The 114,066-nt window shown below is 60.5% G+C and carries 104 protein-coding genes, 4 tRNA genes and 4 pseudogenes (2 of these 112 cut by a window edge); 52 read left to right on the top strand and 60 right to left on the bottom strand.

The window, feature by feature from the left end; all coding sequences use genetic code 11:
- Positions 1-452, top strand: the 3' portion of a protein-coding gene (locus tag HU724_RS18370) for a LysR family transcriptional regulator (protein ID WP_186566332.1). The gene continues 421 nt to the left of window position 1, outside the view; only the last 452 of its 873 coding nucleotides appear in the window; the start codon falls outside the window, past its left edge; it ends in the stop codon at positions 450-452.
- Positions 453-577: 125 nt separating this feature from the next.
- On the opposite strand, the gene HU724_RS18375 is transcribed toward HU724_RS18370, so the two are convergent.
- Positions 578-1,444 carry a LysR substrate-binding domain-containing protein gene (locus HU724_RS18375; RefSeq protein ID WP_186566330.1) on the bottom strand — a complete coding sequence of 289 codons (867 nt, stop codon included), beginning with the start codon at positions 1,442-1,444 and terminating at the stop codon, positions 578-580.
- Positions 1,445-1,557: 113 nt separating this feature from the next.
- On the opposite strand from HU724_RS18375, the pseudogene HU724_RS18380 reads away from it, so the two are divergent.
- Both HU724_RS18380 and phnX read left to right on the top strand, forming a co-directional pair.
- A pseudogene (locus tag HU724_RS18380) lies at positions 1,558-2,664 on the top strand (2-aminoethylphosphonate--pyruvate transaminase); the annotation flags it as partial.
- Positions 2,665-2,807: 143 nt separating this feature from the next.
- Positions 2,808-3,635: a phosphonoacetaldehyde hydrolase gene (phnX, locus tag HU724_RS18385; protein ID WP_122691951.1), complete on the top strand. Its 828-nt coding sequence runs from the start codon at positions 2,808-2,810 to the stop codon at positions 3,633-3,635.
- Between the two features lie 85 nt (positions 3,636-3,720).
- Here the strand turns inward: phnX and HU724_RS27775 are convergent, their stop codons facing one another.
- The 3 genes from HU724_RS27775 to HU724_RS18400 form a co-directional block, all read right to left on the bottom strand.
- On the bottom strand, positions 3,721-4,254 hold the full coding sequence (locus HU724_RS27775) for a hypothetical protein (RefSeq protein WP_217847175.1): 534 nt from the start codon (positions 4,252-4,254) through the stop codon (positions 3,721-3,723).
- 361 nt (positions 4,255-4,615) lie between these two features.
- Positions 4,616-5,539, bottom strand: a complete 924-nt coding sequence (locus tag HU724_RS18395; RefSeq protein ID WP_186566328.1) for a 1-aminocyclopropane-1-carboxylate deaminase/D-cysteine desulfhydrase — start codon at positions 5,537-5,539, stop codon at positions 4,616-4,618.
- 125 nt (positions 5,540-5,664) lie between these two features.
- Positions 5,665-7,704, bottom strand: a complete 2,040-nt coding sequence (locus HU724_RS18400; protein WP_122612107.1) for an NADPH-dependent 2,4-dienoyl-CoA reductase — start codon at positions 7,702-7,704, stop codon at positions 5,665-5,667.
- 208 nt (positions 7,705-7,912) lie between these two features.
- On the opposite strand from HU724_RS18400, the gene HU724_RS18405 reads away from it, so the two are divergent.
- A complete protein-coding gene (locus HU724_RS18405; RefSeq protein WP_186566325.1) occupies positions 7,913-9,043 on the top strand; it encodes a nitrilase-related carbon-nitrogen hydrolase in 1,131 nt (376 codons plus the stop codon).
- A 3-nt stretch (positions 9,044-9,046) separates the two neighbouring features.
- Entirely contained in the window at positions 9,047-10,087 is a 1,041-nt protein-coding gene (locus tag HU724_RS18410; RefSeq protein ID WP_133336882.1) for an AraC family transcriptional regulator, read from the top strand.
- A gap of 389 nt (positions 10,088-10,476) precedes the next feature.
- Here HU724_RS18410 and HU724_RS18415 read toward each other — a convergent pair whose 3' ends face one another.
- The gene (locus HU724_RS18415; RefSeq protein ID WP_186566323.1) at positions 10,477-11,337 is read right to left on the bottom strand and encodes a DUF2242 domain-containing protein; all 861 of its coding nucleotides are present in this window, start codon (positions 11,335-11,337) and stop codon (positions 10,477-10,479) included.
- A gap of 92 nt (positions 11,338-11,429) precedes the next feature.
- Positions 11,430-12,329, bottom strand: coding sequence for a LysR family transcriptional regulator (locus HU724_RS18420; protein ID WP_186566321.1), 900 nt, complete (start codon positions 12,327-12,329; stop codon positions 11,430-11,432).
- 121 nt (positions 12,330-12,450) lie between these two features.
- On the opposite strand from HU724_RS18420, the gene HU724_RS18425 reads away from it, so the two are divergent.
- Complete coding sequence (locus HU724_RS18425; protein ID WP_186566319.1) at positions 12,451-13,656, top strand: MFS transporter; 1,206 nt, start codon at positions 12,451-12,453, stop codon at positions 13,654-13,656.
- A gap of 551 nt (positions 13,657-14,207) precedes the next feature.
- On the opposite strand, the gene HU724_RS18430 is transcribed toward HU724_RS18425, so the two are convergent.
- The 10 genes from HU724_RS18430 to HU724_RS18475 form a co-directional block, all read right to left on the bottom strand.
- The gene (locus HU724_RS18430) at positions 14,208-16,079 is read right to left on the bottom strand and encodes a SurA N-terminal domain-containing protein (RefSeq protein WP_186566317.1); all 1,872 of its coding nucleotides are present in this window, start codon (positions 16,077-16,079) and stop codon (positions 14,208-14,210) included.
- A 227-nt stretch (positions 16,080-16,306) separates the two neighbouring features.
- A complete protein-coding gene (locus tag HU724_RS18435) occupies positions 16,307-16,579 on the bottom strand; it encodes an HU family DNA-binding protein (protein ID WP_016775333.1) in 273 nt (90 codons plus the stop codon).
- A 149-nt stretch (positions 16,580-16,728) separates the two neighbouring features.
- A complete protein-coding gene (gene lon, locus HU724_RS18440) occupies positions 16,729-19,125 on the bottom strand; it encodes an endopeptidase La (RefSeq protein WP_016775334.1) in 2,397 nt (798 codons plus the stop codon).
- A gap of 163 nt (positions 19,126-19,288) precedes the next feature.
- Positions 19,289-20,572 carry an ATP-dependent Clp protease ATP-binding subunit ClpX gene (clpX, locus tag HU724_RS18445; protein WP_016775335.1) on the bottom strand — a complete coding sequence of 428 codons (1,284 nt, stop codon included), beginning with the start codon at positions 20,570-20,572 and terminating at the stop codon, positions 19,289-19,291.
- A gap of 112 nt (positions 20,573-20,684) precedes the next feature.
- Positions 20,685-21,320 carry an ATP-dependent Clp endopeptidase proteolytic subunit ClpP gene (gene clpP, locus HU724_RS18450; RefSeq protein ID WP_016775336.1) on the bottom strand — a complete coding sequence of 212 codons (636 nt, stop codon included), beginning with the start codon at positions 21,318-21,320 and terminating at the stop codon, positions 20,685-20,687.
- Between the two features lie 92 nt (positions 21,321-21,412).
- Positions 21,413-22,723, bottom strand: coding sequence for a trigger factor (tig, locus tag HU724_RS18455; protein ID WP_016775337.1), 1,311 nt, complete (start codon positions 22,721-22,723; stop codon positions 21,413-21,415).
- Between the two features lie 401 nt (positions 22,724-23,124).
- Positions 23,125-23,200, bottom strand: a tRNA-His gene (locus tag HU724_RS18460).
- A gap of 77 nt (positions 23,201-23,277) precedes the next feature.
- A tRNA-Leu gene (locus HU724_RS18465) sits at positions 23,278-23,362 on the bottom strand.
- 57 nt (positions 23,363-23,419) lie between these two features.
- Positions 23,420-23,495 (bottom strand) — tRNA-His (locus HU724_RS18470).
- Positions 23,496-23,527: 32 nt separating this feature from the next.
- Positions 23,528-23,604: transfer RNA gene (locus HU724_RS18475), tRNA-Arg, on the bottom strand.
- Between the two features lie 275 nt (positions 23,605-23,879).
- Here HU724_RS18475 and folD point away from each other — a divergent pair.
- Positions 23,880-24,734, top strand: a complete 855-nt coding sequence (gene folD, locus HU724_RS18480) for a bifunctional methylenetetrahydrofolate dehydrogenase/methenyltetrahydrofolate cyclohydrolase FolD (RefSeq protein WP_016775338.1) — start codon at positions 23,880-23,882, stop codon at positions 24,732-24,734.
- Between the two features lie 230 nt (positions 24,735-24,964).
- The gene (gene pbpG / locus HU724_RS18485) at positions 24,965-25,903 is read left to right on the top strand and encodes a D-alanyl-D-alanine endopeptidase (protein WP_039763376.1); all 939 of its coding nucleotides are present in this window, start codon (positions 24,965-24,967) and stop codon (positions 25,901-25,903) included.
- A gap of 54 nt (positions 25,904-25,957) precedes the next feature.
- Here the strand turns inward: pbpG and HU724_RS18490 are convergent, their stop codons facing one another.
- The 3 genes from HU724_RS18490 to HU724_RS18500 form a co-directional block, all read right to left on the bottom strand.
- Positions 25,958-26,164 carry a hypothetical protein gene (locus HU724_RS18490; RefSeq protein WP_016775340.1) on the bottom strand — a complete coding sequence of 69 codons (207 nt, stop codon included), beginning with the start codon at positions 26,162-26,164 and terminating at the stop codon, positions 25,958-25,960.
- A 12-nt stretch (positions 26,165-26,176) separates the two neighbouring features.
- A complete protein-coding gene (locus tag HU724_RS18495; RefSeq protein ID WP_186566315.1) occupies positions 26,177-26,383 on the bottom strand; it encodes a DUF6021 family protein in 207 nt (68 codons plus the stop codon).
- Between the two features lie 90 nt (positions 26,384-26,473).
- Positions 26,474-27,145, bottom strand: a complete 672-nt coding sequence (locus HU724_RS18500; RefSeq protein ID WP_137214745.1) for a cysteine peptidase family C39 domain-containing protein — start codon at positions 27,143-27,145, stop codon at positions 26,474-26,476.
- A 235-nt stretch (positions 27,146-27,380) separates the two neighbouring features.
- Here HU724_RS18500 and HU724_RS18505 point away from each other — a divergent pair, with 235 nt between their 5' ends.
- The gene (locus tag HU724_RS18505; RefSeq protein ID WP_186566313.1) at positions 27,381-27,545 is read left to right on the top strand and encodes a hypothetical protein; all 165 of its coding nucleotides are present in this window, start codon (positions 27,381-27,383) and stop codon (positions 27,543-27,545) included.
- 260 nt (positions 27,546-27,805) lie between these two features.
- On the opposite strand, the gene HU724_RS18510 is transcribed toward HU724_RS18505, so the two are convergent.
- Together HU724_RS18510 and HU724_RS18515 are read right to left on the bottom strand one after the other, a co-directional pair.
- Positions 27,806-28,555: a TerC family protein gene (locus tag HU724_RS18510; RefSeq protein WP_071172950.1), complete on the bottom strand. Its 750-nt coding sequence runs from the start codon at positions 28,553-28,555 to the stop codon at positions 27,806-27,808.
- Between the two features lie 29 nt (positions 28,556-28,584).
- Entirely contained in the window at positions 28,585-28,827 is a 243-nt protein-coding gene (locus HU724_RS18515) for a hypothetical protein (protein WP_186566311.1), read from the bottom strand.
- Positions 28,828-28,960: 133 nt separating this feature from the next.
- On the opposite strand from HU724_RS18515, the gene nhaR reads away from it, so the two are divergent.
- A complete protein-coding gene (gene nhaR / locus HU724_RS18520) occupies positions 28,961-29,860 on the top strand; it encodes a transcriptional activator NhaR (RefSeq protein ID WP_016775345.1) in 900 nt (299 codons plus the stop codon).
- On the opposite strand, the gene HU724_RS18525 is transcribed toward nhaR, so the two are convergent.
- Positions 29,855-31,012 carry an MFS transporter gene (locus HU724_RS18525; protein WP_024013467.1) on the bottom strand — a complete coding sequence of 386 codons (1,158 nt, stop codon included), beginning with the start codon at positions 31,010-31,012 and terminating at the stop codon, positions 29,855-29,857. The genes nhaR and HU724_RS18525 overlap by 6 nt on opposite strands.
- 307 nt (positions 31,013-31,319) lie before the next feature.
- On the opposite strand from HU724_RS18525, the gene sstT reads away from it, so the two are divergent.
- Positions 31,320-32,552, top strand: coding sequence for a serine/threonine transporter SstT (sstT, locus tag HU724_RS18530; RefSeq protein WP_186566309.1), 1,233 nt, complete (start codon positions 31,320-31,322; stop codon positions 32,550-32,552).
- Between the two features lie 158 nt (positions 32,553-32,710).
- Here the strand turns inward: sstT and HU724_RS18535 are convergent, their stop codons facing one another.
- Complete coding sequence (locus tag HU724_RS18535; RefSeq protein WP_133336894.1) at positions 32,711-33,220, bottom strand: DUF1993 domain-containing protein; 510 nt, start codon at positions 33,218-33,220, stop codon at positions 32,711-32,713.
- Positions 33,221-33,345: 125 nt separating this feature from the next.
- Here HU724_RS18535 and HU724_RS18540 point away from each other — a divergent pair, with 125 nt between their 5' ends.
- The gene (locus HU724_RS18540) at positions 33,346-33,990 is read left to right on the top strand and encodes a YceH family protein (protein ID WP_186566307.1); all 645 of its coding nucleotides are present in this window, start codon (positions 33,346-33,348) and stop codon (positions 33,988-33,990) included.
- Positions 33,991-34,122: 132 nt separating this feature from the next.
- On the opposite strand, the gene HU724_RS18545 is transcribed toward HU724_RS18540, so the two are convergent.
- Together HU724_RS18545 and HU724_RS18550 are read right to left on the bottom strand one after the other, a co-directional pair.
- Complete coding sequence (locus HU724_RS18545) at positions 34,123-34,641, bottom strand: cupin domain-containing protein (RefSeq protein WP_186566305.1); 519 nt, start codon at positions 34,639-34,641, stop codon at positions 34,123-34,125.
- A gap of 200 nt (positions 34,642-34,841) precedes the next feature.
- Positions 34,842-35,660: a shikimate 5-dehydrogenase gene (locus tag HU724_RS18550; RefSeq protein WP_122508131.1), complete on the bottom strand. Its 819-nt coding sequence runs from the start codon at positions 35,658-35,660 to the stop codon at positions 34,842-34,844.
- A gap of 243 nt (positions 35,661-35,903) precedes the next feature.
- Between HU724_RS18550 and HU724_RS18555 the strand changes: the two genes are divergently transcribed.
- The 3 genes from HU724_RS18555 (at position 35,904) to HU724_RS18565 (ending at position 36,994) form a co-directional block, all read left to right on the top strand.
- The gene (locus HU724_RS18555; protein WP_024013471.1) at positions 35,904-36,284 is read left to right on the top strand and encodes a hypothetical protein; all 381 of its coding nucleotides are present in this window, start codon (positions 35,904-35,906) and stop codon (positions 36,282-36,284) included.
- Between the two features lie 229 nt (positions 36,285-36,513).
- Entirely contained in the window at positions 36,514-36,708 is a 195-nt protein-coding gene (locus HU724_RS18560; protein WP_186566303.1) for a hypothetical protein, read from the top strand.
- 103 nt (positions 36,709-36,811) lie between these two features.
- Positions 36,812-36,994, top strand: coding sequence for a hypothetical protein (locus HU724_RS18565; RefSeq protein ID WP_016770690.1), 183 nt, complete (start codon positions 36,812-36,814; stop codon positions 36,992-36,994).
- Here the strand turns inward: HU724_RS18565 and HU724_RS18570 are convergent.
- Positions 36,991-38,052, bottom strand: a complete 1,062-nt coding sequence (locus tag HU724_RS18570; RefSeq protein WP_186566301.1) for an AI-2E family transporter — start codon at positions 38,050-38,052, stop codon at positions 36,991-36,993. The two genes, HU724_RS18565 and HU724_RS18570, sit on opposite strands and share 4 nt — an antisense overlap.
- 156 nt (positions 38,053-38,208) lie before the next feature.
- Between HU724_RS18570 and trhP the strand changes: the two genes are divergently transcribed.
- On the top strand, positions 38,209-39,537 hold the full coding sequence (gene trhP, locus HU724_RS18575; RefSeq protein WP_186566299.1) for a prephenate-dependent tRNA uridine(34) hydroxylase TrhP: 1,329 nt from the start codon (positions 38,209-38,211) through the stop codon (positions 39,535-39,537).
- A 224-nt stretch (positions 39,538-39,761) separates the two neighbouring features.
- Here trhP and HU724_RS18580 read toward each other — a convergent pair whose 3' ends face one another.
- Positions 39,762-40,628: a LysR substrate-binding domain-containing protein gene (locus tag HU724_RS18580; protein ID WP_186566297.1), complete on the bottom strand. Its 867-nt coding sequence runs from the start codon at positions 40,626-40,628 to the stop codon at positions 39,762-39,764.
- A gap of 101 nt (positions 40,629-40,729) precedes the next feature.
- On the opposite strand from HU724_RS18580, the gene HU724_RS18585 reads away from it, so the two are divergent.
- On the top strand, positions 40,730-41,632 hold the full coding sequence (locus HU724_RS18585; RefSeq protein ID WP_225927630.1) for a DMT family transporter: 903 nt from the start codon (positions 40,730-40,732) through the stop codon (positions 41,630-41,632).
- A 131-nt stretch (positions 41,633-41,763) separates the two neighbouring features.
- Here the strand turns inward: HU724_RS18585 and HU724_RS18590 are convergent, their stop codons facing one another.
- Positions 41,764-41,994 carry a hypothetical protein gene (locus HU724_RS18590; protein ID WP_071172961.1) on the bottom strand — a complete coding sequence of 77 codons (231 nt, stop codon included), beginning with the start codon at positions 41,992-41,994 and terminating at the stop codon, positions 41,764-41,766.
- 91 nt (positions 41,995-42,085) lie between these two features.
- The gene (locus tag HU724_RS18595; RefSeq protein ID WP_133336908.1) at positions 42,086-42,799 is read right to left on the bottom strand and encodes a FadR/GntR family transcriptional regulator; all 714 of its coding nucleotides are present in this window, start codon (positions 42,797-42,799) and stop codon (positions 42,086-42,088) included.
- Positions 42,800-43,153: 354 nt separating this feature from the next.
- Here HU724_RS18595 and HU724_RS18600 point away from each other — a divergent pair, with 354 nt between their 5' ends.
- Both HU724_RS18600 and gudD read left to right on the top strand, forming a co-directional pair.
- On the top strand, positions 43,154-44,500 hold the full coding sequence (locus tag HU724_RS18600; RefSeq protein WP_024013478.1) for an MFS transporter: 1,347 nt from the start codon (positions 43,154-43,156) through the stop codon (positions 44,498-44,500).
- Positions 44,501-44,525: 25 nt separating this feature from the next.
- On the top strand, positions 44,526-45,869 hold the full coding sequence (gudD, locus tag HU724_RS18605) for a glucarate dehydratase (protein ID WP_024013479.1): 1,344 nt from the start codon (positions 44,526-44,528) through the stop codon (positions 45,867-45,869).
- 118 nt (positions 45,870-45,987) lie between these two features.
- Here the strand turns inward: gudD and HU724_RS18610 are convergent, their stop codons facing one another.
- Positions 45,988-46,860: a LysR family transcriptional regulator gene (locus HU724_RS18610; protein ID WP_122611228.1), complete on the bottom strand. Its 873-nt coding sequence runs from the start codon at positions 46,858-46,860 to the stop codon at positions 45,988-45,990.
- A 158-nt stretch (positions 46,861-47,018) separates the two neighbouring features.
- Between HU724_RS18610 and ampC the strand changes: the two genes are divergently transcribed.
- Positions 47,019-48,185, top strand: coding sequence for a class C beta-lactamase (gene ampC, locus HU724_RS18615; RefSeq protein ID WP_186566293.1), 1,167 nt, complete (start codon positions 47,019-47,021; stop codon positions 48,183-48,185).
- A gap of 96 nt (positions 48,186-48,281) precedes the next feature.
- Here the strand turns inward: ampC and HU724_RS18620 are convergent, their stop codons facing one another.
- A complete protein-coding gene (locus tag HU724_RS18620) occupies positions 48,282-48,548 on the bottom strand; it encodes a hypothetical protein (RefSeq protein WP_110600717.1) in 267 nt (88 codons plus the stop codon).
- Between the two features lie 16 nt (positions 48,549-48,564).
- Complete coding sequence (locus HU724_RS18625) at positions 48,565-48,894, bottom strand: DUF6124 family protein (protein ID WP_039763404.1); 330 nt, start codon at positions 48,892-48,894, stop codon at positions 48,565-48,567.
- A gap of 488 nt (positions 48,895-49,382) precedes the next feature.
- On the opposite strand from HU724_RS18625, the gene HU724_RS18630 reads away from it, so the two are divergent.
- Both HU724_RS18630 and HU724_RS18635 read left to right on the top strand, forming a co-directional pair.
- On the top strand, positions 49,383-50,750 hold the full coding sequence (locus tag HU724_RS18630) for an AAA family ATPase (RefSeq protein WP_186566291.1): 1,368 nt from the start codon (positions 49,383-49,385) through the stop codon (positions 50,748-50,750).
- Positions 50,743-51,372 (top strand): retron system putative HNH endonuclease, encoded by a 630-nt coding sequence (locus HU724_RS18635; RefSeq protein WP_186566289.1) that lies wholly within the window; start codon positions 50,743-50,745, stop codon positions 51,370-51,372. Before HU724_RS18630 ends, HU724_RS18635 begins: the two co-directional genes overlap by 8 nt.
- 65 nt (positions 51,373-51,437) lie before the next feature.
- Here the strand turns inward: HU724_RS18635 and HU724_RS18640 are convergent, their stop codons facing one another.
- The 3 genes from HU724_RS18640 to HU724_RS18650 all read right to left on the bottom strand — a co-directional run bounded on the left by HU724_RS18640 (position 51,438) and on the right by HU724_RS18650 (position 53,873).
- On the bottom strand, positions 51,438-52,001 hold the full coding sequence (locus HU724_RS18640; protein WP_016775365.1) for a DUF4174 domain-containing protein: 564 nt from the start codon (positions 51,999-52,001) through the stop codon (positions 51,438-51,440).
- 186 nt (positions 52,002-52,187) lie between these two features.
- Entirely contained in the window at positions 52,188-52,973 is a 786-nt protein-coding gene (locus HU724_RS18645; RefSeq protein WP_039763409.1) for a sulfite exporter TauE/SafE family protein, read from the bottom strand.
- A 150-nt stretch (positions 52,974-53,123) separates the two neighbouring features.
- Positions 53,124-53,873: a hypothetical protein gene (locus tag HU724_RS18650; RefSeq protein WP_186566287.1), complete on the bottom strand. Its 750-nt coding sequence runs from the start codon at positions 53,871-53,873 to the stop codon at positions 53,124-53,126.
- A gap of 338 nt (positions 53,874-54,211) precedes the next feature.
- Here HU724_RS18650 and HU724_RS18655 point away from each other — a divergent pair, with 338 nt between their 5' ends.
- From HU724_RS18655 to HU724_RS18665, 3 genes are all read left to right on the top strand, one after another.
- Positions 54,212-55,360, top strand: coding sequence for an aldose epimerase family protein (locus HU724_RS18655; protein ID WP_110600715.1), 1,149 nt, complete (start codon positions 54,212-54,214; stop codon positions 55,358-55,360).
- A 280-nt stretch (positions 55,361-55,640) separates the two neighbouring features.
- Positions 55,641-56,462, top strand: coding sequence for an aldo/keto reductase (locus tag HU724_RS18660; RefSeq protein WP_186566285.1), 822 nt, complete (start codon positions 55,641-55,643; stop codon positions 56,460-56,462).
- Between the two features lie 24 nt (positions 56,463-56,486).
- Positions 56,487-56,957 (top strand): DUF1810 domain-containing protein, encoded by a 471-nt coding sequence (locus HU724_RS18665; protein WP_186566283.1) that lies wholly within the window; start codon positions 56,487-56,489, stop codon positions 56,955-56,957.
- Here HU724_RS18665 and HU724_RS18670 read toward each other — a convergent pair.
- Entirely contained in the window at positions 56,922-59,282 is a 2,361-nt protein-coding gene (locus HU724_RS18670) for a DNA polymerase II (RefSeq protein WP_186566281.1), read from the bottom strand. The two genes, HU724_RS18665 and HU724_RS18670, sit on opposite strands and share 36 nt — an antisense overlap.
- Before the next feature lie 301 nt (positions 59,283-59,583).
- Between HU724_RS18670 and HU724_RS18675 the strand changes: the two genes are divergently transcribed.
- Positions 59,584-60,024 carry a CBS domain-containing protein gene (locus tag HU724_RS18675; RefSeq protein ID WP_056788691.1) on the top strand — a complete coding sequence of 147 codons (441 nt, stop codon included), beginning with the start codon at positions 59,584-59,586 and terminating at the stop codon, positions 60,022-60,024.
- Positions 60,025-60,202: 178 nt separating this feature from the next.
- On the opposite strand, the gene HU724_RS18680 is transcribed toward HU724_RS18675, so the two are convergent.
- Positions 60,203-60,826 (bottom strand): glutathione S-transferase N-terminal domain-containing protein, encoded by a 624-nt coding sequence (locus tag HU724_RS18680; protein ID WP_016775373.1) that lies wholly within the window; start codon positions 60,824-60,826, stop codon positions 60,203-60,205.
- Positions 60,827-61,899: 1,073 nt separating this feature from the next.
- On the opposite strand from HU724_RS18680, the gene HU724_RS18685 reads away from it, so the two are divergent.
- The 12 genes and pseudogenes from HU724_RS18685 to HU724_RS18740 all read left to right on the top strand — a co-directional run bounded on the left by HU724_RS18685 (position 61,900) and on the right by HU724_RS18740 (position 75,293).
- On the top strand, positions 61,900-62,724 hold the full coding sequence (locus tag HU724_RS18685; RefSeq protein ID WP_073471361.1) for a TonB family protein: 825 nt from the start codon (positions 61,900-61,902) through the stop codon (positions 62,722-62,724).
- A gap of 45 nt (positions 62,725-62,769) precedes the next feature.
- Positions 62,770-63,477 carry a MotA/TolQ/ExbB proton channel family protein gene (locus HU724_RS18690; protein ID WP_122508145.1) on the top strand — a complete coding sequence of 236 codons (708 nt, stop codon included), beginning with the start codon at positions 62,770-62,772 and terminating at the stop codon, positions 63,475-63,477.
- On the top strand, positions 63,477-63,878 hold the full coding sequence (locus HU724_RS18695; RefSeq protein ID WP_016775377.1) for an ExbD/TolR family protein: 402 nt from the start codon (positions 63,477-63,479) through the stop codon (positions 63,876-63,878). The genes HU724_RS18690 and HU724_RS18695 overlap by 1 nt, the downstream gene beginning before the upstream one ends.
- 210 nt (positions 63,879-64,088) lie before the next feature.
- Positions 64,089-66,799: pseudogene (locus HU724_RS18700) on the top strand (TonB-dependent receptor).
- A 226-nt stretch (positions 66,800-67,025) separates the two neighbouring features.
- Positions 67,026-68,891 (top strand): extracellular solute-binding protein, encoded by a 1,866-nt coding sequence (locus tag HU724_RS18705; RefSeq protein WP_186566278.1) that lies wholly within the window; start codon positions 67,026-67,028, stop codon positions 68,889-68,891.
- 1 nt (position 68,892) lies between these two features.
- A complete protein-coding gene (locus HU724_RS18710) occupies positions 68,893-69,957 on the top strand; it encodes a microcin C ABC transporter permease YejB (RefSeq protein WP_056788670.1) in 1,065 nt (354 codons plus the stop codon).
- Positions 69,957-70,979: an ABC transporter permease gene (locus HU724_RS18715; protein ID WP_186566276.1), complete on the top strand. Its 1,023-nt coding sequence runs from the start codon at positions 69,957-69,959 to the stop codon at positions 70,977-70,979. The genes HU724_RS18710 and HU724_RS18715 overlap by 1 nt, the downstream gene beginning before the upstream one ends.
- 1 nt (position 70,980) lies before the next feature.
- Positions 70,981-72,666, top strand: coding sequence for an ABC transporter ATP-binding protein (locus HU724_RS18720; protein WP_225927631.1), 1,686 nt, complete (start codon positions 70,981-70,983; stop codon positions 72,664-72,666).
- A gap of 115 nt (positions 72,667-72,781) precedes the next feature.
- Positions 72,782-73,303 (top strand): DUF3455 domain-containing protein, encoded by a 522-nt coding sequence (locus HU724_RS18725; protein ID WP_016775383.1) that lies wholly within the window; start codon positions 72,782-72,784, stop codon positions 73,301-73,303.
- Positions 73,304-73,464: 161 nt separating this feature from the next.
- Complete coding sequence (locus HU724_RS18730; protein ID WP_186566272.1) at positions 73,465-73,992, top strand: sigma-70 family RNA polymerase sigma factor; 528 nt, start codon at positions 73,465-73,467, stop codon at positions 73,990-73,992.
- On the top strand, positions 73,989-74,681 hold the full coding sequence (locus HU724_RS18735; RefSeq protein ID WP_016775384.1) for an anti-sigma factor: 693 nt from the start codon (positions 73,989-73,991) through the stop codon (positions 74,679-74,681). Before HU724_RS18730 ends, HU724_RS18735 begins: the two co-directional genes overlap by 4 nt.
- Before the next feature lie 132 nt (positions 74,682-74,813).
- Complete coding sequence (locus HU724_RS18740) at positions 74,814-75,293, top strand: phage infection protein (protein WP_186566270.1); 480 nt, start codon at positions 74,814-74,816, stop codon at positions 75,291-75,293.
- 70 nt (positions 75,294-75,363) lie between these two features.
- On the opposite strand, the gene HU724_RS18745 is transcribed toward HU724_RS18740, so the two are convergent.
- Positions 75,364-76,455 (bottom strand): DUF1615 domain-containing protein, encoded by a 1,092-nt coding sequence (locus HU724_RS18745; protein WP_186566268.1) that lies wholly within the window; start codon positions 76,453-76,455, stop codon positions 75,364-75,366.
- A 271-nt stretch (positions 76,456-76,726) separates the two neighbouring features.
- Between HU724_RS18745 and HU724_RS18750 the strand changes: the two are divergent.
- A pseudogene (locus tag HU724_RS18750) lies at positions 76,727-78,929 on the top strand (TonB-dependent receptor).
- 122 nt (positions 78,930-79,051) lie between these two features.
- On the opposite strand, the gene hemB reads toward HU724_RS18750, so the two are convergent.
- Positions 79,052-80,026 (bottom strand): porphobilinogen synthase, encoded by a 975-nt coding sequence (gene hemB / locus HU724_RS18755; RefSeq protein ID WP_016775388.1) that lies wholly within the window; start codon positions 80,024-80,026, stop codon positions 79,052-79,054.
- A gap of 255 nt (positions 80,027-80,281) precedes the next feature.
- A complete protein-coding gene (locus HU724_RS18760; RefSeq protein WP_125927235.1) occupies positions 80,282-80,980 on the bottom strand; it encodes a glutathione binding-like protein in 699 nt (232 codons plus the stop codon).
- Between the two features lie 283 nt (positions 80,981-81,263).
- On the opposite strand from HU724_RS18760, the gene HU724_RS18765 reads away from it, so the two are divergent.
- Positions 81,264-81,938, top strand: coding sequence for a hypothetical protein (locus HU724_RS18765; protein WP_039763430.1), 675 nt, complete (start codon positions 81,264-81,266; stop codon positions 81,936-81,938).
- A gap of 134 nt (positions 81,939-82,072) precedes the next feature.
- Here HU724_RS18765 and mnmH read toward each other — a convergent pair whose 3' ends face one another.
- The 5 genes from mnmH to HU724_RS18790 all read right to left on the bottom strand — a co-directional run bounded on the left by mnmH (position 82,073) and on the right by HU724_RS18790 (position 86,501).
- Positions 82,073-83,176, bottom strand: a complete 1,104-nt coding sequence (gene mnmH, locus HU724_RS18770) for a tRNA 2-selenouridine(34) synthase MnmH (RefSeq protein ID WP_186566266.1) — start codon at positions 83,174-83,176, stop codon at positions 82,073-82,075.
- Positions 83,176-84,210, bottom strand: coding sequence for a selenide, water dikinase SelD (selD, locus tag HU724_RS18775; RefSeq protein WP_186566264.1), 1,035 nt, complete (start codon positions 84,208-84,210; stop codon positions 83,176-83,178). Before selD ends, mnmH begins: the two co-directional genes overlap by 1 nt.
- A 225-nt stretch (positions 84,211-84,435) precedes the next feature.
- Positions 84,436-85,392, bottom strand: a complete 957-nt coding sequence (locus tag HU724_RS18780; protein ID WP_186566262.1) for a quinone oxidoreductase family protein — start codon at positions 85,390-85,392, stop codon at positions 84,436-84,438.
- A 31-nt stretch (positions 85,393-85,423) separates the two neighbouring features.
- Positions 85,424-85,597 (bottom strand): DUF1427 family protein, encoded by a 174-nt coding sequence (locus HU724_RS18785; RefSeq protein ID WP_081932387.1) that lies wholly within the window; start codon positions 85,595-85,597, stop codon positions 85,424-85,426.
- A gap of 139 nt (positions 85,598-85,736) precedes the next feature.
- Positions 85,737-86,501: an AraC family transcriptional regulator gene (locus HU724_RS18790; protein WP_122880148.1), complete on the bottom strand. Its 765-nt coding sequence runs from the start codon at positions 86,499-86,501 to the stop codon at positions 85,737-85,739.
- A 146-nt stretch (positions 86,502-86,647) separates the two neighbouring features.
- Between HU724_RS18790 and HU724_RS18795 the strand changes: the two genes are divergently transcribed.
- Entirely contained in the window at positions 86,648-86,875 is a 228-nt protein-coding gene (locus tag HU724_RS18795; protein ID WP_016775403.1) for a DUF6555 family protein, read from the top strand.
- A gap of 49 nt (positions 86,876-86,924) precedes the next feature.
- Positions 86,925-87,197, top strand: a complete 273-nt coding sequence (locus HU724_RS18800; RefSeq protein WP_123442056.1) for a hypothetical protein — start codon at positions 86,925-86,927, stop codon at positions 87,195-87,197.
- 22 nt (positions 87,198-87,219) lie between these two features.
- Here HU724_RS18800 and HU724_RS18805 read toward each other — a convergent pair whose 3' ends face one another.
- The 3 genes from HU724_RS18805 to HU724_RS18815 form a co-directional block, all read right to left on the bottom strand.
- A complete protein-coding gene (locus HU724_RS18805) occupies positions 87,220-87,387 on the bottom strand; it encodes a metallothionein (RefSeq protein WP_016775405.1) in 168 nt (55 codons plus the stop codon).
- A 578-nt stretch (positions 87,388-87,965) separates the two neighbouring features.
- Entirely contained in the window at positions 87,966-88,418 is a 453-nt protein-coding gene (locus HU724_RS18810) for a DMT family transporter (protein ID WP_039763438.1), read from the bottom strand.
- A 3-nt stretch (positions 88,419-88,421) separates the two neighbouring features.
- Positions 88,422-88,907, bottom strand: coding sequence for a DMT family transporter (locus tag HU724_RS18815; RefSeq protein ID WP_016775407.1), 486 nt, complete (start codon positions 88,905-88,907; stop codon positions 88,422-88,424).
- Between the two features lie 113 nt (positions 88,908-89,020).
- On the opposite strand from HU724_RS18815, the gene HU724_RS18820 reads away from it, so the two are divergent.
- Entirely contained in the window at positions 89,021-89,956 is a 936-nt protein-coding gene (locus tag HU724_RS18820; RefSeq protein ID WP_186566260.1) for a LysR family transcriptional regulator, read from the top strand.
- 200 nt (positions 89,957-90,156) lie between these two features.
- Here HU724_RS18820 and ctpM read toward each other — a convergent pair whose 3' ends face one another.
- Together ctpM and HU724_RS18830 are read right to left on the bottom strand one after the other, a co-directional pair.
- Positions 90,157-91,839, bottom strand: a complete 1,683-nt coding sequence (gene ctpM, locus HU724_RS28095) for a methyl-accepting chemotaxis protein CtpM (RefSeq protein WP_016775408.1) — start codon at positions 91,837-91,839, stop codon at positions 90,157-90,159.
- A 201-nt stretch (positions 91,840-92,040) separates the two neighbouring features.
- Positions 92,041-93,357 carry a Na+/H+ antiporter family protein gene (locus tag HU724_RS18830; protein WP_024013513.1) on the bottom strand — a complete coding sequence of 439 codons (1,317 nt, stop codon included), beginning with the start codon at positions 93,355-93,357 and terminating at the stop codon, positions 92,041-92,043.
- A 1,527-nt stretch (positions 93,358-94,884) separates the two neighbouring features.
- Here HU724_RS18830 and HU724_RS28010 point away from each other — a divergent pair.
- Positions 94,885-95,031 (top strand): annotated as a pseudogene (locus HU724_RS28010) (HAMP domain-containing protein); the annotation flags it as partial.
- 102 nt (positions 95,032-95,133) lie between these two features.
- Positions 95,134-95,889, top strand: coding sequence for a methyl-accepting chemotaxis protein (locus HU724_RS28015; protein ID WP_371699990.1), 756 nt, complete (start codon positions 95,134-95,136; stop codon positions 95,887-95,889).
- Positions 95,890-96,089: 200 nt separating this feature from the next.
- On the opposite strand, the gene HU724_RS18840 is transcribed toward HU724_RS28015, so the two are convergent.
- The 4 genes from HU724_RS18840 to HU724_RS18855 are packed head-to-tail and all read right to left on the bottom strand — an operon-like array spanning position 96,090 to position 98,691.
- Positions 96,090-97,403: a sensor histidine kinase gene (locus HU724_RS18840; protein WP_186566258.1), complete on the bottom strand. Its 1,314-nt coding sequence runs from the start codon at positions 97,401-97,403 to the stop codon at positions 96,090-96,092.
- A complete protein-coding gene (locus tag HU724_RS18845) occupies positions 97,400-98,068 on the bottom strand; it encodes a response regulator transcription factor (RefSeq protein ID WP_016775412.1) in 669 nt (222 codons plus the stop codon). Before HU724_RS18845 ends, HU724_RS18840 begins: the two co-directional genes overlap by 4 nt.
- Positions 98,069-98,071: 3 nt before the next feature.
- Complete coding sequence (locus HU724_RS18850; protein ID WP_016775413.1) at positions 98,072-98,383, bottom strand: PepSY domain-containing protein; 312 nt, start codon at positions 98,381-98,383, stop codon at positions 98,072-98,074.
- Entirely contained in the window at positions 98,383-98,691 is a 309-nt protein-coding gene (locus HU724_RS18855; RefSeq protein ID WP_016775414.1) for a PepSY domain-containing protein, read from the bottom strand. The genes HU724_RS18850 and HU724_RS18855 overlap by 1 nt, the downstream gene beginning before the upstream one ends.
- A gap of 291 nt (positions 98,692-98,982) precedes the next feature.
- On the opposite strand from HU724_RS18855, the gene HU724_RS18860 reads away from it, so the two are divergent.
- The 5 genes from HU724_RS18860 (at position 98,983) to HU724_RS18880 (ending at position 105,038) form a co-directional block, all read left to right on the top strand.
- Positions 98,983-100,062, top strand: coding sequence for a patatin-like phospholipase family protein (locus HU724_RS18860; RefSeq protein WP_186566256.1), 1,080 nt, complete (start codon positions 98,983-98,985; stop codon positions 100,060-100,062).
- 85 nt (positions 100,063-100,147) lie between these two features.
- A complete protein-coding gene (queD, locus tag HU724_RS18865; RefSeq protein WP_186566254.1) occupies positions 100,148-100,504 on the top strand; it encodes a 6-carboxytetrahydropterin synthase QueD in 357 nt (118 codons plus the stop codon).
- Positions 100,505-100,808: 304 nt separating this feature from the next.
- The gene (codB, locus tag HU724_RS18870) at positions 100,809-102,080 is read left to right on the top strand and encodes a cytosine permease (protein WP_186566252.1); all 1,272 of its coding nucleotides are present in this window, start codon (positions 100,809-100,811) and stop codon (positions 102,078-102,080) included.
- A gap of 14 nt (positions 102,081-102,094) precedes the next feature.
- Entirely contained in the window at positions 102,095-103,330 is a 1,236-nt protein-coding gene (codA, locus tag HU724_RS18875) for a cytosine deaminase (protein ID WP_186566250.1), read from the top strand.
- A 139-nt stretch (positions 103,331-103,469) separates the two neighbouring features.
- Complete coding sequence (locus HU724_RS18880; protein WP_225927632.1) at positions 103,470-105,038, top strand: glucan 1,4-alpha-maltotetraohydrolase domain-containing protein; 1,569 nt, start codon at positions 103,470-103,472, stop codon at positions 105,036-105,038.
- A 6-nt stretch (positions 105,039-105,044) separates the two neighbouring features.
- On the opposite strand, the gene HU724_RS18885 is transcribed toward HU724_RS18880, so the two are convergent.
- Positions 105,045-106,031, bottom strand: a complete 987-nt coding sequence (locus tag HU724_RS18885; RefSeq protein WP_186566248.1) for a diaminopimelate epimerase — start codon at positions 106,029-106,031, stop codon at positions 105,045-105,047.
- Between the two features lie 252 nt (positions 106,032-106,283).
- Between HU724_RS18885 and HU724_RS18890 the strand changes: the two genes are divergently transcribed.
- Positions 106,284-107,435, top strand: a complete 1,152-nt coding sequence (locus HU724_RS18890; protein ID WP_186566246.1) for an MFS transporter — start codon at positions 106,284-106,286, stop codon at positions 107,433-107,435.
- A gap of 142 nt (positions 107,436-107,577) precedes the next feature.
- Here HU724_RS18890 and HU724_RS18895 read toward each other — a convergent pair whose 3' ends face one another.
- The 4 genes from HU724_RS18895 to HU724_RS18910 all read right to left on the bottom strand — a co-directional run bounded on the left by HU724_RS18895 (position 107,578) and on the right by HU724_RS18910 (position 112,311).
- Positions 107,578-110,004, bottom strand: a complete 2,427-nt coding sequence (locus HU724_RS18895) for a TonB-dependent siderophore receptor (protein ID WP_186566244.1) — start codon at positions 110,002-110,004, stop codon at positions 107,578-107,580.
- Positions 110,005-110,102: 98 nt separating this feature from the next.
- Positions 110,103-111,086 (bottom strand): FecR family protein, encoded by a 984-nt coding sequence (locus HU724_RS18900; RefSeq protein ID WP_186566242.1) that lies wholly within the window; start codon positions 111,084-111,086, stop codon positions 110,103-110,105.
- Positions 111,087-111,126: 40 nt separating this feature from the next.
- Positions 111,127-111,618: a sigma-70 family RNA polymerase sigma factor gene (locus tag HU724_RS18905; RefSeq protein WP_024013584.1), complete on the bottom strand. Its 492-nt coding sequence runs from the start codon at positions 111,616-111,618 to the stop codon at positions 111,127-111,129.
- A 252-nt stretch (positions 111,619-111,870) separates the two neighbouring features.
- Complete coding sequence (locus tag HU724_RS18910; protein ID WP_024013585.1) at positions 111,871-112,311, bottom strand: carboxymuconolactone decarboxylase family protein; 441 nt, start codon at positions 112,309-112,311, stop codon at positions 111,871-111,873.
- Positions 112,312-112,500: 189 nt separating this feature from the next.
- On the opposite strand from HU724_RS18910, the gene HU724_RS18915 reads away from it, so the two are divergent.
- Positions 112,501-112,824, top strand: a complete 324-nt coding sequence (locus HU724_RS18915) for a hypothetical protein (protein WP_186566240.1) — start codon at positions 112,501-112,503, stop codon at positions 112,822-112,824.
- 160 nt (positions 112,825-112,984) lie between these two features.
- Here HU724_RS18915 and HU724_RS18920 read toward each other — a convergent pair whose 3' ends face one another.
- A protein-coding gene (locus HU724_RS18920) for a sensor domain-containing diguanylate cyclase (protein ID WP_186566238.1) crosses the window boundary here: on the bottom strand, positions 112,985-114,066 show its 3' portion. It continues 487 nt past the right edge of the window; 1,082 of the gene's 1,569 nt are visible here — the last part of the coding sequence; the start codon falls outside the window, past its right edge; its stop codon occupies positions 112,985-112,987.

A 114,066-nucleotide genomic window follows, 5' to 3' on the forward strand; every position in this document is an offset into this window, starting at 1 on the left:
ATCTGGCGCTGCTCGGCCGCGACGTAACCGATGAACGCTTGCTGTGTGTGCCGTTGCGCAACGATCCGATGGTGGCGTTCGTTTCGCGCAATCATCCGTGGGCCGCACGCGAATCGATCTGTCTGGCCGATCTGGATGACACGCCACTGGTGCTGCGTGAGACCGGTTCAGTAACCCGGCAGACCCTGGAAGAGGAAATGGCCCGAGCGGGCTTGCGCATTCGCCCGGCAATTCAGGTTGAAGGTCGGGAAGCGGCGCGCGAAGCCGTGGTAGTGGGGATCGGGGTTGGTGTGGTTTCAGCGGCGGAATTCGGCGCCGACTCACGGGTCTGCGCGTTGCCGATCACCGACTGCACGAGGCGCCTGACCGAAACCCTGGTGTGCTTGCGCGAACAGAGTTCGCGGCGGGTGGTGGCGACGTTTCTCGATATGGTTCGCGAGAGCCTGACCTGACTCACTCCCTGTCCTGATCGTTCCCACGCTCTGCGTGGGAATGCCTCAACGGACGCTCCGCGTTCGGCTATTGGATGGGACGCAGAGCGTCCCGGGCTGCGTTCCCACGCAGAGCGTGGGAACGATCACGGTGCGGCTGGCGCCAGATCAAAAAACGCCTGAATCAAGCGCAACTCGCGCCGGCGCTCCATGCAGCCAATCATGTGCCGGTTCACCAGCCCTTCCCCGGCTATGGGAATCGCAACCACACGCGGGTCATGACTGACCTCCACCGACGACACCACACCAACGCCCAACTCGGCCGCGACCGCTTCGGTCACCGCCTCGCGACTGTCCAGCTCCAGCAACACCCGCGGCTGAATCGACGCCTGCGCGCACGCCTGGTCAAACGTGCGCCGGGTAATCGAAGTCGGCTCGCGCAGGACCATGATCACTTGGTCCAGCTCCTTGAGTTTCACTTCGCCTGAGCGATTCGCCCAGCGATGCCCCGCCGGCACCAGCGCGCAGATCCGCGATTCGCTCAGCGCTTGCAGATGCAGGCCCTTGCGCGGCTCGACCTCGGTAAGCACCGCGACATCGGCGTGTTCCGACAACAGCGCCGCCAGGGTTTCCTGCGCGTTGCCCAGACGCAGGTTCACGGTGATGCCCGGATAGCGTGCGCGCAGGCTCGCCAGCATCGGCATGACCATGTGCGGCCCATCCGCCGCCACCTCCAGACGCCCGGTCAGTAACTGCCGATTGGCCTCGAGCAGCGTCTGCGCTTCTTCCGCCAGGCCGAACATGGCGCGGGTGATCGCTGCCAGTTTGGTGCCCTCCTCGGTCAGTTCCACCCGTCGCGCGGTACGCCGCAGCAAAGTGATCTGGTAATGCTCTTCCAGTGCCTTGATGTGTCCGGTGACCGCCGGCTGGCTGATGAACAACCGCGCAGCCGCGCGGGTGAAGCTGCCTTCGCGGGCCACGGCATCGAAGGCGCGCAGCTGAAACAGATTCATGGATAACCCTCACTGATGGCTGGCATAACAACAAACAATTTGATTGATGCAGCGGCGAATTGCAACGTAGGCCCCGTAGCTTCATCCCACAGCGTTTTCGCGAGGACACACGAATGAGTACCGCCGCACCGATTCTGCTCACTCCCGGCCCGTTGACCACTTCGGCCCGCACCCGTCAGGCCATGATGGTCGATTGGGGTTCGTGGGATGACCGCTTCAACCAGCTGACCGCCAGCCTGTGCGAGCAATTGCTGGCCATCCTCAACGGCGCCGCCAGCCACCATTGCGTACCGTTACAGGGCAGCGGCACCTTTGCCGTCGAAGCGGCGATCGGCACGCTGGTGCCGCGCGACGGCAAAATCCTCGTGCTGATCAACGGCGCGTACGGCAAGCGCCTGGCGAAAATCTGCGAAGTGCTCGGCCGCTCGTTCAGCACCTTCGAAACCGCCGAAGACGAACCGACCACCGCCGCTGACGTCGACCGCTTGCTGCGCGCCGACGCTGACATCACCCACGTGGCGCTGATCCACTGCGAAACCAGCACCGGCATTCTCAATCCGCTCGCAGAAATCGCCGAGGTCGTTGCGCAACATGGCAAACGTCTGATCATCGACGCCATGAGCTCATTCGGCGCATTACCGGTGGATGCGCAAAAAGTACCGTTCGACGCGCTGATCGCCGCCTCCGGCAAATGCCTGGAAGGTGTACCGGGGATGGGTTTTGTCTTCGCCCGCAAGGAATCGCTCGCCGCCGCGGCTGGCAACTCGCACTCGCTGGCGATGGACCTGTACGACCAGCACGCCTACATGATGAAAACCGGGCAATGGCGCTTCACCCCGCCCACCCATGTGGTCGCGGCGCTGCACGAAGCACTGCTGCAATACAGCGAAGAGGGCGGCCTGCCGGCGCGGCATGCGCGTTATGCGGCCAACTGTCAGGCGCTGATGGAAGAGATGAACAAGCTCGGCTTGCGCAGCTTCCTGCCGGCGGCGATTCAGGCGCCGATCATCGCCACGTTCCATGCCCCGCAGGATCCGCGTTACCAGTTCAAGGATTTCTATGAGCGGGTCAAGGCCAAGGGTTACATCCTCTACCCCGGCAAGCTGACCCAGGTCGAAACTTTCCGCGTCGGCTGCATCGGCCACGTCACCCCGGACGAAATGCGCCAGGCCGTGGCAGCCGTGGGTGAAGTGCTGCGCGAGATGGAAGTGCTCGACATCTTAGCCTCACCTCAAATCCCCTGTGGGAGCGAGCCTGCTCGCGAAAGCGTCGTCCCAGGCGACACATAGGCTGATGTCAGACCGCTTTCGCGAGCAGGCTCGCTCCCACATTTTGATCTCATTCAAATCAGGAATTGATTGCCATGAACTACACCAACCCAAGCAAGCTGCAAGCCGCGATCCTCGACTGGGCCGGTACCGTGGTCGATTTCGGCTCGTTCGCGCCGACGCAGATCTTCGTCGAGGCCTTCGCCGAATTCGACGTGCAGGTATCGATCGAAGAAGCCCGTGGGCCGATGGGCATGGGCAAGTGGGACCACATCCGCACCCTCTGTGATCAGCCGCAAGTGGCCGAGCGTTATCGCAAGGTATTCGGTCGCACGCCGACCGACGATGACGTCACCGCTATCTACAACCGCTTCATGCCGTTGCAGATCGAGAAAATCGCCGAGCACTCGGCACTGATTCCCGGCGCGCTGGACGCCATCGCCCAACTGCGCGAGCAAGGGATCAAGATCGGTTCCTGCTCCGGCTACCCGAAAGCAGTCATGGACAAAGTCGTCGAACTCGCCGCCAGCAACGGCTACGTCGCCGACCACGTGGTCGCCACCGACGAAGTGCCAAACGGCCGTCCATGGCCGGCGCAAGCGTTGGCCAACGTGATCGCTCTGGGCATCGACGATGTTGCAGCGTGCGTGAAGATCGACGACACCGTGCCGGGCATTCTCGAAGGTCGCCGGGCCGGCATGTGGACGGTTGCGCTGATTTGCTCGGGCAACGCGTTGGGTCTGGACTATGAAGGTTTCCGCGCGTTGGGCAGCGACGAACTCGCCAGCGAACGCCAGCGCATCCACGCGCTGTTTGAAAGCTCGCGCCCGCATTACATGATCGACACTATCAGCGATTTGCCGGAAGTGATCGCCGACATCAACAAGCGTCTGGCCAACGGGGAGATGCCGCAAAACGCCTGAGGCTGGAAAACTAAAACACCGCTGATTGCAATCAGCGGTGTTTTTTTTTGCACTGTCTTGAGTAAAGACATTGCTTGATTATGACTTATTCGGAAATAAGGTTACCTTGCGCATCGTACGCAAGACCATCGGGATGTTTAACACTTCCGTCCGGCAATTGTTCAGTTCCATCTTCCCAGACAATACGGCCATCCGGATATTCAACGGTATTATCCGGCCAGACGATTCGCCCGTCCGGATACTCTACCCGGCCGTCTTCATATTGAATGATGCCGTCGGGACGCTTGATCGAAGTTTTATCTACAGCGACTACGCTGCCGTCAGGCAGTGTGGTGGAGCCATCGACATTGACTTTCGCACCAATTGTTTGAATCAGCGTTATCAAGGCCACCGGATCGATGTTGATGTTAAGGGTCGGCCATGGCATTGGCGGACGCTTGGTGTCAACCGGCGCCACTGGTTTGGTTGGCGCTACCGGCTTGGTTGGCGCTACCGGCTTGGTCGGCGCCACTGGCTTGGTCGGCGCCACTGGCTTGGTCGGCGCCACTGGCTTGGTTGGCGCCACTGGCTTGGTCGGCGCCACTGGCTTGGTCGGCGCTACCGGCTTGGTTGGCGCCACTGGCTTGGTCGGCGCTACTGGCTTGGTTGGCGCAACTGGCTTTGTTGGTGTTACCGGCTTTGACGTCGTGGTAGTAGGGCGAGGCTTCGAGATCGGACTTTTCATATTCACACTCAAATTGATAAATATAGTTTTGATCTTTAATAACAAACTAAAGAGCCGAGCCGACAATAATCACGCACAACCAACTATTCAAACCAAAAGAAACCACAAGATATAAACAACATAGAGTTACGCTGCGCAGACCAACGTACAACAATAACTTTCAATAAACAGAAGTCATAAACCGTAAAACTTGCACTTCGATTGATTGCAAATATCATCACGCCGAAGGTTGGCATGTATTGATCGCGACCATCGGCTACATCGCTGCAAATCCGCGCCGTCCCTGCAGGCCACCCGTGTGGGCAAAGACCAGACGCGTGCCGACCGCGAATTCGCCTGACTCGACATGCTGCTTGAGCGCCAGCAAGGCCTTGCCGGTGTACAGCGGTTCCAAAGGGATGCCGCTGGTTTGCTCGGTCTGATCGATGAAGGTCAGCAACGCCTGGTCAATTTTGGCGAAACCACCACGGCTGGCATCGATCAGTTGATAGTCCGCCGCAGGCTCGGTGGCGTGCGCGAGGATCGACTCGATGTTCGGCGCTACGCCGTGATCATCCGGCACTGCCAGAGCACCGTACACCACGCGCTTGCCTTGCTCGGCGAGCGCCAGTCCGGCCAGTGTCGTGCCGGTGCCACAGGCCAGCCACCAGGCGTCGAAATCATTCCAGCCCAGCTTGGCCAATTGCTCTTCGGCCTGCTGCCTGATCGCTGCGCAACCCAAGGCGCCGGCCAGTCCACCACCTCCCTCGGGCACCGCATGCAGCGTAGGAAATTGCGCTTGCCATGGCACCCAGAATCCCGCTTCGTGCCGCGCGCGGTAACCGGCGTAACCGAGCCAATGCAACTGCATGCCGAACGTTTGCAAATCCCGCACTGTCGGCGTGTCCTGCGGGTGCCCGCGCAGCAGCCCCACGGTTTTGAATCCCAGCCGCTTGCCCGCCGCCGCCAGCGCGTGCAGGTGATTGGAATGCGCACCGCCAAGGCTGATGATGCCCTCGGCGCCGGCACGCTCGGCGGCTTTGAGATGCTCAACGAGTTTGAACCACTTATTGCCGCTGATCAGCGGGTCGATGCGGTCCAGGCGCAGGATCGCGACCTCGATGCCGGCGTCTGCCAGCCAGCCCAGATAGAGCGGTTCGAGAGGGGCCGGGGGTAGCCAGTTGGGGGGAGGCAAAAGCATGGGCACTGCACAATCTGGAAAAGACCACATACTAGTAGGAGCTGCCGCAGGCTGCGATCTTTTGATCTTGCTTTTGAAATCAGGATCAACAGATCGCAGCCTTCGGCAGCTCCTACAGAATGTGTTTACAACTCAGCCGCCAGCCGCGAACCCTGATTAATCGCGCGCTTGGCATCCAGCTCCGCCGCGACATCCGCGCCGCCGATCAAGTGCACGTTCTGCCCGGCCTCAACCAGACCATCGTGCAACTCGCGCAACGGATCCTGCCCCGCACAGATCACGATGTTGTCCACCGCCAGCAGTTGCGGCTCGCCGCTTTCGCCGATGCGAATGTGCAAGCCTTGGTCATCGATGCTCAGGTATTCGACGCTGTTGAGCATCTGCACCTGCTTGTTCTTCAGACCGGTGCGATGAATCCAGCCGGTGGTTTTGCCCAGACCGTCGCCGACCTTGGTTTTCTTGCGCTGCAACAGGAACACCTCACGGGCCGGCGCATGCGGCGCCGCTTTGATTCCCGCCACACCACCACGGGCCTCCAGTTGCGTGTCGATGCCCCACTCTTTCCAGAACGCCGCGCGATCCAGACTGGTGGCCACGCCTTGATGAACGAGAAATTCCGAGACATCGAAACCGATCCCGCCAGCACCGATCACCGCGACACGCTTGCCGACCGGTTTGCGCTCAAGTATCACGTCCAGATAACTCAGGACCTTGGCATTCTCGACGCCCGGAATCGCCGGCACGCGCGGGGCGATACCGGTGGCAAGGATAATCTCGTCGTAACCGCCTTCAACCAACTTGGCCACGTCGACACGGGTGTTCAGGCACACCTCGACATGGGTGGTTTGCAGCTTGCGGTTGAAGTAGCGCAGGGTTTCGAAAAACTCTTCCTTGCCCGGTACGCGCTTGGCAATGTTGAACTGCCCGCCGATCTCGCTGGCTGAATCGAACAGCGTCACCTGATGACCGCGCTCGGCGGCCACGGTAGCGGCGGACAAACCGGCAGGGCCGGCACCGACCACGGCGATTTTCTTGATCTGCTGCACCGGCAGGTAATTGAGTTCGGTTTCGTGGCAGGCACGCGGGTTGACCAGGCAACTGGTGAGCTTGCCGCCAAAGGTATGGTCGAGGCACGCCTGGTTGCAGCCGATGCAGGTGTTGATTTCGTCGGCACGGCCTGCGGCGGCCTTGTTGACGAAGTCCGGATCGGCGAGGAATGGGCGGGCCATGGAGACCATGTCGGCATCGCCTTCAGCAAGAATCTGCTCGGCAATTTCCGGGGTATTGATGCGGTTGGTGGTGATCAGCGGAATGCTCACCGAGCCGCGCAACTTGGCCGTGACCTTGCTGAACGCTGCACGCGGAACTTTGGTGGCGATGGTCGGAATCCGCGCTTCGTGCCAGCCGATACCGGTGTTGATGATCGTCGCGCCGGCCTGTTCGATGGCTTTGGCCAGCATGACGATTTCATCCCAGGTGCTGCCACCTTCGACCAGGTCGAGCATCGACAGGCGGAAGATGATGATGAAATTCGGCCCGACCGCTTCGCGCACACGACGGACAATTTCTACCGGCAGGCGCATGCGGTTTTCGTAGCTGCCGCCCCAGCGGTCGGTGCGGTGGTTGGTGTGCGCGGCGAGGAACTGGTTAATGAAGTAACCTTCCGAGCCCATGATTTCGACGCCGTCGTATTCGGCGGTTTGCGCCAATACCGAGCAGGTGACGAAATCGCTGATCTGCTTTTCGATGCCCTCTTCGTCCAGCTCTTTGGGCTTGAACGGGTTGATCGGCGCTTGAATCGCGCTCGGTGCTACCTGTTTCGGGCTGTAGGCATAGCGGCCGGCGTGGAGAATCTGCATGCAGATCTTGCCGCCCGCCTCGTGCACCGCGCGAGTGACAATGCGGTGCTTGAGCGCCTCTTCCTCGGTAGTGAGCTTGGCCGCGCCGGAATACACGCCGCCCTCATCATTCGGGCCAATGCCGCCAGTGACCATCAGGCCGACACCGCCACGGGCACGTTCGGCGAAGTACGCCGCCATGCGCTCGAAACCACCCGGCTTTTCTTCAAGGCCAGTGTGCATCGAGCCCATCAGGGTGCGGTTGCGCAGCGTGGTGAATCCCAGGTCCAGCGGGGCCAGCAAATGCGGGTAATGAGCGGCGGTCATCGGTAACTCCACAACGAGCGATCACGGAAAAGTTGCGGGAGCTCTGCGTCCCCCGTCAGTCATGTTCGACAGACTAAGAGTCGCACCGCTGTCACTCAATGACCGTAACTGACAAGTTATTGATCCAAATGCACAGCGCCCCTTGGCAACCCGGGCCATGGGCCCTACCCTAGTCGGCACATCCTGTACCCGGCTGTTGTTGGTTTTCATGCGCAAACTTCTGTATCTGATTTTCTCCATGGCCCTCGTTGCCGCCCTGACCACCTACGCCATGTGGGCGGCAGACCGGCCGGCGGGGCATTACCTGTCGGACCTGCGCATCAAGCTCGCCGTCAATCAGGGCACGCCCGCCGACCGTGGCAATCTGCTCGGCATTCAGCCCGAACTGTTCCCCACCGATTACCAAAGCTCCGCACGCCTGCACCGCAAGCTCGCGGCGTATTTGCAGCAGGCCCGCGATCAAGGCTTGCTCAACGAAAAAACCGTGGTGGTGTTGCCCGAGCACGTCGGCACCTGGCTGATGATCAGCGGCGAGAAAGACGAGTTGTATCAGGCGCCAACGCTGGCGGAGGCAATGAACTGGCTGGCGGCGAGCAATCCACTGCTGTTTGCCCGAGCGTGGCTGCGGGCCAAGGGCGAGCAACGCCTGGATGACGCTTATCTGCGGATGAAAGCCAAGGCCATGGCCAAGGATTACCAGGCGCTGTTCGGCGGTCTGGCCAAGGAGTTCCAGGTCACTCTGGTCGCCGGCTCCATCGTGCTGCCGGAGCCCAGCATCCGCGACGGCCGGCTCAAGCCCGGCAGCGGCGCCCTGTTCAACAGCAGCGTGGTGTTTGGTCGCGACGGCGTACCGTTGGGCCAGCCGCAACGGCAGATGCATCCGACCTTCGATCAGCAAGGTGTGATTCAGGCCGAAGACAAACACGCCATCCAGGTGGTCGACACACCGGCCGGACGCCTGGGCATCCTGATCGGCAGTGACAGCTGGTACCCCGCCAACTACCGCACCCTCGATGAGCAAGGCGCGCAACTGGTGGCGGTGCCGGCGCAGGTTATCGGCCAAGGCGCCTGGGACAAGCCATGGCGTGGCTATAAGGGCTCGAGCACGCCGGGCTCGGTCAGCCTCAAGCCCGGCGACCTCAGTGAAGGTCAAGCCTGGCATCGACTGACCCTCACCGCGCAACCGCCAAGCAGCCACGCGATTGCCGGCGTCAGTGTGTTCATGCGCGGGCAGTTCTGGGACAAGCCGAGCACCGGCACAAGCTTTCTCAGCAGCAACGGCCAACATTTCGCCGATGGCGAGGCTCGTGGTGCGCGCTTGCTGAACGTCTGGCTGTAAACCATGAAGCCGCAGCCGATGCGCCTCGGGGATCTGTCGGTGGGTTTCGTCCATAGTCTGGCCGACGCCGTGCGCAGCCACGACGTCGATCCGCTGCCTCTGCTTGAACAATATGGCCTTGATGCCGCGCGACTGGCCGAGGCCGGGGCGCGCTTGTCGATCCCGCGATACATGCGCCTGGGCCATGCAGCGATTCAACTCACCGGCGATCCGGCCCTGGGCCTGCGCATGGGCCGGATGATCCGCTTGAATCAGGCCGGTCTGGCCGGCATCACTGCGGCGCAAGCGCCCACCGTGCGTGAAGCAGCCCGCTGCCTGACGCGCTTCGAGCCGCTCTACGGCTCCAACTATCGCGGGCAGTCCAGTTTTCACGAAGATGCCAACGGTGCGTGGCTGCGCTTCTACTCGATCAGCCCGTACAACGCCTATAACCGCTTCGTGGTCGACTCGATCCTCGCCGGCTGGCTGCATCAGTTGTCGAGCCTGTGCGGCGAAACGTTGCGCGCCGAGAGAATCGAAATCGAATTCGAAGCGCCGGATTACCGCGACGCCTACACAATGTTTGGCGACTGCCCGATCCAGTTCAGCGCCGAACGCAATCAGCTGCGCCTGAGCCTGAACAGCCTTGCCCTGCGCAATCCCGAACATTGTCCGAGCACCTGGCGACATCTGCTGCAATTGTGCGAGCGGGAGCTGGAACAACTGACCCGCACCCGCAGCCTGCGCGAGCGCATCACTCAGTTGCTCGGCCCGCTGCTCAACGGCGGCCGCGAGCCGGATCTCGAGGAAGTCGCGGCACGCCTGAAACTGCCAACCTGGACCCTGCGGCGCAAACTAGCAGAGGAAGGCACGCAATTTCGCGCGATCCTCAATGACACACGCCGCGACCTGGCAATGACCTACATCCGCGACACCGAACTGGCGTTCGGCGAGATCGCCTACCTGCTGGGCTTCGCCTCAGCTGAAGCCTTCCAGCGTGCATTCAAACGCTGGAGCGGGCAGACGCCCGGCGAATCCCGACGAAATTACCGCTCGGGAGCCTGAAGCTCAGAGCTCCGTCGCGTCGTCTGCAGGCTCTGGTTGATCCAGCTCAAAGGCCTGGTATTCGAGCAATTCTTCCTGATACTCGTCCATCGTATAAATCCCCCAAACCGCTCGCTGTGAAAATGGCCTGATCAATCGACCTGTGCCCCGAGCATAAAGTGCCCGTGTGAAGGAAAAGTGAAACGCGGCCTTCATGAATAAAACGTAGCAGGTGGCTGGGGATTTATCGCGGCGATGGTGTCGCAGGTATGTAACCAGATCTTAAGCCAACCCGAAAACCACTGTGGGAGCGAGCCTGCTCGCGAATGCGGTGTGTCAGTCTGACCATCTGTCGACTGACACTACGCATTCGCGAGCAGGCTCGCTCCCACTGGGTCTCGCTTGGTTTCTTATTGGCCCGACGCAGGCATCGCCGGAATCGGCTCGGACGGTGGCGGAATATCCGGATTGGTCGGTGGCGTGATAGTTTCGCTGGCCGGCGCAGGCTCTTCCACAGGCGCTGGCGCAGGCGTAATCGGCGTCGACTCCGCTGGCGGTGCCACCGGCTCGGAACTCACCGGCGCGGCTTCAGCCGGGGCTGGTGCAGGTTCCGCAGCCGGCGCAGGGGCCGGTTCTGCCGCCGGTGTCGGCACCAATGGCGCAGGCGCCGGAGCGGGCGTCACCTTCGGCTCAGGCACGCCGAGGTCGGTTTTCGGTTTTTCTTCGATATGCGCCGCTTTCTTCGCATCGGCGGGCAGGAACTGCTCCACCAGAGTGAAGAAGCGCTCGTAGAACTTCTGCGCCGTGACCGTCTCGCTGGCGACCTTGACCATCGAATCATCCGAGGAGCCGATCGGCATCGACACCGAGCCCAACACACCAACCCCGAGGCTGGCGGAATTGTTGGTCTTCTTCAACGCATAACGATCCTGCAGGGCGTTGGCGAACACCGTCGCATGATGCCCGGCGCTGCCATCTTCGGCGCAGACCACGTTGAAGCTGATCTCGAGATGGGTCTCGCCGGTCTGCTGGAAGCTCTTGTGCCCGCTGACGAGTTTCGGATCACTGCTGGTAATGATGTAGCCCTGACTGAGCAACGCGCGCCGGGCCGCTTCGCAACTGGCGGTGTCGGTTACCGGATAATTGCGCGAAAAGGTGCCGGAGTCATCGAAGTTCTCATGCTCATAGATCGGCTTGTCCTTCGAACAACCGGCCACCGCAGTCAACAAAAGCGCCAGCCCGACAACACGCATGGGAGTGGAAATCAACATTGAACATCCTGAGGGAAAACAGTCCGGGGCGTATTGTGCAACAGATCGCCGCCCCATGGCGCATGGAATAGTGTCAAGAATCGGTTACAACTTTACCGATCATGACCGCCAGGAAAAAGCCGCGCCGACAAATGATCGATCAACGCGCGCAATTTCGCCGTCGCCTGTCGGCTCGACGGCCACAATACCCAGAACTGTCCGGCGTGCTCGACATGCTCATCAAGTATCTGGCGCAAGCGACCCTGGCGCACCGCTTCGCGCACCATGAAATCCGGCAGACAGGCAATGCCCATGCCCGCCAGCACCGCATGCTGCACCGCCTCGATCGAGGTACTGAGCAGGCGCAGCGGCAATATCGGTTCCGGCGCGCCCTCTGCACGGCGCAACGGCCAGGCTTCCAGTTTGCCGGTAGCGTGGAAGGTGTGGCGCAAACAGACGTGATCGGCCAAATCGCCCGGTGTACATGGTTCGCCCCGCTGTTGCAGATACTCCGGGCTCGCCACCAGCACCAGATGAAACTCGCCCAACGGCCTCGCCATCAGCCGAGAGTCCTTGGGCTTGCCGGTACGAATCACTGCATCGAAACCCTCATCGATGACATCGACCATACGGTCGGTGAGGTCCAGATCCAGCTCAATGTGCGGGTACAGCGCCATGAATTCGGTCATCACCGGCATGACCAGTTCGTGCACCTGAGGCAGGCTGATCCGCAGCCGACCGTGGGGCGCCGAGGTGGCATTGCACAGCTCGAACTCCGCCGCCTCCACCTCCGCCAGAATCCTGCGGCAACGCTCGAGAAACAACGCGCCTTCGGAGGTCAGGGTGATGCTGCGAGTGCTGCGATTGAACAAGCGCACGCCAAGTCGCGCTTCCAGCCGCGCAATGCTCTTGCCGACCGCCGACGATGACACGCCCTGCAAGCGGCCGGCCTCGGTGAAACTGCGAGTATCGGCGACCTGCACAAATACCGAAATGCTGCCCAGGCTATCCATTCACATCTCCGATTAGTGACATCCATGTCCGATATGTTCGGAACCCTAACCTGTTTTTTTCGCAATGCGCAGCGCCCTACCCTGTGTTTCTCAACATTGACCACAACAGGGACGCAGCAACATGACCGACGCCAACCTCGCTTCCACTGCGCTTGCGCAACCGACCGAAAACCGCGAACGCCTGCCCTACGGCGCACTGCTGGCGCTGGCCACGGCAGGTTTCATCACTGTCATGACCGAAGCGATGCCAGCGGGACTGCTGCCACAAATGAGCGCCGGCCTGAACGTATCTCAAGCGCTGATCGGGCAATTGGTCACGCTGTACGCCGTCGGCTCAATGCTTGCGGCGATCCCCCTGACCATCGCCACCCGCAGTTGGCGCCGCAAACCATTGCTGTTGACCGCAATCGCCGGCTTCGCCGTGGCCAACAGCATCACTGCCGTGTCCGAGCTGTACTGGCTGACCCTGGGCGCACGTTTCATCGCTGGCATCTTCGCCGGCCTGCTCTGGGCACTCCTGGCCGGCTACGCCAGCCGCATGGTCGCTTCCCATCTGCAAGGCCGCGCCATCACCGTCGCCATGCTCGGCGCGCCACTGGCGTTATCACTAGGCATACCAGCCGGGACGCTATTGGGAACGATGGCGGGCTGGCAACTGAGCTTTGCGATCATGACGGCGCTGACAATAGTGCTGGTGATCTGGGTGCACATTCGAGTCCCGGACTTCGCCGGCGAACCTGAAGGAAAGCGCCTGCCCTTGCGTCAGGTGTTCACCCTGCCCGGCATACGATCGGTACTGTTTGTAACCTTGTCCTACGTCGTGGCGCATAACCTTCTGTACACCTACATCGCGCCGTTCCTGCAACCCTCCGGTCTGGCTTCGGACATTGATCGCGTACTCCTGGCGTTCGGCCTGGCGTCAGTGATGAGTCTGTGGATCGTCGGCAGCCTGATCGATCGCTGGTTGCGTGAACTGGTACTCGGGAGTGCGGCACTGTTCCTGCTCGCGGCGATAGCCTTGGCTCTGTGGCGCGCATCGCCCGGCGTGGTTTACGCGGCCGTTAGCGCCTGGGGACTGGCATTCGGCGCAATGCCCTCGCTGCTGCAAACCGCGTCAGCGAAAACTGCTTCTCAAGCAGCCGACACCGCGCAATCGATGCTGGTAACACTCTGGAATGTCGGTATTGCCGGCGGAGGATTGGCGGGCGGGTTGTTGATGGGAAATGTCGGGGTCGGGGCATTTCCATGGATTGTTGCGGGGTTGCTGGTGTTGACGCTGTATGCGGCGGTGATGGCCAGCGGGCATGGGTTCCCATCGGGACGGTGAGATTGTTGATCGAATGAACGGCCTGAATCTGTCTCTCCTCCAAGAGAGAGGTCGGCTGCCAAGCCGCCTTCGCGAGCAGGCTCGCTCCCACAGAAAGGCAAAGCAGCGCAGCTGCCCGCGGCGCAGCCGCCCCACTCAACAATGAGCGCAAGCTCGAGTGCTCTTGATCTTGATCCACCGGCGACGTCGGAAGGCTGAGCGGAGGGATTGATCCGGGTGTGGGAGCGTAGCGACCGTCTGGCGCAGCCAGACACAGCGGAAGGAGGTGCAGCGAAGCAAACCGGAGCCGCTGCGCCCGGATCAGTCCCGGAGCGAAGGGACCCGAGCCTGCGAGGGCCGAACGTAGGAGCAAGCGTTTTTTTGCTTACTTTTTTAGGCGTTTGTAAAAAAAGTGAGTCGCCGTAAGGGCGAAACCGCCAGCCGCAACACCGCAAAAAACGGATATTCACCCAAACCACCCAGAGCATGGCCGGCCCAAAGGCCGCCAAGCCACCAAAAATAAAAAAGCCCCGACCAACAGGCCGGGGCTCCTTCAAACGTCAGTCAAAAGATCAGAACCGCTCGATCTTCGCCTCAGCTTCCAGTTGCTTGCGATACGCCGCAAAGTCCTGCTGCCCTTCACGGGAAGCGAGGAAACGACGATATTGCGCCTTCTCTTCATCAGTAGGCGCGGCAGCTTCGTTAACACCGTTGAGTCGCACAACCATCAGGCTGCCATCCGGCAAGGTAACACTGGAGAACGTCGGCTTGTCCTTGGCAGCCGGCTTCGGCATACGGAACAGTGCCTGCAGCACAGCCGGATCAACCCCTTCCTGACCACGGGTGGCCGCTTCGGTGATCTTCCAGTTCTGGCCATCGATGGCCTTGTCCAGCGGCGCCTTGCCGTCGCGCAGATCGGCGATCAGCTTCTCGGCACGGGTCTTGGCCTCGGCACTGGCGTGCTCCTTGGTCAGTTGAGTACGGATCGCCGCGCTCACGCTTTCCAGTGGCAATTGCGCGGGCTTCAGGTGCTCCTTGGAACGCAGCACGATCACGGTTTCCGGATCCAGTTCGATGGCGGTGCTGTTGGCACCTTCATCAATCACTTCCGGGCTGAACGCAGCAGTGACCACGGCACGGTTGGCGGCAACACCTTCGCCACCTTCACGGCCAAACGGCTTGGAAGTGTGCACGGTCAGTTTCAGATCCGCTGCTGGCTGTGCCAGGTCAGAGGCTTCGAATGCCGAGTCTTCCAGTTGCTTGGTCGCCTCAACGAAACGCTGCTCGACCTGAGCGGCTTTCAGCTCGCGGGTCAGCTTGTCTTTCAGGCTGGCCAGGGTCGGCACTTCAGGCGCTTCCACGCCCAACAGCTTGATCAGGTGATAACCGAAGTCGGTACGAATCGGCTCGGACACCTGGTCTTTCGACAGCGAGTACAGAGCCTTTTCGAAGGCCGGATCGTAAACGCCAGGACCGGCATAACCAAGGTCACCACCATTGTTGGCGGAACCCGGGTCCTGCGAGAACTCCTTGGCCAGCGCTTCGAACTTCTCGCCCTTGGCCAGACGCGCCCGGACTTCGTCGATCTTCGCCTTGGCCTGCGCTTCGGTAGTCTTGTCGTTCACTTCGATGAGGATGTGCGCGGCACGACGCTGTTCCGCCAGGTTGGCGATCTCTTTCTGATACGCCGCCTCAAGGTCTTCATCCTTGACCGCAACCTGATCAAAGAACGACGACTTCTTCAGCTCGACGTAATCGATGATCACCTGGTCCGGCGTCATGAATTCCTTGGCGTGCTCGTCGTAGTAAGCCTTGACCTCGTCATCGGTCAGCTTGACCGCAGCCGGGTTGGCCTTGACGTTCAGAGTGGCGAAATCACGGGTCTGTTTTTCCAGACGGGCGAATGCCAGCACTTCGGCGTCGGTGACGAAACCGCTGCCGGCAACGCCTGCGCGCAATTGGCCGATGAGCATTTCCTGAGCCAGCATCTGGCGGAACTGCATGCGGCTGTAGCCCAGTTGACGGATCACCTGGTCGAAACGCTCCGAGCTGAACTTGCCGTCGACCTGGAATTCAGGCGTCTGCAGGATCACTTGATCCAGCGCGGCTTCGGAGAATGAGAACTTCGCCTGTTCGGCGCCTTGCAGCAGCAACTTGCGGTCGATCAGGCCTTTGAGCGCCGATTCGCGCAGCATCTTTTCGTCGAGCAAGGAAGCATCGAAGTCCTTGCCCAGCTGTTGCATCAGCTGACGGCGTTGCATATCAACGGCCTGGCTCAGCTCGTTCTGGCTGATTTCGTCACCGTTGACCTTGGCCGCCTCGTTCTTGTGAGTCGTGGCCTGGAAAATGGCATCGAAACCGGTCAGGGCCATCAGTGCAACGATGACCCCGATAATGGTCTTGGCAATCCAGCCTTGTGAATTGTCCCTGATATTCTGCAGCATGCGTCCCCCAGAAACGGTTGAACTTCAATTTAGGCAACCGTGGAGCGTGGGTAGAATCCGGATAGAAGAAAGGCGCATCCGAGGATGCGCCTTCTCGTAACTGGCGGAGCGGACAGGGCTCGAACCCTCGATCCCGGCGTTACAGGTGGCTCTTTCAGCCACCTGCTCTACCGCTCCGCTGCCAAGTCAGGCTTGACCCCGACCCGGATGGGTAAAAACCTGGAAACTCAGTTAACAGCTTCTTTCAGCGCTTTACCGGCTTTGAAACCTGGCTTCTTGGCAGCCGGGATTTCCAGAGACTTGCCGGTTTGCGGGTTGCGACCGGTACGAGCCGGACGGTCAGTCACGGAGAAAGTACCGAAACCAACCAGAACAACGGAGTCGCCAGCCTTCAGAGCGCCAGTGACGGATTCGATTACAGCGTCCAGCGCACGGCCAGCAGCAGCTTTCGGGATATCAGCGGATGCAGCGATAGCATCAATCAGTTCCGACTTGTTCACTCTAAGTCCCCTTATATCTATTTTGAGATGTTTCTAAGTTTTTTGGTGAAAGCAAAAACGAGTGCTGAATGGCCTACAGACACTTAAGAGCCGCTTTATAACAAGGGCTCTAAAATGCTGTCAAGGAAAGCCCCCCAGGCTAAAACGTATTAATGCGTGCTAATTCTTTCCTTGGCATCAGACTCGCGTTTTTCGTCCTTGGCAACTATCTCCGGAGCCACATCCGGCAAGGGCTCCGGCGCGTATTGCAGCGCAATTTGCAGGACCTCGTCAATCCATTTAACCGGTTTGATCTGCAGATCCTGCTTGATATTGTCAGGAATCTCCTTCAGATCGCGGACGTTTTCTTCCGGAATAATCACAATCTTGATTCCGCCGCGATGTGCCGCCAGCAGTTTCTCTTTCAAACCGCCAATTGCCAACACCTGACCACGCAAAGTGATCTCACCGGTCATGGCGACATCGGCGCGCACCGGAATGCCGGTCAATGCCGAGACCAACGCGGTGCACATGCCCACGCCAGCGCTAGGGCCGTCTTTCGGCGTAGCACCTTCCGGCATGTGAATGTGGGTGTCGCGCTTCTCGTGGAAGTCCAGCGGGATGCCCAGGCTCTTGGCGCGGCTGCGCACAACGGTCTGTGCGGCAGTGATCGATTCGACCATCACATCACCGAGCGAACCGGTCTTGATCAGCTGCCCTTTACCCGGAATCACTGCGGCTTCGATGGTCAGCAATTCGCCGCCAACCTGAGTCCACGCCAGACCAGTCACCTGCCCCACCTGATCCTGCTGCTCGGCCAGGCCGTAGCGGAACTTGCGCACGCCAAGGAAATGCTCGAGCAGATCAGCTGTCACTTTTACCGAAAAGCGTTTTTCCAGCGCATGCTCTTTGACTGCCTTGCGGCAGACCTTGGCGATCTGCCGCTCGAGGCCCCGCACGCCCGCTTCACGGGTGTAATAACGGATGATGTCGCGGATGGCTTCCTCGTCGAACTCCAGCTCGCCCTTCTTCAGACCGTTAGCGGCGATCTGTTTCGGCGAGAGGTATTTCACGGCGATGTTGATCTTCTCGTCTTCGGTGTAACCCGGCAGACGAATCACTTCCATCCGGTCCAGCAGCGCTGGCGGGATGTTCATCGAGTTCGAGGTGCACAGGAACATCACATCGGAGAGGTCGTAATCGACTTCCAGATAGTGATCGTTGAAGTTGTGGTTCTGCTCGGGATCAAGCACCTCCAGCAACGCCGAAGCTGGATCGCCACGCATGTCGCTGCCCATCTTGTCGATTTCATCGAGCAGGAACAGCGGGTTGCGTACGCCCACTTTTGTCATCTTTTGAATCAATCTTCCCGGCATCGAACCGATGTAGGTCCGGCGGTGACCACGAATTTCCGCTTCGTCACGCACGCCGCCCAAGGCCATACGTACGAATTTACGGTTGGTTGCGTGAGCAATCGATTCCGCCAGCGAGGTTTTACCCACACCTGGAGGACCGACCAGGCACAACACCGGGCCACGGATTTTCTTCACGCGCTTCTGCACGGCGAGGTATTCAAGGATGCGCTCCTTGACCTCTTCGAGACCGTAGTGATCGGCGTCGAGAATGTCTTCTGCACGAGCCAGGTCGAGACGTACTTTGCTTTGCGCCTTCCACGGCACCTGCACCAGCCAGTCGATGTAGGAACGCACCACGGTGGCTTCAGCCGACATCGGCGACATCTGCTTGAGCTTGTTCAGCTCGGCAGTCGCCTTGGCCAGCGCGTCTTTCGGCAGGCCGGCAGCATCGATGCGCTTTTTCAGCTCTTCGATTTCGTTGTGGCCTTCGTCGCCGTCACCGAGTTCTTTCTGAATGGCCTTCATTTGCTCATTCAGGTAGTACTCGCGCTGGCTGCGCTCCATTTGCTTTTTGACGCGACCGCGAATGCGTTTTTCAACCTGAAGCAGGTCGATTTCGGCATCGAGCAGCGCCAGCACGTGTTCGACACGGGCCGACAGATCGATGATCTCGAGGATTTCCTGCTTCTGCTCGATTTTCAGCGCCATGTGCGCGGCCATGGTGTCGACCAGACGACCGGGCTCATCGATGCTGTTGAGCGACGACAGGACTTCAGCCGGAACCTTCTTGCCCAGCTGGACGTATTGTTCGAACTGCGACAGCAGCGTGCGCACGAAGACTTCCGACTCGCGCTCGGCGGCGTCGACTTCTTCGATCAGAGACACTTCGGCGCGGCAATGGCCATCGACTTCGCTGAAGCGTTCGACAGTGCCACGCTGCTCGCCTTCGACCAGAACCTTGACGGTGCCATCAGGCAGCTTCAGCAGTTGCAGAACCGTGGCAATCGTACCTACGCGATAGAGAGCGTCTTCACCGGGATCATCGTCAGCCGGGTTTCGCTGGGCCAGCAGCAGAATCTGCTTGTCACCCGTCATCGCGGCCTCGAGGGCTTCGATGGATTTCTCGCGCCCCACGAACAGCGGGATAACCATGTGCGGATAAACCACGACATCACGCAATGGCAGGAGAGGCAATTCGATGGTTGTCTTCATGATTTCGCCTCTACGGCGGCCGTATGGCCGTAATCAGATGGAATTAAGCTTGAAACCAAGATGGGGGCTGCCTCGAAAAAAAACAAGCGCAAAGCGGAGGTAAAAAACGACTTAAAAAAAAAGAGGCCCGAAGGCCCCTTCTTTGTTGCGGCGCTGTGAACGCTTACGCGTCCGGCGCTGCCTTGGCCGTCGGCTCACTGTTTTCGTAGATATACAGTGGCTTGGACTTGCCTTCGATCACGCTTTCATCGATCACGACTTTGCTCACCTCGGACTGCGAGGGGATCTCATACATCGTGTCGAGCAGCACACCTTCGAGTATCGAACGCAGGCCACGAGCACCGGTTTTACGTTCCAGAGCACGCTTGGCGACCGATTTCAGCGCGTCGGAACGGAATTCCAGATCCACGCCTTCCATCTCGAACAGCTTGGCATACTGTTTGGTCAGAGCATTTTTCGGCTCGGTGAGGATTTGCATCAGCGCAGCCTCGTCGAGCTCATCCAATGTCGCCAGGACCGGCAGACGACCGACGAATTCCGGGATCAGACCGAACTTGACCAGATCGTCAGGCTCGACTTCACGCAGGGATTCACCAACCTTCTTGCCCTCTTCCTTGCTGCGCACTTCGGCGTTGAAGCCGATGCCGCCTTTGGTGGAACGGTTCTGAATGACCTTTTCCAGGCCGGAGAACGCACCACCGCAGATGAACAGGATGTTACGGGTGTCGACCTGCAGGAACTCCTGCTGCGGATGCTTGCGGCCACCTTGCGGCGGTACCGAAGCGACCGTGCCTTCGATCAACTTGAGCAAGGCCTGCTGCACGCCTTCACCGGAAACATCACGGGTGATCGACGGGTTGTCGGACTTGCGGGAAATCTTGTCGATTTCATCGATGTAGACAATGCCCATCTGGGCTTTCTCTACGTCGTAATCGCACTTCTGCAGCAGCTTCTGAATGATGTTCTCGACATCTTCACCCACGTAACCTGCCTCGGTGAGGGTAGTTGCGTCAGCAATGGTGAACGGAACGTTCAGCAAGCGGGCCAGTGTTTCGGCCAGCAGGGTTTTACCGGAGCCTGTCGGGCCGATCAGCAGGATGTTGCTCTTGCCGAGTTCGACGTCGTCAGCCTTTTTGTCACGCTGGTTCAGGCGCTTGTAGTGGTTGTACACCGCTACGGCCAAAACCTTTTTCGCACGCTCCTGACCAATGACGTACTGGTCAAGGATGCCGCTGATTTCTTTAGGCGAAGGCAATTTATGCGCGCTGCTTTCGGCCTGTGCTTCCTGCACCTCCTCGCGGATGATGTCATTGCACAGGTCGACGCACTCGTCGCAGATAAAGACCGAGGGGCCGGCAATCAATTTGCGCACTTCATGCTGGCTTTTGCCACAGAAGGAGCAATAGAGCAGCTTGCCGTTGTCCTCGCCGTTGCGGGTGTCAGTCATTCGTTCGATCCAAATCCGATAGGCTTGCAACACAAGATGAAGGCTATTGCGGGCTTTTTCAAGCCCGCCGCTGATCGGACATGCCGATCAGGCCTGTTTTGCGCTGCTTATATTAAGCTGGACGCTGGTTGATCACTTCGTCGATCAGGCCGTATTCCTTCGCAGCTTCGGCACTCATGAAGTTGTCGCGATTGGTATCGCGCTCGATTTCTTCCAGAGTACGCCCGCTGTGCTTGGCCATCAGCATGTTCAGACGCTCGCGGATGAAGAGGATTTCCTTGGCGTGGATTTCGATGTCCGACGCCTGGCCCTGGAAACCGCCCAGTGGCTGGTGAATCATCACGCGCGAGTTCGGCAGGCAGAAACGCTTGCCCGGTGCACCTGCGGTGAGCAGGAATGCGCCCATGCTGCAGGCCTGACCGATGCAGGTGGTCGACACGTTCGGCTTGATGAACTGCATGGTGTCGTAGATCGACATGCCGGCAGTCACCGAACCGCCCGGCGAGTTGATGTACAGATGGATGTCCTTGTCCGGGTTTTCCGCTTCAAGGAACAGCAGTTGCGCACAGATCAGGTTGGCCATGTAGTCCTCTACCGGGCCCACCAGAAAGATCACTCGCTCCTTGAGCAGGCGCGAGTAGATGTCGTAGGCGCGTTCGCCACGAGCGGACTGCTCGACAACCATCGGGACCAGGCCGCCGGCGGCCTGGATATCAGAGTTCTGCTGAATATAAGAATTACGGAACATGCTCTGCAGTCGCTCCCAAATAGTTATGTCTTGAATACGCATAAGCCAGCTCGAGAGCTGGCTTATGGTGTGCACTTCTAACGCAAAATCAATCAGTCGGCTGCTGGAGCTTCTACCGGCTTGACTGCTTCTTCGTAGGAGACCGATTTGTCGGTCACACTAGCTTTCTGCAGAACAGTATCCACAACTTGTTCTTCCAGCACAACCGAACGCACTTCGTTCAGTTGCTGCTCGTTTTTGTAGTACCACGACACGACCTGCTCTGGCTCCTGGTAAGCGGAAGCCATTTCCTGAATCATTTCGCGAACGCGAGCTTCGTCAGGCTTGAGGTCGAACTGCTTGACCACTTCAGCAACGATCAGGCCCAGCACGACGCGGCGCTTGGCCTGTTCTTCGAACAGCTCGGCCGGCAGTTGGTCTGGCTTGATGTTGCCGCCGAACTGCTGAACAGCCTGCACGCGCAGACGGTCAACTTCGTTGGACAGCAGAGCCTTTGGCACTTCGATCGGGTTGGTGGCCAGCAGACCGTCCATTACCTGATTCTTGACCTTGGATTTGATCGCCTGACGCAGTTCACGCTCCATGTTCTTGCGAACTTCGGTGCGGAAACCGTCGATGCCGCTTTCCTTGATGCCGAATTGAGCGAAGAACTCTTCGTTCAGCTCAGGCAGCTTAGGCTCGGACACAGTGTTGACGGTCACGGTGAACTCGGCGGTTTTGCCAGCCAGGTCCAGGTTCTGATAGTCCTCAGGGAAGGTCAGGTTCAGAACGCGTTCTTCGCCAGCCTTAGCACCAACCAGGCCTTCTTCGAAGCCCGGGATCATGCGGCCGGAACCCAGTACCAGCTGAGTACCCTTGGCGGAGCCACCAGCGAACACTTCGCCGTCAACCTTGCCAACGAAATCGATGTTCAGCTGATCTTCGTTCTGCGCGGCACGGTCAGCCACTTCGAAACGGGTGTTCTGCTTGCGCAGGATGTCGAGCATCTTGTCCAGGTCAGCGTCAGCCACTTCAGCGCTCAGACGCTCAACGGTGATGCCTTCGAAGCCAGCAACGGTGAACTCAGGGAAGACTTCGAATACAGCAACGTATTCCAGATCCTTGCCCGCTTCGAGCGACTTTGGCTCGATCGAAGGCGAACCGGCAGGGTTGAGCTTCTGCTCGACCACAGCTTCATAGAAGGAAGACTGGATGACGTCGCCTACCGCTTCCTGACGCGCATCAGCACCGAAACGGCGCTTGATTTCGCTCATTGGCACTTTGCCTGGACGGAAGCCAGCAATTTTGGCCTTTTGGGCAGTCTGCTGCAGACGCTTGTTGACCTGAGTCTCGATGCGCTCTGCCGGCACGGTGACGCTCATGCGGCGCTCGAGAGCAGTAGTATTTTCAACAGAAACTTGCATGGATATTCCTCGTTGCACAGACGTTAGCCGGCCGTTTCCGACCCCAGAATCAAGGGCATGCATTCTAGTGGGTCAAACTCAAGAAGTCACCCTACTGAAAACGGGTAAAAAAACAGCAGGCAATTTATAGGGAGCGCCGCACGAATGCCGTGCACTCCACTGGCGAATACAAGCGATCACGTCAGGGCTCTGCAGCAACGCTTCTATATATAGAAGCAACTATCAAATCCGCCCCGACAGACGTTCCGGCAAAACCGGAACGACGAGCAGTTCAGCGTCATCCGATCCTTTAAAAGCGATGAAGTGCCCTGCCCTGCGCTTCGAAATCGGCCATGGCCGGATTTCGAAACCGCTAAAACAAAAAAGGCGCCAGACTGTTAAATCTGGCGCCTTTCGAAATATGGGGTGGACGATGGGGATCGAACCCACGACAACGGGAGTCACAATCCCGTGCTCTACCAACTGAGCTACGCCCACCATATTGCGTAACAAAAAAGCCAAACAACTTCTTTGTCGTAACTTCATCAGGCCCGAGGCGCAGATAAAGCTTTATTTGGTGCGGATGAAGAGACTCGAACTCTTACGCCTCGCGGCGCTGGAACCTAAATCCAGTGTGTCTACCAATTCCACCACATCCGCGGATGAAGCTTTTAAAGCAAAGGCGCCAGACCGTTAAATCTGGCGCCTTTCGAAATATGGGGTGGACGATGGGGATCGAACCCACGACAACGGGAGTCACAATCCCGTGCTCTACCAACTGAGCTACGCCCACCATATCGCGTTACTTGTGCCAAAGCTGCCTAATGGCGCACCCGGCAGGACTCGAACCTGCGACCATCCGCTTAGAAGGCGGATGCTCTATCCAGCTGAGCTACGGGCGCCTTGTTAATCTGTACTCTTAAAGGACTACAAACTAAGTGCTTTCCAGCGTCGCAGAACCTTGATTCCGCTCCACCTTCTTAACCAGTGCTAGGCTGTGCCCGACAAGTGCGACGAATAGTATAGAGGGCTCCAAAGGTCGTCAAATCCTTTTTGAAAAAAATTCATTTAATTAAAGGAGTTAGAGGAATTTGCTGACCAAGCGCCTTTGCCCTCACCGCTCGACATGCGAGAATGCGTTCTCATTTTTTCCCCTCTCGATGGTTAATCACGCGCAATGACTGCACAACTAATCGACGGCAAATCGATCGCCGCCAGCCTGCGCCAGCAGATCGCCCAACGAGTTGCCGAGCGTCGCCAGCAAGGCCTGCGCACCCCCGGCCTCGCGGTGATCCTGGTCGGCAGCGATCCTGCCTCTCAGGTTTATGTCTCGCACAAGCGTAAAGACTGTGAAGAGGTTGGCTTCCTCTCTCAAGCCTACGACCTGCCCTCCGACACCACTCAGGACGCCCTGACCGATCTGATCGATCGCCTCAACGACGATCCGGCCATCGACGGCGTGCTCCTGCAGTTGCCTCTGCCCGAACACCTCGACGCGTCCAAGCTGCTGGAACGCATTCGCCCGGACAAAGACGTCGACGGCTTCCACCCGTACAACGTCGGTCGCCTGGCCCAGCGCATCCCGCTGCTGCGCCCCTGCACCCCGAAAGGCATCATGACTTTGCTGGAGAGCACTGGCGCTGATCTTTACGGGATGGACGCGGTAGTCGTGGGCGCCTCGAATATCGTCGGTCGCCCGATGGCCATGGAATTGCTGCTGGCCGGCTGCACCGTCACCGTGACTCACCGCTTCACCAAGGACCTGGCCGGTCACGTCGGTCGTGCCGATCTGGTAGTCGTTGCCGCCGGCAAACCGGGCCTGGTCAAAGGCGAGTGGATCAAGGAAGGCGCGATCGTGATCGACGTCGGCATCAACCGTCAGGACGACGGCAAACTGGTCGGTGACGTCGTCTACGAAACCGCCCTGCCCCGGGCTGGCTGGATCACTCCGGTACCGGGCGGCGTTGGCCCGATGACCCGCGCCTGCCTGCTGGAAAACACGCTCTACGCCGCGGAAACCCTGCACGTCTGATCGAATTTTTCCGCTGCACCAGAACCCCGCCTCGTGCGGGGTTTTTCGTGCCTGAGAAAAAACTTCAACCGTTCGCCGGAAACCGCTCTTTTTACAGGCCTTTTCACGAGATTTTCAGGTCTTACAAACAACCATCGACAGTTCTTCAGCCATACTTCTAAAATGCGCCGATTTTAAGAAATAACCCGTTACAAAATAACGGTATATCCAACCTTTTAGAGTTCGCCCGCGTGAAAATTCGTCTCTCGATTCTGAGCCTGTTGTTTGCTGTTACAGGCACATTCATCACGCCAACGATCAACGCTGCGGAAACCACCGCTGTCCCACGTGACGCTTCGACTTTGAAGATCGCGTCTGGCAGCGCCCTGCTCATGGATATGCAGACCAACAAAGTCATCTATTCCAGCAACCCTGACGTGATCGTGCCGATCGCTTCCGTCAGCAAGCTGATGACGGGCCTGGTCGTGGTAGAAGCTCGACAGAACATGGACGAATGGATCGATGTCGACATCAGGAACACCCCGGAAATGAAGGGTGTGTTCTCCCGGGTCAAACTCAAGAGTGAGCTGCCGCGCCGCGAGATGCTGTTGATCGCCTTGATGTCCTCGGAAAACCGCGCTGCCGCCAGCCTCGCCCATCACTATCCGGGCGGCTACGCTGCTTTTATCGCGGCGATGAACGCCAAGGCCAAGGCGCTGGGCATGACCAGCACGCACTTCGTCGAGCCTACCGGTTTGTCGGAGCGCAACGTTTCCACCGCCCGCGATCTGAGCAAATTGCTGGTGGCCGCGCACAAGCAACCGCTTCTGGTGCAACTGACCACCACCAAGGAAAAAACCGTGGCGTTCCGCAAGCCCAACTACACCTTGGGCTTTCGCAATACCGATCATTTGGTCAACAAGGCTGATTGGGACATCAAGATCACCAAGACCGGTTTCACCAACCCGGCCGGCCATTGCCTGGTGTTAGTGACGAAGATGGGCAACCGTCCGGTTGCGCTGGTGATTCTCGATGCGTTTGGCAAGTACACGCATTTTGCCGATGCCAGCCGTATCCGCAGCTGGGTGGAAACCGGACGCAGCGCCACGGTTCCCGCGGTGGCGCAGCAATATAAAGCCGACAAGAACCTCAAGAGCCGTCAGAGCGGCGTAGTCGAAGCGGCGAAATAGAACCCGCAGCAATGAAAAAGCCCCGAATCTTCGGGGCTTTTTTTCGTCTGCGCATCAGTCGTTGGGCAGCGGCATCTTGTCGTCATCGGGGATGCCATCGCCCGAGCTCGGCTCTGGCGAAACCTCCGGCGTCAGCACATTGGGCCGGGCCAGCGGGTCACGCATCGGGCTGTCCGGGTCCAGCACCGGATCAACCTCAGGCTCCGGCGTGGTCGGCACGCTGTCAGGTTTGTGGTCATCGAAGCTTGAATCGGTACTCATACGCACCTCACATCAAGGTTTCAGATCGGCTAACGGATCATAGGGCTTGGCCGGTTTCTTCTGATCTTCACCGGGCTCGACATCCAGCGGCGCCTTCGCCGGCCCGACCGGATCGACTTGCGGATCGTCAAGGTCCGGCGAATCCGGATCGAATCCCAGATCATCACCCGAGGAATGTTCGGACGAGTGCGGGCCTTTCGGGTTTGGGGAATCTGCCATGTTGCCTCCTTGATTCACCCGCGAAGCACGGGCATTAATCTTCAGAGGCTGGCCGGGCGCAGTCGTGCCCGGCAGATGACGAACGGAGGCTTATTGCGCCGCCAGAGCCTTTCGCGCCTGCGCCGCAGCATTTTCTTCACCGGCCTGCGCCAGTTCATCGGCGGCTTTCAGCCAACGGGAGCGGTCGACGGCTGCCGGGATCTGCGCCGGTTTCTGAATCAGGATTGCCCAGCCACCGGCCTTTTCGAGCGCTGCTTGAAAACTGCCGAAATCCATCAACTGCCGACGATTCATGCCGGCGCGCAGCAGGACTTTCTGTTTGTTGCGATCGTAGCCGGACAGGATCGCGTAACGCGGCTCGGCCCAGAATGCCGAACCTTCGCTGAAACGCACCATGACCGGATAGCCCGCTGCGACCTGGGTCAGCAAGGCTGGCAGCTTGCTGTCGAGCGGATAAACCACCAAGCCATATTCGCGAGCAAGGTTCTGCATGTTTTGCTGCAGCTTGTCCTCAGCGCCCGGCAAGTGCAGCGGTTTTTCCAGAAGGCCCGGGGTGATCACGATGCCTTGTTGCGACAGCAGACTGGCCAGCACCTGTGGCCCACTCTGGTTGGCTTCGCCACGATAGAAGGTGCCGCTGAGCTCAACCCGCTCCGGCAAGCGCTTGACTTCCGGGGCCACGTTGCCCGCGCATCCGCTCAGCACCACCGCGCAAGCGCCGGCAAGCAACGCTCCGCGCACTCGAGAAAATACCTGCACCATCAGTCACTCTCTTCCAGACGCCGGTCATCGTGTTCCGGCAACGCCAGCGATCATAGAGCCGCACCCGCCCGCGGTATAGCCTTAAACCGCAGACTCTGCGATTGCATAGAGCAAACTGATTGGTGACTAACGACCTTTGGTCAATAGCTTGAAACACCCCATTGACTAGACTGTCACTGAAATAGAGCGAATTGCGAAAAGCGGGCGCCCGATGCAGGGCGAAGAGGAGGCACCAATGAGCCTGACCATGACCATCGTGATGTTGATAGCCGGCTGGCTGGCCGTGGCGACTGCCATGTTGTGGGGCGTGCTGCGGATTTCGCGGCGCCATCATCCGGTGCAGACGATGCCGGTTGAGAAGACAGAGAAGCATCCAGTGCGGCACGTTGCTGCGCATTGAAGATCAAGAGCCCCTCACCCTAGCCCTCTCCCGGAGGGAGAGGGAACTGACCGGGTTGTTCTTCCGGATTAGGTCGACGTGACATATCCAGCCGAACTCAGCATTTGAAAAGCCCAAAAATCGGCTCCCTCTCCCTCGGGAGAGGGCTGGGCGGGCGGCGTTCCGATGAGGGGCTGGCTTTCAAACACACCGCAAATACCAAAGCGAAAAAAAACCGCCTGAGCTCAACCAGCCCAGGCGGTTTTTTGTGTTCTCAGCAATTACGCCTGCTGAGCAACCTTCTTCTGCTTCGCCCGGCGCGACATCATGTTCAATACTTCGATACCAGCCGAGAATGCCATGGCCGCGTACACATAGCCTTTCGGTACGTGGGCGCCGAAGCCTTCGGCGATCAGCGTCATGCCGATCATGATCAGGAAGCCCAGCGCCAGCATGACCACGGTCGGGTTGTCGTTGATGAACTTGGCCAGCGGATCAGCCGCGAGCAGCATCACCAGCACCGACACTACTACCGCGATGATCATGATCGGCAAGTGTTCGGTCATGCCGACAGCGGTAATGATGCTGTCGATCGAGAACACCATGTCGAGCATCAGGATCTGACCGATAGCCGCAGCAAAACCCAGGGTTACGGTGGAAGTCGCGGTCTTGGGGTCTTCCGGCGACGGGTCCATGCTGTGATGGATCTCGGTCGTGGCTTTCCACACCAGGAACAGACCACCGGCAATGAGGATCATGTCCTTCCAGGAGAACGCCTGGCCAAGGATTTCGATCACAGGCTCGGTCAACTGCACGATGAACGCGATGGTGCTCAACAACGCCAGACGCAGAATCAGGGCCATGCCGATACCGATACGGCGCGCCTTCTGCCGATGCTGTTCGGGCAGTTTGTTGGTCAGGATCGAGATAAAGATCAGGTTATCGATGCCGAGCACGATTTCCATCACCACCAATGTGGCCAAAGCAACCCAAGCGGTGGGGCTGGCGGCGAGTTCTAACAGATATTCCATGGGTCAGTCCTGACTCTGTGTAAGACGGTTCAGATGGTCTTGGAGGAAGATTCGGATTCTTCCGCCTGTTTTTCCGGTGTTTCTTTCTTCTGGATCAAGCCACCGGTGGCATCGCTGAGCGCTTGCTCGGCGGCCTTATGGGTGTCATCGATCGCTTGCTTGGCAGTTTCAGCCGCCGCGCCCATCAGTTGCTGGGCGCTTTTTTCCGCCTGCTCACAACCGGCCAGTACCAGTAAAGACGCAAACATCACTGCGGGAAATGTGTATTTCATAAGGTTTCCTTCGAATGAACAGACAGGCGCACACACCGGCCGTCGATGGCTGGGCATTCTAGGGAGATGAACACTTCAGGAAAATTCGTATTTTTAGCGGCTATACTTCGGTTTTCACGAAGTGGCGACCGCTATGCTCAATTACCGACAACTGCACTACTTCTGGGTTGTGGCCAAAACCGGCAGCATCGTCCGCGCCTGCGAACAACTGAACCTGACGCCACAGACCATCAGCGGACAGATTTCACTGCTTGAACAAACCTATGGCGTGGAGTTGTTTCGCCGCGTCGGCCGGCAGCTGGAGCTCACCGAAGCCGGTCGTCAGGCCCTGCCCTACGCCGAGCAGATGTTTCAGTTGGGCGGCGAGCTGGAGCTGATGCTGCGAGCGCAGCCCAACGAGCAGCAGATCCTCTTTCGCGTCGGGGTGGCCGACGTGGTGCCCAAATCGATTGTTTATCGCCTGATCGCGCCGACCATGGAGTTGAGCGAGCCGCTGCGCATCACCTGCCGCGAAGACAAGCTCGAGCGCCTGCTCGCCGATCTGGCCATCCAGCGTCTGGATCTGGTTATTTCCGACAGCCCGATGCCTTCGCATCTGGACATCAAAGGCTACAGCCAGAAGCTCGGTGAATGCGGGATCAGTTTTTTCGCCACCGCCGAACTCGCCGCGCAGTATGGCCAGGATTTCCCGCGCAGCCTGCACGGCGCGCCGCTGCTGATTCCCGGCGCGGAAACCGTGGTGCGCAGCCGTTTGCAGCGCTGGTTCGCCGAACAGCAGATCCAGCCGCAGATTGTCGGCGAATTCGATGACAGTGCTTTGATGCAGGCCTTCGGCCAATCCGGCAGCGGGATCTTTATCGGCCCGAGCGTGATTGCCGAGGAAGTGAAGCGCCAGTACGGCGTCGAGTTGATCGGCCAGACCGACGCGGTGAGCGAGTCGTTCTATGCCATTTCGGTGGAACGCAAGGTCAAGCACCCTGGCATCGTAGCGATTACCGAGGGTGCCCGACGCGAGCTGTTTACCGGGTTATGAAGCGCAGACTTCCCGCGGCTTCAGCGTCATCAACACCATGGCAAGGAACACCGACAGCAAAATGAAGCCGGCAGCGGCAAAGCCCAAGAAGCCCAGCCCGGCACTGTCGATCACCCGGCCGCCGACCATCGCGCCCAGGCCGATACCGAGATTGGCCCCGGCGATGTTCAGCGACGCGGCGAAGGCCGGCGCTTCCGGTGCGGCTTTCATCAGGCGCACATGGCTGACCAGGAACAGCGCCGCCTGGGTCACGCCCCAAATACCCATCGCCACCGCCAGGCCGACTGGCGAATGAATGTTCGGCACCAGCGAAACCATGCCGGCGATCATGAACGCACAGAACAACACCGACGCCCCCAGCGGATGCCGATCCACCGCACGCCCGCCGAGCGAGTTGCCGATCAGCCCGACTGCGCCAAACGCCATCAGGCACCAACCGACCACGGTGCCGTTGAAACCGGCAAGTCGTTCGAGGATGTCCGCAAGGTAGGTATAAGCGGTGAACATGCCGCTGAACACCAGAATCGACAACAAGATATGGCCGAGCATCAGCGGGCTGCGCAGGATCTTGAACTGCGAACGGAAGCTGACCTGATGCTGATGCAGACTGGTTTTCGGCAGATAGACAAACAGCAGCAAGGCTTTGGCAAACGCGATCAGCGCCAGAATGCCGAATGCGCTGCGCCAGCCGAACGCGTCGGAAATCAGCGTGCCGACCGGAATGCCGAACACCGTGGCGCAGACGATACCGAAGCCGATCTTGGCGATGGCGCGGCCGGCGAAATCCGGGCCGACGATGTCGACGGCGGTTTCACTGGCCAATGCCCAGAACACTGGCAAACCCAACGCCGGAATCAACCGTGCGATGGCCATCACCCAGATATTCGGCGCCAACGCTGCAACGGTATTGGCCAGACCGAACATGATCAGAATGCTGATGAACAGTTTGCGCCGTTCGAAACGGGCGAAATACGCGGTCAGGAACGGGCCGAACAGCGCCACGGTAAAGGCGAACAAGGTCACCAGCAGCCCGGCTTGCGGGATGCTGACTTCGAGGTCTCGGGCGATCGCCGGCAACAGGCCGACAATGACGAATTCCGTGGTCAGCACCGTGAACCCGGCGGCGGACAACAGAAGAATAGGCAACAGCATGCGCAACTCCAGCAAAACGACGACACCAGCGATGACCCGGAGGCCCGCTGGCAGAACTTGAAAATGAGGATGGCGAAGCTTAACAGACTGCGTCCGCACTGAGTTGCCCAAAACTGCCGATCTGCCGGGCCGATCCGGTGGCAGATCGTCACAGGCCTGAAGGTTCACGCCTACGCTGTGATAAAGTCCGCGCCCTGAAAATCGTACAGCTGTTCAACGTGCCGTTTGGCGGCGTTGATGTCACTTCGACAGGCGTTTCGTGACTGCCCACGACGCTTCGCACCCTATAAAAAACAGAGATGCCGCTATGACCGCTTCATCCCCTTCGTTACTGCAACGCCTGAAACGCCTGAGTCTGGTGACCCAGATAGTCATTGGTCTGATCGCCGGCATTGCCCTGGCCCTGATTGCACCGGAGCTGGCGAAGTCCACCGCGTTCATCGGCAAGGTGTTTGTCTCGGCGTTGAAAGCCGTGGCGCCGATTCTGGTGTTCGTGCTGGTGATGGCCTCGATCGCCAACCACAAGCACGGTCAGGAAACCCACATCCGCCCGATCCTGTTCCTTTACCTGCTGGGTACATTCAGCGCTGCGGTGGTGGCCGTGGTCGCCAGCATGGCGTTCCCGTCGAATCTGGTGTTATCGACCGAGAACGTTGCCGTGACTGCGCCCGGCGGCATCGGCGAAGTGCTGCAAAGCCTGTTGCTGAGCGTCGTCGACAACCCGGTCAGCGCGCTGATGAATGCCAACTTCATCGGCATTCTGGCCTGGGCGATCGGCATGGGCATTGCCATCCGCCACGCTGGCGACACCACTCGCGAAGTGCTCGGTGACTTGTCCAACGGCGTCACCGTGATCGTCCGCGTGGTCATTCGCTTCGCGCCGCTGGGCATCTTCGGCCTGGTCGCGTCGACATTGGCCACCTCCGGTTTTGGCGCGCTGCTCGGCTACGCGCACCTGCTGGCGGTGCTGCTGGGCTGCATGCTGTTCGTCGCGCTGGTGATGAACCCGCTGATCGTGTTCTGGAAGCTGCGCCGCAATCCGTACCCGTTGACCCTGATTTGCCTGCGCGAAAGCGGCATCACCGCGTTCTTCACCCGCAGCTCGGCGGCGAACATTCCGGTCAACCTGGAATTGAGCAAGCGCCTGGGCCTGCACGAAGACACCTACTCGGTATCGATCCCGCTCGGCGCGACCATCAACATGGCCGGTGCGGCGATCACCATTACCGTGCTGACCCTGGCGGCGGTGCACACCTTGGGCATCGCTGTGGACATTCCGACCGCGATCCTGCTCAGCGTCGTCGCAGCCATTTGCGCCTGTGGTGCTTCGGGTGTGGCCGGTGGGTCGCTGCTGCTGATTCCGCTGGCGTGCAGCCTGTTCGGCATCCCGAGCGAGATCGCCATGCAGGTCGTGGCGGTGGGCTTCATTATTGGCGTGCTGCAGGATTCGGCGGAGACCGCGCTGAACTCGTCGACTGACGTGCTGTTTACCGCGGCGGCTTGCCTGGGCGAAGAAGAGAAGGCTCAGCGTACGGCGTAACCGCCTTACCTTGTGGGAGCGAGCCTGCTCGCGAAAGGGGCGAGACATTCAGCATTAATAGCGCCTGATACGCCGCATTCGCGAGCAGGCTCGCTCCCACAGAAAAACAAAAGCCCGCCAAGGCGCGAACCTTGGCGGGCTTTTTCGTATCGGGGTGTTTAGAACGCGCCCATGTAATCGCGCTTGCCCACTTCAACGCCGTTATGACGCAGCAGCGCGTAGGTGGTGGTGACGTGGAAGAAGAACTGCGGCAAGCCGTAAGTCAGCAGATACGCCTGACCACTGAAGCGCTTCTCTTTCGGCGTGCCCGGACGGGTGACGATTTCGATGCCTTCCTTGCCATCAATCTGCTCTGGCTTGATCTCGCCAATGAAGGCCAGGACCTTGGCGATCAGCGCTTGCAGTTCGGCGAAGGTGGTTTCGGTGTCGTCGTACTTCGGCAGTTCGACTTCAGCCAGACGCGCCGACACGCCTTTGGCGAAATCCACGGCGATCTGCACCTGACGCACCAGCGGGAACATGTCCGGGTACAGACGCGCTTGCAGGAAGACGCTCTGGTCGATGTTTTTCGCGCTGGCGTGGGCTTCAGCCTTTTTCAGCACATCGCTCAGGGCGTTGAGCATTTGTTGAAAAACCGGGACGGATGCGGAGTACAGTGAAATGGTCATGGCAATCTCATGTGATGGCTGGGTAATACGTGGTGGCGATTATAGCCATGCTTGATGAGCACACGGCTTGCCTTTTGTTTGGCAAGGATTAGGCTAGGCGGCTTCGACTGCAGAGGGAACGCGCGATGAGCAACGAACAAGAATCCACCTCCGACCAGCCACGGCTCAATGCCACGGAAATCCGCATTCTCGGTGCGCTGATCGAAAAACAGGCCACCAGCCCGGAAACCTATCCGCTGACCCTCAATGCGCTGGTGCTGGCCTGCAATCAGAAAACCAGTCGTGAACCGGTGACGAACCTCAATCAGGGCCAGGTCGGGCAAAGCCTGCGGGCGCTGGAGGGGCGTGGTTTCACCCGGCTGGTGATGGGCAGCCGTGCCGACCGCTGGGAGCACAAGGTCGACAAGGCGCTGGAACTGGTGCCGGCGCAGGTGATTCTGACGGGTTTGATGTTTCTGCGCGGTCCGCAGACCGTCAACGAACTGCTGACCCGCAGCGGGCGCATGCACGAATTCGAAGACGCCGAGCAGGTCGTGCATCAGCTTGAACGCCTGATTGCACGCGGACTGGCGGTATTGATTCCGCGTCAGGCCGGGCAGCGCGAGGATCGTTATACCCATGCCTTGGGCGATCCGGCCGATATCGAGGCGATCCTGGCGGCGCGGCAGAATCCCGGGGAGCGATCGGGCGGTGGCGTTTCACTGGAGCGTATCGAAGAACTCGAGGCCCGCATCGCGGCGCTGGAAGAACGCCTGGCCCGCCTCGAATAACCACCGCAAAGCCATTGTGGGAGCGAGCCTGCTCGCGAAAGCGTAGTGTCAGTCACCACGATCTCGGATGACCCGCCGCCTTCGCGAGCAGGCTCGCTCCCACAGGGTCTGCGCGATATTCAGCTGCCCGCTTCATTCCCCATCCCAATAATCCACCCCATCCGCCTGCCGCGCGACAGCGACAAAACCCGAGGCATTGCCCTCGGCATCCACCGTGAAATTATCCATCACCGCATACTTGTTCGAATCCGGATACTCACAAATTTCCGGCTGCTGCTGAGTGCTCACCGCCAGATAACGCAGTTCGCCCGCGCTGGTATTGATGATCTGATGTGCCTTCTCCGGTCCGCCCGGTGGGCAGGCGATCACATCACCGGCGCGGATCGGAAAACGCTCCCCTCCCAAGCGCACCTCGCCCTCCCCGGCCACCACGTAGAACATCTCCTCATTGACCCGATGGCTGTGGAACGGACTGCCGCGCATGCCCGCTGGCAGTGCATACAGGCGATAACCGAGTTTCTGCGCACCGAGTTGCTGGCCGATCCGCGCGATACGCTGCTGATAACGCCCGGCAGTGTCGCCTTCAGGAGCCAGGGCTGCGGGAAGGGCTTCGAGTTCGACCTCGTTGAGGTTGAGGATGGGCGGATGCATGGGCGGCCTCGGTTATGGTTTTTGTGGTGGGCACGTCTGTGCGTGCTGGCGAGGATTATAGATAGTGATCCAGAACCGCAGAGCGGCCTTCGTGAGCAGGCTCGCTCCCACATTCAATCGCATTCCAACTGGAGGAACACGCTCAACCTGTGGGAGCGAGCCTGCTCGCGAAGAGGCCAGCCCAGCCACTTAAAAATCAATCAGCTACGCGCAAAATCCACCGCCGCCGCAAATTGCGCCTCATTCGGCCGCACCCCGGTGTACAGCACGAACTGCTCCAGCGCCTGAATCGCAATCACCTCAAGCCCGGTGATCACTCGCTTGCCCTCGGCCCGCGCCCGCACGATCAGCGGCGTTTCCGAAGGGATCGCCACCACGTCGAATACAGTCTCAGCCGCTTTGATCACTTCAGGCTCGAACGCCAGCTGCCCCGCCTCCGGCCCGCCGTCCATGCCTACCGGGGTGACATTGATCAACATCTGCGGGCGCTCGTCGCCAAGCTCGGCCTGCCAGCGATAACCCAGCGAATCCGCCAGGGCGCGGCCGGCCCGCTCGTTACGGGCGACAATCAAACCGTTCTTGTAGCCACCATCGCGCAGGGCGCTCGCCACCGCTTTGGCCATGCCGCCGCTGCCACGCAGGGCGAAGGTCGAATCTTTCGGCACCGCGTGGCTTTCCAGCAATTGCGCGACCGCGATGTAATCGGTGTTGTAGGCCTTGAGGTGGCCGCCAGTGTTGACGATGGTGTTGATCGACTGGATCGCCGCCGCCGACGCATCCAGCTCATCGACCAGCGCAATGCAGGCTTCCTTGAACGGCATCGACACGCCGCAGCCGCGAATGCCCAGTGCCCGGATGCCGCCGACCGCGCCGGTCAGGTCCTGGCTGCTGAACGCTTTGTAATAGAAATTCAGGCCCAGCTGTTCATACAAATGGTTGTGAAAACGCAGACCGAAATTCCCCGGGCGCCCGGACAGGGACATGCACAGTTGGGTGTCTTTGTTCGGGTTCATCTGCATGAAACTTCTCCTTCAAACGCACTTTCGGATGGACGGGATTGGCCAGCCCACCGGGTTCTGAATCATCATTTGGGCTTGTTTGTGGCGCTGCGCTGCCGGGTAAAGAAGCCGCTACAGACCTTACACAAAATTTACCCAGCGGCTGTGCTGAATTTCGCAATTTTGCTGTCTTAGCTGTATCCCCGCGACAACTGTGGGCCTGATTCAGGCCGCGGCGCCGGGTCGAAGAACCGAGGACTTATCATGATTCGTAAACTTCCCATCATGGCTTTGTTGATTGGCGCACTTGCCGTCACCGGCCAGGCTGAAGCGGGTGGTGGCCATGGCTGGCAGGGCCCTGCAGTGTTTGGCGCGATCGTCGGCTCGGCCATCATCGGCTCGGCACTGATCAACCAGGATCGGCCAGTGTATGTGCAACAACAACCGGTTTATGTTCAGCCGCAACCGGTCTACGTGCAGCAACCACCGCCACCGGTCTATTACCAGCCGGCGCCGGTGTATGTGCAGCAACCGGTTTACGTGCAGCCGGCCCCGGTCTACTACGGCCCGCCTCGCGGTTATTACGGCCGGCCCCACGGCTATTACGGCGGCCCACATGGTTACTACGGTGGTCCACGCTGGTAAGCGCAACACAGAGCCCTGCTTTCGAGCAGGGCTTTTTTATGACCGCTGGTCGGCCAACGTCTGAAAAAATCTCGCCAAGGTCGCTGTGAGGACAGTCCGAGCAGCTAAAGTCGGCATGATGGAATCGACCGTCGGGCTTTTTTCATCGAACGGTCACCGCTTTGTCATGACGGAACCGCAATCTGAATCCGTCCGTAAACAACAGATCGATAACAACAAGGACGACTGTATGCCCACACAAAACCCGCACCGCATGGTCGGTCTGTGCACCTCGAACAAGGTGTACAGCGCACTCACCGAGCTCAAGCACCTGGAAGGCCATCGCTGCGCCAAGCTGCTGTCCCTGCTCGCCGAAAACCTCGTGCACAAGGGCCTGCTCAATGAGCGCGAAGTCATGCACATGCTCGATCAAGTGGTGGAATGACGCCAGACCTCACTGGCATCAATGACCACTATCGAAAGCGTTGATTGTCCGTCGTGCCGGCAAGTCCCTAAGGTAGCCCCATCAGTTTGATGGAGGTTTTCCCATGGCACAGGTTCAAATCATGTCGGTGATCGGCAGCGCAGTTCCCGCTTCGCTGCGTGCATCCGGTTTGCTCGCTTGCTGGTATCTGGTGCGCGACGGCGAGCCGATCAGCGGCCCGCTCACCTCCTTGCCAGCAGCACAGGCCTTGTCGCAACAAGTCGCCAGCAACACCTTTCATGCCTAAGGCAGCTGCACCTTGGGCTTGGTCTCGACAAACAGCGCCCAGCTCGACAGGAACAATGCGGCAATCAGCGGCCCGATCACAAAGCCGTTGAGGCCGAAGACCGCGAGGCCGCCGAGGGTGGAAACCAGAATCAGGTAATCGGGCATTTTCGTATCCTTGCCCACCAGAATCGGGCGCAGCACGTTGTCGACCAGGCCGATCACGAATACGCCGAACAAGCCCAGCACCACACCCTGCCAGATCATCCCGCTGAGCAGGAAGTACACCGCCACCGGCGCCCAGACAATCCCCGCGCCCACCGCTGGCAACAGCGACAGAAACGCCATCAGCACCGCCCAGAGCAATGCGCTGGGAATGTCGAGAAACCAGAAAATCAGCCCGCCCAGTGCACCTTGGGTCACGGCCACCACCACGTTGCCTTTGACTGTCGCGCGCACCACGCGGTTGAACTTCAGTTGCAGGCGGCGCTTGTGGTTTTCTTCCAGCGGCACGGCGCTGCGTATCTTGCGCGCCAGCTCGGGGCCGTCACGCAGAAAGAAAAACAACAGATAGAGCATGATGAAAAAGCTCACCACGAATTCGAACGTGCCCTGGCCGAAGCTGAACGCCTGAGTCGCCAGCGCCTGGCTGCCCTGCATCGCCGCTTTGACGATCTTCTCGCGCAAGCTGTCGAGTTCGCCCATGCCGAAGCGGTCGAGCAAGTGCTGAAAGTACGGCGGCAGACTGTGCTTGAACTGCGCCAGATACGCAGCGATATCCAGCTCGCCGCTTTCGATGTTCTTGTAGACCGTCGCCCCTTCCTGCACCAGCAGGATGCTGACGATGATCACCGGCAGAATCGCGATCACCAGGCACAGGCTCAAGGTGCACAGCGACGTCACGTTGCGTTGCCAGCCGAACTTCTGCTGCAACCTGCGCTGTACCGGCGCAAACAGAATGCCGAGGATGACAGCCCAGAACACCGCGCCGTAGAAAGGCAGCAGAATCCAGATAAAGGCCACCGTGACCAGCACCAGCAGCACTGTCAGGGATTTGAATTGCAGACTCTTTTCGTTCATATCCGGTCCATGTCAGTCAGGCGTCACGCACGCCCGCCCCACTTAGTCAGCCGCCGAGCGCGCGAGTGCCATGTTTATTCATGGAGCATAGATCCAGATCAATAAACCCTCGCAACAGCTGCCCTACCCTGCGCGGCTTTTGCGACCGACACCCAAATGCAGACTCTCATCGCCCCCGAGCTTCTCGCCCCCGCCGGCACCCTGAAAAACATGCGTTACGCCTTCGCTTATGGCGCCGATGCGGTCTACGCCGGCCAGCCGCGCTACAGCCTGCGGGTGCGCAACAACGAGTTCGACCACGCCAACCTGGCGCTGGGCATCCGTGAGGCGCAGGCGCAGGGCAAGCGCTTCTACGTGGTGGTCAACATCGCCCCGCACAACGCCAAGCTGAAGACCTTCCTCAAGGATCTGGCGCCGGTGATCGAGATGGCCCCGGATGCGCTGATCATGTCCGACCCCGGCCTGATCATGCTGGTGCGCCGGCATTTTCCGCTGATGCCGATTCATCTTTCGGTGCAGGCCAACACGGTGAATTGGGCGAGCGTCGAGTTCTGGCAGCAACAGGGGCTGAGCCGGATCATTCTGTCGCGCGAACTGTCGCTGGAAGAGATCGGCGAAATCCGCGAGCAGGTGCCGGGCATGGAGCTGGAGGTGTTCGTGCACGGCGCGCTGTGCATGGCCTATTCCGGGCGCTGCCTGCTTTCCGGTTACATGAACAAGCGCGATGCCAATCAGGGCACCTGCACCAACGCCTGCCGCTGGAAGTACACGGCGCAGGAAGCCACGGAAAACCAGCTCGGCGAGATCGTCCAGACCTTTCAACCCGAGCCCACGCTAGGCCTCGGCGCACCGACCGATCAGGTCTTTCTGTTGCAGGAAGCCAATCGCCCCGATGAATTGATGCCGGCTTTCGAAGACGAACACGGCACCTACATCATGAACGCCAAGGACCTGCGCGCGGTGCAGCATGTCGAGCGCCTGACGCGCATGGGCGTGCATTCATTGAAGATCGAAGGCCGGACCAAATCGCACTTCTACTGCGCGCGCACCACCCAGGTGTATCGCCGCGCGATCGATGATGCCGTGGCCGGGCGCGAGTTTGATCGCAGCCTGATGCTGGATCTCGAGTCGCTGGCCCAGCGCGGCTACACCGAAGGTTTTCTGCGCCGCCATGTGCATGACGAATATCAGAACTATCAGCACGGCAGTTCGGTGTCGGAGCGGCAGCAGTTCGTTGGCGAGCTGACCGGCGAGCGCCGGGATCGCCTGGCCGAAGTGAAAGTGAAGAATCGTTTTGCCGTGGGCAATCATCTGGAACTGATGACGCCCAAGGGCAATTTCCATTTTGATCTGCATGAATTGCAGAGTGTCAGCGGCCAAGCGATCGAAGTGGCGCCGGGGGACGGGCATACGGTGTACGTGCCGATACCGGATGCGGTGGATTTGCGCTTTGGGTTGTTGATGCGGGATTTGCCGCGGACCTGAAAAGCCCCTCACCCTAGCCCTCTCCCAGAGGGAGAGGGGACTGATCGGGGGATATTTCAGAGGTACGCTGACCTGAACCGGGACCGCTGAATCCGCAAACTACGCAGCGCTGGTTGTGCTCGTGAATGCATGATCGGCTCGGACTTTCAGGTCGATGTCTGACGCAAGACACCTCGGTCGACCCCCTCTCCCTCCGGGAGAGGGCTGGGGTGAGGGCCGCTTTTCTATTGGGCAAACTCCTCACGCAACATCCCTACAAACGCCTCGCGCGCCGGGTGCACACCGGCGTTTTCATGCCAGTAAAACAAATTCTCGATCGCCGTCAGTTCAGCAAACTCGTAACCCTCGCAGCCCGCGCCTTTGGCGTACTGCTCGAACACGCCCTTGGGCACCAGCGCCACCCCGGCACCGGCACTGACGCAGCCGACGATCGCTCCGTAACTGGCCAGACTGACAATCGGCAGCGCCTGCCCCTGGCGCAGCAACCAGTGCTCGAGCGCTGCTCGGTAAGGGCACCCCTGCGGCCACATGAACAGGGTTTTGTCTTGCAGATCCGCGATGTCACGCACCGGGCCGAATGAAGTCGAGGCGATCAGTAACAATTCCTCGCGATACATCGGCGTGCGTTTGAGCTGAGCACGTTCGACATCTACCGCCACGATCGCACCATCCAGGCGATGGTTGACGGTGTCGTCGAGCAACTGGCTCCAGGTGCCGGTGGTAAGTTCCAGTGCCACTTGCGGGTAGCGCTTGTGGAATTTCGCCAGCAGGCGCGGCAAGCGCCCGGTCGCCGAAGACTCGATGGCGCCGATGCGCAGCGGTCCGGACGGCTCGGCGGCCGGGTCGAGCGCGCGTTTGGCTTCAACGGTCAGCGCCAGAATCTTTTCCGCATAAATCAGAAAGGTCTGCCCCGCCGGGCTGATGCGTAGTCCGCGCCCCTCGCGCAAGAACAGCGCCACGCCCAACTCGGCCTCCAGCGCTTTGATCCGCGCAGTGATGTTCGACGGCACGCAGAACAGCTTTTCAGCGGCCCGGGCAATGCTGCCGACCTCGGCCACAGTCTTGAACATGCGGATTTGCGCCAGCTCCATAATCATCACTCCGAGTGAACATTCGACGCAGTATAAGTCAGTTGTGGCGAATGATCGGGCGCGCGGATACTCGGCGCATCCACTGCCCTGGTGCCTCGATCATGACTTCCACTTCTACCTGCAAAATCATCCTGGCCATGGCGTTTGTCATCGGCTGCTGGGGTTATTCGCCCACCGGCATTCATCTCGGCTTGCAAGCATATGAGCCCGGACATCTGGCCTTGCTGCGTTTTCTGCTGGCGTCGCTGTTGATGGCGCTGATCGCAATTTTCAAAGGCATTCGCCTGCCGCAGTGGCGCGATGTGCCGTTGCTGGTTGCCTTGGGCTTCTTCGCCGTCAGCCTGCATCACGTCGCCTTGAACATCGGCCAGCAAGGCATCAGTGCCGGGGCTTCCAGCGTGCTGGCGCAATCGAGCCCGTTATTCAGCACGCTGCTGGCGTGCTTTGTGTTCAAGGAACGCGTCAGCGCCTGGCGTTGGGGCTGTGTGCTGCTTGGATTTATCGGCGTGGTGATCGTAGTCAGCGGCGACAAGGGCCTGGGCGCTATCAATGCCCATGGCTTGTTGATCTTGTTAGCGGCGCTTTCCTGGAGCCTCTATTTCGCCCTGCAAAAACATCATGCGCGGCGCTACGACGGTTTCAGTCTGGGCTGCTACGCGGTGTGGTCGGGGACGTTGCTGTTGCTGATTTATCTGCCGGGGCTGGCTGACGCCGTGATGCAGGCGCCGCCGCGTGCGCAGTGGGCGGTGCTGATGTTGGGGGTGTTTCCCAGCGCACTGGCGTATCTGGCCTGGGGTTTCGTGCTCAAGCATGTGGACTTGAGTCGGGCGACGATGACCTTGTATCTGATACCGCCGACGGCCATGGGAATTGCGTCGTGGGGATTGGGGGAACGGCCGACGTTGATGGTGCTGATGGGAGCGGTGGTGGTGTTGATCAGTGTGTTGGCGTTGAATCTGGAGCGTCGGGTTGGCGTCGTTCGAGCAGTTGAGAGCAAGGCTTGAATCTGCGGTGAAGCCGATGCCGTCTTCGCGAGCAGGCTCGCTCCCACAGTGGATCTGTGTCGTACATACATCCATTGTGGGAGCGAGCCTGCTCGCGAAGAGGCCGGCCCACTCAATGAATAATCCAGACCTCAGCGCATATCATCCGACAACGGTGTCGGCTCATCCGCCGGCGGTACATCCTCGTCATCCGGCGGATCCTTCCAGTCATCCGGGCGGTCGGCATCGCTCAGCGGATCGCGCCCCGGGTCCATGCCCGGCGGTGCGTCGTGATCGCTCAGCGTCGGCTCGTCGGTGCCGGATACGGGGCGGGTCTGGTCGGTGGGCGCCATGCCACCGGGAACAAGCGAGTCATCAGCCATGCTGCACCTCACAATACTGGCCCGGATTATCCGGGGCGTATTGTTTGGAAGCGCGGGTGCTGAGGGTGTGCGGTAGATCAGACCAGCGGCATCAGCCTTGGGCGATAAAGCGATCACGACTGTTGGTCAGGTGCAGCCACATCGCGGCGCGGGCGGCATCGGCGTCCTGGCGCTTGATCGCATTCAGAATCGCCTCGTGTTCCAGATTGGCCAAGTGCCCGAGCTTGCTCAGATCCGCCGCGCCACGCTCGGCGGCATTCAGGCGATTGCGCGGGATCATCGCACTGCCCAGGTGCTGCATGATTTCGCTGAAGCAAGCGTTGCCGGTGGCCTCGGCGATCAGCAGATGAAAACGCCGATCGGCCTCCACGCAGCTGTCGTTGTTCGCCAGCAGCCGTTGATAGTCATCCAGCGCCTGACGCATCTGCTGCACCTGCTGCTCACTGCGCCGCTGCGCCGCCAGCGCCGCCGCTTGCGTCTCCAGGCCCATGCGCAATTCGAGAATGCTGCGCACACCGAGCGCCGTGTCGACATTCAGACGCAGGCCCTGCTCCGCTGCGCGCTTGATGACGAAAGTACCGATGCCATGGCGCGTCTCCACCAGCCCCGAGGCCTGCAACTTGGAAATGGCCTCGCGCACCACCGTGCGGCTGACCCCGTGTTCCTGAACGATGGAATTCTCCGACGGCAATTTGTCACCGGGCGACAGTTGTCCGAGCAGGATGCTCTGGGTGAGCTTTTCCACCAGGTCGTGAGCGAGGTTGTGCGTGCGTTTGCGCGCGGGCGCGTCGAGGTCTTCTTGCATGATCGGTTCCGGTGATCGGGGCTTGCCGATCGTAGCATTGCGGGATGACGGTTGAGATGGATTTTAGCGGTCGACGGGCCATCCACTTGTATGACAACACTCAATTTTGTCGAATATTTTCGATAGCCAGCCATCACGCATTACCATTCATATCTCAAAAAGGCGCTGCGATCGACTGGCGAAATTTTCAATGAATACGAGCCAGAATCCGGCTTTCGCATAAAAAACCGAACAATCAGAAGAATTTGATCGCCCTCCCCACTTGTAGGACAAAAAATTAGAGTTGTATGATGTCTAGCAACAACGCAGCACCCAGTCCTACCCGCATAAAAATAATCAGTGGGAGAAATATCAGTGAAAACCTCCATCTCCGGGATGCAGGACAGCGTCGACCCGACGCTCGCCTCAGCCATCTCCAAAGTCAAACGCCACGTCCTGCCGCTCTTCGTGATCATGTTCATCGTCAATTACATTGACCGGGTGAACATCGGCTTCGTCCGCACCCACATGGAAACCGATCTGGGCATCGGTGCTGCCGCCTATGGCTTCGGCGCCGGGCTGTTCTTCATCGGTTACGCGCTGTTCGAAGTGCCGTCCAACATGCTTTTGCAGAAAGTCGGCGCACGCATCTGGCTGACCCGCATCATGTTCACCTGGGGCATAGTCGCGGCCTGCATGGCCTTCATCCAGAACGAAACCCACTTCTATATCCTGCGTTTCCTGCTCGGTGTCGCCGAGGCCGGGTTCTTTCCCGGGGTGATCTATTACTTCACCCGTTGGCTGCCAGGCGTCGAGCGTGGCAAGGCGATCGCGATCTTCCTCAGCGGCTCGGCCGTGGCCTCGCTGATCTCCGGTCCGCTGTCCGGCCTGCTCCTGCAGATCAACGGGCTGGGCATGCACGGCTGGCAATGGATGTACTTCATCGAGGGGATGTTCTCGGTGTGCCTGTGCGTCTTCGTCTGGTTCTGGCTGGATGCCAAACCCCACGACGCAAAATGGCTGAGCCGCGCCGAACAGGATGCGTTGGTCAGCGCCATCGACGACGAGCAAAAAGCACGTGAAGCCGCGACGCCGATCCGGCCGTCGCTGGGCAAACTGCTCAAGGACCGGCAGATCATTCTGTTCTGCCTGATCTACTTCTTCATTCAGTTGACCATTTATGCGGCGACTTTCTGGCTGCCGAGCATCATCAAGAAGATGGGCGAACTCAGCGACGTGCAGGTCGGCCTGTTCAACTCGATTCCATGGTTGCTGTCGATCGTCGGCATGTACGCCTTCGCCTCGCTGTCGGCGAAGTGGAAACATCAACAAGCTTGGGTCGCCACTGCCCTGTTGATCGCGGCAGCGGGGATGTTCATGTCCACCACTGGCGGGCCGATCTTTGCCTTCGTCGCGATCTGCTTTGCGGCGCTGGGTTTCAAATCCGCCTCGTCGCTGTTCTGGCCGATTCCCCAGGCTTATCTGGATGCACGCATCGCGGCGGCAGTGATCGCGCTGATCAACTCGGTGGGCAACCTCGGCGGCTTCGTCGCGCCGACCACCTTCGGCCTGCTGGAGCAACACACCGGCTCGATCCAGGGCGGCCTCTATGGTCTGGCCGCGACCTCGATCATCGCCGCAATCATCGTCTTCGCCGCGCGCACCACGCCCAAACCCGCTGCTGAAAAGGCTGTGGCCGACGCCGCGCCGAAACACGCCTGACTTCGTCTCGACAAGGAAAACAATAATGACTGTTCACGATACCGCCAAAGCTCCGATCATCACCGACATGCAGGTCATTCCGGTGGCCGGTCACGACGGCATGCTGCTCAACCTGAGCGGCGCCCACGGGCCGTTTTTCACCCGCAACATCGTCATCCTCAAGGACAACGCCGGCCACACCGGCGTCGGCGAAGTGCCCGGTGGCGAGCGCATTCGCCAGACCCTGGAAGACGCGCGCAATCTGGTGGTCGGCAGCCCCATCGGCACCTACCAGAAGATCCTCAACCAGGTGCGCCAGACCTTCGCCGATCGCGATGCCGGCGGCCGTGGCCTGCAAACATTCGACCTGCGCATCACCATTCACGCGGTCACCGGCCTGGAAGCCGCTCTCCTCGACCTGCTCGGCCAGCACCTCGACGTGCCGGTGGCGGCGCTGCTCGGTGAAGGTCAGCAACGCGACGAAGTGAAGATGCTCGGTTATCTGTTTTACGTTGGTGATCAACACGAAACCGATCTGGCCTACCGCAGCGAACCGGACGCCGACAACGACTGGTTCCGTGTGCGCCACGAGAAGGCCATGACCGCCGAAGCAGTCGTGCGTCTGGCCGAGGCGGCGCACGCCAAGTACGGTTTCAAGGATTTCAAACTCAAGGGCGGCGTGCTCAGTGGCGATGCCGAAATCGAAGCGGTCACGGCATTGGCCGAGCGCTTCCCTGAAGCGCGAATCACCCTCGATCCGAACGGCGCATGGTCGCTGAAAGAGGCGATTCGTCTGTGCCGCGATCAGCATCACGTACTCGCCTACGCCGAAGACCCGTGCGGTGCGGAAAACGGTTATTCCGGGCGCGAAGTCATGGCTGAATTCCGCCGCGCCACCGGGCTGAAAACCGCGACCAACATGATCGCCACCGACTGGCGCGAAATGGGCCACGCGATTCAGTTGCAGTCAGTGGACATCCCGCTGGCCGACCCGCACTTCTGGACCATGCAGGGTTCAGTACGCGTCGCGCAGATGTGCCACGAGTGGGGCCTGACCTGGGGCTCGCATTCCAACAACCACTTCGATATTTCCCTGGCCATGTTCACCCACGTCGCCGCCGCCGCACCCGGCGAGATCACCGCCATCGACACCCACTGGATCTGGCAGGACGGTCAGCGCCTGACCAAGGCACCGCTGCAGATTGTCGATGGTCTCGTGCAGGTGCCGAAAAAACCCGGGCTGGGTGTGGAACTGGACATGGATCAAGTGGCCAAGGCCCACGAACTGTACAAAGGCATGGGCCTCGGCGCGCGGGATGACAGCGTGGCGATGCAGTTCCTGATTCCGGGGTGGAAATTCGATAACAAACGGCCGTGTCTGGTGCGGTAATCCAGCAGGCGCCGCTGATTTCAATTGTGGGAGTAGGAGCTGCCGAAGGCTGCGATCTTTTGATCTTCAAAACAGAATCAAAAGATCGCAGCCTTCGGCAGCTCCTACAAATCGGTTTTCAGCTTGAGATTTGCAGCAACCAGGTTTTGAACGCTTTCATCGCCACCGTTTCCGCTCGCGACTGCAACCGCGTCAGCCAGTAGCTACCCGTGGTGATCTCGATCGCAAACGGCTGGCAAATCGCATCTGCCGCCAGTTGCCGGGCGAACATCAGCGGCGGCGCCAACGCCACGCCGCCGCCCTGCAATGCCGCTTCCATCATTGCCAGCGACGAATCGAACACGATGCTTTGCGGTGGCGCAGCCTGCGTCGCCAGTCCCGCTGCGTGAAACCACTCCGGCCATTCATCGGTGCGATAGGAACGCAGCAAGGTCTGCTGCAACAGGTCCGCCGGCGAGTGCAGTTGCCGGGCAATCTCCGGCACGCACAACACCGACAATGGCGCATCGAGCAAGCGCGTCGCCTCGATGCCATGCCAGGCGCCAGCACCAAAACGAATGGCGTAATCCAGTCCTTCCGCCGCCACATCCACCCTGTTGTTATTGGTCGACAGACGTAAATCTATAAGCGGATGTTTCCCCCGAAAGTCCGCCAGCCTCGGCAACAGCCAACCCACAGCAAAAGTGCCCACCGCGCCGACCGTCAACATGTCGCGATACTGCCCACCGGCCAGACGCTCGAGCATCTGCGCAATATGATCGAATGATGTGCTGAGTACCGGCAGCAAGGTTTCGCCTTCACTGGTCAGCATCAGCCCACGGGGCAGGCGTTTGAACAGGGTCAGGTTGAGTTGCGCTTCCAGGCTTTTGACCTGATGGCTCACCGCCGCTTGTGTCACGCACAACTCGACGGCAGCACGGGTAAAACTCAAATGACGTGCCGAGGCTTCAAATGCGCGCAGAGCGTTGAGCGGCAGTTGCGGTCGAATCATGCGTTGCCCCAAATTTTTCTAATGGCTCATGCGAGTTTTCATCGTTTGTCGAGGGCCGGCGAAGTGCCTAAATTGGCCCGCTGATCGGCCGTCCGATGAAAAATCACCCGCAGTGTAGCGGGATACACCAATCGACACTCATGTAGAGTGATTCAATCATGTGTTCCTTAAAACCGAGCAAGGCCTTTTCCTACAGCGCTTTCGCACTGTTCTTCGGCAGCGTTGCCTGTCATGCCGCAACGCCGACGGATGCGCAATTGCAGGCACTGGTCAGCCAAGCCGTCACCCCGGTGATGCAGCAAAACAACATCCCGGGGCTGACGGTAGCGATCACGCTGAATGGCCAGGCGCATTACTTTAACTACGGGGTTGCCGCTAAAGACACCGCGCAAAAGGTCAGCGAAGACACCCTGTTCGAAGTTGGCTCGGTGAGCAAAACCTTCACCGCCACCCTCGCTGGTTACGCACAGGCCACAGGCAAACTCGACCTGTCGAGCAAGGCCAGCCAACTCTGGCCGGAGCTCAAGGGCAGCGCCTTCGACAACATCAGCGTGCTGCAACTGGGCACCTACAGTGCAGGCGGACTGCCGTTGCAATTCCCCGCTGAGGCGGATTCTTCCGACAAGATGCTCGGCTATTACCAACAGTGGAAACCGCAATTTCCCGCCGGCAGCCATCGCCTGTATTCCAACCCGAGCCTGGGCCTGTTCGGCTACCTGACGGCGAAAAGCCTCGGCCAGCCGTTCGACTTGGCAATGACGCAAACCCTGCTGCCGAAACTCGGCCTTCAGCACACCTTCCTCAGCGTACCGTCAGCGCAGTCGAAGCTTTATGCCCAAGGCTACGACAGCGCCGACCAACCGGTACGCGTCAGCCCCGGCGCCCTCGACGCCGAAGCCTACGGCATCAAAACCAGCGCCGCCGACCTGCTGCGTTACGTCCAGGCACAGCTGCAACCGGCCAGCCTTGCGCCTGATCTGCACAAAGCCATCGCCAACACCCACATCGGTTATTACCGCGTCGGCGGCATGACCCAGGGCCTGGGCTGGGAACGCTACGCCTACCCGATCAGCCTGGAAAAACTGCAAAACGGCAACTCGACCCCCATGGCGATGGAGCCGCACAAAGTCGAGTGGCTGACCCCACCGCAAGCTGAACCGGCCAATGTGCTGTTCAATAAGACCGGTTCTACACGGGGCTTTGGTGCGTATGTGGCGTTCGTGCCGTCGCGGGACATGGGCATCGTGATTCTGGCCAACAAGAACTACCCGAATGCTGAACGGGTGAAGATTGCGCATGAGATTTTCAGTCAGTTGACCGAATAAAGATCAAAAGATCGCAGCCTGCGGCAGCTCCATTGACCGAGTGAAAACCCGATCCTTAGGAGCCGCCGCAGGCTGCGATCTTTTTCGTTTCAGCGCTTAAAGCTGCGCCTGCAAGCGCCAGCCAATGACATCCATCAAGTCACAGCTATCGCGCAACGGAATCGCCAGCACCCGGGCGAAATCCTGCAACAGCAATGCATCTTGTCCCTTGCCCTCGTCCAGCGAAAGGCTCTCCATCAGCTGCGTCACACAGCGCAAGCGGTAAGCCGCGGTGCCGTGCAACACGTCAATGGGGGCTTCGCTGTCGATCAGCACACAGGGAATTTTGCAGTCAATCCCGGTGATCGGTATGTAACGCGCCATGGTAGAACCTCCCTGTTCAATGTTGAGTCGCCGTTGCGGGTGAATCGAGATTGTCCAGCGCGCGATTGACCAGCAGTTCCCCGACTACCGCCAATTGCTGGATCGACAACGTCAGGCTGCGCTGCGCACCGCTCAACTCGCAGGCCAGATCGGTGGTCAGTACGTTCAGTGAGGCAAGGGTTTCGCAGGCATGGCTCAGCAGTGTCGCCGTGTCGATGTCGGGGAGAATGGTGAAGACGTGGCTGATGGGATCGGGTTGGCCGGGGTGGCGCAGACGCGGATTATTGGAGTCGAAGGAGCTTGAATCCATGGGGGATTCGGGGGGATTTGGAGTGTGTTTTTTCATGTTGATTACCGTTGTGGATTGTAGGAAACACTACCTGTCTCACTTCCACATGAGGGTGGCAGCTGTACGCAGGTGTGGAAGACCAGGCCAATCCACCAATACCCGGCGCACTCGAGAGTGCTCCTGCGCACAGCCGCCAAAACGCGGCGATGTTGACATAAAACCCGTCGACATGCGCTTTTGAGACATTGATGGATGTAACCGAACAACCGGACTTCCACATCCGACCACTGTTTTTTTCAGCGGCCAAAAGAGGTTATCCCCCTGCGCCACAACGCACCAGTTCACCCCAGCCGCCGCGTCTTGCAGGAAAAATCCACTGGGTTTGAAGGCTGTTGGCGTCAGACATTTCGGCAGCCACATGCTGCAATGAGTTTTGATTAGCGGATGAATTCGTTGTATCTACACTGATCGATTCAATCCGGGGACGGGGATGACATAATGCGCGCCAACGTATTAAAACTTACCAAGCCTCAAAGGGCGTTGTAATGGAAATTAAGAGTCTCATCCTCAGTGACGTCGGTAGGTTTTCCGAGCTAAAAATTCAGCTAGCCCCTACCGCCACGCACTCATCCAATGTGACGGTATTGGTGGGGAATAACGGGGCTGGAAAAACCACTTTACTGAAGTCTTTGGCGACCTCTCTCAGCTGGTTGGTTGCCAGAATTCGTACAGAAAGAGGCAGCGGAAACTACCTTGCTGACGAAGATATTCGAAATGGGGCAATCGTAGGCGTCATTTCGATCATCGTCACTGACCACTCACATCCACCTCTGAATGGAAGCGAACCCGAATCCAACCACCCTCATTTTCTCTGGGGCATCGCCCGTGGCAAACAAGGTCGTAAAACGGCAGTCCATAGCGAGTTAGCTAACGTTAGTCGCTTGGCTGATCACTATCGAACCCAACTCACCGAGAACGACAAAGCATCGCTTCCATTAATTGCGTACTACCCCGTAGAGCGCTCAGTTCTTGAAATTCCATTAAAGATAAAAACTAAACACAGCTTTGACCAGCTCGACGGCTACGACAACTCTCTAAATCGCGGTGTGGACTTTCGTCGATTCTTCGAATGGTTTCGCCAACGAGAAGACAGCGAAAACGAAACTGGCATATCCGATGCCGCGCTAGCCGAAGTATCGAAGAAACTCGGCAACGACAGTGACGCTTGGAAGACGCTATCCAAGCTAAAAGCGTCATCAAGAGACCCCCAACTCGCTGCTGTGCGCTCAGCCATTACTGATTTCATGCCGGGCTTCACTAACCTACGTGTACAACGTAAACCTCGTCTGCACATGGCAATCGACAAGAACGGCGTGACCCTAAACGTTGCCCAACTTTCTCAAGGCGAGAAATTGATGATGGCCCTGGTAGGTGACATCGCTCGGCGTTTGGCGATGATGAATCAAATGCTGGAGAACCCACTGCACGGCGACGGTATCGTGCTGATCGACGAAGTCGATTTGCACCTGCATCCGAAGTGGCAACGCAGCCTGATCCGTCAGTTGAGCGAAACGTTCCCGAATTGCCAGTTCGTACTAACCACCCACTCCCCCCTCGTCATCAGCGATGCTAAGGAGGTGCTGGTTTACGTACTCAACGACGGCGAGCTTCAAGAACACAACGGCCTTTACGGACTCGACGCCAATCAAATACTGCTGGAAGTCATGGACACCGATATCCGCAACAGCGACGTGCAGAAGCGCCTGAATCGGCTTCTGAAGGAAGTACAGGACGGCAATCTGGACGAAGCCAAATTGCTGTTCGCTGAGCTCTCCTCAGAGCTCCCCGAAGGTCATATCGAACTAGCGAAAGCCGCTCTACTGATCCGCAAGCTGGAGTTGCGTCGTGCGTAAGATAATCAAAGGAGCTGAGCCGGATTCATTTGCGAAATGGAAGCTGAAAAACAAGACCGCCACCTACCCTGACCTTCCGCACGAAGAACGTCAAAATGTCAGGGCCGCTTGCGTCACCGAGCAGTTCGGGCTGTGCGCTTATTGCTGTCAGTCCATCACGGTCGATGGTTCCCACAATGAGCATGTTGAAGCTCAGGATCGCGTCCACAACCGCACATTGGATTTCAACAACATCGTAGCCAGTTGCGAGAATCGCCCTCATTGCGGGCACGGTCGAGGAACGCAGCCGCTGGGGCTGACTCCTTTCATGGATGAGTGTGAAACGGAACTCAAGTTTTACCTTTCAGGCTTGGTCGCGGGAAAAACTGCACGCGCAAAAGAGGCCATAGAAACTTTGAATCTGGGCCACACCGAAGAGAGCAATCGCGCTCTTATCGGCAGAAGAAGAACCTTGGTTGAAGCGCTGATTTATAAGGTTGGGGTCCAACCCGGCGAATTGCCGGAGATTGAGGATAAGGAAATACTCGCCCTGCTCCTGGATGATTTACTTCTGCCGAAAGCGCAAAAGCTCGAACCCTTCTCGCCCGTACTAGTAAATATCATCCGCCAGATGCCAGCGTAAAAAAGGGCGAGAAGATAACTCTTCTCGCCCCTTTTTACGCTTATGAAACATCTCTCAAATACCGATCAATCATCCGGCATCTGCGGCGGTTTGCTCGGTTTCGCCGGTTTGCTGCCCTTCGCGCCTTTGGCCGGTTCCGGCTCGGTGGCGGCAGGTGTTTGTGCGGCGGCGGCCGCAGCGGCGGCTTCTTTTTCGGCCATGGGCATCGCGTCGATGGTTTCGAAGATTTTTGCCAGGCTCAATGCCTTGGCTTCATCACCCGAGGCGGAGAGCTTGGTTTCGCCGTCCTTGCCCACCAGGAACACTTTTGGATAAGCCCCCGCGCCGAGCTTCAGCGAACGCAGCAGGGCCATGGTGTCCTGCTGGCCCATGTCCTTGCCGTCGAGCTGGCCGGACATGCTGAGGATGGTGTAGACCTTGATGTTGCGGTCGGTGACGCCCTTTTTGTTGGCCGGATCTTCCAGCGACTTCTTCAGGCTCAGCCACACCGGGTCGACGGTGCTTTGCGCAATCACGATCAGAGGGCGGGCGCGGCCCACGTCCCCGGCCAGGGGGGAATCGCTGTCGGCGGCGAACAGGGGGCCGGCGATTGCCAGCAAGAGGGTCAGGGTCAGGGACCTGATGAGCATGCGCATCTCCTTTTGATATCCACGCACTACTGATTGCGCATCGTGGCGATTGTTCCGGCGGCGTCTGGCAAAAAGGCATTGCCCTGTCAGAAGCTTAGGTCAGGGAGAACTTTGCGCAACATGACGCAAGCGATCATCGGCACATCCCTACGGCCGCTGCATTGGAAGTGTTTGCTCCAGACTGACTCAGAACGCCAACTTGTAACCAATCAACACCAGCATCGTCGCCAGGCACGGGCGCAGGACTTCGTCGGAGATGCGTCCGGTCAGGTGGCTGCCCAGCCAGATGCCGGGCAGCGAGCCCATCAGCAGGAAACCCAGCACGCCCCAATCCATGTTGCCCATGCTTGCGTGGCCGAGGCCGGCGACGAGGGTCAGGGGTACGGCGTGGGCGATTTCGGTGCCGACCAGGCGGCGGGTTGGCAGTAGCGGGTAGAGGATGAACAATGCGACGGTGCCGAGTGCGCCGGCGCCGATCGAGGTCAGGGCGACCATGGTGCCGAGGATCAGACCGGTGATCACCGTCATGATATTCAGGCGCGAACCGCTCGGGTTGTAGTTGCCACCCGCGCGTTTGTGGGCGAATTCGAGCAAGCGTTTCTTGAAGAAGATTGCCAGGGCGGTGGCGAAGAGGACGAAGCCGAGCGCCTGTTTGATGATGGCGTTCATCGCGTCCGGCGCGGTGTGCAGGGTGCTGAGGAACCACAGGGTCATGGCCACGGCTGGCACGCTGCCGAGGGTCAGCCAGCCGGTGATCGCCCAGTCGATGTTCTTGTTCTTCCTGTGAACGAGGACGCCGCTGGATTTGGTGATCGCAGCGTACAGCAGATCGGTACCCACCGCCGTCGCCGGGTTGATGCCGAACCACAGCAGGATCGGCGTCATCAACGAACCGCCGCCGACCCCGGTCATGCCTACGATAAACCCCACCACCAGCCCGGCAATCACCAGGCCGAAATTTGCCAATTCCATTCAAACGTCCAGAAAACGACAGGAAAATCTGGCCCGCAGCATAGCGATTTTTCTTATAACCACATATATCGATGCGGTCTATCGTTATGCCATATCGAATTCACCGCAGATCCCACAGTGGATCTTTGCGCTACAGCAAACCTGCGGGGCTCACTGCACCGGCAGGAAATTCAAGAACAGCAGACTCTGCGCGTAATTCAGGCCGATCCTGCGATAGCGCTCATCGAGCATCTGCGTGAGCAGATCCAGGCGCGCGACGATTTTGCTGAATTCGGTGGCGAAGCTGAGGTTGCTGCCCTCCTCCGAGATTTCGTTGGAGAACAGCAACGGCTGGCCTTCCTTGTTCTGCCGTTGCGACAAAATCCACATGGCTTTTTCGATGTTGCGCGCGGCGTTGTGCACGAACGTCGGGTTGATCGCGTCGGTCATGTAGAACTCGGTGCGATTGCCGTGGGCGGTGACCAGCATGCTGCCGATCGCATAGATGAACGCGCCGACGCGGTCGCCGAGGAATTCCGGGCTCATCGCATAGCTCAGCGCCGCCAGATCCTTGCGCCCGCCCAGCACGGGCAACGGCTGCTGTTGCTCGACGGCGAGGCGCACCTGTTTCACGGCGGCGTTGACGGTGAGGAAACCGGATTTGCGCAGCTCTTCCGGGTTGCGCAGGTAGAGCTTGCCCATCAATCGATAGAGGCTGTCGAGGTTGTCGCGCATCGCCAGGGTGGCCATACGGTCGACGCTGGTCTGCAGAAATTCCTGCGGCTGCCCTTCTCGTATCTGATTGAAAAATCCATTGCCGTTCTGGTGGCTGCAGCCGCTGAGCAACAGCGACAACAGACAGGCCAGCAGCAGGCACGGGCGGCGGTGAGCGGAGGTGATCAGGGCAAAAACACTCGGCATGAAGTCTCGGACAGGCACATTCCTGTGCGGCGGGAGTCACCGCATCCTGGCCATGCATAGAGCCGCCGATTGCGAAAAAGTGCAGTGCCCGGACGGTGAGCCGACCTTCGGCGCTTTTCGCCACATCAATTAGTCGGACTTTATATTTGCCAAAAGCGGTAAATCCGCTATAAATCTTCTCTCTCGACTCAAATAGCATGACTAGTGACATGTAGGAGCTGCCGAAGGCTGCGATCTTTTGATCTAGCTTCTAAAAATCAAGATCAAGATCAAAAGATCGCAGCCTTCGGGAGCTCCTACGGTCGATGCGAAAACAACAACAAAAAGGAAGGTCAACCATGCTTCAATCCCGTCACCTGCTCTCCGGCCTCGGACTGTCCCTGATGATCGCTACCCTTTCCGCCAACGCGGCGGGCCTGACCGCTGAACACAAAGCTTTCGGCAAAACCAATGACGGCACGCCTGTCGAACAGTACATCCTGCGCAACAGCCACGGCATGCAAGCCACCGTGATTACCTACGGCGCGACCCTGCAAGCGCTGAAAGTCGCTGACAAACACGGCAAGTTCGACGACGTCGTCTTGGGTTTTGACGATGTGCAGGGCTATCAGAAAGGCACCGCGTACTTCGGCGCGACCATCGGCCGCTTCGGTAACCGCCTGGCCGAAGGTGCTTTCGAACTCGATGGCAAGCGCTATCAAGTGCCGCAGAACGACAAATCCAACGCTCTGCACGGCGGCCCCGAAGGTTTCGACAAGAAAGTCTGGAAGGCCAAGGAAACCAAGGACAAGGATTCGGTGGGCGTAACCCTGACCTACCTGTCGGCCGACGGCGAGATGGGCTTCCCGGGGAATCTGACCACCGAAGTCACCTATCGCCTGACCGACAACAACGAGCTGCGCATCGACTACAAGGCCAGCACCGACAAGCCGACCGTGCTCAACCTGACCAACCACAGCTACTTCAACCTGGCCGGCGCCGGCAATGGCGACATTCTCAAGCAAGTCGCCATGATCAACTCCAGCCATTACACGCCGGTCACCGCCAAACTGATCCCGACCGGCGAGTTGGCGCCCGTGGCCGGCACGCCGATGGACTTCAGCAAACCGACGGCAATCGGCACGCACATCAAGGCTGATCATCCGCAGCTGAAATTCGCCGAGCCGAAACAGGGCGGGTTCGATTTCAACTGGGCACTGGACACCAAGGGCGATGTCAGCAAGCTCGCCACCGAAGTCAGCGACCCGCAATCCGGGCGTGTGCTGCAACTGTTCACCAGCGAGCCGGGCGTGCAGTTCTACACCAGCAACTTCCTCGACGGCACGGTCAAGGGCAAGGGCGGCAAGGTCTATCCGCACTGGGGCGCATTCACCCTCGAGACCCAGCACTACCCGGATTCGCCGAACCAGCCGGACTTCCCGAGCACGCGGCTTGATCCGGGGCAGACCTATGCCCACAGCGTGATACTGAAGTTCTCCGCCAAGTAACCTGCAATGCTCCCCTGTGGCGAGGGGATTCATCCCCGTTGGGATGCGAAGCAGCCCCAAAAACCTGCAATAGAGCGCTGTCTGATACAACGCGTGTTGCAGGATCGGGGCTGCTTCGCAGCCCAGCGGGGATAAATCCCCTCGCCACAAATCCCCTCGCCACACATTCCCCTCGCCACAATTGATCCGGTTTCATCCTTGACTCCCCCTTCCTTCCGGGAACCCTTGCTCTATCCTGCTGCCCACTAAAGATATCGACTCTTTAAGGCAGGAGGTTTGAATGCGTACCCTTGAGTTGGCCGGCGTGCAGGTTCCCGTGATTGGCCAGGGCACCTGGCGCATGGGCGAGGATCGTTCGGCGCACGGCCGTGAAGTGGCGGCGCTGCGCACCGGCATCGAGCTGGGCATGAGCCTGATCGATACCGCTGAGATGTACGCCGAGGGCGGTGCCGAAACGGTGGTCGGCGAAGCCATCGCCGGTTTGCGCGATCAAGTCTTTCTGGTCAGCAAGGTCTACCCGCACAACGCCAGCCGCCAGGGCATCCCGCAAGCCTGCGAGCGCAGTTTGCGTCGGCTCGGCACCGACTACATCGATCTGTATCTGCTGCACTGGCGCGGTCAGTATCCTCTGGAGGAAACCGTCGAAGCCTTCGAGCGTCTGCGCGAGGACGGCAAGATCGGCCGTTGGGGCGTGTCGAATTTCGATGTCGACGATCTCGAAGAACTGTCCAGCTCGGCCTGCGCCACCAATCAGGTGTTGTACAACCTCGAGGAGCGCGGCATCGAATTCGATCTGCTGCCGTGGTGCCAGCATCAGCGCCTGCCGTTGATGGCGTACTGTCCGATCGGCCAGGGCGGCGCGATGCTCGCCGAGCCGGTTCTGCAAGACATTGCCAGTCGCTACAACGCCACCCCGGCGCAGATTTCACTGGCGTGGCTCCTGCGTCAGGACGGCGTGATTGCGATTCCCAAGGCTGTGCACCCGGAGCATGTGCAACTCAATGCCGATGCGGCGCAGCTGCAACTGGACGCCGGGGATCTGGCGGCGCTGGACAAGGTGTTTCCGGCGCCTCAACGCAAGCAGCGGCTGGCCATGGTCTGAGCTGCCGACTGCGAGGGCTTCGCCATGAGAAGCACAGATCTGCACGACTCGTTCAACCTGCAACGTTTTGTCCAGGCACAGGACCCGGTGTTCGAACGGGTCCAGCGTGAACTCGAGACAGGCCGCAAGCGCAGCCACTGGATGTGGTTCGCCTTTCCGCAGTTCGCCGGATTGGGCGGCAGCGAAATGGCCCGCCGCTTCGCCATCGGTTCAGCCGAGGAAGCCCAGGCCTATCTGGCCCACGAGCTGCTCGGGGCGCGGCTGCGCACCTGCACGCAACTGTTGCTGAATGTGCCGCAGCGCTCGATTGCAGAAATGTTTGGCCACCCCGATGACCTGAAATTTCATTCTTCGATGACCCTGTTCGCCCAGTTCAGCGCCGAGGACAGTCTGTTCCATCAGGCGCTGGAGCGGTACTTCCACGGCATTCTCGATGAGTGGACGCTGCAACTGCTTGACTCAAAACAGGCCCAGTTGCCCACCGATCAGGGTTGAGAAGTCGTCGTCGACAAACGGCAGAATCGCGTCCGCCACCGGTTGCAGCTGTCGCGTGATGTAGTGGTCGTAGTCGATGGCGGCGCGGCGTACCTCCAGCGGCTCCGGGCCGGCCAGGGTGATGACGTAGCTGATCCAGCCGCCGTTCTGATACTGCCGGGGCCGACCCTGCTCGGCGTTGTAGTCATCGGCCAGCCGCGCGGCGCGGACGTGCGGCGGTACGTTGCGTTCGTAATCGTCGAGAGTGCGGCGCAGACGTTTGCGGTAGATCAGCCGATCGTCGAACTCGCCGGCGAGGGTCTTGCGCACGTAATCGCGGACGTAATCCTGGTACGGCTTGCGCTGAAAAATCCGCTCATACAGTTCTTGCTGAAACTGCCGCGCCAGCAGCGACCAGTCGGTGCGCACCGTTTCCAGGCCTTTGTAGACCATTTCTTCGCTGCCATCGGCGCGGGTGACGAGTCCAGCGTAGCGCTTCTTGCTGCCCTCCTCGGCGCCGCGAATGGTCGGCATCAGGAAGCGCTTGTAGTGAATCTCGAACTGCAATTCCAGCGCGCTTTCCAGCCCATGTTCCTCGCGCACATGCGTGCGCCACCAGTCGTTGACGTGTTTGACCAGCGCATGGCCGATCTGCGCTGCTTCATCCTGACCGTGCAGACTGCGCAGCCAGACGAAGGTTGAATCGGTGTCGCCGTAAATGACGGCGTGGCCCTGTTCTTCGATCAACTGGCGAGTGCGCAACATGATTTCGTGGCCGCGCAAGGTGATCGACGAGGCCAGCCGGGTATCGAAAAAACGGCAACCGCTGGAGCCGAGCACGCCGTAGAAGGCGTTCATGATGATCTTTAATGCCTGGGACAGCGGCGCATTGTGCTCGCGCTTGGCGGTTTCGCGCCCTTCGGCCACTCGCGCCACGATGGACGGCAGGCAATGGCGGGTGCGCGAGAAGCGTGCGCCACGAAAACCCGCTACCGAGTCAGCGTCGTCCGGGTGTTGCAGGCCCTCGATCAAGCCCACCGGGTCGATCAGAAAGGTGCGAATGATCGACGGGTAGAGGCTTTTGTAATCCAGGACCAACACCGATTCGTAAAGCCCCGGGCGTGAATCCATAACGAAACCGCCAGGGCTGGCCTGGGGTGGATTGGTGCCCAGATTGGGTGCAACGAAGCCCTGGCGGTGCATCAACGGCATGTACAAATGGGTGAACGCGGCGACCGAACCGCCGCTGCGGTCGGCCGGCAAACCGGTGACGCTGGCGCGTTCAAGCAAAAACGTCAGCAGTTCGGTCTTGGCGAAGATCCGCGTGACCAGCTCGCAGTCCTTGAGGTTGTATTTGGCCAGCGCCGGTTTGTCCTCGGCGAACATGCGGTTGATCTCGTCCATGCGCTGGTACGGATTGTTGATCGCCTTGCCTTCGCCAAGCAGGGTCTGCGCGACGTTTTCCAGGCTGAACGAGGGAAAACTCCAGGTCGCCGAACGCAACGACTCGATGCCATCGATGATCAGCCGCCCCGCTGCAGAGGCGAAGTAGTGATTGCGGCTGCCGTGCTCGCGCCACTGCATTTCTTCGCCGCCACGACCGATCTTCAGCGGCACGCCAAGACGCCGTGCGTGTTCGTGAAGGATGCGCAGGTCGAACTGCACAACGTTCCAGCCAATGATCGCGTCGGGGTCGTGGCGGGCGAACCAGTCGTTGAGCTTCTTCAGAATGAGCGTGCGCGAATCGCAGTATTCAAGGTCGAAATCGACAATGCTGGCGTCGCCGTTCGGCGCGCCGAGCATGTACACCTGGCGCTCGCCGCAGCCTTCCAGCGCGATGGAATACAGCTCGCCGTTTTCGGTGGTCTCGATGTCGAGTGAGACCAAGCGCAGCTTCGGCCGGTAATCGGGGTCGGGCTTCAGCTGGGCGTTGATCAGTACGCCGTCAGCATCCGGGGTGCCGCCAAACAGCACTGGCGCGGTGATGAAGCGCTCCATCAGATAGCGTTCCGGCGGGCGCACGTCGGCTTCGAAGACGTCGACGCCGGCGCGGTTGAGCGCGGTTTCGAGGCGCATCAACTGGCCGTGCTGCTGACAATACAGACCGAGCACCGGACGATGCTGGAAATCGAGCAAGGCCAACGGTCGCAGCTCTACATTCTTTTCATCGTGCAGCAGACGCTCGGCCGCGTCTCGCTGTGCGGCGGGAATAAACGCGACCGACGGCTGATGCGCCAGACGCACGCGGCGCGGCCCGGCGTCCGTTGCCAGCCAGAACTCGACTTCGGTGCCGGCCGGCGTATCGCGCCAATGCCGGGTCAGGACGAAGCCCTGCTGTAAATCCACCACTGCGACCTCAACGTTTCAATCAGAACGCCATTCTACGCAGGATCTGTGGCGAGGGATTTATCTGTGGCGAGGGGATTTATCCCCGCTGGCCGCGAAGCGGCCCCGCTTTTAATGAAAGGGCCTGCTGCGCAGGCCAACGGGGATGAATCCCCTCGCCACAGATGCTTCATTCACCGATACAAAGATGTTTTTTCCGGCAAATGGCGTTTTTTGCACGCTAACTGCCGCTTTGCCACCTTGCTCTGCGCGGCTGCGTCTACGATGCTTGATGAACAACGACAACACCTGAGTAACCGCCATGAAGACCGTCGCCCAACTGCTCAAGCTCAAAGATCAGAAAAATCAGGAAGTGCACCAGATCAAACCCGATCACATGGTGCTCGAAGCGCTGATGAAGATGGCCGAGAAAAACGTCGGCGCCTTGCTGGTGGTCGAAGACGACAAAGTGGTCGGCATCATCAGCGAGCGTGACTATGCACGCAAACTGGTGCTGCACGGGCGCTCTTCGGTCGGTACGCCAGTGCGCGACATCATGGTCAAGGACGTGATTACCGTCGACACCCGGCAAACCGTCGACACCTGCTTGGGCATCATGTCGGACAAACGCCTGCGCCACTTGCCGGTGGTCGAGGACGGCAAGTTGATCGGCCTGTTGTCGATCGGCGATCTGGTGAAGGAAGCGATTGCCGAACAGGCCGAGCTGATCAAACAGCTGGAGCAGTACATTCGCGGCGACTGAGCCCACCGCCGTGATCCCCTTGTGGGAGCGAGCCTGCTTGCGAATGCGCCAGGTCAGTGATGATCGTTCCCACGCTCTGCGTGGGAATGCAGCCCGGGACGCTCCGCGTCCCTCTAAAGCCGAACGCGGAGCGTCCGTTGAGGCATTCCCACGCAGAGCGTGGGAACGATCTCGCCCGTCAGGCCGGCCAATGCCGCTCAAACACCGGTGCCAGCACCGGGTGCCGGTCGATCCTTTGCAGCCACGCATAAAAGCCCGGGCGGGTCTGGCGCAGGTGTTCGCGGCTGCCGGCCCAGCGGCTCACCACGGCTGCCAGCACATCCAGTGCGCCGGGCGTTTCGTCATCCAGATATAGCTCCCCGGAAAACTGATCGGCAAACACCTCCCAACTGAAGTGCAAGCGCTGGCGGGCGCCGGCGATCAGGTTTTGCCGTGCGCTCTCGTCGGGCGTGCTCAGCCAGCGCTCGGGGTAATCGATGATGCCGACCGCCGCATAGCAATTGCTGACGATATAGGCGAGACCGCGAATCGCCTGATCACGATCGGCAGCCTTGCTCGGCAGCAGGCCGGACTTGGGAAACGTCAGGCCCAGGTGAATCAGGATCGCCGCACTTTCGGTCATGGCGCTGCCGTCCGGCAGTTGCAGGGTCGGTATCTGTTTCAACGGATTGAGTTTGCCCAGCGCCTCGTCGGCCTCGGCGCTGGCTTCGGTATCAATGAAGCGATAGGCGATCTGGCACAACTCCAGTGCCGCCTCGATGGCAGCCGCGCCGGAATTCTTGTGCCCGTAGAGCTGGTACATGTCCGTTCCCCCGATAAGGCCTTTGCACAGGGTAGATGGCTGGCTGGCCTGACGTAGAAAATTCTGCATATGTGTCATGATTGGCACGTTTTTCCCATGCACTGCCGACTTGCGAAATCAACCTTCGCCAATCAGCGCTGGCGGTGCCCATCCCGCACCAAGAGCATTCATCGAACGCTATCCGCGTTCTTGTAAGGTGCGACAGCGAACCAAAAGTTCGCCTGTCCGAGCTGGCAATAAGGAGTTCACCTGTGAATCTTCAAATGCTCCGCCGTACGACATACCCGACTCACTCGCAAATCCAGCCCCAAGTTCAGCCGAGCCTATTCAGCCTGGCGCGTTTCTCCTTTATTACCTGAAACTCAATGCACACTCTGCGTGCCTGGCGATCGAGCAATCGCCGGGCGCCAAGTGTTATTTATTTTTTAAATACGGCAATTAATAAAAGGCACAACAACAGGATTGTCGAACAATGACTTTCCGTCATTGAAGTTGCACCAAAAGCGCACGCCCGAATGTGACGCAGTTAACCAATACTCCAGAATCAAAATAAGGAATATGTCCTGTGAACCGCTGAATGACTGACCTGCACCAAATCGATTCGCTACGCACCGATAGGTGCTAAGCCTGATCACCGAGCAGCCGCTCTATCCCGCCGGTTTGCGTGATACAGCGTTCCCTCTGACTCGCTCTGGAAAAAGCCCTTCTGCGAGGACTTTAGGATCACTTCGCGCCGAATAAAACAGTGGGCGAACTTGAAACTTATATAAATGCGACATCAGTAACACCGAAGATTTGCGTTCAACCCGTTTCAGCAACATCTGGCACACCTGTTGCAAACTGTAACAAACCTGAGACAGCTCACGTCCCCACACAACAACAAGCCACGGAATGGATAATGAACAATCGATATAGATGCTACTAAGCCACTAAGTTTGTTCGAGGCCGTTTAAACAGATAGTTCAACTATCGGCTCGCGTACACCTTGAAGAAAGTTACACCTACTCACTCGAACATCAGCCAGATGTTCGGACGGCACCTTATTGCCCTTCATCTGACCCGAGGGAGCTTTAATGAACGATGCGGTAAAGCACAAAACCCTGCCGGGGCCGTTGCAGCAAGCGCCGGTCCCGCCGGCAACGGGCAGGCCGGCGTTTACAGCCAATACGTCACGACCCGGCGGGTTGAACAAACCACAGATGCTCTTGCTGATCGCCGTGTCGGCGCTGATACACGGCGGCGCGTGGTGGTTCTTCCATCAGGCGCGTCCTGAGCCACTGCCGACGCCGCCGGAAATTCCGGAAATGACCGTCGAGCTGACCAGCCCGACGCCTCCGGCCCCGCCGACACCGGAACCACCTCCACCGCCCCCGCCTCCACCGCCGCCGGAACCCGAGCAGCCGGTGGAAGACGAGGACGCGGTCAAGCCGCCGCCCAAACCGGTGGAGAAGCCCAAGCCGATCGAAAAACCAAAACCGGTCGAGAAACCCAAACCGGTGAAGAAAGTCGAGCCACCAAAAGCGCCGCCAGCCCCGGCGCAACCTGCCGCACCTGCGGCGCCGACGACACCGAGCGCACCACCGGCACCACCTGCTGCGCCCGCTCCGGTCAAGGAATCGGCGGCGATTTCCGGCCTGGCCAGCCTTGGCAACCCGCCGCCGGAATACCCGTCGCTGGCGCTGCGGCGCAACTGGGAAGGCAGCGTGGTGCTGCGCATTCAGGTGCTGGCCAACGGCCGTGCCGGCAGCGTGACGGTGACCAAGTCCAGCGGCAAACCGCAACTGGATGAGGCGGCCGTCGCGGCGGTGAAGAACTGGAAGTTCATTCCGGCCAAGCGCGGCGACACGCCGATCGACGGCTTCGCCACCCAGACCATCGATTTCAAATTGCCGCAATGACGGCGCAACCGACTCATTACTGATTAACGCAAGCGAGGTGTAGCCATGAACGATTCACTGTCTTCGATGATTGTCCCCGGTGTGCTCTGGGGCCTGGTGCTGTTTTCCGTGGTCAGTTGGGCGATCCTGCTGGTCAAGTCGGCCCAGTACCTGCGCCAGAAAGCGCAGAACAAGCAGTTCGCCAAAGCCTTCTGGAGCGCGCCGGACCTGCTCACCGCCGCCGAACACGCCAGCCAGTATCCAGGCTCGCTGGCGCGCATCGCCAGCAGCGGTTTCGAAGCCCTGCTGGTGGAAGAGTCGCCGCGTACCACGCAACAACTGGCGCACACCATCAACCGTTCCGATCGCCTGGAACGCAACCTGCGCCAGCAGATCCAGAAGGAACGTCGCTCGCTGGAAAACGGCCAGGCGATTCTCGCCAGTATCGGCAGCACCGCGCCGTTCATTGGCCTGTTCGGCACCGTGTGGGGAATCATGGAAGCCCTGCAAAGCATTGGCGAAACCGGCTCGGCCAGCCTTGAAGCGGTCGCCGGGCCTATCGGCCACGCGCTGATCGCCACTGGCGTGGGCATCGCCGTCGCGGTGCCGGCGGTGCTGATCTACAACTTCTTCCTGCGTCGGCTGAAACTCGCCTCGGCGGACATGGACGACTTCGCCCACGACTTCGACGCCCTCGCCTCGCGCAGTGCGTTTTCCATCAGCCGCCAGGCCATCGCCAGCAAAAGCACCACCGCCGTGCGGGAGGCCAGCTGATGTCCTTCTCCACTCAAGACAGCGATGAAGTGCTCAGCGAAATGAACGTCACGCCGCTGGTCGACGTCATGCTCGTGCTGCTGGTGGTGTTCATTGTCACCGCGCCGCTGATGACCAACGCGATCAAGGTCAACCTGCCGAAAACCGACGCCGTCGCCCCCGCAGAAAAGAAAGACCCGGTGGTGGTCAGCGTTGATCAGGATGGCAAGTTCTATCTGGCCAAGACCGAACTGGCCCCGGAATCCCTCGAGGCCAGCCTCAAGGAGGTCAAGGCCAAAGACGCCGAAGTGCGTGTGCAATTGCAGGCCGATGCCGCCGTCAATTACGGCCAGGTGGCCAAGGCCATGGCATCGATCGAACGCTCCGGCATCAGCAAGATTTCGGTGATGACCACCCACTGAGTGCGGTGCCGGATGGGTGATGAAACACCCGCCCGGCACCGCTGAAAAAAGAAATCCCGTCGCACCCGGCCGACCGAAACAACGCTACGCGTCTTCGGAGGGGATCGGCTTGCTTGAAGAAAGTGGTTTTCCGCGCGCGGTATCACCGGAAGCGGAGCAATGAGCGGCTCACAAGGCCAATTCGATAACGTCTGAAAATCGGAAACAACCATGCTGATGAACACTCCACGCTTCACGCTCAAACCTTTGGTGGCAACGATGTCTCGCCACCGTTTCGTTCCGCTGTATCTGGTGGCCATGGGGATGGGCGCCGGGACCGTGCAAGCGGCCGAGGACGACAACAGCGCCACGCCGGCAGCCGCTGTCGTGGCGGCGCCGACCACGCAACTGCAACGGGTCGAAGTGACCGGTTCGGCGATTCGCCGGGTCGATGCGGAAACGGCGGTGCCGATCACCATCCTCAAGGCTGAGGAACTGCGCAAACAGGGCGTGACCACCACCGCCGAACTGGTCCAGCGCATCACCGGTAGTCAGTCGATCAACAACAGCGCCGGCTCCGTCGGCGCGGCCACTGGCGGTGCGTCGTTTGCCGACATGCGCGGCATCGGCGCGAACAAGACGCTGGTGCTGCTCAATGGTCGACGCCTGGCCAACAACGCCCTGTCGGGGACCAACTCGGCCGGCGGCGCGGTGGACCTGAACATGATCCCGTTCGCCGCCATCGAACGCGTGGAAGTGCTGCGCGACGGCGCCTCGGCCCTGTACGGCACCGACGCCATCGGCGGTGTGATCAACTTCATCACCAAGAAATCCCTTACCGACGGCGCGTTGACCCTCGGTGGCGAAACGCCGACCCACAGCGGTGGCGGCGCGACCAAGGACATGAGCGCCAGTTGGGGCTACGGCGATCTGGAAGAAGACCGCTTCAACGTCCTCGGCGTGTTCAACTACAACAAGCAGCAGAACCTCGACGCCAACGACCGCTCCTTCGCCACCGACTACGCGCCCGGTCGCGGTCTCGATCAGACCTCCGGCACCGCGTTTCCCGGCAACTACAGCCAGAACGGCAACGCCACCAACCCGTTGGCCAACAGCAACTGCAACGGCCCCAACCTGATCGCCCGCGACGGCTTGTGCCGCTTCAGCACCCGTGAATACATCGATCTGGTGCCACAGACCGAGAAGACCTCGTTCTTCGGCAAGACCACTGCCAAGCTCGGCGATGATCACAATGCCAACCTTGAATATTTCTGGTCGGCAACAACAACGCCGTCGCCGTCGGCCCGGCGCCACTGACCGGTCTGAGCCTGGATTCCTCGTCGCCCTACTACCCCGGCAACGGCATCACCCCGGCGCCGACCGATTTCGCCCTCGACCCGACGCAGCCGGTCGATGTGAACTGGCGTGAAACCGCTGCCGGCCCGCGTGAATCGAAAGACCAGAACACCAGCCAGCGCTTTCTGCTGAGCTTCGATGGTCTGGTTGGCGGCTGGGATTACAACGTCGGCGCCTCGTACAATCAGAACAAAATCGTCTCCAGCGTCACCAGTGGTTATGTCAGCGACCAGGCGATGATTGACGGCCTGGCCAGCGGTCTGCTCAACCCGTTCGGCCCGCAGACCGCTGCCGGCCAGCAGTACATCGACGCCGCCGCGTACCACGGCGCCTACTCCACAGCCGTGGGCCGCGTTGCCGGTTTCGATGGCCGCGTCAGCCGTGAAATCGGCGACTGGTTCGGCGCAGGTCCGTCCGGTCTGGCGCTGGGCGGCGAGTACCGCAAGGAGAAATTCCATCAGGACTTCGAGTCGTTCGCCGGCGACATCCAGAGCCTCGGCATCGACCCGGCCGGTAGCGTCGAAGGTGATCGCAGCGTCAAGGCCGCCTATGCCGAACTCAACGTGCCGGTGCTCGACAGCCTTGAATTGTCCGCCGCTGTGCGCCACGACAAATACAGCGACTTCGGCAGCACCACCAACCCGAAATACTCGTTCCGTTATCAGCCGTTGAAAGAGCTGGTGGTGCGTGGCGCCTACAGTGAAGGCTTCCGTGCGCCGTCGCTGTACGAGCTGTATTCGCCGCGCAGCATCACTTTCACTCAGGGCTACTACAACGACCCGGTGCTGTGTACCGGCGGTGTGGTGCAACCGGGCGGCAACGGCGGCCGCGATTGCGGTCAGCAGTTCCTCAACCAGATTGGCGGCAACGAGGATCTGGCCCCGGAGAAGGCGCGCAACGTGACGTTGGGCTTCGTCTACCAGCCGATCAGCAACCTCTCGGTGGGTCTGGATTTCTGGTGGATTCACATCTCCAACCAGATCCAGCCGTTCCCGGAATCCACCGTGTTCGATCAGGCCGGATCCTACCCGGACCGCTTCGTGCGCAACGCCGACGGCACGCTTAACTACATCGTTACCGGCAACGCCAACCTCGGCATCGTCGAAACCAATGGTGTCGATGTGTCGCTCGACTATCGCTTCCCGAACACGCCGTACGGTCAGTTCGGCCTCGGTCTGCAAGGCACCTATGTCGACGAGTACGACTTCCAGAGCACCATCAAAGGCCCGTTCACCGACAAGGTCGGCGACTTTCAGGGTGACGGCGTGATCGCGCGCTGGAAGCACAACCTCACCGGCAGCTGGAGCCTGGGTGCGGCGCGAGCAGCGCTGACCAACCGCTTCACCACCGGTTACAACGATTACGACCGCGACACCCATTCGCGCGTGGCCTCGTATTCGGTGTGGGATCTGTCGGCCGGTTACACCTTCAACAAGGTACTCGACGTCGATGCCGGGATGAAGAACGTGTTCGACCGCAACCCGCCGTTCTCCAACCAGGCTTACAACTTCCAGAGCGGCTATGACCCGCGCTACACCGACCCGCTGGGCCGGACATTGTTTGCGCGCATGACTTACCACTTCTAACCCCAAATAAAACGCATCCCTCTGTGGGAGCGAGCCTTTGTGGTGAGGGGATTTATCCCCGATGGGGTGCGAAGCTCCCCCAGGACCTGCCGACGCGGAGCATCAGAAGTACAGCATGCATTGATCTTGCGACTGCCGCGCAGCCGATCGGGGATACATCCCCTCGCCACAAGGGCTCGCTCCCACCGGGGGTCCGGGTTCCTTCAGGGATTTCAAGGGTGACTTCATGAGTTTTTTGCGCAACATGGCTGGCCTGCTGCTCGGCAGTGCGCTGCTGTGCACTGGCACTTCGGCGCTGGCCGGCGGCAGTCACGCGCTGACGGTGTACGGCGAGGCGCCGAAATATCCGGCCGGCTTCAAGCATTTCGATTTTGTTAACCCCGACGCCCCCAAGGGCGGTTCGCTCAGCCGTGCGTCGATGGAGATCGGTCAATATAACTACATCACGCCGTATGCCGATCAGGGCATTTCCGTGGTGCAGGTCAATGACTGGGTATACGCGCCGCTGGCGTTCCGTTCGCTGGATGAGCCCTACACGGTTTACGCTCTAGTTGCGCAGCAGATCGAGCGCGATCCCGAAGGTTTGTGGGTGCGCTTCACCCTCAACCCCAAGGCACGTTTCGCCGACGGCACGCCGATCACCGCCGAAGACGTGCGCTACACCTTCAACCTGCTGATGACCAAGGGCAGCCTGAGTTATCGCCAGCAATATGCCGACGTGCAAGACGTGCTGGTCGAAGGTCCACGCCAGGTCCGTTTCACCTTCAAGAACAACCTCAATCGCACCCTCGCGCTGGATCTGGCGACGCTGCGCGTGCTGCCCGAGCACTGGTGGAAAACCCGCGACTTCGCCAACGGCGGCGGCTTCGAGCCACCGCTGGGCAGCGGGCCATACCGGGTGAGCAAGGTCGACGCCGGGCGCAGCATCAGTTTCCAGCGTGACCCGGACTGGTGGGGCAAGGACCTGCCGGTCAGTCGCGGCATGTACAACTTCGACAGCCTGACGGTGAATTTCTACGGCGACACCGACGTCGCTCGCCAACTGCTGCAGGCCGGTGCGTTCGACTACAACCGCGAGTTTTCTTCCTCGGGTTACGTGGTTGGCTACGACAGCCCGGCCCTGCGCGACGGGCGCTTGCAAAAAGCCATTCTGGCGCCGCACAAACCCACCGCCGCCCAAGGCTTTGTGTTCAACCTGCAAAACCCGATCTTCCAGGATCGCCGCGTGCGCGAGGCGATCAGCCTGCTCTGGGATTTCGAGTGGACCAACAAACAGATGATGCGCGGCTTCTACGTGCGTCAGAACAGCTTCTGGCCCAAGAGTGAAATGGCCGCCAGCGCCCTGCCCGATGCCGAGGAATTGAAGATCCTCGAACCGTTGCGCGGCAAGGTTCCTGACGAGGTGTTCACCACGGTCTATGAAGCGCCGAAAACCGATGGCAGCGGCTACATCCGCGACAAGCAATTGCAAGCGCTGAAACTGCTCGGCGAAGCCGGTTGGACGGCGAAAAACAATCGTCTGGTCAACGCCGCCGGCGAGCCGCTGGAATTCACCTTTCTCGATGGCCAGGGCGGCTTCGATCGCATGCTGCTGCCGTTCAAACGCACCCTCGCGCAGATCGGCATCACGCTCAATCTGCGCCGCATCGATTCAGCGCAATACATCAACCGTCTCAACGCCCGCGATTACGACATGATCGTCTGCGCTTTCCCGCGCAGTGGCGATCCGATCGTCTCCCCGGGCCGCGAATTGTATAGCCTGTACGGCTCGCAAAGTGCCACGCAAGTCGGCAGCTCGAACGCGATGGTGCTGGCCGATCCAGCGGTCGATCAACTGCTCGACGGGCTGGTCCAGGCCAACAACCGCGAAGCCATGGTGCATTACGCCCGCGCCCTCGACCGGGTGCTGCAATGGGGTTACTACATGATTCCCAACTACTACTCCAAAGGCACGCCGACGGTGTATCAGAACCGCTTCGGCATGCCAGCCGTGCAACCTTCGTATGACGAAGGCCTCAACACCTGGTGGGAAGTCTCAGCCAAGCCGCTGACGACGCAGCAGATGAGCGCTCAGCTTGCGGGAGGCCAGTGACATGCTGCGTTATCTGAGTCGCCGTTTGCTGCTGATCATCCCCACGCTGTTGTGCATTCTGGTGGTGAATTTTCTTATCGTGCAGGCCGCGCCCGGCGGCCCGGTGGAACAAGCCATCGCCCGCCTGCAAGGCTTTGGCGGGCACAGCATGGGCGGTGGCGGCGAAGTCGCGGCGGTCGGCGGTGCCGGGCGCAGCAGCCGTGGGCTGGACCCGGCGCTGATCGAGGAAATCAAACACCATTACGGCTTCGACAAACCGCTGCACGAACGCCTGTGGCTGCTGCTGAAAAACTACGCACAACTGGATCTGGGCAACAGTTTCTTTCGCGGCGCCAAGGTCACCGACCTGATTGTGCAGAAGCTGCCAGTGTCGCTGTCGCTGGGCTTGTGGGCGACGCTGATCACCTACCTGATTTCAATCCCGCTGGGCATTCGCAAGGCAATCAGGAACGGCAGTGCCTTCGATGTCTGGAGCAGCACAGCGATCATCGTCGGTTATGCGATGCCGGCGTTTCTCTTCGCCATTCTGTTGATCGTGGTGTTCGCCGGGGGCAGCTACGTCAACTGGTTTCCGGTGCAGGGACTGGTGTCGGACAACTTCGACAGCCTCAGCACATTGGGCAAGGTCGGCGACTACCTCTGGCACCTCGTACTGCCAGTCACGGCGCTAGTGATCGGCGGCTTTGCCACGCTGACGATCCTGACCAAGAACAGCTTTCTCAACGAGATCAGCCGGCAGTACGTGATCACCGCACGAGCCAAGGGCCTGACCGAGCGGCGCGTGCTGTACGGCCACGTGTTTCGCAACGCCATGCTGCTGGTGGTCGCGGGTGTGCCGTCGGCGCTGATCGAAGTGTTTTTCGCCGGCTCCCTGCTGATCGAAACCATCTTCAATCTCGACGGCCTCGGGCGCATGAGCTACGAAGCGGCGGTGTCGCGCGACTATCCGGTGGTGTTCGGCGCGCTGTTTCTGTTCACCCTGTTCGGCCTGCTGATCAAGCTGATCGGCGACCTCTGCTACACCCTGCTCGACCCGCGCATCGATTTCTCGGCGAGGACTGCCTGATGTTCACACTGTCGCCTCTAAGCCAGCGCCGCGTCGCGCAATTCAAGGCCAACCGCCGTGGGCGCTGGTCACTGTGGCTGTTCATCGGCCTGTGCCTGATCTGCCTCGGTGGCGAGTTGATCGCCAATGACAAGCCGCTGGTGATCCGCTACCACGACGCCTTTTACTTTCCGATCCTCAGCGATTACCTGGAAACCGATTTCGGCGGCGAGCTGCCGTTTCAACCGGATTACGCCAGCAGTTACGTACACAAACTGATCGAGGATCAGGGCGGCTGGATGCTGTTTCCGCCGATCCCGTTCAGCTACGACACGGTCAACTACGACCTCACCGAACCGGCGCCCAGCCCGCCGTCATCGAGCAATTGGCTGGGCACCGATGATCAGGCCCGCGATGTTCTGGCGCGGGTTATTTTCGGCACGCGGATCTCGATTCTGTTCGCGCTGATCCTCACCGCCATCAGCGCGTTGATCGGCATTCTCGCCGGGGCCTTGCAGGGCTACTACGGCGGCTGGGTCGACTTGCTCGGGCAGCGCGTACTGGAAATCTGGTCGGGGCTGCCGGTGCTGTATCTGCTGATCATTCTGTCCGGCTTCGTCTCGCCGAGTTTCTGGTGGCTGCTGGGGATCATGGCGCTGTTTTCCTGGCTGGCGCTGGTCGACGTGGTGCGCGCCGAGTTCCTCCGTGGACGCAATCTCGAATACGTGAAAGCCGCGCGCGCGCTGGGCCTGACCGACAGCGAACTGATGCGCCGGCACATTCTGCCCAACGCCATGACCTCCACCCTCACCTACCTGCCGTTCATTCTCACCGGCGCCATCGCCACCCTGACCGCGCTGGATTTTCTCGGCTTCGGAATGCCCGCCGGCACCGCGTCGCTGGGCGAGTTGATCGGCCAGGCCAAACGCAATCTGCAGGCACCGTGGCTGGGGCTGACGGCGTTTTTTGCCCTGGCGCTGATCCTGTCTTTGTTGGTTTTCATCGGTGAAGCGTGCCGAGATGCCTTTGATCCGAGGAGCTGACATGCAAGACAACCTGATTGAAATTCGCGACCTGCGCGTCGCCTTCGCAGGGCAGGAAGTGGTGCACGGTGTGAACCTGGATATTCGCCGTGGCGAGTGTCTGGCGCTGGTCGGCGAGTCCGGCTCGGGCAAGTCGGTGACGGCGCATTCGATTCTGCGTTTGTTGTCGGGCAAGAACGTCAGCAGCAGCGGCGCGATTCGCTACAACGGCGTGGATTTGCTGCACGCCAGCGAACAGCAGATGCGTGGTCTGCGCGGCAATCGCATTGCGATGATTTTCCAGGAGCCGATGACCTCGCTGAACCCGCTGCACACGGTGGAAAAACAGATCAGCGAAGTGCTGGAAATCCACAAGGGCCTCAAGGGCCGCGCCGCCCGCACGCGGACCCTGGAGCTGCTCGAGCTGGTGGGTATTCGCCAGCCGTCGCAGCGTTTGAAAGCCTATCCGCATCAGCTTTCCGGAGGTCAGCGGCAACGGGTGATGATTGCCATGGCGCTGGCCAACGAGCCGGAATTGTTGATTGCCGACGAACCGACCACAGCGCTGGACGTGACCGTACAGCAGAAGATTCTTGAACTGCTGATCGAACTGCAGCAGCGCCTCGGCATGTCGCTGTTGCTGATCAGCCACGACCTCAATCTGGTGCGCCGGATCGCTCAGCGCGTGTGCGTAATGCGTCAAGGCGAGATCGTTGAACAGGCTGATTGCGAGACGCTGTTCCAAGCGCCGCAACATCCTTACAGCCGCTTGTTGATCGAGGCTGAACCGAGCGGCGCGCCAGTGCCCAGTGAGTACGAGCACAACCTGCTGGAAGTGGATGATTTGAAGGTGTGGTTTCCCCTGCCGAAAAAACTCTTCAGCCGTCAGCAGGATTACATCAAAGCGGTGGACGGGGTCAGTTTTACCCTGCAACGCGGCAAGACGTTGGGCATCGTCGGCGAGTCGGGTTCGGGCAAGTCGACGCTGGGTCAGGCGATCCTGCGACTGGTCGAATCAGAGGGCAATATCCGTTTCGGCAACAAGCAGTTGAGCCTGCTCAATCAGCGCCTGATGCGCCCGTTGCGCCGGCAGATCCAGGTGGTGTTTCAGGACCCGTTCGGCAGCCTCAGCCCGCGCATGTCGGTGCAGCAGATCATCGCCGAAGGCTTGCTGACCCACGGCATCGGCAGCGAGGCCGAGCGCGAGGCAGCGGTGATTCGCGTGCTCGAGGAGGTCGGCCTCGATCCGCAGAGCCGCCATCGTTACCCCCACGAGTTTTCCGGCGGCCAGCGCCAGCGCATCTCCATCGCCCGCGCACTGGTGCTGGAACCGGCGCTGATCCTGCTCGACGAACCGACGTCGGCGCTGGATCGCACGGTGCAGAAGCAAGTGGTGGAATTGTTGCGCCAGTTGCAGATCAGGCATGGGCTGACTTATCTGTTCATCAGCCATGATCTGGCGGTGGTGCATGCGCTGGCGCATGACTTGATGGTGATCAAGGACGGCAAGGTGGTTGAACAAGGCTCGTCGCGGGAGATTTTCGCTGCGCCGAAACATCCGTACACGCAGGAACTCCTGAAAGTCTCCGGCCTGAAGCCCGATGAAGGACCCTGTGGGAGCTGGCTTGCCAGCGATGGCGGTGTATCAGAAAAATCGATGTCTGCTGACACGACGCCATCGCTGGCAAGCCAGCTCCCACAGGTATAGAGGTGATCCAAAAATATTTTTCCGGCACTGCATCCAATCGCCTCCGCCACGGGTAGTCCCTGTAACAGCCCACTCTGGTGCTGTCAGCGCCCTACCCTTTTCGGAGAATCATCGGATGAACATCACCCAGCTGATTGGCTTCACCGGTTTGCTCGCCTTCACCGCGACCACCTTCGCCCAGAGCAGTTATCCCGACGCGATCAAGGTGCCGGACGGGCACAAGATTGCCCTGGAAACCACCGGGGTTGGCGAGATCACCTACGAATGCCGCGACAAGCCCAATATGGCCGGACAGACCGAGTGGACCTTTGTCGGTCCGAAAGCGGTGCTCAATGATCGCAGCGGCAAACAGGTCGGCACCTATTTCGGCCCGCCAGCGACCTGGCAAGCCAAGGACGGTTCGAAAGTCACCGGCACGCAATTGGCCGTGGCACCGTCGAGCCCGGGCAACCTGCCCTATCAACTGGTCAAGGCCAATCCGGCCGAGGGCAAAGGCGCGATGACCGGGGTCAGCTACATCCAGCGCGTCGCGCTCAAGGGCGGCGTCGCGCCGGGCAGTGAGTGCACCATGGCGAACAAGGGCAAGCAGGAAGTGGTGAAGTACCAGGCGGATTATATTTTCTGGGCGGCGAACTGATATTCGGAAGCAGTGCACAATCCTGTGGGAGCGAGCCTGCTCGCGAAGACGGAGTGTCAGTCGCCTTATTACTTTCTGACCCACCGCATTCGCGAGCAGGCTCGCTCCCACAGGGAACAATGCGTCTGGATGTTTGGGAAATGTGAGCTAGATTGCACCCCATGCCTTTACCCGAATCCGTTTTCGATTACGAAGCCCGCCTCGCTGCCTGTGCCCGGGGCGAGCGTTTGGCTTTGCGCGATTTGTATGTGCAGGAAGGCCCGCGCCTGCTCGGCGTGGCCAAGCGGCTGGTGCGCGATACGGCGCTGGCGGAGGACATTGTGCATGAGGCGTTCATCAAGATCTGGCACGGCGCCGCCGGCTTCGACCCGGCGCGGGGTTCGGCGCGGGGCTGGATGTTCAGCGTGACTCGGCACCTGGCGTTGAATCAGTTGCGCAAGCAAAGTCGGGAAACGCCGTTCAGCGAAGAACATGAGGCAGCGGCGCCTGATGAGGCGGTCGATGTTCACTCGGCGCGCATTCATCGCTGCCTCGAGCAGCTGGAACCGCAGCGGCGCAGCTGCATCCTCCACGCCTACATCGACGGTTACAGCCACGCGCAAATTTCCGCGCGCCTCGACACGCCGCTGGGCACGGTCAAAGCGTGGATCAAGCGCAGCCTCAATGCTTTGCGGGAGTGCATGGGATGACCGGCGAATCAGCGCAGGAACGGGATGAACTGGCCGGCGAATACGTGCTCGGCACCTTGTCGTTCGAACAGCGCATCGAGGTGCAACGGCGCCTGCCGAACGATCCCGAACTGCGTGCAGCGGTGGATGCCTGGGAGCGGCGCCTGCTGGAGCTGACCGATCTGGCCGAACCTCAGCAACCCTCGGCGCAGTTATGGCCTCGTATCGAACGCAGTCTCGAACGGCTGACGGTGAAGAAACCGCTAACCTCGTGGTGGAATCTGCTACCGCTGTGGCGCGGCTTGAGCGCGGCCGGGCTGGCGGCGACATTGATCCTCGGCACGATGCTGCTGACCCAGACTGCGCCGAAACCGAGTTATCTGGTGGTGCTGGTCGCGCCGCAGGACAAGGCGCCGGGCTGGGTGATTCAGGCGAGCAATGCGCGGGAGATCCAGTTGATCCCGCTGGGCGTGGTCGAGGTGCCGGCGGACAAGGCGCTGGAGTTCTGGACCAAGGCTGACGGCTGGTCGGGGCCGGTGTCGTTGGGCTTGGTCAAGCCGGGGCAGGCGTTGTCGGTGCCACTGGACAAACTGCCGCCGTTGCAGCCGAACCAGCTGTTTGAGCTGACGCTGGAAGGCGCCAATGGCTCGCCGATTGGCAAGCCGACCGGGCCGATTCAGGCGATCGGGCGTGCGGTGAAGGTGCTCTGAGGCTCTGCTACGCGGTTGTCCGCAACCATCATCGACGTCGATGTTCACCATCACGGTAATGAAGTTCTCATAAAAAATTCCGGGCGTAACATCAGCTCCATACCAACCAACAACACCCCGGAGCACACCATCATGAAACGCCAGACTCTTCTCAGCATCGCTTTCTCGGTTTTCGCAGTTAACGCTTTCGCCGCCACCCCGGCGCACACCATGATCGCCGAAGGCGGTTCGGACAAGCTGATCGAAAGCCGTCTGGCTGAAGGTGGTTCAGATCGTCTGATCGAGCGCCGTGTTGCCGAGGGCGGCTCGGATCGTCTGATCGAACGCCGCGTTGCCGAAGGTGGCTCGGATCGTCTGATCGAACGCGGTGTAGCCGAAGGTGGTTCTGATCGTCTGATCGAACGCCGCGTTGCCGAAGGTGGCTCGGATCGTCTGATCGAACGTCGCGTTGCCGAAGGTGGCTCGGATCGTCTGATCGAACGCCGCGTTGCCGAAGGTGGTTCGGATCGTCTGATCGAGCGCCGTGTTGCCGAGGGCGGCTCGGATCGTCTGATCGAACGCCGTGTTGCCGAAGGTGGTTCGGATCGTCTGATCGAACGCCGTGTTGCCTGATGCATGACTGCAAGCGCAACACCGCAGAGAAACCCGGCTCCCGCAGCCGGGTTTTTTATGTCTGTCTGATTTATCCGGCCTTGGCCATGCAGCGCTTGTAACGCTCGTCCACGCGCTTGGCGAACCAGGCAGTGGTGAGTTTGCGGGTGATCTTCGGACTCTGCAGCACAATCCCCGGCAATACCGCGCGCGGTAACGCCTTGCCTTCGGCCCGCTCCGCCAGTTCGAACACGCGCTGATAGAGCTTGGTCTCTTCGAATTCCAGGGTTTTGCCTTTCTCCAATTGATCGCGAATCGTCGGGTTGCGCATGCCCAGCGACTTGCCGAGGGTGCGCACCGCCAGTTCGGTACTGCCGGGCATGATCGAGTCGTAGCGAATCAGGTCGCCGTCCAGGGTCAGCGGGATGCCGGAAGCGCGGCTGACCGCATTCTGAAATGCGGCATTGCGGCTGGCGTACCAGCCGGCGTTGAAATCGGCGAAGCGATACAGCGGCTCGCGGTAATTTACCGGGTAGCCGAGTAAGTGGGCGATGCCGAAATACATGCCGCCGCGCCGGCTGAACACTTCACGACGAATCGTGCCGTCCACCGGGTACGGATAATCCTTGGCGTGCTCCTCGGCGAATTCGATGCTGACCTGCATCGGCCCGCCGGTGTGCACCGGGTTAAAGCCGCCGAACAACGTGCGGCCCATCGGCACCATGCCGATGAAGTCGTCGAAAATCGCGCTCAGCTCTTTTTCACTGCGCGCCGCATTCAGACGTTCGCTGTAGCTCTTGCCGTTGGGCGAGCGCACTTGCAGAGCGCCGCTGACAAGCAGGCTGGGGATGTGCACCTTGGCGGCGCGGCGGTCGATTTCGTCGCGGGCGATCTTGCCCAGGCCGGGCACCGTCGGGTCAGCCTGGAAAGTGGACTCCTGCTCGGCCACAGCCAGTACCGAACACAGATTCTGCGTGGTGGTACTGATGCCTTGTGCGGCAAACGCAGCGTAGATGTCCGTGGCCCAGCCCTGACGGTCGGCAGTTTTCGCCGGCAACAGCCGAACAATTTCAGCCTTCACTTCGGCCGGCGGACGCGGCGCCGGTTCGTTGCTGCGCTGGCTGGCGCAACCGGCGAGCAGTAGCACGGCGCCGAGGGCGATGATCAATCTTGAGGTGTACATGCACTTTTCCAATCCGTGAACCCGAGGCCACGATACACAATCCCCGTAGGAGCTGCCGCAGGCTGCGATCTTTTGATCTTGTTTTAAAAGACAAAATCAAAAGATCGTCCGATCGCGACCCATGCCTTCGGCAGCGCTTCCAAGGCTGATGACAAACTGATTGCAAAACGTTACTGCGAAACCCTATCATTCGCGCCTGGAGTCGCATTAGCGCAAGGAGTTCCGCGCCGCCCTTATTTTTTCATTGGCCGTTCGCCTCCAGGTATCCTACATGCCCGCTTCAGCTCGACTCGGCGCTCCATTTCGCCCGACTTTGCTTGCCCTGCTGTGCTCCCTGACCGTCACCGCTCACGCTGCTGAACAAAACAGCAAAGCGCTGGTGCTCGACGACGTCAACGTCAATGCCCAAGCGCCTGCGCCCAACGCCCTGCCCCCGGTCTACGCTGGCGGTCAGGTTGCGCGCGGCGGCCAGTTGGGCGTGCTCGGCAATCAGGACATGATGGATGTGCCCTTCAGCGCAGCGTCCTACACCGAGCAATTGATCCAGGATCAGCAGGCGGAAAATGTCGCCGACGTGCTGCTCAACGATTCTTCCGTGCGCCAGGCCTCGGGCTTCTCCAACCAGGCGCAGGTCTTCATGATTCGCGGCCTGCCGCTCAATGGCGATGATATTTTATAACGGCCTGTACGGCGTATTGCCCCGGCAGATCATTTCCACCGATGCGCTGGAGCGCGTGGAAGTGTTCAAAGGCCCCAACGCTTTCATCAACGGCGTGACCCCGACCGGTTCCGGCATCGGCGGCGGCGTCAACCTGCAACCCAAGCGCGCCGGCGACGTGCCGCTGCGCCGTTACACCACCGACATCAACAGCGAAGGCCGCATCGGTCATCACTTCGATATCGGCCAGCGTTTCGGTGAAGACAACCGCTTCGGCGCGCGGGTCAACCTGTCGCAGCGCGAAGGCGACACCGGCATCGATCACGAGAACCAGCGCTCGAAACTGTTCGCCATCGGTCTGGATTATCGCGGCGATGCGCTACGGGTTTCCGGTGACTTCGCCTATCAGAAGGAACGCGTCAACGGTGGCCGCAGCTCGGTCAACCTCGGCACCGCCACGCACATCCCGGACGCGCCATCGGCGGACACCAACTACGCGCCGAAATGGGGTTACACCGATATCGAAGACACCTTCGGCATGCTCCGCGCCGAGTACGACCTCAACGACAACTGGACCGCTTACGCCGCCGGTGGCGCCAAGCACACCCGTGAAGTCGGCCGGTACAACTCGACCACGCTGGTCGGCAACAGCGGCGCGTCGTTCACCACTGGCTCGTTCGTCCCGCATGACGAGGACAACACCAGCGTCATGGCCGGCCTCAACGGCAAATTCAACACCGGCCCGGTCAGCCACAAGCTCAATTTCGGCCTGACCGGGATCTGGGCCGAGCAGCGCAGTGCTTATGACTTCGACCTGACCCGCTACTCGAACAACATCTACCATCCGATCACTCCTCCGGCACCGGTCGGCAATTTCTCTGGCGGAGATCTCAACGATCCGGGCATCGTCGGCAAAACCTTCAACCGCAGCGTGGCGATTTCCGACACCCTCGGGTTCTTCGACGATCGCCTGCTGGTCACCGCCGGTCTGCGTCGCCAGCAACTGGTGGTGCAGGGTTACAGCTACGCCAGCTACGGCAGCGGCCCGCGCTCGTCGAGCTACGACGAGTCGATCACCACGCCGGTGTACGGCATCGTGTTCAAGCCGTGGGAGCATGTGTCGTTCTACGCCAACCACATCGAAGGCCTGGCCCAGGGACCGACTTCGCCAACCAGCTCTGGCGGTTTCCGCGTGACCAACGGCAACGAGGTTTACGCACCGAAGCGCTCCAAGCAGACCGAGCTGGGCGTTAAGGTCGACATGGGCACCTACGGCGCGAGCCTGGGTGTTTATCGCATCGAACAGCCGAGCGACGGCTACTGCGAAATCAACAGCGCCACCACCTGCACCTACGTGCGCGAAGGCGAGCAAATCAACAAAGGCGTGGAGATGAACGTGTTCGGCGAGCCGATCGACGGCCTGCGCCTGATCAGCGGCCTGACCCTGATGGACACCGAACTGAAAAACACCCTCAACGGCGCCAACGACGGTAACCACGCCATCGGCGTACCGACCTTCCAGTTCAACGCTGGCGTGGATTGGGACGTGCCGGGCCTGCAGGGGGTTGCGCTGAATGCGCGGATGCTGCGCACCGGCGGGCAATACGCCGACGCAGCGAACAACCTCAGCCTGCCGACGTGGAACCGCTTCGACGCGGGCGCACGCTATGCGTTCAAGGTGTCGGAGAAGGACGTGACCGTGCGGTTCGGCGTCGAGAACGTGGCGAACAAGAAGTACTGGGAATCGGCTCAGGGCGGCTACCTGACCCAGGGCGAACCGCGAGTGGCGAAGTTGTCGGGGACGATCGACTTCTAAGCGTGATTGCGTCGTAAAAAAGGCCCCGCAGCTTCACGGCTGCGGGGCCTTTTTGGTTTTTGTGGTGCTTGATCCGGCTTCTTCGCGAGCAGGCTCGCTCCCACAGGGGTACGAGGTGCGGCTTAGATCCCGGCGAGTGCCAGATCCATCGCAAAGTAAGTGAAGATCAGATCCGCCCCGGCACGCTTGATCGCGCCTAGGCTTTCACGGACCACGCGATCTTCATCGATCGCCCCGGCCTGGGCGCCGAACTTGATCATCGCGTACTCGCCGCTGACCTGATACGCCGCCAGTGGCAGGTTCGAGGCCTGGCGGATGTCGCGGATGATGTCGAGGTAAGCACCGGCCGGTTTGACCATCAGCGCATCGGCACCTTCCTGCTCATCGAGCAGCGATTCGCGCAGGGCTTCGCGGCGGTTCATCGGGTTCATCTGATAGCTTTTGCGATCGCCCTTGAGCGCGCTGCCACCGGCCTCGCGGAACGGGCCGTACAGTGCCGAAGCGAATTTGGTCGAGTAGGCCATGATCGGAATCTGCGTGAAGCCGGCGGCGTCGAGCGCCTGGCGAATCGCGCGCACCTGGCCGTCCATCGCCGCCGAGGGCGCAATCACGTCAGCACCGGCGCGGGCGGCCGCTACAGCTTGTTTGCCAAGGTTGATCAGAGTCTGGTCGTTGTCGACTTCGTGATTGTGCATCACGCCGCAATGGCCGTGATCGGTGTACTCGCAGAAACAGGTGTCGGACATCACGATCATTTCCGGCACGGCGTCCTTGGCAATGCGCGACATGCGCGACACCAGGCCGTCTTCGCGCCAGGTGTCGCTGCCGTTGGCATCCAGATGATGGGACACGCCAAAGGTCATCACCGACTTGATGCCGGCACGGGCATAGCGCTCGATTTCGCTGGCCAGTTTGCGCTCGGGAATGCGCTGCACGCCGGGCATGCTGGTGATTGGCACGAAGTCGTCGATGTCTTCCTCGACGAAGATCGGCAGGACCAGATCGTTCAGGCTGAACTCGGTTTCCTGGAACAGACTGCGCAGGCTCGCATTGCGGCGCAGACGGCGGGGACGTGCTTCGGGGAACTGACTGGACATGGGGCCTTTCCTGAAAACAGCGGATGAGACGAAAGTCGTAGGGGGCGAAGCTTATGCCTTGCGGCGGGTGCGGGACAAACCTGGATCAATCAAGAGAGCGTTACCGGGCTTGTAATAATCTTGCATGTACATTTCAAATTCCTGTGGGAGCTGGCTTGCCAGCGATGGCGGCAGGTCAGTCACCAATGAGGTTGACTGTGCTGGCTTCATCGCTGGCAAGCCAGCTCCCACAGGGGGCATGTGTACAACTGAAAGTCAGGACGGGATGGTCAGGCCACGAATGACCGCCGGACGCGCGAGAAATCGCTCCAGCACCCGTGTGACATTGGGGAAACTCTGAATGCCGACCAGATCCCCGGCCTCATAGAAGCCAAGCAGATTGCGCACCCACGGGAACGTGGCGATGTCGGCGATGGTGTAGCGCTCGCCCATGATCCAGTCGCGGCCTTCGAGGCGGGTGTTGAGTACGTTCAGCAGGCGTTTGCTCTCTTCGACATAACGATCACGCGGGCGCTTGTCCTCGTAATCCTTGCCGGCGAATTTGTTGAAGAAGCCGAGCTGGCCGAACATCGGGCCGATGCCGCCCATCTGCCACATCAGCCATTGGATGGTCTCGTAGCGCAGCGCGCCTTCCTGAGCGAGCAACTGGCCGCTCTTGTCGGCCAGATAAATCAGGATCGCGCCGGATTCGAACAGCGGCAGCGGTTTGTCTTCCGGGCCATGCGGGTCGAGGATCGCCGGGATCTTGTTGTTCGGATTCAGCGAAAGAAATTCCGCCGAGGTCTGGTCGTTGGTGTCGAAACCGACGCGGTGCGGCTCGTACGGCAGGCCGATCTCTTCGAGCATGATCGACACTTTGACGCCGTTGGGGGTCGGCAGGGAGTAGAGCTGAATCCAGTCCGGGTACTGCGCCGGCCATTTCTGAGTAATCGGGAATGCAGACAGATCGGTCATTGGAAGCATCCAGTCACAAATTGAAAACCGATCATAAAGTAGGCCTGCCGCTGCGCCTACACGAACCGTAACATCCTGTCGCTAACCTGCCTGCATGCCCGCAAAGGTTGCCGTTAGAGTGCTGCGCACTGGCCCGTATCGAACCAAACGGGCATTACAGGACTCTGAGCTATGCCTTTCTCGCAGAGGAAGCTGTTTACGACAGGGAAACACCCGGTGCTGGGAGCCCGCGGTGCCAAGGTTTGTCAGCCTTAACCGATTTTGCTGAAGAACCCTCGAATTGATGACGAATCTGATGAGTTTCGCCAAACGCTTCAAACATCGCGCGTACGTGGCCCTGCCCTCCCTGCTGGCAGTCAGCGCGCTGTTTCTGTCCCTCGAATCCAGCGAAAGCCGCGCACAACCAGCGGACGGCACGCAGACGCTGGTGTTCCTGCGCCACGCGGAAAAGCCCGAAGGCGGCCTCGGCCAGCTCAACTGCCAGGGCCTGAACCGCGCCATCGACCTGTCGACGCTGCTGCCGGAAAAATTCGGCAAGGCCGACTACGTGTTCGCCGCCAACCCGACGCGCAACGTCGAGGAAGGCGAGCTGGACAATTCCTACAGCTACATTCGTCCGCTGATGACCATCAGCCCGGCCGCGATCAAGCTTGGCCTGCCGGTGAACATCGAGTTCTCCGCCAACGACACCAGCGATCTGGCCCGCGAGCTGCTGGACGAGAAGTACCACAACTCGACGATCTACACCGCCTGGTCCCACGGTTATCTGCCGGAGCTGATCAACAAGGTCGCTGGCAACGCAGTGGGCGAGCGGCAGAAGATCACCGATGACTGGGCCGGCGATGACTTCGATTCGCTGTATGTGCTGACCCTGAAGTGGCACAACGGCAAGGCCAGTTTGCAGAGTCATAGCTACAAACAGGGGCTGGATAACGGCAAGGACACTTGCCCGACCTGAGTTATGTTTTGCCTGACCCGGCCCTATCGCGGGCAAGCCCGCTCCCACAGGTATGAGGGTGTGTATGAATTACCTGTACACCCACAATACCTGTGGGAGCGGGCTTGCCCGCGATGGGGCCAGCGATAATGCCTTCAATCCCTCTGGCTCACCCTCGCACGCAAATACTCGATCACCGCCCCCCGCTCTCCGGCAAACTCGATCCGCCCGCCCTTCTTCTCGCGCTGGAAGACATACATCGGGTCGTAATACTCGCGCAGCAAACCCTCGATCCAGCCGCGATGCAGCTCCACCGCGCCGCTGCGGGCCTGCTCGGCCAGCGCCTGCTCCATCAACACCAGCATCCGCAAATGGCGTTCGCCGCCGAGGCGTTTCTGTACGTTGTTGAGGCTTTCCAGCAGACGTTCGGAAAACAAGGCAAAACCGTTTTCGCCGTGGAGGGAGGCAAACTCCGCCGACAGATCGATGACGTAATCACGCAGGATCCGTTCGACGCGATCCTCGAAACGATCTTCCAGCCAGACCATCGGGTAGTGCTGCATGCCCTGATACAGCGGCAGCGGCAAGGCACAACTGCCGACCACGCGGCTCTCGTCTTCGAGCACAAACTGCTCGATCCCGGCATCGCGTTTCTTCAGGAAGTCGATGGCCAGGCGATTCTCGAAATCGATGTTCGACGGCTGCCCGGTAGCGCGTTTGCCGAAACTGGAGCCGCGATGGTTGGCGTGGCCTTCCAGATCCACACCGTTGCGCAACTGCACCAGCACTTCGGTCTTGCCGGTGCCGGTCATGCCGCCTAGCAAAACGAAATCACACTGCGCGATGGCCTGCTCAAGGGTGTCGATCAAAAAACTGCGCATCGCCTTGTAGCCGCCGCCGACGCGCGGATAGTCGATGCCCGCCTCGTCGCGCAGCCACTGCTGGGTGATCTGCGAGCGCAAACCACCGCGAAAACAGTACAGATAACCATCGGGATGAGCCCGGGCGAAGTCGGCCCAGGCCTGGATGCGCTCGGCCTTGACTGCGCCGGACACCATCTGATGGCCCAGCTCGATCGCCGCCTGCTGGCCATGCTGCTTGTAGCAGGTGCCGATCTTCTGCCGTTCCAGATCATTCATCAGCGGCAGATTGACCACGCCGGGGAACGCGCCTTTGTGAAACTCGACCGGCGCGCGGGCATCCATCATTGGCCGGTCGTTGAGGAAAATATCGCGGTAGTCGGTGCAGTCGCGGAGCATCAAATCACCTCGACCGCGTTCGTCTGTCGCTCAACCAGTTCGCCGATCGGCGCAAGGTTCAGGCCCAGTTCGGCGGCAACGTCGAGGAACTCGTCATTGCCTTCAGGCGTGACCGCAATCAGCAGACCACCGCTGGTCTGCGGATCGCACAGCACGCGTTTGTGCAACTCCTGCACGCGGCCAACCTTGCTCGAATAGCTGTCGAAGTTGCGCAGCGTACCGCCCGGCACGCAACCCTGATCGAGGTAGTACTCGACGCTTTCCAGACGCGGTACGCGGTCGTAGGCGATGCGCGCGGTCAACTGGCTGCCGTCGGCCATTTCCACCAAGTGCCCGAGCAGGCCGAAACCGGTGACGTCGGTCATCGCGGTGACGCCGGCGAGTTTGCCGAAGCGGCTGCCGGGCTTGTTCAGGGTGCACATCCAGTCGCGGGCGACACCGACGTCGGCGGCGCGCAACTTGCCCTTCTTTTCGGCGGTAGTGAGGATGCCGATGCCCAACGGTTTGGTCAGGTACAACAGGCAACCGGCGGTAGCGGTGTCGTTGCGCTTCATGTGGCGCTTTTCCACAAGCCCGGTGACGGCGAGGCCGAAGATCGGCTCCGGCGCATCGATCGAATGCCCCCCCGCCAACGGAATGCCCGCCGCGTCGCACACCGAGCGACCGCCACGAATCACTTCCCGCGCCACTTCCGGCGCCAGCACATTCACCGGCCAGCCGAGGATCGCGATCGCCATCAACGGATCGCCGCCCATCGCGTAGATGTCGCTGATCGCGTTGGTTGCGGCAATGCGGCCGAAGTCGAACGGGTCATCGACAATCGGCATGAAGAAATCGGTGGTCGACACCACACCACGCTCGGCATCGATCGCATACACCGCCGCGTCATCACGCGATGCGTTGCCGACCCAGAGTTTCGGATCGAGGTTCTGTGCGCCGCTGCCGGCGAGGATCACTTCCAGCACCTGTGGGGAAATCTTGCAGCCACAACCGGCGCCATGGCTGTATTGGGTCAGACGAATCGGCTCGCTCATGGGAGAGTCTCTGGCAATGAATGGGGCGGATTCTAGCAGAGCGCGAGCGCGCAGATTTTTGTGCTGACCGAGCGGCCCCCTTCGCGAGCAGGCTCGCTCCCACATTTGTACGGTGGTCTCCTGTGGGAGCTAGCCTGCTCGCGAAAAACGGTGTGTCAGTCGCCGACTGTTTAACTGATCCACCGTCATCGCGAGCAGGCTAGCTCCCACAGGGGTTTGCGTGAGTCAGGGCAGCAAGATGATCTTGTCGCCGCCGCCCTGATTGACCTCGTCATAGCGCGCCAGCCCTTCAGCCAGCGGCACCTCCACCAAGCCCTGCGGCAGCGGCAAGCGATCCTCATCGAAGAACCGCCCGAACTGCTCGAGCATCGCCGCGCACGCCTCAACGCCGTACAACAAAGAGTTGATCCCGACCACCGAGCCGCCTTTTCGATAGAGCGCCAGCGCCGGCAATTGCACGTGGCCGTCGACCGGCGCGGCGATGATGGCGATGCGGCCGAAGGTCGCCAGTGCCGCGACCGAGGCGGGCAGCCAGAAACCGGTGGTGTCGAAGATCACATCGGCGCCGCCGCGATACACCGCGTTGACCTGCGCACCGAGGTTTTCTGGCTTATCCAGTTGAATCGTCTGATAGCCCTGCTGCTGCAGATCGGCGACCTGCTCGGGCCGGCGCGCCGCCGCCAGCAATTGCGCGCCGCGTACTTTCGCCAGTGCCAAAGCCGCCGTGGCCACTGCCCCGCCGCCGATCACCAGCAAGCGCGTATCGGCGCTGACCAGGCTGCGTTCCAGCGCATCCCACGCCGTGGTGTACGGCACGCCAAGGCTGGCCGCCTGAGCAAAACTCAAATGCGCCGGTTTGTGCGCCACGCCGCTGGCCGGCAATTTGACGAATTGCGCATGGGCGCCGTCGGCGAAGAAGCCCAGCTCGCGCCCGGTACCCCAGACTTCCTGACCGATCAGTGCTTGCGGCCCCTCGACCACCACCCCGGCAAAATCCCGCCCCGGAACCCGTGGCAGCGTGGTGTAAGGAAAACGCCCGAGGACGTTTTTCACATCGCTGGGATTGAGGCCGGCAGCCTTGATCTGCACCAGCACTTCATCGGCGCCGGGCACCGGGGTCGGAACGTCGACGAAACGCAGGGAAGACAGGTCGCCGGTCTGATCGAATTGCAACGCTTTCATGGGCACATCCACCGAAAAGAAAAAAGGAAATTCAGGACACCCAGCCAGCGACCAGTTGCCGGCCCAGCGGCCACAACTGCTCACCGGCCAACATGCCGAGCAGACCGACCAGCGCGATCGCCGGTGGTGCGGGAGAACGGAAGTCGAGCGCGCCATAGAGCAGGCCGACGCCCAGGCCGATGGCCAGAGAAATGAGGTAGTTCATGGGGGAACTCCGCCGCGATAAGTGATGGGCAGAGTCTAGGGAAACGGGCGGAGCGGTATCGGCCAAGGACTTCTGAATTTCGGACAAAAACCCCAATTCACAAAGAACCTTGTGGGAGCTCACAAATCAGACATTTGTCCTACACGGCAAATTGCGAAGGCGCCACCCCCAGCTCCCGGCGAAACATGTCGCTGAAGCTGCTCGGTGAATAACCCAGGTCGCGAGCAATGACGCTCACCGCCACGCCCTGAATCAACGCTGCCACCGCCGTCGCCAACTGCACCTGGCGCCGCCATTCGGCGAAGCCCATGCCGAGGCTGTCCTTGAACAACCGCGCCAGCGTACGCACGCTGGCCCCGGCGTTCTGCGCATGCTGCTCGAACGGGATCTCCAGCGACGGCGCGGCCATCACGGCCTGACACAGATTCATCAGACGCCGGTCGGACTCATCCGGCAGTGGAATCTTCAGTTGCGAACGCCTGGCCCGGCGCAGTTCCAGCAACGCCAGCCCGACCAGTGCCTCGTAATACTCAGCCTCGCCGGCATCGCCCTGCGCCACCAGCCCGACGATCAACTCGCGCAGCAGACCACCGACTTCGATCACCTGCACCGTCGCATCCAGGGTCGCCGCCAGCGCCGGGCGCAGGTAGATATTGCGCATCTGCAAATCCGACACCACACGAATCCCGTGCGGCACTCCCGGCGGCAACCACACCGCCCGCTGCGGCGGCACCACCAGCGCTTCGTGCGGGGTTTCGACCCACATCACTCCGCTCATCGCATACAGCAACTGCCCCCAGACATGCTCGTGCGGCTCGATGAACAAACCACGCGGATAGGTTCGCGCCAGCGGTTGCACGGGCACATCGGTGTCGGTCAGATCAGGGGGCGCGGCGAGGGCCATGGCGAGCGTTCACAGGGGGTTGGCGAAGCCGCCATGGTAACCAGCCTGCCCCGCCCTCGCCAACGATAGCTACCGTCGGACAATCCGAATGAATTTTCCCGGCACAGCGCGATCCGTTTAATACCACAGGGAGGAATTCGGGCTTTATGAACAACGCAAAACTTTACGTCATCGACTACACACTGCATGGCACCCCCAAGTCGTTCATTATCCGCTCGGACAAAATGGACAACGCCGAAGCCTGGCATTGGGCAAGCTGCGACGCGGGCGTGGGTCGCATCCCGCGCTTCGGTCGCGAGAAAGTGCAAAAGACCAGCAAACCGATGGCAGAAAAATTCGGCCTGGAAAACGTCACCTGGCGCCAGACCAACTGACCCCACCGCCCTCACCGCAGGCTTGGCAATCGACAGGGGGAATCGACCGATGACCGACACTTATCACCCGGCCCGACTGGACTACGGCCTGACCACCTTCTTCGGCCAGATCACCAAAACGGTGAATTGCCAAGTCGCACTGGAAACGGTCGCGGATGACCCTTATCGCTTCACCTTGTGCGTCCAGGCACCGGTACCGGAAGACCTCGACCAAGCGAAAATTGTGGTGGTCAAGGTCGAAGGGCGAACCTTGCAAGGCACGGTGAGGCACTTTGAGCGACAGGAAGACGACAGTCTGAAAATGGAAGTGGAGCCTGATTAGGCTCCACTTTTTTTTGCCCCGCTTATTTCGGATGAGCGCAACCGCAACCCTTCATCGCACACTCTTCACCGTGTTTGTGATGATGAGCGCAAGCCTCGCAGCAATAGTGTTTGCCGTGCACAGCGTAGGAATGTTCGCCTTCTTTGATCGTGCAGTTGCAGCCCGGGCAGTCGCATTTTTTGTCGGACATGGGACAGACTCCTTGCGTGGTGGTTGTCTGAGGCTTGCGAGCAAGCCATAAGGGACAGTGTAGAAGGTGGTGTTGCAGGCTGGCCAACTGTTGAGAGATTGGGCGACCCAGAGATGGCTTTCGCGAGCAGGCTCGCTCCCACAGAACAACTGCGCGCAGCACAGACCTGCGCAGACATCAAAAGCCCCTCACCCTAGCCCTGCCCGGAGGGAGAGGGAACTGACCGAGATGATTGCGAGAAACCCGCCGACGTGGAATACCGAGTCGAACGCAAATTTTGAAAACCCCGAAAATCGGCCCCCTCTCCCCCGGGAGAGGGCTGGGCGGGCGGCGTTCCGATGAGGGGCGAATCCCAGCACAAAACCAAAGCCAGACACCACCCGCTCCTAACCACTCAAAACAATGAGCGCAAGCTCGAGTACCGCTTTTGATCTTGATCTCAGAGCCCGTCGGCAGGCTGAGTGGAGGGATTGATCCGGACGTGCGAGCGCAGCGACCGAACGACGCAGTCGTACACAGCGGAACCGCCAGAAGCAACACCCGCAGCAACGGATATGTACACAGTCATACAAATAAAATCACTGCGCCTGCCGCGAACTCCGATACATAAACACCAAAGCCACCGCCAGACACACCATGGCCAGCATCCGGCTCGAAGACAAGCCGATCGCCGGATTCCCCAACCAGCCAAAATTGTCGATCAACATCCCCATGCCCAACTGCCCGACAATCACCGCCACCGTCGCCACAGCCGTCCCGACCACCGGCACCGCGCCAACCATCACCATCATGTACACCACGCCGAACAGCGCCCCGGTCAACTGCCATTTCGGCACCTCAAGCAGACTCACCGCCTGCGCCGGCTCGAAAAACAGAATCAACAACCCGGTCACCACCGCGCCCACCGCAAAGGTCAGCAGACTGGAACGCAGCACACCCACCGTCTCCCCCAGACGACCATTGATCGCAGCCTGCACACTCAACACCGCACCGGCCAACACCACCACCGCCAACAAAATCACCAGACCCATCACTCACCCCCGCGCAATCAGAACCAAAGCCACCACAATCAAGCCCAACGCCAGCCAGCGCTCGCCGTTGACCTTCTTGCGCGTCGCGCCGAACCAGCCGAAATGGTCGATCAGCACACTCTTGCCGACCTGACCGGACAAAATCGCAATCATCGTCATGGCAATGCCGATATGCGGCGTCGCCAGCGTCAGCACCACCACGTAGATCGGCCCGAGAAACCCGCCGATCAACTGCCAGCGCGGCAGTTCGGTCAACGCCGGACCTTTCTGTGGGCCGGCGAACAGCAGGAGCAAAAACAGAATCGCCGAACCCACACCGAAGATGCTCAACGTCGCCCACAAATGCCCGACCTGCTCACCCAGCGGCCCGAGCAAACCGGCCTCCACCGACAAGCCCATGCCAGCGAGAATCACCAGCGGCAGCAACAGCAGACGCAACACCGATCTTTTCACCGGTGCAGCAACCACCCCTTCATCCAACGTCTGCATACATAACCTTCCACGCTCGAAAACAATGGCGCGGATTGTCGGCTGGCGCCGCTGTGCGATAAATGGGAGCATCCGGACAACACTTTTGCGCAATACGCACAGCGAGACAAGGCATGCACGGGCTCAACGAACTCGGATTCAAAGCGTTAAGGCTGTTTGTAGCGGTCCTCGACCACGGCAGTTTTTCCGAAGTCGCCCGCCGCGAAGGGGTCGCGCCCTCCTCCATTTCACGGCAGATCCAATTGATGGAGCAGGCGCTCAACCAGCAATTGCTCTACCGCCACACCCGCGCCGTCACCCCGACTGAAGCCGGGCGCACGCTCGGGCACCATGCGCGGTTACTGCTGGTGCAATTGGAAGAAGCCGAACAGGCGTTGCAGGAACAGCAAAGCGAACCCACCGGACTGGTGCGCATCAACGCCCCGGTGGTGTTCGGCCAGCGCCATCTGACGCCCTGGCTGGGCGAGCTCTGCGCGCGGTATCCGAAGCTGCAACTGGATATCCAGCAAACCGACCATTATGTCGACCCGCTACAGGAAGGCGCCGACCTGCTGTTTCGCATCGGCGCGCTGCACGATTCGAGCATGCAGGCACGCATTCTGGCGCCGCACCGTTTTCAGGTCGCCGCCAGCCCGACCTATCTCAAACGCCACGGCACGCCGCAGCATCCCGACCAACTCGCGCAACATCAGTGCCTGGCCTACAAAGGCGCGGCCGGTCAGCAGCGCTGGTTTTTCCGCCGTGATGGCGAGGACTGGACGCCGTACACCGTCAAAGGCCCGATCACCGGCAACCACGCCGACACCCTGACCCAGGCCGCCCAGCAAGGCTTAGGGCTGGTGATGTTTCCGTCGTGGCTGATTGGCGAAGCGGTACGCGAGGGCACACTGGTGCCGGTGCTGGGGGAATATCAGGTGTCGAACAGCCTGGAACCGCAGCAGATCGCCGTGCTGTGGCCGGGGAGCCGACGGCTGTCGGTGAAGGTCAGGACGGTGATTGATTTTTTTGTCGAGTGCTTTGGCGAGATTCCCTATTGGGACAGAGCCTGAAGATCAAGAGCCCCTCACCCTAGCCCTCTCCCTGAGGGAGAGGGAACCGACCGAGGTGTCCCACCTACTGCATCGACCTGAAAAACCGCGTCGATTATGGATTCAAAGCAGGACGTTCAGGTCGGCGTAATCCCGCAATATTCCCCAATCGGTTCCCTCTCCCTCTGGGAGAGGGCTAGGGTGAGGGGCTTTTCAGACCATCAGATACGGAACTGCCCGACCAGCTTGCCCAACCGCTGCCCCAGCTCCGCCAGACTGCGCGACGTCTGCGCGCCCAGTTGCGTTTCATCGGCGACGCTGTCCACCGCCACGGCAATCTGATGCACGCTGCGGTTGATCTCTTCGGCCACCGCCGTCTGTTCTTCCGCTGCGCTGGCGATCTGCGCGTTCATCGAGTTGATCGTGGCAATCAGCTGCGCCATCGCGTCCAGCGATGCACCGGCCTGATTGGCTTGCTGCGAAGTACCGTCGCCGGCCTCGCTGGAACGGCGCATCGCTTCGACCGCCTGCTGCGTGCCGGCCTGCAAGCGGTCGATCATGCCCTGGATTTCCTGGGTGCTGATCTGCGTGCGGCTGGCCAGTGCGCGTACTTCGTCCGCAACCACCGCAAAGCCACGCCCGGCCTCACCGGCACGTGCCGCTTCGATCGCGGCGTTGAGCGCCAGCAAGTTGGTCTGTTCGGCAATCGAACGAATCACCCCAAGCACGCCGACAATCGAACTGACGTCCTGCTGCAGGCTGTCCAGCGACACGCCGCTGTTGCGGATATCGTCGACCAGCGCATGAATCTGCTTGATGCTGCCCGCCACCACGCGCTTGGCGCTCTGGCCTTCTTCGTCGGTCTGCTGCGCGGCGACGGCGGCGTTTTGCGCGCTCTTCGCCACTTCCTGGGCGGCGGCGGACATTTCGTTGATCGCTGTGGCGACCTGATCGGTTTCGTGGCGTTGACGCTCCATCGCCTGATCGGAACGCTGCGCCTGTTCCGAGACCTGGGTGACCAGACCGGTCAGTTGCGTGGTCATCTCGGTGATCTGCCGCACCAGGCCGTGGATCTTGTCGACGAAACGGTTGAACGAGCCGGCCAGTTCGCCGAGCTCGTCCTGGCTGGTGATGTTCAGGCGCCGGGTCAGGTCGCCCTCGCCCGCCGCGATGTCGTCGAGGTTGGCTTTCATAAGGGTCAGCGGACGCAGAATGGTGTTGGCCAGCAGCATGCCCGCCGCCGCGATCACCAACAGCACCAGCACCGCAACGCCGACGATGCTCAGCACCACGCCTTGCACGCGCTCCTGCACTTGCGCCTCGACCTGCGCCACTTGCGCTTCGATGCCGTCGAGATTGACCGAAGTACCGACCGCCATGTCCCACTTCGGCAGGTATTCGGTGTAGCCGAGCTTCGGCACCAGCACCTTGGCGTTACCCGGCAGCGGTGAGCTGTATTGCAGATAGTGGGTGCCGTCCTTGGCCACTTTGACCAGGCCGAGGTTGACGTAGACGCCGTTCGGATCGCGGTTGTCCTTGAAGCTTTTGCCCACGCCGTCGGGGTCGTTGGCCTTGAACAGACGCACGGTCTCGGAGTCGTAGCCGAAGAAGTAGCCATCCTTGCCGTAGCGGATGCCAGAGAGCAATTTGATCGCTTGCGCCCGCGCCGCGTCATCGCCCGGTGCGGCGGCGTCGTACAGCGGTTTGATCGTGGTCATGGCCACGGCGACGTAACTTTGCAGGGTGGCCTTGGCGTCGCTGAGCAGCCGCTCGCGGGTCTGTTCGACCTCCTTGCGCGCCTGTTCCTGGAGGATGAACAGCGTGGTCACGCTGATGACCAGCGCAAAGAGCAGCACCGGCAGAACAGCAAGGGACAGGACTTTAGCCTTGAGACTCAGGCGCATCGGGGGACTCACTCTTTTGATTTTGTTGGCGTGGTTAAAGGCTTTAACGGCACGCCGGAGCAAAAGTTGAGTCCGGGAAATACCCAGGCCCCCTGTGGGAGCGAGCCTGCTCGCGAAAGCGTTGGCTCAGCAACCTGTGTGTCGACTGACACGACGCCTTCGCGAGCAGGCTCGCTCCCACATGGGGCAATTGTGGATTTTTTACAGAACCATCGCCGCCACCCAGCCAAACACCAGCAGCGGCAGGTTGTAGTGCAGGAAAGTCGGTACGACGGTGTCCCAGATGTGGTGATGCTGGCCGTCGATGTTCAGACCCGAGGTCGGGCCGAGGGTCGAGTCCGAGGCCGGCGAACCGGCATCGCCCAGCGCACCTGCAGTGCCAACGATGCAGACGATGGCGATCGGGCTGAAGCCCAGCTGCACGCACAGCGGCACGAAGATCGCTGCGAGAATCGGCACGGTGGAGAACGACGAGCCGATGCCCATGGTTACCAGCAAGCCCACCAGCAGCATCAACAAAGCCCCGACGCCTTTGCTGTGATTGATCCAGGCCGCCGACGATTCGACCAGCGTCTGCACCTGCCCGGTGGCCTTCATCACCTCGGCAAAACCTGAGGCGGCGATCATGATGAAGCCGATCATCGCCATCATTTTCATGCCTTCGGTGAACAGGTCATCGGTCTCGCGCCACTTGACGATGCCCGACACCGAGAAAATCAGGAACCCGACCAAAGCACCGATAATCATCGAGTCCAGCAGCAACTGCACCACGAATGCCGAAGCAATGGCCACACCGGCGATCATCAGGCTCAGCGGGTTGTAGTGCACCGCCGTCTGCTCGACCTGTTCGATTTTGGCCAGGTCATAAACGCGCTTCTTGCGATAGCTGATGAACGCCATCGCCAGACCGAAGACCATGCCCAGCGCCGGAATGCCCATGGCGTGGGTGACATTGATGCCGCTGATGTCGACGCCGCTGCGCGCGACGTTGGCCAGCAGGATTTCGTTGAGGAAGATGTTGCCGAAGCCCACCGGCAGAAACATGTACGGGGTGATCAGGCCGAAGGTCATGACACAGGCGATCAAACGGCGATCGAGTTGCAGCTTGGTCAGTACATATAGAAGTGGCGGCACCAGCAGCGGAATGAAGGCGATGTGGATCGGCAGGATGTTCTGCGAGGCAATCGCCACCACCCACAGCAGCCCGATCAGCAGCCATTTGACGTTACCGCCGCCGGTTGCATGCTGCCGATCCACCATGGCCAGGGCCTTGTCGGCCAGCGCATGGGCCAGGCCCGACTTGGCAATCGCTACGGCGAACGCGCCGAGCAAGGCGTAGGACAACGCCACGGTCGCGCCGCCGCCCAGACCGCTGTTGAACGCCTTGAGTGTTGCGTCGATGCCCAGACCGCCGGTCAGGCCACCGACCAGCGCCCCGACGATCAGCGCGATCACCACATGCACGCGCGACAGGCTGAGGATCAGCATGACGCCGACGGCTGCTATGACTGCATTCATTTCACTACCTCAAAAAACACTGCGGGTGAAAACACACCGCCAGACAGGATGAGTCCGCCCGGGTTGGCCGGCGGATGTGTACAGAGGGTCTTGTTAGAGGGCGCGCACTGTGCCGCAGAGTGGCGGCGGTGTCAAAGCCCTGTGGCGAGGGGATTTATCCCCGTTGGGTGGCGAAGCCGCCCCCGGCAAACTTCAAAACAACCCTTGTCACGACTGCTTCGCAGCCGAACGGGGATAAATCCCCTCGCCACAGGACCACAGGACCACAGGACCACAGCCCCCGCATGCGGCAATCGGTCATATTGCGCTCACGGCATAAAGAAAGCCGAAACGCGGCCGCTACAGTGCAAAGTCTCAGATATTTATCGGATAAGGATGTTTTCCATGTCGCTCAGACAACTTTCCATCCAATGGAAAATCACCCTGCTCGCCGGCCTCTGCCTGGCCGGTATCGTGACCCTGTTGGTCGGTCTTTCGCTGTATCGCATGGAACACAGCTCGGCGCTGGTCAAAGCCTCGAGCATGGAGATGCTCACCGAGTCGGCGCAGGCGCGGATCGAGTCGCAAGGTGAAGTGCAGGCCGCCGGCATTCGTCAGCAGTTCATGGACGCCTATCAGTACGGCCACGGTTTCTCGCGGCAGGTGCTGTTTTTGCGTGAGCAGGCCGAGAAGCGCTTTCTCGATGCCTTCGACCTGCGCGAGGACATGACCCGTCAGGTCAAATCCGCGCTGCAAGCCAACCCGGACCTGCTCGGCCTGTCGCTGGTGTTCGAAGCCAACGCGCTGGACGGCAAGGACGAACTGTTCGCCGATCAGGCTGAACTGGGCAGCAACGACAAGGGCCGTTTCGCCCTGTACTGGTCGCAGCCGACCCCGGGCAAAGTCACCTCGATGGCGCTACCGGAAAGCGACATGAGCGACACCAGCACCGGCCCCAGCGGTCAGGCCGCCAACGCCTGGTTCACCTGCCCGCGCACCACGCTCAAACCGTGTGTGATCGAGCCGTACTTCTATGTCATCGACGGCCACAAAGTGCTGATGACCAGCATCGTTTTCCCGCTGCAGGTCAATGGCAAAGTCATCGCCTCGCTGTCGGTCGACATCAACCTCAACAGCCTGCAAGCGATCAGCCAGAACGCCAGCCGCAAGCTGTATGACGGCCAGACCGCCGTCAGTATTGTCAGCCCCGCCGGCCTGCTCGCCGGTTACAGCCCGGATGCCGGCAAACTCAGCCAGCGCCTGGATGCGGTGGATCAGGCCAGCGGCAGCGAGTTGCTGCGCCTGCTCGCCGCGAGCACTGGCGTGAGCAGCCTGCACAGCAACGGCCAGTTGAAAGTGCTGTCGCCGTTCCAGCCGATTCCCGACGGACCGGCGTGGGGCGTGTTGCTCGATGTGCCGGAGAAAGTCCTGGTCAGCCGCGCCGAAGCGCTCAAACAGCAACTGGATGCGAGCAATACCTCGGGCACGCTGATCGAACTGAGCCTCGGCCTGCTCGCCGCGCTGATCGGCCTGCTGCTGGTGTGGCTGATGGCGCGCAGCGTGACCAGGCCGATTCTCGGTGTGGCGCACATGCTTGAAGACATCGCCAGCGGCGAAGGCGACCTGACCCGGCGTCTGGCCTATGACAAGCAGGACGAGCTCGGCCAGTTGGCCGGTTGGTTCAACAAGTTCCTCGACAAGTTGCAGCCGATCATCGCCGAGGTGAAGCGCTCAGTGCAGGATGCGCGCAACACCGCTGACCAGTCATCGGCCATCGCCACCCAGACCAGCGCCGGCATGGAGCAGCAATATCGTCAGGTCGATCAGGTCGCCACCGCTTCCCACGAAATGAGCGCCACCGCCCAGGACGTGGCGCGCAGTGCCGCGCAGGCCGCCGAAGCCGCCAAGGACGCCGACCGCGCCACTCGTCAGGGCCTGACCGTGATCGACCGCACCACCGCAAGCATCGACACCCTCGCCGCCGACATGAGCGCAGCGATGGTTCAGGTCGAAGGCTTGGCTGCGAACAGCGAGAAGATCGGCACGGTGCTGGAAACCATCCGCGCCATCGCCGAGCAGACCAACCTCCTGGCACTCAACGCCGCCATCGAAGCCGCCCGCGCCGGTGAAGCCGGACGCGGTTTTGCCGTGGTCGCCGACGAAGTGCGCAACCTTGCGCGCCGCACTCAGGAGTCGGTGGAAGAAACCCGCCAGGTCATCGAGCAATTGCAGAACGGCACGCAGGAAGTGGTCGGCTCGATGGGCAACAGCCATCGTCAGGCCCAGGGCAGTGTCGAGCAGGTTGGCCAGGCGGTGACGGCGCTGCGGCAGATCGGCGATGCGGTTACCGTGATCAGCGACATGAACCTGCAAATCGCCAGCGCTGCCGAAGAGCAGAGCGCAGTGGCTGAGGAGATCAATAACAACGTGGCGACGATTCGCGATGTGACCGAGTCGCTGTCCGGACAGGCGAATGAATCGGCTCGGGTGAGCCAGTCGCTCAACAGCCTGGCGAATCAGCAGCAGCGGTTGATGGATCAGTTTCGCGTTTGACAAGTGCGGGGTGTCAGTTGCAATCCCCCCTCACCCCAGCCCTCTCCCCCCAAGGGGGGCGACGGGGAAAGGGAGCCGATCTTCATGCCATTCAAGTCCTGAGTTCGTCTCGGATTTCAAGTGGGTGCATCTCTCAAGAACAACACAATCAGTCCCCTCTCCCTCTGGGAGAGGGTTAGGGTGAGGGGCTTTTCAAGGGCTCACCGCTTAGGCAGTTCAATCACCACTTTCAACCCGCCCCACTCGCTTTCGCCCAGCACCAGCAAGCCACCCCACGTATCGACGATATCCCGCACAATCCCAAGGCCGAGCCCATGCCCGTGGGTCTGCTCATCCAGCCGCGTGCCACGGCTGAACACCTGAGACCGCTGCTCCTCGGGAATCCCCGGGCCGTCATCTTCCACGCTCAAGGCAAAGCCGTCAGACCTTTCGATCACACTCAAGCGCACCTCGGCATCGGCCCATTTGCAGGCGTTGTCGAGCAGGTTGCCGAGCAGTTCGAGCAAGTCCTCGCGATCCCACGGCAACTGCAAACCCGGCGGTGCGACGTAGCTCAAGGCCAGATGCTCGCCGTGAATCATGTTCAGCGTCGCCAGCAACCCCGGCAGCTCGGCATCGCAATCGAACAACGCGCCGGGCAGCGCATCCCCCGACAACCGCGCGCGATTGAGTTCGCGATTGAGGCGCTGCTGCACCTGTTCCAGTTGTTCCTTGAGAATCCTGCGCAGCTCAGGATGGTCATCGAGCTTGTCGCTGGAGGCCAGGCTGAGCAGCACCGCCAACGGGGTTTTCAGCGCGTGGCCGAGGTTGCCCAAGGCATTGCGCGAGCGCTTGAGGCTGTCTTCGGTGTGGGCGAGCAAATGGTTGATCTGCGCCACCAGCGGTTCCAGCTCCACCGGCACCTGATCGTCGAGTTGCGAGCGCTGGCCCTGTTGCAACTGAGCGATCTGCTCGCGCGCGCGCTCCAGCGGTTTCAGCGCGCGGCGCACGGTCAGGCGTTGCAGGAACAGGATCAACAGCAACGCCGCCAGCCCCAGGCCGAGGCCGATCTGGCGCATGCGCTGGAAGCTGTCGCTGACCGGCGTGTAATCCTGGGCGACGCTGATCGAGATCGACTGACCCAGGCGCCGATAGTCCGAGCGCAGTATCAGCAAGCGCTGCCCGCCCGGGCCCAGTTGCAGATTGCTGTGCAGCCCCGGCTGCTGCAGCAGCGGCAGTTCCTGATCCCACAGCGAGCGCGAACGCCAGTGGCTGTCGGAGAAATCGATGCGAAAGTAATGCCCGGAAAACGGCCGCTGATAGGCCGGCGAGAGATGCCGCTCATCCAATTGCAAACCTTGCGGGCCGCGCACCAGCGCCACCAGCAGGCTTTCGCTGTCGTTGCGCAGGCCGGCTTCGAGGTAGCGCTGCAAACCGACTTCGAACAACCACAGGCTGGTTTGCGCCAGTACCAGACCGACGATCACCATCACACTGATCAAACCCAGGCTCAAACGGCGCTGGATTGATCTCATGAAGCTTGCCCGCCGAACAGGTAACCCTGGCCGCGACGGGTTTCGATCACGCTTTTGCCGAGCTTGCGCCGCAGGTGATTGACGTGGACTTCGAGGACGTTGGAGTCACGCTCGGTTTCACCGTCGTAGAGGTGTTCGGCGAGGTGGCTTTTCGAGAGGATTTGTTCAGGGTGCAGCATGAAATAGCGCAGCAGGCGGAATTCAGCGGCGGTCAGCTGGATGTCGGCGCCGTCGCGAACCACGCACTGGCGGCCTTCGTCCAGATGCAGGCCGGCGGCTTGCAGGGTCGGCTGGTTGGCCTGGCCCTTGGAGCGGCGCAGCAGTGACTGAATGCGCAGGTACAGTTCTTCCGGGTGGAACGGTTTGGTCAGGTAATCGTCAGCGCCGGCCTTCAGCCCTTCGATGCGCTCGGCCCAGGAATCGCGCGCGGTAAGGATCAGCACCGGAATCGCCAGACCGGCCGCGCGCCACTGCGCCAGCACGTCCAGCCCCGGTACGCCGGGCAGGCCGAGATCGAGGATGATCAGGTCATAGGGCTCGCTGCTGCCCTGATACACCGCGTCACGACCATCGGCCAGCCAATCCACCGCGTAGCCTTGGCGCTGCAGGCCGGCGAGCAATTCGTCGGCCAGCGGTACATGGTCTTCCACCAGAAGCAAACGCATCGATCAATCTTCCTTGTCTTTGACTAACTCGCCGGTATCGGCCTTCAGGTGCAGCTCGCGCGCCACGCCTTCGACCGTCAGCAATTCGACTTCGTAAATGTACACGTCGTGTTTTTCTTCCAGCTCGACTTCCAGCAGTTTGGCGCCGGGGTAGCGATCCATGGCCTGCTGCAGCACTTGCTCCAGCGGCAGGATCACACCATCGCGACGCAGGGCCAGCGCCTCGTCCTGATCGAGGTCGCGAGCCATGGCCGTGCTGCACAACAACACCAGCGCCAGCGCCGTCAGGCGGGTGGCGCGACTATTCAGCTTCATTACGTATCCTGATGATCCCTGAGCACTTCACCATCGACCGCGTTCAACTCCAGATCCCACTTCAGCCCTTTCGGGTCGCGCAGTTCGATCTGGTAAATGAACTTGCCGTACTCTTCCTCCAGCTCGGTCTCGGTGATTTCCGAACCGGGGTGTTTTTCCAGCGCGATGGCGTTGAGCTTCTCGAAGGAGACGATAGTACCAGCGTCGCGCAAACGAAGCGCCTCGTCAGGTCCGAGATCGCGCGCCAGCGCAGTGTTGGCGCCAAGGCCGAGGATCGAGGCAGTGGTCAGGGCAGTCAGGGTTTTCATGGGTGTCTCCGAATTCTTATATGTTGCTTAAGGTGGGCACCATAGCGGGGTCAACTTAACTGAAACTGAATGGCCATCATTGTGCCCCATTGCTGGCAAGCTCCCCTGTGGGAGCGAGCCTGCTCGCGAAGGCGCAGTGTCAGCTGCAACGATGTTTCTGACCCACCGCTTTCGCGAGCAGGCTCGCTCCCACACTGGTTTGCGTCTGCCCCCCTTGTGGGGCAGGCTCACTCCTACATGGGCCTGCAACATGTGCTTATAATCGCCAGCTTGCTAACGATCGAGACCGGTATGACCGCCATCCACATCAAGTTTCCCGCCCTCACCCTCAAGGCCGGCCCACGGGCCATGGCGCGGATTCGTGCGCAGGGTTTGCACGCCGCAGACGTCGGCACCCTGCCCGGTGCGGCCGGTGGGCCGAAGGCGTTGGGGATTCAGGGGCTCGATCTGGCGTTGTTCGGCGAGTGGCTGCCGAGTGCGCCGCGTGAGCGTTCGCTGATCGGCGCCTCGGTGGGTTCCTGGCGCTTCGCCAGCGCCTGCCTGCCGGACGCCGCCGAGGGCATTCGCCGCCTCGGCCAGCTCTACGCCGAGCAGAATTTCAACAAAGGCGTGAGCATGGCCGAGATCAGCCAGAGCTCGCAGCGCATGCTCAATGACCTGCTCGACGGCCGCGATGCGAGCATTCTCGAAAACGCCGATTACCGCCTGAACATCATGGTGGTGAAAAGCCAGGGCCGCCTCGCTGAAGACCATCGCGGGCGCCTCGGTCTGGCACTGGGTTCAGTGATCGCCGACAACCTGCGCGGTCGTGCACGGCTGTCGCGGCACTTCGAGCGGCTGATCATCCACGATCCGCGCCTGGCGCCGCCGCTTGATGCCTTGACCGATTTCCCCTCGCGCTTCGTTGCCCTCAACACCGGCAACCTGCGCCAGGCCCTGCTCGCTTCCGGATCGATCCCGATGGTCATGGAAGGCGTACGCGACTTGCCCGGCGCCGGCGCGGGTACGTTCCGTGACGGCGGCCTGCTCGACTACCACCTCGACCTGCCCTACAGCGGCGACGGCATCGTGCTCTATCCGCACTTCACCGATCGGGTGATTCCCGGCTGGTTCGACAAGACCCTGCCATGGCGCCGCGCTTCGGTGCAGCGTTTGCAGGATGTGCTGCTGGTCGCGCCGTCGAGGGAATATCTGGCCCGCCTGCCCTACGGCAAACTGCCCGATCGAAATGACTTCAAACGCTTTATGGGCGATGCGCCGAGCCGGCAGAAATACTGGCACACGGCGATGGACGAGAGCCGCCGACTGGGCGACGAATTTCTCGAACTGACGGCCAATGGTCGCCTCGCCGAGCGCTTGCTGACCCTTTAGTCAGCACGGCCAAAGACAAGCTGATAAACTCGCCGCCTGCCCGAATCGCTGCGGCGAACGCCATCTGAACAGAGCCGAAAATACCGTGGAAATCTTCAAAGAGTTTACTTTCGAATCCGCCCACCGCCTGCCGCACGTCCCGGACGGCCACAAGTGCGGACGCCTGCACGGTCACTCGTTCAAGGTCGCGCTGCACCTGAGCGGCAACCTCGATCCGCACACTGGCTGGATTCGCGATTTCTCCGAGATCAAAGCGATTTTCAAGCCGCTGTATGAGCGTCTCGACCACAACTACCTGAACGACATTCCCGGCCTGGAAAACCCGACCAGCGAAGTGCTGGCCAAATTCATCTGGAATGAGATGAAGCCATTGCTGCCGGAACTCAGTGCGATCCGCATTCATGAGACGTGCACCAGCGGCTGCATCTATCGCGGCGAATAAGCAACACACATCTCCCCGCCCCTGTGGGAGCGAGCCTGCTCGCGAAAGCGTCGTTCCAGTCAATTTATTCGGTGACTGACACTCCGTATTCGCGAGCAGGCTCGCTCCCACAAGAGTCCGGCACCAGGTTTGACTCATCTGCCGTGCACATCACAGGCTCGCTCCCACATTGGGCTCCTGGTGCATTCAGTGCACTGCTTTCGCGCTGAAAACCTCAGTCGCGTCTATACATTCGTTCACTTGCGCCGCTTGGCACGACCGCTGCAACCCTTCTGCGTCTTCCCCTTCCAGCAAGGACTGCCCCATGACGCAGAACGCCTCCGGCAACGATTACCCGCTCAGTGAAGTCCCCATGCACGCGCGCAAAGGCCTGGCCTCGACGGCGATGGTGTTACTGGGCTTCACGTTTTTCACTGCGACCATGTTTGCCGGCGGCAAGCTGGGGGTCGCGTTCGGTTTTGCCGAGATGATGGCGGTGATCATCGTCGGCAACCTGCTGCTGGGCCTGTACGCGGCAGGGCTGGGTTACATCGCTTTCAAGAGCGGCCTCAATTCGGTGCTGATGGGCCGTTTCTGTTTTGGCGAAGTCGGCAGCAAGCTCAGCGATTTGATTCTCGGTTTCACCCAGATCGGCTGGTACGCCTGGGGTACCGCTACGGCTGCCGTGGTGATCGGCAAGTACTTCGATTTGAATGAGGCCACGGTGCTCGGCCTGATGGTGCTGTTCGGTCTGGGCTTTTGCGCCACGGCGTACATCGGTTATCGCGGACTGGAGATTCTCTCGTACATCGCGGTGCCGGCGATGCTGTTGCTGCTGATGCTGTCGATGTGGGCAGCGACCGTGAAAGTCGGCGGTTTCGAAGGCTTGCTCAGCGTGGTGCCGACCGGTTCGCTGGACTGGTCGACAGCGATCACCCTGGTCTTCGGCACCTTCGTCAGCGGCGCGACCCAAGCCACCAACTGGACGCGATTTTCCCGCTCGGCAAAAGTCGCGGTGCTGGCCAGCCTGATCGGTTTTTTCATCGGCAACGGCCTGATGGTGCTGATCGGCGCGTACGGCGCGATCGTCTATCAACAACCGGATGTGGTTGAAGTGCTGCTGTTGCAGGGCTTCGCCATGGCCGCGATGGCCATGCTGTTGCTGAACATCTGGAGCACTCAGGACAACACCATCTACAACTTCGCCGTCGCCGGCTGCAACCTGCTGCGTACCGGTCGGCGCAGAACCGTGACCCTCGGTGGTGCGGTGATCGGCACCCTGCTCGCCCTGCTCGGCATGTACGACATGCTGGTGCCGTATCTGATTCTGCTCGGCACGGTGATTCCGCCGATTGGCGGAGTGATCATGGCTGACTTCTTCTACCGCTGGCGCGGGCACTATCCGCGCCTGGCCGACGCACGGTTGCCGGCGTTCAACTGGCCGGGGCTCGGGGCCTACGGGGTGGGCACCGTCGCTGCGTTCAGTTCGCCCTGGGTCGCGCCGCTGGTAGGCATTGCCGCTGCCGCGCTAACGTATGTCATCGTCACCGGTGTGCTCGGCGCCCGTCGCGTCAGCGCACCACTACAAGACCTATAAAAAGGATTCGCCTGATGCACATCATCAACGCCCGCCTGCGCAATCAGGAAGGCCTGCACGAATTGCACCTTGAAGACGGCCTGATCCACAGCATCGCCCGTCAGACCGAAGCGCCGACCCTCGGCGCGGAAGACCTCGATGCCGGCGGCAATCTGGTGGTGCCGCCCTTCGTCGAGCCGCACATCCACCTCGACGCCACCCTCACCGCCGGCGAGCCGCGCTGGAACATGAGCGGCACGCTGTTCGAGGGTATCGAATGCTGGGGCGAGCGCAAGGTCACCATCACCGAAGAAGACACCAAGACCCGCGCCAAGAAGACCATTCAGGCCCTGGCCGCCCACGGCATTCAGCACGTGCGCACCCACGTCGACGTCACCGACCCGCAACTCACCGCGCTCAAGGCCATGCTCGAAGTGCGTGAGGAAAGTCGTCACTTGATCGACCTGCAAATCGTCGCGTTCCCGCAGGAAGGCATCGAGTCGTTCCGCAACGGGCGCGAGCTGATGGAAGAAGCGATCCGCATGGGCGCTGACGTGGTGGGCGGCATTCCGCATTTCGAATACACCCGCGATCAGGGCGTCAGCTCGGTGAAGTTCCTGATGGACCTGGCCGAGCGCACCGGCTGCCTGGTCGACGTGCATTGCGACGAGACTGACGATCCGCATTCACGCTTCCTTGAAGTGCTCGCCGAGGAAGCCCGCAGCCGCGACATGGGCGCCCGCGTCACCGCCAGCCACACCACGGCGATGGGCTCCTATGACAACGCCTACTGCGCCAAACTGTTCCGCCTGCTCGGCCATTCCGGGATCAGTTTTGTCTCCTGCCCGACCGAAAGCATTCACCTGCAAGGGCGCTTCGACAACTTCCCCAAACGCCGGGGCGTGACCCGCGTCAATGAACTGCTAGAAGCCGGCATGAATGTGTGTTTCGGCCAGGATTCGATCGTCGACCCGTGGTATCCGCTGGGCAACGGCAACATCCTGCGCGTGCTTGAAGCCGGTCTGCACATCTGCCACATGCTCGGTTATCGCAACCTGCAAAGCGCGCTGGATCTGGTCACCGACAACAGCGCCAAAGCCATGCACCTGGGCGAGCGTTACGGACTGGAACAGGGCCGCCCGGCGAACCTGCTGATTCTTTCGGCGGACAGCGACTACGAAGTGATCCGCAGCCAAGGCCTGCCGCTGTATTCTATTCGCGGCGGCAGGGTGTTGATGAAGCGGCAGATGCCGGTGGTGGAGTTTGCGTGACCAGTACACTGCCGAACGCTAATGACTCTTGGAAATTTTATCGCTAACCAGTCTAAAGGACTGTCAACTCTGACAGGCGACAAACGCGTCCATGCTACGCAAAGTGAAGTCCATAACTCAGTCGATCCCAGGTGCGATCATGAAATGGACCTCACTGCCCAGCCTGATGCTTTTTCTGTTCCTGAATATCTGCGACGCGGCAGAGGCAACCGTCGCTGTGCGCAATGGCAGCGGCGAAGAAGTTCTTCTGCAAGGCTTCCACTGGAACTCCAGCCGCACCCCGGAGAAGTGGTATGCCGCACTGGACCGCATGGCCTCAACTATCGGCAACGATGGATTCACACTGATATGGATGCCTCCTCCCTGGGTGGATGAGTCCCGTTGGCAAAGCGCCACGGCCAGCGGCGGCGGTGAAGGTTATTTCTGGCAGGACTTTAATAAGTCCAGCCGCTATGGGACTGCCGAACAACTCAAGCAAACAGCCTCGGCCTTGAACAATGCGGGCGTCAAAGTCGTATACGACGTGGTGCCCAATCACATGAGTGAAAAGGGCGTGGTAACGATGTTCCCCCGAGGACGCAACGAATGGCGTCACGACTGCGCCCGGTGTGACGAAGGCGACCCGTTCATGGACGGCACGGCCGATCTGAATACGGGCAACGCCGAAGTGTTCGAAACCTTCAAAAAAGAATTCACCAATCTGCGCGACCAGTTTGGTGCTCAGGGTTTGCGTTTTGATTTTGTCAGAGGGTATGCACCGGAGACTGTCGACCGCTGGATGAAAGACTTTGGCGACCGGCAGTTCTGTGTCGGGGAAATGTGGAAAGGCCCAAACGAATACCCGCAAGGGGACTGGCGGCGCAGTGCCAGTTGGCAGGATGCACTGAAAGACTGGTCAGATCGTTCGCACTGCACGGTGTTCGACTTCGCCCTCAAGGAGCGCATGCAGAACGGCACGCTGGCGCAGTGGCGCGATGGCCTTAACGGCAACCCGGATCCTTCCTGGCGTCAGGTCGCGGTGACCTTTGTCGACAATCACGATACCGGCTACTCCCCGGGCGACTTCGCCGGTCAACACCATTGGCCGCTAGCCGAAGAACGACGCAACCAGGCCTATGCCTATATTCTGAGCAGTCCCGGAACGCCCACCGTTTATTGGCCAGACATGTATGACTGGAACCGTGGCCCACTGATTCGACAACTGATCAAGCTGCGCAAAAACGCCGGGGTCCGCGCCGACTCCCCCATTCGGTTTCACACGCGATATTCCGGACTGGTGGCGACGATCTCCGGCAGCCGTAACAGCGTAGTGATTGCCCTTGGCTCGGATCTGGAACGCCTGCCAACGGAACTTGAAAAACCTGCTCTGGAATGGGACGCCGGCGCTATCAGGATCTGGAGCGTTGCCGCCCAGGCTGCCCCTGTCAGCCTGCGCCTCAATTGCGACAATGCCCATCCGCAGCGCGACGAAAGCGTTTATGCCGTGGGCTCGACGCTTGAGCTTGGCGCATGGGACCCACGCCATGCGCTTGCCTTGAGCGCGTCGGACGGTCGCTGGAGCGCGAGCATTGAAATACCGGCACAGCAGGCTATTGAATGGAAATGCATTGTACGAAGTAGCGATCCCTCTGGCGTCGTTTACTGGCAGGCGAATCCGAACACCTCAGTGACCACTGGCACGGTGAGCGAAACCACTGGACGCTTCTAGATATGATCAACGGTCAGAAAGGGATACGACCACGCCAAACAGGTGCACAGTCACGCCGAGTTCGCTGCGCTGTTGCAGCAGAATCGGCGCGGTACCACCGGGCATGACCACCCGCACTTCCCCCGCTTCAACCCAACCCACCCGCCATGCTGCACACGCCACCGCACTGGCGCTGGTGCCGGATGACGCTGTCGGCCCTTCGCCACGTTCAAACACCCGAGCGAGAATCGTCTGCGGCGACGCCAGCGCGGCCCATTGCAGATTGACGCCCGCCGGGCAGGGATTGCCGGCACCGGTGGGCATGGCGTAGGCAATAGCGGTCAGCCGTTGGTTAAGGGGTGATTCACGCATCTGCTCGTTGCTCGGCAAAGCAGCCGCATCGCTGAGCAGCGTTACGCAGTGAGGATTGCCGATGCGTACGAATTGACTGTGCGTCCAGTCGGGATTGAGTTGCGCCAAGGGCTGGACGTGGCTGACGTTCCGACTATTAAACTGAATTCTCTCAACCGCCTGCGCACCCACGGCATCCGGCCCGAATTCGGGCTGGCCGAGATCCAGCCAGAAGCCCTGCACCCCTTCTACATCAGCCGGTTTCACCGAGGTTTCCACTGCTGCGCCTTTGTCATGATGAACGCGCAACACTGCGCCCTCCTCCGGCATCAACCCCTGATCGGCCAACGCCTGAGAAAAAATCGTCAAGCCGTTGCCACTGCGCTCGGCGAGGGAGCCGTCGGTGTTGACGATCAACACATCGAACGGCGCCGAAGTCTGGAACGGGCCGATCAGCAGGCCGTCGCTGCGGTGGGGTTTGCTGTCGGCCGGGCGCTGGCCTTCCGGCCAATCGCAGCACCGGGCGATGGCGGCTTCGCTCCAGCGCTGCCGAGATGCGGCGCAGTCGTCGGCGCCTGTCGGCAAAGCGATTCCGGCCTCGCGCAAGGCTTGGGGCGAAACCACTCCGTAGATATTGCCGCGTGCGTCGTAGAACTTCGTCATGCCTTGTTCCCGTATTCCATGCTGGCGAAAATCCGACTGTAAACCGCAAACCAGTGTGGGAGCGAGCCTGCTCGCGAAGGCGGTGCGTTAGTCGACAATTCCATATTTGACCCACCGCTTTCGCGAGCAGGCTCGCTCCCACAGGTCATGCTGTGCAAGGATGTCCACCGCGCCAACCCGACACTCGCGATCGAACCTCAACGCCGTCAGAATGTCACTCGGGATGCAGTTGTTTTTTTGCCAAGGATCGATATGACCAGCCTCAGCCCCCAAGACACCTTCGTCCCCGGACGCCTGGAACAGATGTCCACGCGCGTTGCCTTTTTCATTGCCGGCCTCGGCATCGCCGCGTGGGCGCCGCTGGTGCCGTATGCCAAGGCGCGGGCCGGGCTGGATGAGGGCACGCTGGGGTTATTGCTGTTGTGCCTGGGTGTCGGCTCGATTCTGGCGATGCCGCTGGCGGGGATTCTCGCCACGCGTTTTGGTTGCCGACGCGTGGCCACCGGCGGCACCTTGCTGATCTGCGCGGCGCTGCCGTTGCTGGCGACGGTGTCATCGATCCCGGCGCTGATCGCCACGCTGTTCATGTTCGGTGCCGGCCTCGGCACGGTGGATTCGACGGTGAACCTGCAAGCCGTGATCGTCGAGCGCGCCAGCGGCAAGCACATGATGTCGGGGTTTCACGGCCTGTTCAGCCTCGGCGGCATTGTCGGTGCGGCGGGCGTCAGCGCCCTGCTCGGCCTCGGGCTGACACCGCTGGCAGCGATGCTCGTCGTCGTCGTGTTGCTGATCGGCGCCTTGCTCAAATGCGTGCCGCACATGTTGCCCTACGGCAGCGAAAGCTCCGGCCCTGCGTTCGCGATTCCCCATGGCATCGTGCTGTTTATCGGTGGCATGTGCTTCATCGTTTTCCTTACCGAAGGCGCCGCACTGGACTGGAGCGCAGTGTTCCTCGCCCAGGAACGCGGGATCGACACGGCTTATGCGGGAATGGGTTACGCAGCGTTTGCCCTGACCATGACCGTGGGCCGTCTGCTGGGTGATCGCATCGTGCGCAAGCTGGGGGCCACGCGGATCATTCTGTTCGGCGGTCTGTTGGCGGCGGCGGGGTTGTTTCTCGCCACCTTCGCGCCGAGCTGGCAAGCGGCACTGCTCGGTTATGCGCTGGTCGGCGCCGGTTGCTCGAACATCGTGCCGGTGCTGTACACGGCGGTGGGCAAGCAGACGGTGATGCCGGAGAGCATCGCGGTACCGGCGATTACCACGCTGGGTTATGCCGGGATTCTCGCCGGGCCGGCGGTGATCGGTTTTGTCGCCCATGCCAGCAGCCTGAGTTTTGCCTTTGGATTGATGGCAGTGTTGCTGGTGGCTGTGGCGATCGGCGGCAAAGTCCTCAAAGTCTAAAAGCTTCGCGAGCAGGACGTAGCCAGATCGTTCCCCACGCTCTGCGTGGGAATGCCTCAACGGACGCTCCGCGTTCGGCTTTGCAAGGGACGCGGAGCGTCCCGGGCTGCATTCCCACGCAGAGCGTGGGAACGATCAAGCCTTAGAAGCCTACGCTGGCCTGCACGAAGAACGTGCGCGGTGCGCCGACATACATCCCCGAGTTGTTGTCGCTGGAGCGGGTGAAGTATTGCTTGTCGAAGACGTTCTTCACCCCGGCACCGAGCTTGAGGTTCGACACCTGCGGACCAAAGTCATAGCCGCCGCGCACGTTCCAGGTCACGTAACCCGGGATGTCGCCGTACTGCCCGTCCGCCGTGCCTTCAGTGATGTAGTTGCCATTGAAGCTGCCATCCGCATTCACACCGGTGCCCGGCGAACGCTGTTTCGATTGGGCGAAGCCATCGATGTTGTACGTCCAGCGGTTGATCTCGTAACGCAATCCGACCGTCGCAACCTGCCGCGAATAGAACGGCAGATCGCGGCCCTTGAAGCCGGGGATCTCGCCTTCATAGGTGGCGCGCGTGTAGGTAAAACCGGCGTTGGCGGTCAAACCATCGAGACGCGGATCAAGGGCGGCCATGTCGTAGTGCGCCGAGGCTTCGATGCCCTGGTGCTTGGTCGCGCCGAGGTTGGTCCAGCCGACGTCGTTGCTGATGTATTGCAGTTCGTCATCGAAGTCGATGTAGAACAGCGTCACCTCGCCGCCCCAGACATCATCGTTGTAGCGCGTGCCGATCTCGTAGGTCTTGGCCTTTTCCGGCTCCAGACCGTTGGCGGTGCTGTCACCCGAACCGCCCTGGCCGAGCTGAAAATACTGCAGGCTGCCGAACGAAGTTTCGTAATTGGCGAACAGCTTCCAGGCATCGGACAGGTGATACATCACGCTCAGCGCCGGCAGCGGCTCATTGCTTTCGATGCTGCGGTTTTTCTCCGGGACCGGCCGGCCAGCGGTGTCGAGCACGGCGCGGTCGTGCCAATCGGTGCTGATGTGTTCGAAGCGAATGCCCGGGGTGATGGTCCAGTTGCCGACGTCGATCTTGTTGTCGACATACACCGAATTGGCCTCGGTACCACCGGTGCGATCCTGGAACACATGGCCGTCGGAGGTCGGCGTGACCACCGGCTGATTGTTGACCAGCGCCAGACGACTCGACTCTTCGTGCATGGCCTCTTTCAGATAGCGATAACCGACGCTGACTTCCTGAGTGGTCGGGCCGACATCGAACACCCGCGACACGCGCGGTTCGATGCCGAGGGTGTAGTAGGAACGCGGGTATGAGCTGAGGGTGCGCTGATCGCGCGCGGCGATGGTACTGCCGCGAAAGCTGTCGGTGTAGTAGGTGAGGATTTCCGCCTGAGTGCGCTCGTCGATCTGGCGGATCCACTTGAACGACACGTCTTTGCGCCGGCCTGTGAACTGGTCGTAGTCACGCACCGATTCGTACGGTTTGTCGTCGTACTGACGCTGGGTCAGACCGCCGGGCATGTCGGCGCTGGCGTCGTAATAGTGGAAATTGAGACTGAAATCGTCCTGGTCGGTCGGCGCCCAGTGCGTCTTGAGCAGCACGTCGTCGATGTCGTTGCCGTTGTTGCGCTCGCGATAACCGTGACCGTTGACGCCGGAGTACAGCAGCGCGACGCCCATGCCGTTGTCGGCGGTGCCTCCGAGGAATGCGGTGTCGATGTGTTTCCAGCCGCCGTACTGAGTGGTTTCCAGCGTTGTGCCGATTTCGCCGGTGGTTTTCTCCGGGATCGCGCGGGTCACGAAGTTGATCACGCCGCCGACGTTCTGTGGCCCGTAGCGCACGGAACCGGCGCCACGCACCACGTCGATGCTGTCGAGGTTGCCCGAGGAAATCGGCGCCATCGACAGTTGCGGCTGGCCGTACGGAGCAAACGCGGCAGGTACGCCGTCGATCAGCACGGTCGAGCGTGGCGACAGGCGCGAAGTCAGACCGCGTACGCCGACGTTGAGGGAAATATCACTGCCGCCGGTGCCATTGGAGTCCTGCACCTGCACGCCGGGCACGCGTTTGAGCACGTCGCTGACGTTCATCGCGCCCTGCTCGACCATCGCTTCGCGGCGAATCACCGTGCGTGCGCCGGGGTGGTTCTGCACCACCGCCGCGTCGGCGTCACCGAGCCAGTCGCCGACCACTTTGATGTCGGTCACGCCGAGCTCCAGCGGGCCGTTGCTGGCTGCGGAGGTAGCGGCTGGGGCGAGCGTCACCGAGCCTTCATTGATCTGATAATCGAGACCGCTGCCCTGCAATAGCTGCCGCAAAGCCTGCTCTGGCGAAAGGTCGCCGTCGACCGCTGACGCCTGTTTGCCGGCCACCAGTTCGGGGCTGAAAAACACCTGCAGCGAGGTTTGCTGGCCCAGCTCGCTCAAGGCCTGGCCCAGCGGTTGCGCGCGGATATGAATGGCTTCAGCGGCAAACGCCAACGGCATCGCGGCGCTGACCGCCAGCGCGAGAGCCAATGGCAACCAAGGGGATTTTTTATTGTGGTGGGTGGTGATGTTCACGTCGTACGGAGTCCTGTGGATCGCAAGAGTGTGCGGCTGTTAATGCAAACCAGTTGCAGTTGAACAGGAAGACGATGAACGGGGAAAAAACCTGAATGCTATCTGGAAATTATTTCCTGACTGCCATCGGCGAGGGTGCGCACCGTCACCGGCAGGATGCTCGGCAAGGCTTTGAGCAAGGCGTCGGTGTCGTCGGATTTGAACACGCTGGTCAGGCGCAGGCTGGCCACGTTCGGCTGGGATACGGTCAGCGGTTTGTCGCGATAGCGCGATACTTCCGCCGCTACTTCGCCGAGGCTGGCGTTGTTGAACACCAGCTTGCCGTTGCGCCAGGCGGTCAGTTCCGCCGGGTTGACCGCGTAGGCCGGCAGGACTTTGCCCTGGGCATCGACCGCGGTGCCGAGGCCTGCGGTGAGGTTGATGAATTGGTTGTCCGGGGCAGCACTTCCCTGCACTTTCACCGTGCCCTGCTCCACCGCAACGCGGGTTTGCGTGGCATCGCGGCGCACATCGAAACGCGTACCGGTGACTGTGACCTTGCCGCTGCCGGCTTCGACAATAAACGGACGCGAGGCGTCGTGTTCAACACTGAACATCGCCTCACCCGCGCTCAACTCGATAACTCGATGATCCTGCTCATAACGCACCAGCAAGCGGCTGCGACTGTTCATGTCGATCACCGAGCCATCGGGTAACGCCACATGTTTGCGCTCGCCCAGCACGGTGGCGAATTCGGCGCGGTAACCGCCCGGCTGATTCAAACCACTGAACAGGCCAAGTCCCAGCGCCACGGCGAGGACACTCGCGGCGACGGCATAATGCAACAACGGCCGGCGTTCGCGGCGAGGTGGCGGAGTTTCGGCAAGCGCCATGAGGCGAGAAGTCGGCAACAGATCAGCCGCGGTCCACATGCCTTGCAGCAACTGGAATTCCTCACGGTGCTGCGGATGCTCGTTCAACCAGGCGTCGAACCGCTGCCGTTGCTCGACGCTGACATCCGGCTCCTGCAGACGCACGAACCAGGCCGCCGCTTCGTCACGCACCGCCGTTTGCCCACAGGCGCAATCACCCGTTTCCATCATGGAATGTCCTGTCCGGCTGAGAATGAAAAGACGCGAGCGCTCATGATTGCAAGCCATCCAGCCGCTCACGCAGATGCCGCAGGGTGCGGATCATATACTTTTCGACCATGTTCTTGGACAGCCCCAGGCGCTCGGCGATTTCTGCCTGAGTCAGGCCTTCGATCTTCTGCCAGACAAAGATCTTGCGGCAGTTGAGCGGCAGCTCGGTGAGCGCGCGTTCGATGGAGTCGGCCAACTGGATCGCGTGCATGTAATGCTCCGGATCGCCCGCTGACGACGCAGTGTCCTCGACCGCCTCCGACTCCATGACGCCCCGCCGGTCCTCCCGCCGATAACCATCGACCGCGATATTGCGCGCGGTCTGATGCAGATACGCACGCGGCTGCTGCACCGCCGCCGAATCCGCCTCGAGCACCCGCACAAAGGTGTCGTGCGCCAGATCCTCGGCCTGCGCGCGATTGCGCAGGCGCCGAGTCCAGGTGCCGATCAACTCTTCGTAATGCTCGAAAAAGCCGGATCTGCGGGAGCGCATGGGGGATGGGCGGCGTGGTGAGAAAGGGGCGTGAATAGTAATGCTTCGTATTAAGACAAAGCAATGCACGCTGTGATGGTGTTCTTGATGCGCAAGGTGCAACCACCGACGACGCCGAGCTCCGATGGGCATTGAGCAGGTCCCTGTGGGAGCGAGCCTGCTCGCGAATGCGGTATGTCAGCAACGATGATGGTGACTGACACGTCGCCTTCGCGAGCAGGCTCGCTCCCGCAAGGTAAAAGCGTGAATATCTCAGGCCTGCGGCAGTTTGCGGAAGCCCACCGCCAGGCGATTCCAGCCGTTGATGGTGTTGATCGCCACTGTCAGGTCAACCAGTTCCTTCGGTGAAAACTGCGCAGCGACGACTTCATAGTCTTCGTCCGGCGCGTGGGTCAGGCTCAGTTGTGTCAGCGACTCGGTCCACAGCAGCGCGGCGCGTTCACGCTCGCTGAAGAACGGCGCTTCCCGCCATGCCGTTACGGCGAACAGGCGGCGCGGGGTTTCGCCGTCCTTGATCGCGTCGGCGGTGTGCATGTCGATGCAGAATGCGCAGCCGTTGATTTGCGAAGAGCGCAGCTTGACCAGTTCGAGCAGGCTCTTTTCCAGCGACAGTTTCGAGACGGCATTTTCCAGCGCCATCATCGCTTTCATGGCATCAGGGGAAGCGGTGTAGAAATCGGCACGAGATTGCATGGTGGGCTCCGGGGTAGCGATTGAATGTATGGCTACGTTAGTCCCCGGGGGTGGTTCGGCAAATAGCCAATATTGCAGAAGAACGGTAGGCCAGTTGGCGCGGCGACTGACCGCTCGTCACTCGACGGGCACCAAGGTTTCAGTGCGCAAGACCAATATCAGGTAATCCCCTTTATCAGGAGACGTACCATGATGACGCGCAAATTCACTTCGTTATTGTTGGCCGGCCTGCTCGCCACGGCGTCCGCCGCCAGCTTCGCGGCCAATGACAGCATCGATGCGACGGGCACCAAGTCCGGCGGCGCCAGCAGCTCGACCATGCCGCCAGACAACACCCCGGGCTCGCCATCGGGTGGCAGCGGTTCTGGCGGAACCAATAACGGCACCGGCACCGGTACTGGCTCGGGAACGGGTACCAATGGCGGCGCCAGCGGTTCGGGTTCCGGCGCGGGCGGTGGCACCGGTTCGGCCGGCGGCGGCACGGGTGGCGCGGGCGGTGGCACGGGCGGCTGAACGAACAAGAGCCATCCCGGATAGTCTTGAGTCCATCACGAAACAATGTGGGAGCGAGCCTGCTCGCGAAAGCGGTGTATCAGTCAACAAATATGGCGACTGACATGCCCTCTTCGCGAGCAGGCTCGCTCCCACTTCTGATTCATGTCGATTGAAAGAATCAGCGATCCGAACGCATCAGCTCGGCAAAAGCCTCTTCAGCTGCAAACACCGCCGCGCGATTGCGCCCGGCATTTTTCGCCTGATACAACGCCGCGTCCGCGCGCTGGATAAACACTTGCGGGCTGTCGTTGCCGTGCGGAATAAACGCATAACAGCCCAGGCTCACGGTGAGATAACCGGTCGGCGAGCCGCTGTGGATGATGTGCTTGTCGATCACGCTACGGCGAATCTGCCCGGCAATCGCCAGCGCACCGTTGATGTCGGTGTCCGGCAGCAGCACGGCAAATTCTTCGCCGCCATAACGCACCGCCAGATCCGACTTGCGCTGGCAGCAGGCCTTCACCACTTGCGCCACCTGCGCCAGGCATTGATCGCCGGCGACATGGCCGTAAGCATCGTTGTAGCGCTTGAAGAAATCGATATCGAGCATGATCAGGCTGACCGGACTGACCTGCCGCGCGCCACGGGCAAACTCAATGTCCAGGGAACGCTCGAACAAGCGCCGATTGGCCAACCCGGTAAGGCTGTCGTGGGTGGCGATCTGCTCCAGCGCCCGTTGCGCCTTGCGTAGGTTATTCTCGATACGCTCGCCGTCGCGCACCTGATGAATGAACACCCAGCCGAACAGGCCAACCCCGAGAATCACCAGCGCGACAATTACGCTGGACTGAAACGCGCGGTCATACCAGCCCTGCAGAATCGTGTCTTGCGACGTCGCCGCAGAGACCACCAGCGGATACGAGGCGAGCTGTCTATAGCCGTACAAGCGGGTCACGCCGTCGACCACGGAGTTGAGCATCGCGGTGCCAGCGTTAGCGTTCGGCAGCAGGGTTTGATAGATCTCGCCGTGGGCCACCGAGGTATTGATCAACGACTCATCAAAGGGCCGTCGTGCCAGCAAGGTGCCGTCGGTCAGCGCCAGAAACATGATGCCGCTGCCATCGAGGCTGAAGCTTTTGAAGAACTGATCGAAGTAGGACATGCGGATGCCCGCCATCAGCACGCCCTGAAAGTTGCCGAGCTGGTCGTTCACGCGTCTGGAAATCGGGATGATCCATTCGCCGTTTTCGCGGCTGCGAA

It is taken from the genome of Pseudomonas iranensis (genome assembly GCF_014268585.2).
GTDB classification, from domain to species: domain Bacteria; phylum Pseudomonadota; class Gammaproteobacteria; order Pseudomonadales; family Pseudomonadaceae; genus Aquipseudomonas; species Aquipseudomonas iranensis.

Bases quoted from the DNA above. Each gene is read 5' to 3' on its own strand.
- HU724_RS18375 (WP_186566330.1), bottom strand. From the start codon at position 1,444: ATGAATCTGTTTCAGCTGCGCGCCTTCGATGCCGTGGCCCGCGAAGGC.
- phnX (WP_122691951.1), top strand. From the start codon at position 2,808: ATGAACTACACCAACCCAAGCAAGCTGCAAGCCGCGATCCTCGACTGG.
- HU724_RS18395 (WP_186566328.1), bottom strand. From the start codon at position 5,539: ATGCTTTTGCCTCCCCCCAACTGGCTACCCCCGGCCCCTCTCGAACCG.
- HU724_RS18400 (WP_122612107.1), bottom strand. From the start codon at position 7,704: ATGACCGCCGCTCATTACCCGCATTTGCTGGCCCCGCTGGACCTGGGA.
- HU724_RS18405 (WP_186566325.1), top strand. From the start codon at position 7,913: ATGCGCAAACTTCTGTATCTGATTTTCTCCATGGCCCTCGTTGCCGCC.
- HU724_RS18410 (WP_133336882.1), top strand. From the start codon at position 9,047: ATGAAGCCGCAGCCGATGCGCCTCGGGGATCTGTCGGTGGGTTTCGTC.
- HU724_RS18415 (WP_186566323.1), bottom strand. From the start codon at position 11,337: ATGTTGATTTCCACTCCCATGCGTGTTGTCGGGCTGGCGCTTTTGTTG.
- HU724_RS18420 (WP_186566321.1), bottom strand. From the start codon at position 12,329: ATGGATAGCCTGGGCAGCATTTCGGTATTTGTGCAGGTCGCCGATACT.
- HU724_RS18425 (WP_186566319.1), top strand. From the start codon at position 12,451: ATGACCGACGCCAACCTCGCTTCCACTGCGCTTGCGCAACCGACCGAA.
- HU724_RS18430 (WP_186566317.1), bottom strand. From the start codon at position 16,079: ATGCTGCAGAATATCAGGGACAATTCACAAGGCTGGATTGCCAAGACC.
- lon (WP_016775334.1), bottom strand. From the start codon at position 19,125: ATGAAGACAACCATCGAATTGCCTCTCCTGCCATTGCGTGATGTCGTG.
- clpX (WP_016775335.1), bottom strand. From the start codon at position 20,572: ATGACTGACACCCGCAACGGCGAGGACAACGGCAAGCTGCTCTATTGC.
- clpP (WP_016775336.1), bottom strand. From the start codon at position 21,320: ATGTTCCGTAATTCTTATATTCAGCAGAACTCTGATATCCAGGCCGCC.
- tig (WP_016775337.1), bottom strand. From the start codon at position 22,723: ATGCAAGTTTCTGTTGAAAATACTACTGCTCTCGAGCGCCGCATGAGC.
- folD (WP_016775338.1), top strand. From the start codon at position 23,880: ATGACTGCACAACTAATCGACGGCAAATCGATCGCCGCCAGCCTGCGC.
- HU724_RS18490 (WP_016775340.1), bottom strand. From the start codon at position 26,164: ATGAGTACCGATTCAAGCTTCGATGACCACAAACCTGACAGCGTGCCG.
- HU724_RS18495 (WP_186566315.1), bottom strand. From the start codon at position 26,383: ATGGCAGATTCCCCAAACCCGAAAGGCCCGCACTCGTCCGAACATTCC.
- HU724_RS18500 (WP_137214745.1), bottom strand. From the start codon at position 27,145: ATGGTGCAGGTATTTTCTCGAGTGCGCGGAGCGTTGCTTGCCGGCGCT.
- HU724_RS18505 (WP_186566313.1), top strand. From the start codon at position 27,381: ATGAGCCTGACCATGACCATCGTGATGTTGATAGCCGGCTGGCTGGCC.
- HU724_RS18510 (WP_071172950.1), bottom strand. From the start codon at position 28,555: ATGGAATATCTGTTAGAACTCGCCGCCAGCCCCACCGCTTGGGTTGCT.
- HU724_RS18515 (WP_186566311.1), bottom strand. From the start codon at position 28,827: ATGAAATACACATTTCCCGCAGTGATGTTTGCGTCTTTACTGGTACTG.
- nhaR (WP_016775345.1), top strand. From the start codon at position 28,961: ATGCTCAATTACCGACAACTGCACTACTTCTGGGTTGTGGCCAAAACC.
- HU724_RS18525 (WP_024013467.1), bottom strand. From the start codon at position 31,012: ATGCTGTTGCCTATTCTTCTGTTGTCCGCCGCCGGGTTCACGGTGCTG.
- sstT (WP_186566309.1), top strand. From the start codon at position 31,320: ATGACCGCTTCATCCCCTTCGTTACTGCAACGCCTGAAACGCCTGAGT.
- HU724_RS18535 (WP_133336894.1), bottom strand. From the start codon at position 33,220: ATGACCATTTCACTGTACTCCGCATCCGTCCCGGTTTTTCAACAAATG.
- HU724_RS18540 (WP_186566307.1), top strand. From the start codon at position 33,346: ATGAGCAACGAACAAGAATCCACCTCCGACCAGCCACGGCTCAATGCC.
- HU724_RS18545 (WP_186566305.1), bottom strand. From the start codon at position 34,641: ATGCATCCGCCCATCCTCAACCTCAACGAGGTCGAACTCGAAGCCCTT.
- HU724_RS18550 (WP_122508131.1), bottom strand. From the start codon at position 35,660: ATGCAGATGAACCCGAACAAAGACACCCAACTGTGCATGTCCCTGTCC.
- HU724_RS18555 (WP_024013471.1), top strand. From the start codon at position 35,904: ATGATTCGTAAACTTCCCATCATGGCTTTGTTGATTGGCGCACTTGCC.
- HU724_RS18560 (WP_186566303.1), top strand. From the start codon at position 36,514: ATGCCCACACAAAACCCGCACCGCATGGTCGGTCTGTGCACCTCGAAC.
- HU724_RS18565 (WP_016770690.1), top strand. From the start codon at position 36,812: ATGGCACAGGTTCAAATCATGTCGGTGATCGGCAGCGCAGTTCCCGCT.
- HU724_RS18570 (WP_186566301.1), bottom strand. From the start codon at position 38,052: ATGAACGAAAAGAGTCTGCAATTCAAATCCCTGACAGTGCTGCTGGTG.
- trhP (WP_186566299.1), top strand. From the start codon at position 38,209: ATGCAGACTCTCATCGCCCCCGAGCTTCTCGCCCCCGCCGGCACCCTG.
- HU724_RS18580 (WP_186566297.1), bottom strand. From the start codon at position 40,628: ATGGAGCTGGCGCAAATCCGCATGTTCAAGACTGTGGCCGAGGTCGGC.
- HU724_RS18585 (WP_225927630.1), top strand. From the start codon at position 40,730: ATGACTTCCACTTCTACCTGCAAAATCATCCTGGCCATGGCGTTTGTC.
- HU724_RS18590 (WP_071172961.1), bottom strand. From the start codon at position 41,994: ATGGCTGATGACTCGCTTGTTCCCGGTGGCATGGCGCCCACCGACCAG.
- HU724_RS18595 (WP_133336908.1), bottom strand. From the start codon at position 42,799: ATGCAAGAAGACCTCGACGCGCCCGCGCGCAAACGCACGCACAACCTC.
- gudD (WP_024013479.1), top strand. From the start codon at position 44,526: ATGACTGTTCACGATACCGCCAAAGCTCCGATCATCACCGACATGCAG.
- HU724_RS18610 (WP_122611228.1), bottom strand. From the start codon at position 46,860: ATGATTCGACCGCAACTGCCGCTCAACGCTCTGCGCGCATTTGAAGCC.
- ampC (WP_186566293.1), top strand. From the start codon at position 47,019: ATGTGTTCCTTAAAACCGAGCAAGGCCTTTTCCTACAGCGCTTTCGCA.
- HU724_RS18620 (WP_110600717.1), bottom strand. From the start codon at position 48,548: ATGGCGCGTTACATACCGATCACCGGGATTGACTGCAAAATTCCCTGT.
- HU724_RS18625 (WP_039763404.1), bottom strand. From the start codon at position 48,894: ATGAAAAAACACACTCCAAATCCCCCCGAATCCCCCATGGATTCAAGC.
- HU724_RS18630 (WP_186566291.1), top strand. From the start codon at position 49,383: ATGGAAATTAAGAGTCTCATCCTCAGTGACGTCGGTAGGTTTTCCGAG.
- HU724_RS18640 (WP_016775365.1), bottom strand. From the start codon at position 52,001: ATGCTCATCAGGTCCCTGACCCTGACCCTCTTGCTGGCAATCGCCGGC.
- HU724_RS18645 (WP_039763409.1), bottom strand. From the start codon at position 52,973: ATGGAATTGGCAAATTTCGGCCTGGTGATTGCCGGGCTGGTGGTGGGG.
- HU724_RS18650 (WP_186566287.1), bottom strand. From the start codon at position 53,873: ATGCCGAGTGTTTTTGCCCTGATCACCTCCGCTCACCGCCGCCCGTGC.
- HU724_RS18655 (WP_110600715.1), top strand. From the start codon at position 54,212: ATGCTTCAATCCCGTCACCTGCTCTCCGGCCTCGGACTGTCCCTGATG.
- HU724_RS18660 (WP_186566285.1), top strand. From the start codon at position 55,641: ATGCGTACCCTTGAGTTGGCCGGCGTGCAGGTTCCCGTGATTGGCCAG.
- HU724_RS18665 (WP_186566283.1), top strand. From the start codon at position 56,487: ATGAGAAGCACAGATCTGCACGACTCGTTCAACCTGCAACGTTTTGTC.
- HU724_RS18675 (WP_056788691.1), top strand. From the start codon at position 59,584: ATGAAGACCGTCGCCCAACTGCTCAAGCTCAAAGATCAGAAAAATCAG.
- HU724_RS18680 (WP_016775373.1), bottom strand. From the start codon at position 60,826: ATGTACCAGCTCTACGGGCACAAGAATTCCGGCGCGGCTGCCATCGAG.
- HU724_RS18685 (WP_073471361.1), top strand. From the start codon at position 61,900: ATGAACGATGCGGTAAAGCACAAAACCCTGCCGGGGCCGTTGCAGCAA.
- HU724_RS18690 (WP_122508145.1), top strand. From the start codon at position 62,770: ATGAACGATTCACTGTCTTCGATGATTGTCCCCGGTGTGCTCTGGGGC.
- HU724_RS18695 (WP_016775377.1), top strand. From the start codon at position 63,477: ATGTCCTTCTCCACTCAAGACAGCGATGAAGTGCTCAGCGAAATGAAC.
- HU724_RS18705 (WP_186566278.1), top strand. From the start codon at position 67,026: ATGAGTTTTTTGCGCAACATGGCTGGCCTGCTGCTCGGCAGTGCGCTG.
- HU724_RS18710 (WP_056788670.1), top strand. From the start codon at position 68,893: ATGCTGCGTTATCTGAGTCGCCGTTTGCTGCTGATCATCCCCACGCTG.
- HU724_RS18715 (WP_186566276.1), top strand. From the start codon at position 69,957: ATGTTCACACTGTCGCCTCTAAGCCAGCGCCGCGTCGCGCAATTCAAG.
- HU724_RS18720 (WP_225927631.1), top strand. From the start codon at position 70,981: ATGCAAGACAACCTGATTGAAATTCGCGACCTGCGCGTCGCCTTCGCA.
- HU724_RS18725 (WP_016775383.1), top strand. From the start codon at position 72,782: ATGAACATCACCCAGCTGATTGGCTTCACCGGTTTGCTCGCCTTCACC.
- HU724_RS18730 (WP_186566272.1), top strand. From the start codon at position 73,465: ATGCCTTTACCCGAATCCGTTTTCGATTACGAAGCCCGCCTCGCTGCC.
- HU724_RS18735 (WP_016775384.1), top strand. From the start codon at position 73,989: ATGACCGGCGAATCAGCGCAGGAACGGGATGAACTGGCCGGCGAATAC.
- HU724_RS18740 (WP_186566270.1), top strand. From the start codon at position 74,814: ATGAAACGCCAGACTCTTCTCAGCATCGCTTTCTCGGTTTTCGCAGTT.
- HU724_RS18745 (WP_186566268.1), bottom strand. From the start codon at position 76,455: ATGTACACCTCAAGATTGATCATCGCCCTCGGCGCCGTGCTACTGCTC.
- hemB (WP_016775388.1), bottom strand. From the start codon at position 80,026: ATGTCCAGTCAGTTCCCCGAAGCACGTCCCCGCCGTCTGCGCCGCAAT.
- HU724_RS18760 (WP_125927235.1), bottom strand. From the start codon at position 80,980: ATGACCGATCTGTCTGCATTCCCGATTACTCAGAAATGGCCGGCGCAG.
- HU724_RS18765 (WP_039763430.1), top strand. From the start codon at position 81,264: ATGACGAATCTGATGAGTTTCGCCAAACGCTTCAAACATCGCGCGTAC.
- mnmH (WP_186566266.1), bottom strand. From the start codon at position 83,176: ATGCTCCGCGACTGCACCGACTACCGCGATATTTTCCTCAACGACCGG.
- selD (WP_186566264.1), bottom strand. From the start codon at position 84,210: ATGAGCGAGCCGATTCGTCTGACCCAATACAGCCATGGCGCCGGTTGT.
- HU724_RS18780 (WP_186566262.1), bottom strand. From the start codon at position 85,392: ATGAAAGCGTTGCAATTCGATCAGACCGGCGACCTGTCTTCCCTGCGT.
- HU724_RS18785 (WP_081932387.1), bottom strand. From the start codon at position 85,597: ATGAACTACCTCATTTCTCTGGCCATCGGCCTGGGCGTCGGCCTGCTC.
- HU724_RS18790 (WP_122880148.1), bottom strand. From the start codon at position 86,501: ATGGCCCTCGCCGCGCCCCCTGATCTGACCGACACCGATGTGCCCGTG.
- HU724_RS18795 (WP_016775403.1), top strand. From the start codon at position 86,648: ATGAACAACGCAAAACTTTACGTCATCGACTACACACTGCATGGCACC.
- HU724_RS18800 (WP_123442056.1), top strand. From the start codon at position 86,925: ATGACCGACACTTATCACCCGGCCCGACTGGACTACGGCCTGACCACC.
- HU724_RS18805 (WP_016775405.1), bottom strand. From the start codon at position 87,387: ATGTCCGACAAAAAATGCGACTGCCCGGGCTGCAACTGCACGATCAAA.
- HU724_RS18810 (WP_039763438.1), bottom strand. From the start codon at position 88,418: ATGGGTCTGGTGATTTTGTTGGCGGTGGTGGTGTTGGCCGGTGCGGTG.
- HU724_RS18815 (WP_016775407.1), bottom strand. From the start codon at position 88,907: ATGCAGACGTTGGATGAAGGGGTGGTTGCTGCACCGGTGAAAAGATCG.
- HU724_RS18820 (WP_186566260.1), top strand. From the start codon at position 89,021: ATGCACGGGCTCAACGAACTCGGATTCAAAGCGTTAAGGCTGTTTGTA.
- ctpM (WP_016775408.1), bottom strand. From the start codon at position 91,839: ATGCGCCTGAGTCTCAAGGCTAAAGTCCTGTCCCTTGCTGTTCTGCCG.
- HU724_RS18830 (WP_024013513.1), bottom strand. From the start codon at position 93,357: ATGAATGCAGTCATAGCAGCCGTCGGCGTCATGCTGATCCTCAGCCTG.
- HU724_RS28015 (WP_371699990.1), top strand. From the start codon at position 95,134: ATGGAGCAGCAATATCGTCAGGTCGATCAGGTCGCCACCGCTTCCCAC.
- HU724_RS18840 (WP_186566258.1), bottom strand. From the start codon at position 97,403: ATGAGATCAATCCAGCGCCGTTTGAGCCTGGGTTTGATCAGTGTGATG.
- HU724_RS18845 (WP_016775412.1), bottom strand. From the start codon at position 98,068: ATGCGTTTGCTTCTGGTGGAAGACCATGTACCGCTGGCCGACGAATTG.
- HU724_RS18850 (WP_016775413.1), bottom strand. From the start codon at position 98,383: ATGAAGCTGAATAGTCGCGCCACCCGCCTGACGGCGCTGGCGCTGGTG.
- HU724_RS18855 (WP_016775414.1), bottom strand. From the start codon at position 98,691: ATGAAAACCCTGACTGCCCTGACCACTGCCTCGATCCTCGGCCTTGGC.
- HU724_RS18860 (WP_186566256.1), top strand. From the start codon at position 98,983: ATGACCGCCATCCACATCAAGTTTCCCGCCCTCACCCTCAAGGCCGGC.
- codB (WP_186566252.1), top strand. From the start codon at position 100,809: ATGACGCAGAACGCCTCCGGCAACGATTACCCGCTCAGTGAAGTCCCC.
- codA (WP_186566250.1), top strand. From the start codon at position 102,095: ATGCACATCATCAACGCCCGCCTGCGCAATCAGGAAGGCCTGCACGAA.
- HU724_RS18880 (WP_225927632.1), top strand. From the start codon at position 103,470: ATGAAATGGACCTCACTGCCCAGCCTGATGCTTTTTCTGTTCCTGAAT.
- HU724_RS18885 (WP_186566248.1), bottom strand. From the start codon at position 106,031: ATGACGAAGTTCTACGACGCACGCGGCAATATCTACGGAGTGGTTTCG.
- HU724_RS18890 (WP_186566246.1), top strand. From the start codon at position 106,284: ATGACCAGCCTCAGCCCCCAAGACACCTTCGTCCCCGGACGCCTGGAA.
- HU724_RS18900 (WP_186566242.1), bottom strand. From the start codon at position 111,086: ATGATGGAAACGGGTGATTGCGCCTGTGGGCAAACGGCGGTGCGTGAC.
- HU724_RS18905 (WP_024013584.1), bottom strand. From the start codon at position 111,618: ATGCGCTCCCGCAGATCCGGCTTTTTCGAGCATTACGAAGAGTTGATC.
- HU724_RS18910 (WP_024013585.1), bottom strand. From the start codon at position 112,311: ATGCAATCTCGTGCCGATTTCTACACCGCTTCCCCTGATGCCATGAAA.
- HU724_RS18915 (WP_186566240.1), top strand. From the start codon at position 112,501: ATGATGACGCGCAAATTCACTTCGTTATTGTTGGCCGGCCTGCTCGCC.